General features: G+C 56.6%; 94 protein-coding genes, 6 tRNA genes and 3 rRNA genes (2 of these 103 running past the window's edge). 26 read left to right on the forward strand and 77 right to left on the reverse strand.

Features of this window, described 5'->3' with window-relative positions; genetic code table 11:
- A protein-coding gene (locus L362_RS05790; protein WP_008503126.1) for an SDR family NAD(P)-dependent oxidoreductase crosses the window boundary here: on the reverse strand, positions 1 to 35 show its start. Its footprint begins 724 nt before the window's first position; only the first 35 of its 759 coding nucleotides appear in the window; it begins with the start codon at positions 33 to 35; its stop codon lies off the left edge, out of view.
- A 119-nt stretch (positions 36 to 154) separates the two neighbouring features.
- On the opposite strand from L362_RS05790, the gene L362_RS05785 reads away from it, so the two are divergent.
- The 3 genes from L362_RS05785 (at position 155) to L362_RS05775 (ending at position 3,713) form a co-directional block, all read left to right on the forward strand.
- Positions 155 to 1,054, forward strand: a complete 900-nt coding sequence (locus L362_RS05785) for a LysR family transcriptional regulator (RefSeq protein WP_008503127.1) — start codon at positions 155 to 157, stop codon at positions 1,052 to 1,054.
- A 50-nt stretch (positions 1,055 to 1,104) separates the two neighbouring features.
- The gene (gene yhjD / locus L362_RS05780; RefSeq protein ID WP_023345067.1) at positions 1,105 to 2,130 is read left to right on the forward strand and encodes an inner membrane protein YhjD; all 1,026 of its coding nucleotides are present in this window, start codon (positions 1,105 to 1,107) and stop codon (positions 2,128 to 2,130) included.
- 260 nt (positions 2,131 to 2,390) lie between these two features.
- Complete coding sequence (locus L362_RS05775) at positions 2,391 to 3,713, forward strand: MFS transporter (RefSeq protein ID WP_008503129.1); 1,323 nt, start codon at positions 2,391 to 2,393, stop codon at positions 3,711 to 3,713.
- Between the two features lie 93 nt (positions 3,714 to 3,806).
- Here L362_RS05775 and L362_RS05770 read toward each other — a convergent pair whose 3' ends face one another.
- Positions 3,807 to 5,849 carry an AsmA family protein gene (locus L362_RS05770; RefSeq protein ID WP_008503226.1) on the reverse strand — a complete coding sequence of 681 codons (2,043 nt, stop codon included), beginning with the start codon at positions 5,847 to 5,849 and terminating at the stop codon, positions 3,807 to 3,809.
- 65 nt (positions 5,850 to 5,914) lie between these two features.
- Positions 5,915 to 6,688 carry a cyclic-guanylate-specific phosphodiesterase gene (gene pdeH, locus L362_RS05765; protein WP_021242143.1) on the reverse strand — a complete coding sequence of 258 codons (774 nt, stop codon included), beginning with the start codon at positions 6,686 to 6,688 and terminating at the stop codon, positions 5,915 to 5,917.
- 229 nt (positions 6,689 to 6,917) lie between these two features.
- On the opposite strand from pdeH, the gene L362_RS05760 reads away from it, so the two are divergent.
- Positions 6,918 to 7,847: a 2-dehydro-3-deoxygluconokinase gene (locus tag L362_RS05760; RefSeq protein WP_023345068.1), complete on the forward strand. Its 930-nt coding sequence runs from the start codon at positions 6,918 to 6,920 to the stop codon at positions 7,845 to 7,847.
- Positions 7,848 to 7,910: 63 nt separating this feature from the next.
- Here L362_RS05760 and L362_RS05755 read toward each other — a convergent pair whose 3' ends face one another.
- The 9 genes from L362_RS05755 to bcsR all read right to left on the reverse strand — a co-directional run bounded on the left by L362_RS05755 (position 7,911) and on the right by bcsR (position 23,776).
- Positions 7,911 to 9,404, reverse strand: coding sequence for a M16 family metallopeptidase (locus L362_RS05755; RefSeq protein WP_008503229.1), 1,494 nt, complete (start codon positions 9,402 to 9,404; stop codon positions 7,911 to 7,913).
- A gap of 227 nt (positions 9,405 to 9,631) precedes the next feature.
- Positions 9,632 to 10,918: a dicarboxylate/amino acid:cation symporter gene (locus tag L362_RS05750; protein WP_021242141.1), complete on the reverse strand. Its 1,287-nt coding sequence runs from the start codon at positions 10,916 to 10,918 to the stop codon at positions 9,632 to 9,634.
- Between the two features lie 159 nt (positions 10,919 to 11,077).
- Positions 11,078 to 13,084, reverse strand: coding sequence for a biofilm formation regulator HmsP (gene hmsP, locus L362_RS05745; protein WP_023345069.1), 2,007 nt, complete (start codon positions 13,082 to 13,084; stop codon positions 11,078 to 11,080).
- Positions 13,085 to 13,203: 119 nt separating this feature from the next.
- Positions 13,204 to 16,686: a cellulose synthase complex outer membrane protein BcsC gene (gene bcsC / locus L362_RS05740; protein WP_023345070.1), complete on the reverse strand. Its 3,483-nt coding sequence runs from the start codon at positions 16,684 to 16,686 to the stop codon at positions 13,204 to 13,206.
- Positions 16,668 to 17,774 (reverse strand): cellulose synthase complex periplasmic endoglucanase BcsZ, encoded by a 1,107-nt coding sequence (gene bcsZ, locus L362_RS05735; protein ID WP_023294768.1) that lies wholly within the window; start codon positions 17,772 to 17,774, stop codon positions 16,668 to 16,670. Before bcsZ ends, bcsC begins: the two co-directional genes overlap by 19 nt.
- A gap of 6 nt (positions 17,775 to 17,780) precedes the next feature.
- Positions 17,781 to 20,201, reverse strand: a complete 2,421-nt coding sequence (gene bcsB, locus L362_RS05730) for a cellulose biosynthesis cyclic di-GMP-binding regulatory protein BcsB (protein ID WP_045353332.1) — start codon at positions 20,199 to 20,201, stop codon at positions 17,781 to 17,783.
- A 10-nt stretch (positions 20,202 to 20,211) separates the two neighbouring features.
- Complete coding sequence (bcsA, locus tag L362_RS05725) at positions 20,212 to 22,827, reverse strand: UDP-forming cellulose synthase catalytic subunit (protein WP_023345071.1); 2,616 nt, start codon at positions 22,825 to 22,827, stop codon at positions 20,212 to 20,214.
- Complete coding sequence (gene bcsQ, locus L362_RS05720) at positions 22,824 to 23,576, reverse strand: cellulose biosynthesis protein BcsQ (protein WP_008503236.1); 753 nt, start codon at positions 23,574 to 23,576, stop codon at positions 22,824 to 22,826. The genes bcsA and bcsQ overlap by 4 nt, the downstream gene beginning before the upstream one ends.
- Before the next feature lie 11 nt (positions 23,577 to 23,587).
- Positions 23,588 to 23,776, reverse strand: a complete 189-nt coding sequence (gene bcsR, locus L362_RS05715; RefSeq protein ID WP_008503237.1) for a cellulose biosynthesis protein BcsR — start codon at positions 23,774 to 23,776, stop codon at positions 23,588 to 23,590.
- 174 nt (positions 23,777 to 23,950) lie between these two features.
- Between bcsR and bcsE the strand changes: the two genes are divergently transcribed.
- From bcsE to bcsG, 3 genes are read left to right on the forward strand one after another with little or no spacing between them, the layout of a single operon-like run.
- Positions 23,951 to 25,513 (forward strand): cellulose biosynthesis c-di-GMP-binding protein BcsE, encoded by a 1,563-nt coding sequence (gene bcsE, locus L362_RS05710; RefSeq protein ID WP_023326268.1) that lies wholly within the window; start codon positions 23,951 to 23,953, stop codon positions 25,511 to 25,513.
- Entirely contained in the window at positions 25,507 to 25,704 is a 198-nt protein-coding gene (gene bcsF / locus L362_RS0123175) for a cellulose biosynthesis protein BcsF (RefSeq protein WP_024908822.1), read from the forward strand. The genes bcsE and bcsF overlap by 7 nt, the downstream gene beginning before the upstream one ends.
- Positions 25,697 to 27,376 (forward strand): cellulose biosynthesis protein BcsG, encoded by a 1,680-nt coding sequence (bcsG, locus tag L362_RS05705; RefSeq protein WP_023345072.1) that lies wholly within the window; start codon positions 25,697 to 25,699, stop codon positions 27,374 to 27,376. Before bcsF ends, bcsG begins: the two co-directional genes overlap by 8 nt.
- Before the next feature lie 54 nt (positions 27,377 to 27,430).
- Here the strand turns inward: bcsG and L362_RS05700 are convergent, their stop codons facing one another.
- The 12 genes from L362_RS05700 to pepQ form a co-directional block, all read right to left on the reverse strand.
- On the reverse strand, positions 27,431 to 28,423 hold the full coding sequence (locus L362_RS05700; protein ID WP_023345073.1) for a glycosyl hydrolase family 8: 993 nt from the start codon (positions 28,421 to 28,423) through the stop codon (positions 27,431 to 27,433).
- 16 nt (positions 28,424 to 28,439) lie between these two features.
- Positions 28,440 to 29,402, reverse strand: coding sequence for a bifunctional biotin--[acetyl-CoA-carboxylase] ligase/biotin operon repressor BirA (gene birA, locus L362_RS05695; protein WP_008503241.1), 963 nt, complete (start codon positions 29,400 to 29,402; stop codon positions 28,440 to 28,442).
- Positions 29,399 to 30,427 (reverse strand): UDP-N-acetylmuramate dehydrogenase, encoded by a 1,029-nt coding sequence (murB, locus tag L362_RS05690; RefSeq protein WP_023345074.1) that lies wholly within the window; start codon positions 30,425 to 30,427, stop codon positions 29,399 to 29,401. The genes birA and murB overlap by 4 nt, the downstream gene beginning before the upstream one ends.
- A 124-nt stretch (positions 30,428 to 30,551) precedes the next feature.
- Positions 30,552 to 30,667: ribosomal RNA gene (gene rrf, locus L362_RS05685) — 5S ribosomal RNA — on the reverse strand.
- A 71-nt stretch (positions 30,668 to 30,738) separates the two neighbouring features.
- Positions 30,739 to 33,643, reverse strand: a 23S ribosomal RNA gene (locus tag L362_RS05680).
- A gap of 169 nt (positions 33,644 to 33,812) precedes the next feature.
- Positions 33,813 to 33,888: transfer RNA gene (locus L362_RS05675), tRNA-Ala, on the reverse strand.
- A gap of 43 nt (positions 33,889 to 33,931) precedes the next feature.
- Positions 33,932 to 34,008: transfer RNA gene (locus L362_RS05670), tRNA-Ile, on the reverse strand.
- 69 nt (positions 34,009 to 34,077) lie between these two features.
- A 16S ribosomal RNA gene (locus L362_RS05665) occupies positions 34,078 to 35,619 on the reverse strand.
- Together the 16S, 23S and 5S rRNA genes with 2 tRNA genes alongside form the textbook arrangement of a ribosomal RNA operon.
- A 353-nt stretch (positions 35,620 to 35,972) precedes the next feature.
- Positions 35,973 to 36,518 (reverse strand): menaquinone-dependent protoporphyrinogen IX dehydrogenase, encoded by a 546-nt coding sequence (gene hemG, locus L362_RS05660; RefSeq protein WP_023345075.1) that lies wholly within the window; start codon positions 36,516 to 36,518, stop codon positions 35,973 to 35,975.
- A 10-nt stretch (positions 36,519 to 36,528) separates the two neighbouring features.
- Complete coding sequence (gene trkH, locus L362_RS05655; RefSeq protein ID WP_008501511.1) at positions 36,529 to 37,980, reverse strand: Trk system potassium transporter TrkH; 1,452 nt, start codon at positions 37,978 to 37,980, stop codon at positions 36,529 to 36,531.
- Positions 37,981 to 38,019: 39 nt separating this feature from the next.
- Positions 38,020 to 38,634 (reverse strand): IMPACT family protein, encoded by a 615-nt coding sequence (locus L362_RS05650; protein ID WP_023345076.1) that lies wholly within the window; start codon positions 38,632 to 38,634, stop codon positions 38,020 to 38,022.
- On the reverse strand, positions 38,634 to 39,965 hold the full coding sequence (gene pepQ / locus L362_RS05645; RefSeq protein ID WP_023345077.1) for a Xaa-Pro dipeptidase: 1,332 nt from the start codon (positions 39,963 to 39,965) through the stop codon (positions 38,634 to 38,636). The genes L362_RS05650 and pepQ overlap by 1 nt, the downstream gene beginning before the upstream one ends.
- A 189-nt stretch (positions 39,966 to 40,154) precedes the next feature.
- On the opposite strand from pepQ, the gene fadB reads away from it, so the two are divergent.
- Positions 40,155 to 42,344: a fatty acid oxidation complex subunit alpha FadB gene (fadB, locus tag L362_RS05640; RefSeq protein ID WP_023345078.1), complete on the forward strand. Its 2,190-nt coding sequence runs from the start codon at positions 40,155 to 40,157 to the stop codon at positions 42,342 to 42,344.
- 9 nt (positions 42,345 to 42,353) lie between these two features.
- Positions 42,354 to 43,517: an acetyl-CoA C-acyltransferase FadA gene (fadA, locus tag L362_RS05635; RefSeq protein ID WP_008501515.1), complete on the forward strand. Its 1,164-nt coding sequence runs from the start codon at positions 42,354 to 42,356 to the stop codon at positions 43,515 to 43,517.
- 161 nt (positions 43,518 to 43,678) lie between these two features.
- Here the strand turns inward: fadA and fre are convergent, their stop codons facing one another.
- Positions 43,679 to 44,380 carry an NAD(P)H-flavin reductase gene (gene fre / locus L362_RS05630; protein ID WP_021242862.1) on the reverse strand — a complete coding sequence of 234 codons (702 nt, stop codon included), beginning with the start codon at positions 44,378 to 44,380 and terminating at the stop codon, positions 43,679 to 43,681.
- A 42-nt stretch (positions 44,381 to 44,422) separates the two neighbouring features.
- Positions 44,423 to 45,916 (reverse strand): 4-hydroxy-3-polyprenylbenzoate decarboxylase, encoded by a 1,494-nt coding sequence (gene ubiD, locus L362_RS05625; protein WP_008501517.1) that lies wholly within the window; start codon positions 45,914 to 45,916, stop codon positions 44,423 to 44,425.
- A 170-nt stretch (positions 45,917 to 46,086) separates the two neighbouring features.
- Between ubiD and rfaH the strand changes: the two genes are divergently transcribed.
- Positions 46,087 to 46,578, forward strand: a complete 492-nt coding sequence (rfaH, locus tag L362_RS05620; RefSeq protein WP_021242861.1) for a transcription/translation regulatory transformer protein RfaH — start codon at positions 46,087 to 46,089, stop codon at positions 46,576 to 46,578.
- Here rfaH and tatD read toward each other — a convergent pair.
- From tatD to udp, 9 genes are all read right to left on the reverse strand, one after another.
- Positions 46,575 to 47,357 carry a 3'-5' ssDNA/RNA exonuclease TatD gene (gene tatD, locus L362_RS05615; RefSeq protein ID WP_023345079.1) on the reverse strand — a complete coding sequence of 261 codons (783 nt, stop codon included), beginning with the start codon at positions 47,355 to 47,357 and terminating at the stop codon, positions 46,575 to 46,577. The genes rfaH and tatD overlap by 4 nt on opposite strands.
- 41 nt (positions 47,358 to 47,398) lie before the next feature.
- Positions 47,399 to 48,169 carry a Sec-independent protein translocase subunit TatC gene (tatC, locus tag L362_RS05610; protein WP_008501520.1) on the reverse strand — a complete coding sequence of 257 codons (771 nt, stop codon included), beginning with the start codon at positions 48,167 to 48,169 and terminating at the stop codon, positions 47,399 to 47,401.
- A 2-nt stretch (positions 48,170 to 48,171) separates the two neighbouring features.
- A complete protein-coding gene (tatB, locus tag L362_RS05605) occupies positions 48,172 to 48,714 on the reverse strand; it encodes a Sec-independent protein translocase protein TatB (RefSeq protein WP_023345080.1) in 543 nt (180 codons plus the stop codon).
- A 3-nt stretch (positions 48,715 to 48,717) separates the two neighbouring features.
- Positions 48,718 to 48,972, reverse strand: a complete 255-nt coding sequence (gene tatA, locus L362_RS05600; RefSeq protein WP_008501522.1) for a Sec-independent protein translocase subunit TatA — start codon at positions 48,970 to 48,972, stop codon at positions 48,718 to 48,720.
- A gap of 76 nt (positions 48,973 to 49,048) precedes the next feature.
- Complete coding sequence (gene ubiB, locus L362_RS05595; RefSeq protein ID WP_008501523.1) at positions 49,049 to 50,689, reverse strand: ubiquinone biosynthesis regulatory protein kinase UbiB; 1,641 nt, start codon at positions 50,687 to 50,689, stop codon at positions 49,049 to 49,051.
- Positions 50,686 to 51,291 carry a ubiquinone biosynthesis protein UbiJ gene (gene ubiJ / locus L362_RS05590; RefSeq protein WP_008501524.1) on the reverse strand — a complete coding sequence of 202 codons (606 nt, stop codon included), beginning with the start codon at positions 51,289 to 51,291 and terminating at the stop codon, positions 50,686 to 50,688. Before ubiJ ends, ubiB begins: the two co-directional genes overlap by 4 nt.
- Before the next feature lie 13 nt (positions 51,292 to 51,304).
- Positions 51,305 to 52,060 (reverse strand): bifunctional demethylmenaquinone methyltransferase/2-methoxy-6-polyprenyl-1,4-benzoquinol methylase UbiE, encoded by a 756-nt coding sequence (ubiE, locus tag L362_RS05585; protein ID WP_008501525.1) that lies wholly within the window; start codon positions 52,058 to 52,060, stop codon positions 51,305 to 51,307.
- A 66-nt stretch (positions 52,061 to 52,126) separates the two neighbouring features.
- Positions 52,127 to 53,584 carry a DNA recombination protein RmuC gene (gene rmuC / locus L362_RS05580; RefSeq protein WP_021242858.1) on the reverse strand — a complete coding sequence of 486 codons (1,458 nt, stop codon included), beginning with the start codon at positions 53,582 to 53,584 and terminating at the stop codon, positions 52,127 to 52,129.
- Between the two features lie 140 nt (positions 53,585 to 53,724).
- Complete coding sequence (udp, locus tag L362_RS05575) at positions 53,725 to 54,486, reverse strand: uridine phosphorylase (RefSeq protein WP_003860792.1); 762 nt, start codon at positions 54,484 to 54,486, stop codon at positions 53,725 to 53,727.
- 255 nt (positions 54,487 to 54,741) lie between these two features.
- Between udp and L362_RS05570 the strand changes: the two genes are divergently transcribed.
- Positions 54,742 to 55,548, forward strand: coding sequence for a dienelactone hydrolase family protein (locus tag L362_RS05570; protein WP_021242857.1), 807 nt, complete (start codon positions 54,742 to 54,744; stop codon positions 55,546 to 55,548).
- Between the two features lie 44 nt (positions 55,549 to 55,592).
- Here the strand turns inward: L362_RS05570 and metE are convergent, their stop codons facing one another.
- On the reverse strand, positions 55,593 to 57,854 hold the full coding sequence (metE, locus tag L362_RS05565) for a 5-methyltetrahydropteroyltriglutamate--homocysteine S-methyltransferase (protein WP_023345081.1): 2,262 nt from the start codon (positions 57,852 to 57,854) through the stop codon (positions 55,593 to 55,595).
- Positions 57,855 to 57,969: 115 nt separating this feature from the next.
- On the opposite strand from metE, the gene metR reads away from it, so the two are divergent.
- Positions 57,970 to 58,923, forward strand: a complete 954-nt coding sequence (metR, locus tag L362_RS05560) for an HTH-type transcriptional regulator MetR (protein WP_008501529.1) — start codon at positions 57,970 to 57,972, stop codon at positions 58,921 to 58,923.
- Here metR and L362_RS05555 read toward each other — a convergent pair.
- The 3 genes from L362_RS05555 to pldB form a co-directional block, all read right to left on the reverse strand.
- Entirely contained in the window at positions 58,811 to 59,710 is a 900-nt protein-coding gene (locus L362_RS05555; RefSeq protein WP_008501530.1) for a carboxylate/amino acid/amine transporter, read from the reverse strand. The two genes, metR and L362_RS05555, sit on opposite strands and share 113 nt — an antisense overlap.
- A gap of 82 nt (positions 59,711 to 59,792) precedes the next feature.
- Positions 59,793 to 60,593, reverse strand: a complete 801-nt coding sequence (gene yigL, locus L362_RS05550; RefSeq protein WP_021242854.1) for a sugar/pyridoxal phosphate phosphatase YigL — start codon at positions 60,591 to 60,593, stop codon at positions 59,793 to 59,795.
- Positions 60,594 to 60,624: 31 nt separating this feature from the next.
- Positions 60,625 to 61,617, reverse strand: coding sequence for a lysophospholipase L2 (gene pldB, locus L362_RS05545; protein WP_023345082.1), 993 nt, complete (start codon positions 61,615 to 61,617; stop codon positions 60,625 to 60,627).
- Between the two features lie 109 nt (positions 61,618 to 61,726).
- Here pldB and rhtB point away from each other — a divergent pair, with 109 nt between their 5' ends.
- On the forward strand, positions 61,727 to 62,347 hold the full coding sequence (gene rhtB, locus L362_RS05540; protein ID WP_008501533.1) for a homoserine/homoserine lactone efflux protein: 621 nt from the start codon (positions 61,727 to 61,729) through the stop codon (positions 62,345 to 62,347).
- Here the strand turns inward: rhtB and rhtC are convergent.
- From rhtC to pldA, 3 genes are all read right to left on the reverse strand, one after another.
- Entirely contained in the window at positions 62,344 to 62,964 is a 621-nt protein-coding gene (gene rhtC, locus L362_RS05535; protein WP_023345083.1) for a threonine export protein RhtC, read from the reverse strand. The two genes, rhtB and rhtC, sit on opposite strands and share 4 nt — an antisense overlap.
- Before the next feature lie 22 nt (positions 62,965 to 62,986).
- Positions 62,987 to 64,855 (reverse strand): ATP-dependent DNA helicase RecQ, encoded by a 1,869-nt coding sequence (recQ, locus tag L362_RS05530; RefSeq protein WP_050583062.1) that lies wholly within the window; start codon positions 64,853 to 64,855, stop codon positions 62,987 to 62,989.
- A 90-nt stretch (positions 64,856 to 64,945) separates the two neighbouring features.
- Positions 64,946 to 65,815 (reverse strand): phospholipase A, encoded by an 870-nt coding sequence (pldA, locus tag L362_RS05525; protein WP_008501537.1) that lies wholly within the window; start codon positions 65,813 to 65,815, stop codon positions 64,946 to 64,948.
- A 163-nt stretch (positions 65,816 to 65,978) separates the two neighbouring features.
- On the opposite strand from pldA, the gene yigI reads away from it, so the two are divergent.
- Both yigI and rarD read left to right on the forward strand, forming a co-directional pair.
- Entirely contained in the window at positions 65,979 to 66,446 is a 468-nt protein-coding gene (gene yigI / locus L362_RS05520; RefSeq protein ID WP_008501538.1) for an acyl-CoA thioesterase YigI, read from the forward strand.
- A gap of 51 nt (positions 66,447 to 66,497) precedes the next feature.
- Positions 66,498 to 67,394, forward strand: a complete 897-nt coding sequence (gene rarD, locus L362_RS05515; RefSeq protein WP_008501539.1) for an EamA family transporter RarD — start codon at positions 66,498 to 66,500, stop codon at positions 67,392 to 67,394.
- Between the two features lie 84 nt (positions 67,395 to 67,478).
- On the opposite strand, the gene corA is transcribed toward rarD, so the two are convergent.
- The 8 genes from corA to L362_RS0123180 form a co-directional block, all read right to left on the reverse strand.
- The gene (gene corA / locus L362_RS05510; RefSeq protein ID WP_008501540.1) at positions 67,479 to 68,429 is read right to left on the reverse strand and encodes a magnesium/cobalt transporter CorA; all 951 of its coding nucleotides are present in this window, start codon (positions 68,427 to 68,429) and stop codon (positions 67,479 to 67,481) included.
- A gap of 150 nt (positions 68,430 to 68,579) precedes the next feature.
- On the reverse strand, positions 68,580 to 68,636 hold the full coding sequence (ysgD, locus tag L362_RS24985; RefSeq protein ID WP_212743980.1) for a YsgD/CorL family protein: 57 nt from the start codon (positions 68,634 to 68,636) through the stop codon (positions 68,580 to 68,582).
- A 149-nt stretch (positions 68,637 to 68,785) separates the two neighbouring features.
- Positions 68,786 to 70,948, reverse strand: a complete 2,163-nt coding sequence (gene uvrD, locus L362_RS05505) for a DNA helicase II (RefSeq protein WP_008501541.1) — start codon at positions 70,946 to 70,948, stop codon at positions 68,786 to 68,788.
- 107 nt (positions 70,949 to 71,055) lie between these two features.
- Positions 71,056 to 71,772, reverse strand: coding sequence for a 5-amino-6-(5-phospho-D-ribitylamino)uracil phosphatase YigB (gene yigB, locus L362_RS05500; RefSeq protein ID WP_023345085.1), 717 nt, complete (start codon positions 71,770 to 71,772; stop codon positions 71,056 to 71,058).
- Positions 71,772 to 72,674 carry a tyrosine recombinase XerC gene (gene xerC, locus L362_RS05495; protein WP_023345086.1) on the reverse strand — a complete coding sequence of 301 codons (903 nt, stop codon included), beginning with the start codon at positions 72,672 to 72,674 and terminating at the stop codon, positions 71,772 to 71,774. Before xerC ends, yigB begins: the two co-directional genes overlap by 1 nt.
- Positions 72,671 to 73,378 (reverse strand): DUF484 domain-containing protein, encoded by a 708-nt coding sequence (locus L362_RS05490; protein WP_008501544.1) that lies wholly within the window; start codon positions 73,376 to 73,378, stop codon positions 72,671 to 72,673. Before L362_RS05490 ends, xerC begins: the two co-directional genes overlap by 4 nt.
- Positions 73,375 to 74,199, reverse strand: coding sequence for a diaminopimelate epimerase (dapF, locus tag L362_RS05485; protein WP_008501545.1), 825 nt, complete (start codon positions 74,197 to 74,199; stop codon positions 73,375 to 73,377). Before dapF ends, L362_RS05490 begins: the two co-directional genes overlap by 4 nt.
- Before the next feature lie 35 nt (positions 74,200 to 74,234).
- Positions 74,235 to 74,438, reverse strand: a complete 204-nt coding sequence (locus L362_RS0123180) for an LPS translocon maturation chaperone LptM (RefSeq protein WP_021242847.1) — start codon at positions 74,436 to 74,438, stop codon at positions 74,235 to 74,237.
- Between the two features lie 135 nt (positions 74,439 to 74,573).
- Here L362_RS0123180 and cyaY point away from each other — a divergent pair, with 135 nt between their 5' ends.
- On the forward strand, positions 74,574 to 74,894 hold the full coding sequence (gene cyaY / locus L362_RS05480) for an iron donor protein CyaY (protein ID WP_008501546.1): 321 nt from the start codon (positions 74,574 to 74,576) through the stop codon (positions 74,892 to 74,894).
- A gap of 89 nt (positions 74,895 to 74,983) precedes the next feature.
- On the opposite strand, the gene cyaA is transcribed toward cyaY, so the two are convergent.
- The gene (cyaA, locus tag L362_RS05475) at positions 74,984 to 77,527 is read right to left on the reverse strand and encodes a class I adenylate cyclase (protein ID WP_008501547.1); all 2,544 of its coding nucleotides are present in this window, start codon (positions 77,525 to 77,527) and stop codon (positions 74,984 to 74,986) included.
- 349 nt (positions 77,528 to 77,876) lie between these two features.
- On the opposite strand from cyaA, the gene hemC reads away from it, so the two are divergent.
- From hemC to L362_RS05450, 5 genes are all read left to right on the forward strand, one after another.
- Positions 77,877 to 78,818: a hydroxymethylbilane synthase gene (hemC, locus tag L362_RS05470; RefSeq protein WP_021242846.1), complete on the forward strand. Its 942-nt coding sequence runs from the start codon at positions 77,877 to 77,879 to the stop codon at positions 78,816 to 78,818.
- Positions 78,815 to 79,555: a uroporphyrinogen-III synthase gene (hemD, locus tag L362_RS05465; protein ID WP_023345088.1), complete on the forward strand. Its 741-nt coding sequence runs from the start codon at positions 78,815 to 78,817 to the stop codon at positions 79,553 to 79,555. Before hemC ends, hemD begins: the two co-directional genes overlap by 4 nt.
- 20 nt (positions 79,556 to 79,575) lie before the next feature.
- Positions 79,576 to 80,772, forward strand: coding sequence for a uroporphyrinogen-III C-methyltransferase (gene hemX / locus L362_RS05460; RefSeq protein ID WP_023345089.1), 1,197 nt, complete (start codon positions 79,576 to 79,578; stop codon positions 80,770 to 80,772).
- A 2-nt stretch (positions 80,773 to 80,774) separates the two neighbouring features.
- A complete protein-coding gene (gene hemY / locus L362_RS05455; protein ID WP_023293568.1) occupies positions 80,775 to 81,974 on the forward strand; it encodes a protoheme IX biogenesis protein HemY in 1,200 nt (399 codons plus the stop codon).
- Positions 81,975 to 82,146: 172 nt separating this feature from the next.
- On the forward strand, positions 82,147 to 83,358 hold the full coding sequence (locus L362_RS05450) for an MFS transporter (protein WP_023345090.1): 1,212 nt from the start codon (positions 82,147 to 82,149) through the stop codon (positions 83,356 to 83,358).
- Positions 83,359 to 83,864: 506 nt separating this feature from the next.
- Here L362_RS05450 and L362_RS05445 read toward each other — a convergent pair.
- From L362_RS05445 to trxA, 17 genes are all read right to left on the reverse strand, one after another.
- Positions 83,865 to 83,941 (reverse strand) — tRNA-Pro (locus L362_RS05445).
- A gap of 45 nt (positions 83,942 to 83,986) precedes the next feature.
- Positions 83,987 to 84,072 (reverse strand) — tRNA-Leu (locus tag L362_RS05440).
- Positions 84,073 to 84,093: 21 nt separating this feature from the next.
- Positions 84,094 to 84,169 (reverse strand) — tRNA-His (locus L362_RS05435).
- Positions 84,170 to 84,236: 67 nt separating this feature from the next.
- Positions 84,237 to 84,313 (reverse strand) — tRNA-Arg (locus tag L362_RS05430).
- Between the two features lie 102 nt (positions 84,314 to 84,415).
- Positions 84,416 to 85,801 (reverse strand): bifunctional threonine/serine APC transporter ThrP, encoded by a 1,386-nt coding sequence (locus tag L362_RS05425; protein WP_023345091.1) that lies wholly within the window; start codon positions 85,799 to 85,801, stop codon positions 84,416 to 84,418.
- A 197-nt stretch (positions 85,802 to 85,998) separates the two neighbouring features.
- Entirely contained in the window at positions 85,999 to 86,739 is a 741-nt protein-coding gene (gene wecG, locus L362_RS05420; RefSeq protein WP_023345092.1) for a lipopolysaccharide N-acetylmannosaminouronosyltransferase, read from the reverse strand.
- A 12-nt stretch (positions 86,740 to 86,751) separates the two neighbouring features.
- A complete protein-coding gene (wzyE, locus tag L362_RS05415; RefSeq protein WP_023345093.1) occupies positions 86,752 to 88,104 on the reverse strand; it encodes an ECA oligosaccharide polymerase in 1,353 nt (450 codons plus the stop codon).
- The gene (locus tag L362_RS05410; RefSeq protein WP_023326288.1) at positions 88,101 to 89,180 is read right to left on the reverse strand and encodes a TDP-N-acetylfucosamine:lipid II N-acetylfucosaminyltransferase; all 1,080 of its coding nucleotides are present in this window, start codon (positions 89,178 to 89,180) and stop codon (positions 88,101 to 88,103) included. The genes wzyE and L362_RS05410 overlap by 4 nt, the downstream gene beginning before the upstream one ends.
- Positions 89,177 to 90,427: a lipid III flippase WzxE gene (gene wzxE, locus L362_RS05405; protein WP_023293572.1), complete on the reverse strand. Its 1,251-nt coding sequence runs from the start codon at positions 90,425 to 90,427 to the stop codon at positions 89,177 to 89,179. The genes L362_RS05410 and wzxE overlap by 4 nt, the downstream gene beginning before the upstream one ends.
- A 1-nt stretch (position 90,428) precedes the next feature.
- Positions 90,429 to 91,559 carry a dTDP-4-amino-4,6-dideoxygalactose transaminase gene (gene rffA, locus L362_RS05400; RefSeq protein WP_008501559.1) on the reverse strand — a complete coding sequence of 377 codons (1,131 nt, stop codon included), beginning with the start codon at positions 91,557 to 91,559 and terminating at the stop codon, positions 90,429 to 90,431.
- Positions 91,560 to 91,563: 4 nt separating this feature from the next.
- Positions 91,564 to 92,241: a dTDP-4-amino-4,6-dideoxy-D-galactose acyltransferase gene (gene rffC / locus L362_RS05395; RefSeq protein WP_023345094.1), complete on the reverse strand. Its 678-nt coding sequence runs from the start codon at positions 92,239 to 92,241 to the stop codon at positions 91,564 to 91,566.
- Positions 92,238 to 93,500: a UDP-N-acetyl-D-mannosamine dehydrogenase gene (gene wecC, locus L362_RS05390; RefSeq protein WP_023345095.1), complete on the reverse strand. Its 1,263-nt coding sequence runs from the start codon at positions 93,498 to 93,500 to the stop codon at positions 92,238 to 92,240. The genes rffC and wecC overlap by 4 nt, the downstream gene beginning before the upstream one ends.
- Complete coding sequence (gene wecB / locus L362_RS05385; RefSeq protein WP_032637900.1) at positions 93,497 to 94,627, reverse strand: non-hydrolyzing UDP-N-acetylglucosamine 2-epimerase; 1,131 nt, start codon at positions 94,625 to 94,627, stop codon at positions 93,497 to 93,499. Before wecB ends, wecC begins: the two co-directional genes overlap by 4 nt.
- Positions 94,628 to 94,683: 56 nt before the next feature.
- Positions 94,684 to 95,730 carry an ECA polysaccharide chain length modulation protein gene (wzzE, locus tag L362_RS05380; protein ID WP_023345097.1) on the reverse strand — a complete coding sequence of 349 codons (1,047 nt, stop codon included), beginning with the start codon at positions 95,728 to 95,730 and terminating at the stop codon, positions 94,684 to 94,686.
- Between the two features lie 13 nt (positions 95,731 to 95,743).
- Positions 95,744 to 96,847 (reverse strand): UDP-N-acetylglucosamine--undecaprenyl-phosphate N-acetylglucosaminephosphotransferase, encoded by a 1,104-nt coding sequence (wecA, locus tag L362_RS05375; protein WP_023345098.1) that lies wholly within the window; start codon positions 96,845 to 96,847, stop codon positions 95,744 to 95,746.
- Positions 96,848 to 97,085: 238 nt separating this feature from the next.
- Complete coding sequence (rho, locus tag L362_RS05370; RefSeq protein ID WP_008501566.1) at positions 97,086 to 98,345, reverse strand: transcription termination factor Rho; 1,260 nt, start codon at positions 98,343 to 98,345, stop codon at positions 97,086 to 97,088.
- Positions 98,346 to 98,690: 345 nt separating this feature from the next.
- Positions 98,691 to 99,020 carry a thioredoxin TrxA gene (gene trxA / locus L362_RS05365; RefSeq protein ID WP_006179218.1) on the reverse strand — a complete coding sequence of 110 codons (330 nt, stop codon included), beginning with the start codon at positions 99,018 to 99,020 and terminating at the stop codon, positions 98,691 to 98,693.
- A gap of 144 nt (positions 99,021 to 99,164) precedes the next feature.
- On the opposite strand from trxA, the gene rhlB reads away from it, so the two are divergent.
- Together rhlB and gppA are read left to right on the forward strand one after the other, a co-directional pair.
- Positions 99,165 to 100,433, forward strand: coding sequence for an ATP-dependent RNA helicase RhlB (gene rhlB, locus L362_RS05360; RefSeq protein ID WP_021242834.1), 1,269 nt, complete (start codon positions 99,165 to 99,167; stop codon positions 100,431 to 100,433).
- Positions 100,434 to 100,439: 6 nt separating this feature from the next.
- On the forward strand, positions 100,440 to 101,924 hold the full coding sequence (gene gppA / locus L362_RS05355) for a guanosine-5'-triphosphate,3'-diphosphate diphosphatase (protein WP_021242833.1): 1,485 nt from the start codon (positions 100,440 to 100,442) through the stop codon (positions 101,922 to 101,924).
- Positions 101,925 to 101,975: 51 nt separating this feature from the next.
- Here the strand turns inward: gppA and rep are convergent, their stop codons facing one another.
- Entirely contained in the window at positions 101,976 to 104,000 is a 2,025-nt protein-coding gene (rep, locus tag L362_RS05350) for a DNA helicase Rep (RefSeq protein ID WP_023345099.1), read from the reverse strand.
- A gap of 85 nt (positions 104,001 to 104,085) precedes the next feature.
- On the opposite strand from rep, the gene ppiC reads away from it, so the two are divergent.
- On the forward strand, positions 104,086 to 104,367 hold the full coding sequence (ppiC, locus tag L362_RS05345) for a peptidylprolyl isomerase PpiC (RefSeq protein ID WP_008501570.1): 282 nt from the start codon (positions 104,086 to 104,088) through the stop codon (positions 104,365 to 104,367).
- Between the two features lie 86 nt (positions 104,368 to 104,453).
- On the opposite strand, the gene ilvC is transcribed toward ppiC, so the two are convergent.
- Entirely contained in the window at positions 104,454 to 105,929 is a 1,476-nt protein-coding gene (gene ilvC, locus L362_RS05340) for a ketol-acid reductoisomerase (RefSeq protein WP_008501571.1), read from the reverse strand.
- Between the two features lie 152 nt (positions 105,930 to 106,081).
- On the opposite strand from ilvC, the gene ilvY reads away from it, so the two are divergent.
- The gene (ilvY, locus tag L362_RS05335) at positions 106,082 to 106,972 is read left to right on the forward strand and encodes an HTH-type transcriptional activator IlvY (RefSeq protein WP_023293577.1); all 891 of its coding nucleotides are present in this window, start codon (positions 106,082 to 106,084) and stop codon (positions 106,970 to 106,972) included.
- A gap of 45 nt (positions 106,973 to 107,017) precedes the next feature.
- On the opposite strand, the gene ilvA is transcribed toward ilvY, so the two are convergent.
- The 7 genes from ilvA to ilvL form a co-directional block, all read right to left on the reverse strand.
- Positions 107,018 to 108,562 carry a threonine ammonia-lyase, biosynthetic gene (gene ilvA / locus L362_RS05330; protein ID WP_023345100.1) on the reverse strand — a complete coding sequence of 515 codons (1,545 nt, stop codon included), beginning with the start codon at positions 108,560 to 108,562 and terminating at the stop codon, positions 107,018 to 107,020.
- A 2-nt stretch (positions 108,563 to 108,564) separates the two neighbouring features.
- Complete coding sequence (gene ilvD, locus L362_RS05325; RefSeq protein ID WP_021242828.1) at positions 108,565 to 110,415, reverse strand: dihydroxy-acid dehydratase; 1,851 nt, start codon at positions 110,413 to 110,415, stop codon at positions 108,565 to 108,567.
- Positions 110,416 to 110,475: 60 nt separating this feature from the next.
- Positions 110,476 to 111,405: a branched-chain-amino-acid transaminase gene (gene ilvE, locus L362_RS05320; RefSeq protein ID WP_014885677.1), complete on the reverse strand. Its 930-nt coding sequence runs from the start codon at positions 111,403 to 111,405 to the stop codon at positions 110,476 to 110,478.
- Positions 111,406 to 111,423: 18 nt separating this feature from the next.
- Entirely contained in the window at positions 111,424 to 111,687 is a 264-nt protein-coding gene (ilvM, locus tag L362_RS05315; protein ID WP_003860184.1) for an acetolactate synthase 2 small subunit, read from the reverse strand.
- The gene (ilvG, locus tag L362_RS05310; RefSeq protein ID WP_023345101.1) at positions 111,684 to 113,330 is read right to left on the reverse strand and encodes an acetolactate synthase 2 catalytic subunit; all 1,647 of its coding nucleotides are present in this window, start codon (positions 113,328 to 113,330) and stop codon (positions 111,684 to 111,686) included. Before ilvG ends, ilvM begins: the two co-directional genes overlap by 4 nt.
- Before the next feature lie 2 nt (positions 113,331 to 113,332).
- The gene (gene ilvX, locus L362_RS24840) at positions 113,333 to 113,383 is read right to left on the reverse strand and encodes a peptide IlvX (protein WP_192930497.1); all 51 of its coding nucleotides are present in this window, start codon (positions 113,381 to 113,383) and stop codon (positions 113,333 to 113,335) included.
- Positions 113,384 to 113,469: 86 nt separating this feature from the next.
- Complete coding sequence (ilvL, locus tag L362_RS24130) at positions 113,470 to 113,568, reverse strand: ilv operon leader peptide (RefSeq protein WP_001311244.1); 99 nt, start codon at positions 113,566 to 113,568, stop codon at positions 113,470 to 113,472.
- A gap of 340 nt (positions 113,569 to 113,908) precedes the next feature.
- Here ilvL and L362_RS05305 point away from each other — a divergent pair, with 340 nt between their 5' ends.
- Positions 113,909 to 115,343: the 5' portion of a YifB family Mg chelatase-like AAA ATPase gene (locus L362_RS05305; RefSeq protein WP_023345102.1), read on the forward strand. It continues 86 nt past the right edge of the window; the window shows 1,435 of its 1,521 coding nt (coding positions 1-1,435); the start codon lies at positions 113,909 to 113,911; the stop codon falls past the right edge of the window.

The following is a 115,343-nucleotide window of genomic DNA, read 5'->3' on the forward strand; positions in this document are numbered from 1 at the left end:
CTACCACCCGTCACTAATGCGATACGTTCAGTCATCATAAACCTCGTTTTGGCTGTTATGGAGATTGAGTAAGAGCTTATTAGGTGATAGAAAATCAATAAAGATGAGTTAAAACGCTTCACTGTTTCAGCACAAACAACAATGAGCTACATCTATGGATAAAATTCACGCAATGCAGCTGTTTGTTCGCGTCGCGGAACTGGAGAGTTTTTCCCGCGCGGCAGAAACATTAACGTTGCCGAAAGGCAGCGTGTCACGACAGATTCAGGCCCTCGAAAACCGGCTTGGCACCCAGCTATTGCACCGCACCACCCGCCGCGTCAGCCTGACGCAGGACGGTATGGTCTATTACGAACGGGCAAAAGATCTGCTGGCAAACCTCGATGAGCTGGACGGTATGTTTCTGCACGATCCCTCCAGCATCAGCGGACGGCTCCGCGTGGATATGCCCGTCGCCGTAGCTCGAAATTTAGTCATCCCCAAACTGCCTGCTTTTCTGCAGCATTATCCGGGCATCGAGCTGGAGCTCAGCAGCAGCGATCGTCTGGTGGATGTGATCCGCGAAGGGTTTGACTGCGTGGTACGCGTCGGCACGCTGAAAGATTCAGGGCTTATTGCCCGACCGTTGGGCAAGCTGTCGGTGATTAACTGCGCCAGCCCGGATTATCTGGCGCGTTTTGGCTACCCGGAAACGCTGGACGATTTAGGCTCCCACGCCGTCATTCACTACACCGCTACGCTGGGAACTCGCCCACAGGGCTTTGAGTTTTATAACGGCAGTACGACGCAGTGGATAAAAACGGGAGGGGTGTTAACTGTTAACAGCACCGAAACTTACCAGGCTGCCTGCCTCGCCGGGCTGGGCATCATTCAGGTTCCGCGGGTTGGGGTGCGAGATTTACTGCGCGCGAAGAAACTGATTGAAATTCTCCCGCAATACCGGGCCGAACCAATGCCTGTCTCCCTGATTTATCCCCACCGGCGCAACCTCTCCCGCCGGGTACATCTGTTCATGGAGTGGCTGACCGAACTCACAAAAGCTTACGTGGACTAGTCGCAAGCTATAATTCAGTAACATCCAGCCAAACGAAAAGGAAAAGACGCGTGACGCCGGAAAATAACCCGCAACGACCCACCCAACATTTAGAGTATGAACCCATCAAGAAGATGGAGACCGAGCCGGAAGAGACCAGGTCTACAGGTACCGCCAGCAAAGCGCTGGGGACCGTCACCGGTATTATCGCCAGAATTCAGCAGTTTCCCATGATTGCGCATCTGATACGTGCGACCGAACGCTTTAATGACCGCATGGGAAACCAGTTTGGTGCCGCTATCACCTATTTCTCCTTCCTGTCGATGATCCCGATCCTGATGGTGTCGTTTGCGGCGGCCGGTTTTGTGCTCGCGTCGCACCCGACGCTGCTGCAGGATATCTTTAATAAGATCCTGAATAACGTCAGTGACCCAACCCTTGCCAGCACGCTCAAAAGCACCATCAATACCGCCGTCCAGCAGCGCACCACCGTCGGTATCGTCGGTTTGCTGATTGCCCTTTACTCCGGCGTTAACTGGATGGGCAACCTGCGCGAGGCCATTCGCGCCCAGTCGCGCGATGTCTGGGAGCGTAAGCCGCAGGATCAGGAGAAAATTTGGGTGAAGTATCTCCGCGACTTTGTTTCGCTGATTGGCCTGCTCGTCGCGCTCATCGTGACGCTGTCCATTACCTCCGTGGCGGGCTCGGCGCAGCAGATGATCATCTCCGCGCTCTACCTTGATTACATCGAATGGCTGAAGCCCGCCTGGCGCAGCATTGGGCTGGCCATTTCCATCTTCGCCAACTACCTGCTGTTCTTCTGGATCTTCTGGCGCTTGCCGCGCCATCGCCCGCGCAAGAAGGCGCTGATCAGAGGGACACTGATCGCGGCAATAGGCTTTGAGGTGATTAAAATCGTGATGACCTACACCCTGCCCTCGCTGGTGAAATCCCCTTCCGGCGCGGCGTTCGGCTCGGTGCTGGGATTAATGGCATTCTTCTACTTCTTCGCACGGTTAACCCTGTTCTGCGCCGCGTGGATCGCCACTGCCGAGTACAAAGACGACCCGCGAATGCCGGGCAAAACGCACCGTTAACGCCTCTCCCGGGCTGAAATTTCAGCCCGATTCATCATTTCAGCATATAAATCCAGTCCGTAACTTTTATTTAACCGAAAACCAGTTTTATTGACTGATATTTAAAATCTGTGAAGCATTTCATAGACGTGTTTTGTCTGGCCTGAAAATTATCCGCTTTTTGTTGCTTTTATCACCAGGTCGCGGCTTTGTTACAGATTGAAATGTCGCTTTTGCTGTGCGTAATATGGCCTTTCGTTCGACAAAAATAAGAAAATATTATGCAAGCAACCGCCACCACACTCGACTCAGAAACCGAAAACGTTCCGGTAAATTCGCGAAATAAAGTTGTCGTCGCCTCGCTGATTGGCACCGCCATCGAGTTCTTCGACTTTTACATTTACGCCACCGCGGCGGTCATCGTCTTCCCGCACATTTTCTTCCCGCAGGGCGATCCGACGGCGGCCACGCTGCAGTCCCTGGCGACCTTTGCTATCGCGTTTGTTGCGCGTCCGATTGGCTCCGCGCTGTTTGGACACTTTGGCGATCGCATCGGACGTAAAGTGACGCTGGTGGCCTCGCTGCTGACGATGGGGATCTCCACCGTGGCCATCGGCCTGCTGCCGACGTATGAGACCATCGGCATTCTGGCGCCGGTCCTGCTGGCGCTGGCGCGTTTTGGTCAGGGTCTGGGCCTGGGTGGTGAATGGGGTGGCGCGGCGCTGCTGGCCACCGAGAACGCCCCGGCGCGCAAGCGCGCGCTGTATGGTTCTTTCCCGCAGCTTGGCGCACCGATTGGCTTCTTCTTCGCCAACGGGACGTTCCTGCTGCTCTCCTGGCTGCTGACGGATGAACAGTTCATGAGCTGGGGCTGGCGTATCCCGTTTGTCTTCTCAGCCGTGCTGGTGCTGATTGGCCTTTACGTGCGAGTTTCTCTGCATGAGACCCCTGTTTTCGCAAAAGTGGCCGCGGCGAACAAGCAGGTGAAGGTACCGCTGGGTACGCTGCTGACCAAACACGTCCGCGTGACCGTACTGGGCACGTTTATCATGCTGGCCACCTACACGCTGTTCTACATCATGACCGTTTACTCCATGACCTTCAGTACCGCCGCCGCGCCGGTTGGGCTGGGTCTGCCGCGTAACGAAGTGCTGTGGATGCTGATGATGGCGGTGATCGGGTTTGGCGTGATGGTTCCGATTGCGGGCCTGCTCGCGGATAAGTTCGGTCGTCGCGCAAGCATGATCACCATCACCACGCTGATCGTTCTGTTTGCTCTGTTCGTCTTCCCGCCGCTGCTGGGTTCAGGCAGCCCGGCGCTGGTGATGGCCTACCTGCTGATTGGCCTGAGCCTGATGGGGCTGACCTTCGGCCCGATGGGCGCGCTGCTGCCAGAGCTGTTCCCGACGGAAGTGCGTTATACCGGCGCGTCGTTCTCCTACAACGTCTCGTCTATTCTGGGCGCCTCCGTTGCGCCGTATATCGCCACCTGGCTGCAGGCAAACTACGGCCTGTTCTATGTGGGCGTTTATCTGGCGGCCATGGCGGCACTGACGCTGATTGCACTGCTGCTGACGCACGAGACGAAGCACCAGGCTCTGTAAGCTAATGCCGGGTGGCGGCTACGCCTTACCCGGCCTACGATTCAAATGCAGGCCGGGTAAGCGCAGCGCCACCCGGCAAAAACAGGCCGCTCCTTACTTCTTCATTTGCGACAAAATGGTCCGGCACTGATTCGCCTCGCCTTCTGACGGCGAAATCAACGCCAGCAGCGCTGCGGCGGGGGTAACCAGCGTCGCGAGGGCTGCGGCCACCGCGCCACGCGCAATCAGCGGTCCGGGCTTCACGCCCGCCTGCGGATTTTTGAAGGTTCCGCGCACGTACAGCGGCGAGCGCAGGGTGATGATACGGATCCCCTTACTTTCCGGATCGATGGTCAAATCCAGCTGTTCGGACGCCATGCTGGCGGTACCGGTCACGTTAATCACCGCATTTTCCGTGTCGAAGGCAAAAATCTGCGGACGCGCCACGCCGTTAACCAGATCCAGATTGGCCGCCGCGCAGTTCACCCGCACCTCATCATCACCGAAGATTTGCCCGATGATATAGTTCCCGACGTTCAGGCCCAGGATTTCCATCAGGTTGCGGCTCACCAGCCCGTCGTTCATCAGCAGCTTCAGGTTGCCATTACCGCTGCCCAGCAGCGCCGCCACGGAGTTCCCCACGCCGCGAATGTCGGCATCGCCGTTCATCTCGCCGAGGGTCTTCTGCATCAGCTCGACGTTCGGCATCAGCGCTTTCAGCTTAAGCCTGCGGGCCTGAATCTCCGCGCGCCCCTGCATCGGCTTTTTATCGCCTTCCAGGTGAATGTTGGAGGAAATCGTCCCGCCCGCCATGCCAAACTTCAGCGGCTGCAGGCGCAGGTCGGCATTTTTCAGGATGATATGCGTCGACAAATCGCTCAGCGGCAACGTGCTGCCATGCTCAATCTTACGCCCTTTGAAGCGCACATCCGCATCCATCACGTTCCACTTATCGGTTTCAAAGCGATCGTAAGGCAGCACTTTTCCCGCAGGCTGAATGTCCTTTTTCACCTCTTTTGACTTCGTACCTTTACCGGAATCCACGCCGATCAGCGGGCCGAGATCGGCCAGACGCAGCTGGCGGGACTCAACGTCCCCTTCCAGCTTCGGCCTCGGTTTTCCGGTGGTGTAGGTCAGCGAGCCGTGGATATCGCTGTCGCCGATGCGGCCGTTAAAATCACGGTAGTCAAAAACCGACGATTTTTCGCTGTCGATTTTGGCGACCAGATGCCCGTCCGTTTCGAACGGCGGGGTATCCGGCAGCAGCACGCCGGTCAGCTCATACAGCTCGCCCAGCGAATCACCGGCAAATTTAAGCTGAAGATCGACGCCGCCCATGTTCATCGGGTCGTTAACCGTTCCCACGAACGCCACGCGGGTGTTACCGGAGCGGAAGTCCGCCTGCACCGGGAACGGCGTGCCTTCGCTCCGGAGCGCCAGCATGCCGCCTATTTTCCCTTTGCCGCTGAGCGGCTGGTCGTTGTAGCGTCCTTTTGCCGTCAGGCCGAAGACATAGTCGCCCACGCTTGCCGTGTCACCTTTGGCTTTCGTCCCCGTGACCTCGCTAAACGGCAGCGGCTTGCCGAGCGGATCGACCAGGATCTCCACGTCGGCCTTGCTGACCTTATCGTCGATGGCGATCCGCCCGCGATCGAAGAGAATATTGTCGAGACGGAATGACCAGGAGGAAGGCTGAGCATTCGGATCCTTTTCGCCATCGCTGGCAAGGTTGAACGTCCAGTTGTTGTTTTTTTCAGAGAGGCGGATCAGGCGCGCATCGGGCTGCTGAAGTTTGATCCACGGCAGATAGACCGTTTTGGTCAGCAACGCGAGCGGGGCCAGCGTGGCTTCCACGCGCGGCAGGTGGATCATGGTGACGTCCGGGATATCCGGCGGGTTACCGAGAATGATGTCGTCGGCGTGGACGTGCGGCCAGGGGATCCAGCTTCGCCAGCCGGGCTCCTCTTTCTGACGCTCCCACACGACCCCTAAATCACCGCGTATGGCGAAGGGGCGGTTCAGTTCGGTTGAGACTTTCTGGTTGATGGTCGGCTTAAGACGGTTCCAGTCAAACGTCGCAATAATGATGGCGACGACCACGATCAACAACAAGAAAATCCCTGCTGTCCAGGAGATCACCCTGGTTGTTCTTGTCATTTTTGTCCCCTTTCCTGATGACCTGTCCTGTAAAACTATAGTCCAGACAAAGGGAAGCGGGCTTATCAGAGGGTTGTTATCACGCTATCGAGGCGATCCATGGGTACCGGTCGGGAGAGGAAATAGCCTTGCGCCGCCGCGGCAGGCGAGCTTTGCACATCACGCCACTCTTCCAGCGTTTCCACACCTTCAACAATCACGCCCTGGCAATAGCGGTTCATCAGCTGTAATAACAGCGTAAACAGGTTCCGCCCTTCCGGGGTCTGACGCAGCATAATGAACAGATCGCGGGCCACTTTAATGTAGTCATAACGCACTTCACTCAGGGCCGAAAAGTTTGCCATGCCGGTGCCAAAGTCATCCAGCCATAGCGGGCCGTATTCGCATATGGAGGCGAACGAGGAGTCCTGCGGCAGGCGGACATGCTCCACCAGCTCAAAGCGCACCCACGGCAGGGTGGCAATCAGCGCCTGCAATTTCGCGTTCTGACGCAGCGCCAGCAGAGTGGGGCCATCAACATTCACCGAGGCGAGGATATCGTGCTGTTCGAAAAAGGGCTGCTTCGTTGCCAGCATACGGAGCTGCTCTTCCAGCACGTCAAGACGCTGGCGAACGGCCACTTCGGCAAAATAGCGATCCGGTGCGATACGCTGGGAAGGGTTTGAGGGATGCGTCACGACGGTCAAAATTTCAATGGCCATCAGTCGACCGTCTGTTCGGTATATCGGCTGATAGGTATACGCACGCTCACATTGCAGCCAGTAGCGATGCTCCTGCAAGTTCTCAATACTTGCCTCAGGCGTGGTGCTCAGCCGCTGGATAACCTGCTCTGACTTCATTTCAGATGTCCTGTTGTTGGGATGGCCTTTCTGGACTCGTCACAGGATTATCGGCGCGATAATTGAGAACTTTATGTTCAATTCACCGGGAAAATGAAATTAAGATGACAGAAATGCGCAGGAACACGCGCTGGCTCAAATAAAATAATGGAACGTTGTTTTAATATAGTTGACCTGTTAATTCACTCAGCGCACACTGCTGATCATTCTTCTGTTCAGGTTCACGATTATGTCTAAAAAAATTGCCGTGATTGGCGAATGCATGATTGAGCTGTCACAAAAAGGCGCGGAAGTGAGCCGCGGATTTGGTGGCGATACGTTAAACACCTCCGTTTATATTGCCCGCCAGGTTGCGCCTGAGGCGCTCACCGTGAACTACGTTACCGCCCTGGGGACGGACAGCTTCAGCCAGCAGATGCTGGAGGCCTGGCAAAGTGAACATATTGATACCTCGCTGATCCAGCGTATGGAAAACCGCCTGCCGGGTTTGTATTACATTGAGACCGACGACACCGGCGAACGCAAGTTTTATTACTGGCGTAACGAAGCCGCGGCCAAATTCTGGCTGGAGAGCGAGGATGCCGCGGCCATCTGCGAAGCGCTGTCGACCTTCGACTATCTCTATCTGAGCGGGATCAGCCTGGCGATCCTGAGCCCCACCAGCCGTGAAAAGCTGCTCTCGCTGCTGCGCGAATGCCGTGCCAACGGCGGCAAGGTCATTTTCGATAACAACTACCGCCCGCGCCTGTGGGCCAGCCGTGAAGAGACGCAGCAGGTCTATCAGCAGATGCTGCAATCCACCGACATCGCCTTCCTGACGCTCGACGATGAAGACGCCCTCTGGGGGGAGAAACCGGTAGAGGACGTGATTGCACGCACGCAGGCGGCTGGCGTGAGCGAAGTGGTGATTAAGCGCGGTGCGGAGTCATGCCTGGTCGCGATTACGGGTGAAGCGGTGGTTGAGGTTCCGGCGGTGAAGCTTGCCAAAGAGAAAGTGATTGATACCACGGCGGCGGGTGATTCATTCAGCGCGGGCTATCTGGCAGTACGCCTGACGGGCGGAACGCCGGAAGCGGCGGCACAGCGTGGACATCTGACGGCCAGCACGGTGATTCAGTATCGCGGGGCGATTATTCCGCGTGAGGCGATGCCTGTTTAAGTAGGGTGCGGGCTGATGCCCGCACCCTAACCCTCTCCCACAGGGAGAGGGAATGTCTACGTCTTACTGCCCTTGCGGGATATCCGTCGCGTCCGGGTGTAAATCATCAGCCGTCGCGGCCTGCGTCGGCTGCGGCGCGGTCGCCATGATGGAATCCCAGGTCTTCTGAAGTTCCTTCATGTCATATTCCGGTTCGCCCTTCGGCTGAAGAAGGATCAACGCCATCTCCTGCGACAGCTGCTGACGGAGATCCTGGTTGAGCATTTCGACGGTCAGACCGTTCAGGAAATCCTGACGAAGCTTCTGGTACTGTTCCGGCGCAATATCCACCACCTGATTCTGCAGGGAACGAATACGCTGGCTGATCAGAATATCGGTATCGGCGCGCGCGTAGGTCGCAAATAGCTTCTGCAGCTCGAGTTTTTTCTGCGCCACAAGCGCGTTGAATTCCTCTTCGGAAAGCCCCTCTTTACGCACTTTTGCCAACTCTTTCGCGACGACACCCAGATTGGCATTCAGCTTATCGCCCGGTGATTCAACGTTAATGGCGCATTGCGCACGCTGGAACAGCACGCGGCAGTCAAAGCCAAGACCGATATTCTTCACGTTATTCTTACTGAGCGTCTGCTGAACGTGCCAGAACAGCGCTTCACGCGCCAGGTCGGCACGCCAGTAGCGCAACAGCGCCGCAGACTCACGAATGGGCTGCCAGGCGTTATCCCACATCACAGAGAGTCGGTCCTGACGCACGGTGTCCGTCATAATGCTGACAGGCTCTGCACGCAGCGGGGAAAGTGTCGGAACAGGGGCAGGCGATTCACGCTTGCCTTTCAGATCGCCAAACGCTTTGTTGATCTGCTCCACCACCGCGCGGCTGTCCACGTTACCCACCACGATCAGCGTCATCGCGTCCGGGGTGTACCACTTCTGGTAGAACGATTTCACCTGTTCGGCGTCCACCGGCTGTTTTAGCGGCTCGGCAGGGTCATGTCCCAGCAACGTCGAGCCTTTCAGGCGGTAACGCCACCAGCCCTCTTTGGTATCACCAGGCCAGGTCGCCACCATGTCGCTGTTGCTCAACGCATAGTTGACGGTGTCCGGCGTAATCGCCAGATTGCCGGAGGCATCGGAGAGATACGTCAGGGCTTCTTTAAGCAGATCGTTGCGGTTATTAGGCAGGCTCAGGTTAAACATGGTGTAGTCATACGAGACCACAGCCGGAGGAAGCGGGCGCTTCGGATCGATGGCCTGTTGCCAGAGCGAACGCACCTGAACCGCTTGCAGGCTGCCGCTCTGCGTGAGCGCCAGCCGGGGAATAAAGTGGCTGAAACCGGTTTGCTGGGTGCTTTCCGTAAGGGAACCGGTATTAACAGACAGACGGATTTCAATACGGTCACTGGGACGTTGCGGCGTGGCTAACACCTGCCACTGAAAACCGTTCGCTAGTGTCCCTTGTTGCCAGGCCGGGTCTGGCTGGAGCGCATCTGCCTGCACATAACTGGCTGCTGCCATCATCAGCAAACCGCCGGTTAAGAGTCGAATTTTTGTGCCCTGCATGTGAACCCCTGATCAACATTCCTGGTTAAAAAAGAGTGCCTCGCGACGCGCTTCACTCTTAAAGATGACGATGAAAACACGTCGATTAGACCGCGCGTTCGGCAAAACGTCACGGTCCGAAGTGAAATATACCCAAAAAAAATCTTGTCGAATTATGACAGGTATGAACAGTTATTATGCGCAGGAGCCCGCATCCCCACAAGGGAATACGGGCATTTGTGACAAGATTAAGAGGATAAGCCAGGATTTTTGCTGTCAGTTGAACGATTATTCAGAGTATCGTCGAGCTTTTTGTGATCCAGCTCTTTCACCCATTTCGCGACCACTACCGTTGCCACGCCGTTACCCACCAGGTTGGTTAACGCACGCGCCTCTGACATAAAGCGGTCAATACCGAGAATCAACGCCAGGCCCGCCACCGGCAGGTGCCCCACTGCAGAGATAGTGGCAGCCAGCACGATAAAGCCGCTGCCCGTTACGCCCGCCGCGCCTTTAGAGGAGAGCAGGAGCACCACCAGCAGGGTGATCTGATGGAAAATATCCATATGGCTGTTGGTGGCCTGTGCGATAAACACCGCCGCCATCGTCAGGTATATCGAGGTGCCGTCCAGGTTGAAGGAGTAGCCCGTCGGGATCACCAGCCCCACCACCGATTTACGACACCCGAGTTTCTCCATCTTATCGAGCATGCGCGGCAGCGCCGATTCTGACGAGGAGGTTCCCAGAACAATCAGCAGCTCTTCACGGATGTAACGGATAAATTTGAAGATGCTGAAACCGGTCGCGCGGGCGATGGAGCCCAGCACCACCACCACGAAAAGAATACAGGTGATATAGAAACAGATAATCAGCTGACCCAACTGGACCAGCGTACCGACGCCATACTTACCGATGGTGAAGGCCATCGCACCGAAGGCACCGATGGGCGCCAGGCGCATGATCATATTGATGATGCCGAAGATGACCTGCGAGAAGCTTTCGATCACGTTAAAGATCAGCTGGCCTTTGCTGCCCAGACGGTGCAGGGCGAAGCCAAACATCACGGCGAACAGCAGCACCTGGAGGATGTTTCCGCTGGCGAACGCGCCAATGACGCTGCCAGGAATGACGTCCAGCAGGAAGGCCACCACGCCCTGATCCTTCGCCTGTTCGGCATAGACCGCAACCGCTTTGGCATCCAGCGTCGAGGGATCGACGTTCATCCCCGCACCTGGCTGCACCACGTTAACGATGACCAGACCAATAATCAGCGCAAGGGTACTGACCACTTCAAAATAGAGAAGCGCCACTGCACCGGTACGGCCAACCGCCTTCATGCTTTCCATGCCAGCGATGCCCGTGACGACCGTACAGAAGATCACCGGAGCGATGACCATTTTAATGAGCTTAACGAACGCGTCGCCAAGCGGCTTCATTTGCGCGCCCAGTTCAGGGTAATAGTGACCCAGCAGAATACCGATGGCGATGGCTGTCAGGACCTGGAAATAAAGACTTTTGAAGAGTGAGGTTTTCATAGGGTGTCCTTGGGAAGAAAAACCACAGGCTTTGTAAGGTTATGATTAACCTGCGGCTTTAAAATAACACCCGCATAACAGGACAGAAATAAACTCAGTTCAAATTTGAAACACAAATGTTAAGAAATTTGAGCTGGCTCGCACAAGCCAGCAACAAAATTACACTTTTGCGTTATTGTCAGCACCAGAAAGGTATCGTTCTTCAAAGACATCCGAAGGCACTGCGGGGGCAAACAGGAAACCCTGCCCGCTCTCCACGCCCGCCTCTGCCAGCCAGGCGCGTTGCGCGTCGGTTTCAATTCCCTCGGCAATAAGGTGCAGGTTGAGGCTGCGCGCCATCTGGATAATCGCCTGCACCATGCTGCTGTCGTCCGGCAGACCGTCGACAAACGCTTTGTCAATTTTCAGCACATCCACCGGAAGCGTCTTCATGTGCTGAAGCTGGCGCAGCCCGGCGTAGCCCATGCCAAAATCGTCCAGGGCAATGCGAATGCCGGCATTACGCAGCGGCTTAAGAATCGCGACCGCCTCATTGGGGTCGTCAATGCGTCGACTCTCCGTCACTTCCAGGGTCAAGGTATCCGGTTTGATGCGGTAACGATGGATCAGCTCCAGCATCTCAGAAACCATGGTCGGGTGCATAAGCTGCATGGCAGACAAATTGACCGACAGCGGCAGCGTTATGCCGCGCTCCTGCCAGGCGGCAAGCTGACGACAGGACTCTTCGAGCACCCAGTAGCCGACGGTGACCATCAGGCCGCAGGACTCGATGCGCTCAATCAGCCCTTCCGGCAGCTCCCATGTGCCATCCGGCTGCTGCAGACGCAGCAGGGCCTCGGCGCTTTTTACCTCTCCCGTCCGCAGATCCACCTGCGGCTGCAGCCAGAGGGCAAACTGGCGGTTATCCAGCGCGGTCAGGATGTCGCTCTCTTCCGTCAGGCGCTGCTGCGCCTTTTCCATCTGCGCCGGGTCGAAGAACTGGATTTGGTTTTTCCCTTTGCGCCGGGCGGTAAAGGCCGCCGAGAAGGCGCGGCGATAAAGCTGTTCCGCGGTCAGGTCGCCATAAAACATGGCAATCCCGATACTGGCACTCGGGCGAAGCTGGATACCCTGAATCGGCAGCCGCTCATTAATGACAGTGAGTACTTGCTGACCTAACGTGATCGCATGCCAGGGTTCTTTTACGCCGTTGGCAATCACCACCAGGTCGTAACCGCTGACCTGGGTCAGCACCATGCGCGGGGCAAGGACAGATTTGATCTTTTCCACCAGGGTGAGCAGCAGCATCTCTCGCTGGCTCTCCTGAAGCACGCCAGCCGTGTCCTGCAGGGTTTCACAGGCAATGACCATCAGCGCGGTGGTTTGCTGGCGCTCAACGGTTTGCTCCAGCATCGCCATCAGGAACGCTTTATTGGGAAGCTCCGATACCGGAAAACGGGTGGCGCTACTGTTCATCTCATCCTGCTGACGCTGGATGCGCTGCTGGTTGAGGTTGTAGCTGCGCACCAGCATGCCGATCTCATCGTCATGATGCAGACGCGGCAGCTCAAGCTGGTGTCCCATCTGATCCTGCGGCGCAAGCGTGTTCAGCTCGCGGGCGATACGGCGCAGGGGATGGACAATCAGCCGGTTAATGCACCAGGTCAGCGCCACGCTGAGAATAAGCGTCATAAGTAAGCAAGTGGTCACTAACGTAACCACCCAACTCATGACGAATTTATACATGCGGTAGGAGTCTGCCTGTAACACCAGGTAGGCCAGAGGCTGTGGATTCGCAGGGCGCTCAAGCGAATAAACGGGAAGCGAAATTTGCACCGGCAGCTCAAACAGGCGCATCACCATCATCGGGACGGGACGCTCCGGGATAAAGCTCATCCGCAGCGCCTGAAACTGATTGGGTAGCACGACGTCCGCCCGGCTCACAACACCGGCCGGCTGAATACGTTTCAGAATGGTTTCCGCTTCGGGGATATCCCCTTTCAGGATGGAGGCAGACAGCGGGCCGCGTACCGAGCGGGCGATACTTTCTAATTGCGAAGCCGTGTTATAGCGATTCTGCTGTACGGAATGAAACAGCAAAATTACGCAGAAGAGCAGGACAAACAGCATGGTGACGGCAGAGACCATCGCCATCTGTTTGATTGTTAAGGAACGGCTGACACGCAAAATGACTCTCCACAAAACTCGAAGCGCAGGGCGCGCCAGGGTGTAAACCTGGCGCGCCTGAGTATACCCGATTGCTGCGCTGTTAAGAGAGACTTACAAATGGATTAAGGAAAATCCGATTACCAGTCCGCGTAAGGGATGAGCGGTTGCGGCGGTAAGTCCATATCGCCCTGCCAGCCTGCAGCAGAGTAGCGCACATAGATCAGCGCATGGCTTGGGGTATAGTCTTTCGCTTGCTGGATATCCACGCCCATGCCCACAAACCAGTTGGACGTGACCCGCCGCTCGATTATGGCCCGTGCGGTATAACCCGTACCGGAGGAGCTGCTGCCGGTTTCCATCGCACCCCGGTCGGTATAGCGGTCTGGCTCATCGGTCGGGATCAGATTCTGGATCGGGTAGCGCAGCTCGTCTTTGGTTTTGGAGTGAGACCAGGAGACCGAGCCCCCCAGCTCCCAGGACCAGTTTTCCGTGCGCTTACGCCAGGTCACCGGCAAGGCGAAGGAGACATACTCCTGCGGGCTGTAATAGCCGCCCTGACCCAGTGTATAACCGCTCAGGTCTTTGTCGTAGTGCCAGAGCATGTTGGAGACGCCGACCGTCAGGCGCTCATTGTTTTTATTAATGAGCTTGTAGTAGTAACCCGTCATCCAGCGGACGCGCCAGTTATCCTCCACATTTTTACCCGTCAGCGTTTCCGCGTTCAGGCTTGACCAGACGCCGTTCGCTTCCCCTTTGTCATAGCTGATGCTCACGCCGCCACCGGTCGCGCGTACGCCGCCCCAGGTGGTGCCGGTGTTGGTGTCTTTTTGCCCGCCGAAGGCCAGCAGAGAGCTGGAGATTGGCCGACGATGGGCATTAACGGTATAGCCGATGGGCCCCAGATCGCTGCTGTAGCTGATGCCGCCCACCACGTCGACGACGTCAAAGCCCATCGGCGTGGTGCCAATATCCATCGCCCAGGTTTTATTCTGCCAGCCGACAGCGACGCTTGCGCCATTGTCTGACTGATGGGTGTTACCGCTACACGGCGTTTCGTAGCAGGTTCCCCATTTAGGGTCGTAAGTCCCGATCCTGGTATCGAATGACCCGACGTCCATATTGACCAGATCGCTTCTGAAGAACATGCGCCCGTCAGAGAGCGGCGCATCCACCTGCAGCATGGTGGTATGCGCTTTCAGATCGGAATAGCCACCCGTGCCGCTGGAGCCCCAGTAATCGTGCTGCAGCGTGACGTTAACATCCTGCTGGCGGTACAACTCACCGGCATCACTGCGCACGCCGCGCTTCAGCCAGTCGTCTTTTTCATCGTTACGCGTCAGACGGGTGAAACTGTCGTTATCAGCCGGACGCGTCGTGGTGATACCCGTCGATACCATCGCATCTTTATAGGTTTCCAGCGCCTGCTGAGGCTGCCCGTTCTGCGCCTGGAAACGCGCGGCATCACGCAGCACCAGCGCGTTTTCCATGGATCCGGGCTGCGATTTAGCCTGCGGAATGATTTTACTGAAGGTTTGTTCTGCCGCGGCGGAATCACCCAGCCCCGCCTGCGCCATCGCGATGCGGCGCTGCATATTGAGCGACAGCGGCTGGCCGTTCTGCGCGGCGGGCAGCTTCGCCAGCTCCGCGCGCGCGGCATCTTTGTTACCCTGGGCGCTGTAAATCTCGGTCAGGCCGAGGATCGCGTCTTCGTTCTGCGGCTCACGCTGCAGGACGGCGTTGTACGTCGTTTTCGCGGAGTTCAGATCGCCACGCTGCTGTGCCCAGTCCGCCAGCGTCAGGTCGATGCGGGTGGAGGTTGGCTGCTGGCGAAGAAGATTCTCTGCCTCCTGCTCTTTACCGCTGTCCCGCAGGCGGTTGGCGGTTTCCAGCACCTGATTGCTTTGCAGGCGGTCGGCAAGTTCCTGAATATTGCTGTTCCACTGGCTGCGCGGCAGCGTGTCCAGATGCGCCAGCGCGGCACGGTCCTGATCGTTTCCGGAAAGATAGAGCCCGCTGGCATAGACCTGATCCGGGTCGGACGGTTTCTGGCGGGCAAGCTGACGCATCAGGGTGTCCGCCTGGCTGCGCTGACCCGCGCTGTAGAGATCGCGCGACAGACGATAGGTTATCCACACGTCGCCAGGAGAGAGCGCCAGACGACGACGCTGGATTTCTGCTGCCTGGGCGTATTTCCCTTGATTTTCCAGCTGTTCGGCCTGGGCGGAGAGCTGCTCGTTGGTCAGACTACGCTCGATATCATCAATGCTCCGACGCTGGCTGGCGGAAAGCGACTGGATAAACTGCGAGGCTTTCTCCGGGGACTGCGCGCGGTAAATATTGGCCAGGCCGCGAACCGCGTTGCTGTTGCCGCTGTCCATTCGCAGCGCCTGACGGTAATAACGCTCCGCCGCGTCGTTATCTTTACGCGCCGCGGCGGCGTCGCCCAGCCCCAGCACCGCGTAGCTGTCGGTATTGTCGATGTTACGCGCCTGCTGATAGTAACGCTCTGCCTGCGCCGGGTTATTCGCCTTCAGCGCCGCATCGCCCTGCTGGATCAGCAGCCAGTAGCGGTTAACCTTCAGAAGACTGTCCCATTTACCCCGGTTATCGCTCTGCGGATCGAGGGCAATCGCCTTTTCAAACTGCGCTACCGCGCGGGCACGGTCTCCCTTCTGGGAATACGCCTGCCCCAGGGCACCCACCGCTTCACTGTCGGCATGGTTGGCGCTGACGGCTTTTTGCAGCTCGGCCACCGCCTTACTGCCCTGCCCGGCATCCACCGCCGCGAGCCCTTCCGCTTTCGCGCGGAACGCCGGATCGGCGAGCTGTTTTTGCTGCGCTTCAAGCTGGGCACGCGCCGCAGCGACGCTATCCCCGCCGCTGAATACGCTCAGATATTTTTGCAGCGCGCTGACGCTGGCGCTGCTGGCAGGCTGGTCTTTGATTTGGTCATACCACATATCAGACGCCTGGCCGCGGCCATTGGTGGATTTGGCCATCTCCTGCAGTACCGCAAAGCCTTCATCACGTCGTCCGCTCTGGAACAGAAGCTGGGCCAGCGTTGTCTGCAGCTGCGTATTCCCGGGGCTGCTGCTGTTAATTTTTTTCAGCTGGTTAATGGCCGCACCGCGGCGAGCTGGATCTTTCGCCACGACGTTCCAGTATTCCGTCGCCACGTCGCCACCCGGCGGGTTGCCGTCAAACAGCTTGTCATAGGCGGCAATCGCTTCCTGCGTGTGCCCCGTAGTGGCGAGCAGTCGCGCCTGCTGGAGCTGCTGTCGGCCATCCGGAGTAGAAAGCAGCATGGTGTTGCGTGAGGACTGGTAAGCGCTCGAACCCGGGGCGATCCCTTTCAGACGATCCAGCTCTTTTTGCGCGCCGGCGTTATCGCCCTGACGCAGCAGGTAGCGAAAGCGCGCGGCAATGACGTCAGGGTTGTTGGGGTCAATCAGCTCAAGGCGATAGAGCGACTGACGAACCAAATCCTCTCGCTGTGTCGATTCGCCCAGCCTGACCTGCTCCAGCAGCTGTTTCTGCTGCGGAGAGTTGGCGGCCTGTGCCCACGGCATAAGCGCCAGGCCAAGCGATAAACTGAGTAGATTTACTGTGAACTTGCGCATTCCTGGCCCCAATCCGGTATTAATTCACCTTTTGCGGTGAAGCGAAAACGATGCTGATCCCATCCTTGCCCAAAAAGCGTCAGCACATAGCTGTAATAGGCATTGTTATCGGGAAAATGGTCTGCAACGCGCTGGCGCTGAACCGCCTGGGCATCACGTTGTTGTAAAAAAGGCAGCATAGCGGCAGAGAACCCGACCGGGCCGTCACCGGTACGTTTCCCCGTCGCCACATCCACTTTCTCCGGCGGCACACCCCGTTTCACGGTCTTTGCCGCCATCGGCTGGAAGCGCGTCAGGAGCCGGGCTTTCTGAGGGTCTTTATCACTCATCATGCCCACCCAGAGATACACGCGGATGGCGTCGTAGCCGCCCACCAGCGCTTTCTCCTGCTGTAACCGCCAGCCTTTATTTTTCTGATACTGCACCCAGTCCGGCGAAAAACCTTTCGGCGCACTCTCAAGCAGCAGGCGCAGGTTAGTTTCACGAAGCTGGGTCCACGGGGAACCAAAGCGCGTGAAATAAGCCGCTAGCTGCGGAGGAAGATAGCTGGGGTTAAAACGCCAGGCGTTCTCATCGGCAAAACCGACTTTACCAGGAAGCAGCATTGCGCCGAGCCCCGGGACGTTGACCACTTCCTCGCTGACGATGCGTTTCAGCAGCGCCTTACCCGTGCGGGTATAGTCCCGATCTTTCCACAGCCGACCCGCTTCGAGCAGTGACCAGGCGATCCAGACATCGGCATCAGAGGCGGAGTTGGTATCAATCACCGCCCAGGCGTCTTTATCTTTCTGACCCCATAGCCAGGCAGGCAGATGGGCGTTGAGATCGCCGCTGGCGAGATTATCGCGCGTCCACGTCAGCAGCAGGTCAAAGGCTTTGCGATCATTCGCTGCCAGGGCAAAGAACAGGGCGTAGCTTTGCCCTTCCGAGGTCGTAATTTTGCGCGTGTCACTGGGATCAATGACGCGCCCGCCTTCACTGATGTAGTCCTTTTTAAACTGCTCCCAGGCAGGCCAGGTACAGGCGGCGCGAAGAGGAAGCGCCGCCAGCATCACCGCTGCTAATACACACCAGCGAAAGGCTTTCATCACATCTTACTCATCCGGGTTCAGACGACGACGGCTAATGATTCGCAGCAGACGCCACAGCACCCATGCCAGCAAGACCACGCTGACCGCAGCCAGGATAGCGAGCAGAACCGGATGGTTAGCCAGCGCATACCACAGGCGTTCGAACCACGGCAGATGGCCCACGTAGTACACATCCCCCACGCGCAGGCTATTGACGCCGGACTCACGGATCACCGACACGGAACCAAACATCGCGGCACGTTTACCGCTGTCGTTCATGGCCGTATTGAGCAGTTCATACCCGCGCGGGCTGTCCGCGAGGAGAGCCACCACGCTGCGCTGTTCGTTGTAAGGCGACTGGAAGCCCACCACCGCGGCCATCGCCCCCTGAGACGTTACCGTCGTCTGCGCGCTGGCCTGACGATCGTTCACATCCGGCATAATGCTCGGGAACTCGGTCTGTCGCAGCGGCGTATTAACCCAGGACTGGGCCGCTTTCACCAGCAGATCGATACGTTTGTCATCCTTCAGCTTATCCGGGATGGTCCCGATCACCATGATGTCAGCATCTTTGTTCTGAATCTGGCTGCCATCGTCCGTCAACGTGACGTTAATGGCCGGTAATCCTGTTTGTCCTCCAACGGTCGCCATGGTGTCGAGCAGGGTCGTAACCTGACCTTCGTTTGGCGCTTTTGGCATTACCACAATGGACTCAGAGAGATCGGCCATACGGCTGAACGGGAAACCCGCGTTAGCAAAGGCGCGCAGGTCCGGCATCGCCAGGAAGTGATAGTACTTCGAGAAGTCGATGGTCGACTCATCGCCAATCACCACGTGGTTCTGCACCGGCTGGAAGGTGATGCAGTTTTCCGCCGAGCCGCCAGGCATCGGGTTCATGTACTGGAAATCAAAGCGCAGCTGGTTTATCGCCCCCAGCTTCAGTGCCGGAATAGAAACATCCGTTTTACCGTCCAGCAGCCCCTGCAGCACCGGCAGGCGAAGCATCAGGCGGTTCGTATCCTGCGTGCTTTGCAGGCTGAAGGATTGCAGGAACTGGTTGTTCAGGCTGATATCCATGCGCGAGCTGTCTTTGGTGGCTGGCGCGGTATAGCGGTAGTTCAGATTGATATCAATGCCGTTGGTGCGCAGCAGGTACAGATCCGGCGGCAGATTCAGCGACAGGCTAATCGGCGCTGGCTCAAGCCCCGTCGCCTGCAGCTGTTCTTCATAGGTTTTCAGCTCGCCAAAGGTGACCGCACGGTCGGTACGTACCCAGTTTGGCGCATCATAAGGTTTACGCGCCAGCAGCGGCTTGACCTCATCTATCACGACGCTGTTGCCGCGGAAAAGGACGTTGCCCTGGGCAATGGCTTTTGCTGCCTGAACCAGATCTTTATCATCACGACCAAAGACCACCAGCAGCTTCACGTACGGGTTTTCCGGGTGGCTTATCATCTCAACGGTCGGCGCGTTGACGTCCGGATGATCGCGCAGGAAGGCCGGACGTTTCGCATTGGTGGCAAACACAATGGCATTTCTGTCCGGCAGTTTGTCATACATCGCCGGGAAGCTCTGGCCGCGCCAGCCCGCGCGTGAACCAAACCAGGACGCCACAATGGTCGCCGCCAGCTGCTCGGTCACGTCCGGGGACGATGCGAACACCATCGGCAGCGTGAGCGGGCGGTTATCACGCGGATCGAAGAACGGAACCGGGAAGGCCGAGAGATCGTTTTTCAGCGCCAGCGACTGGTAGGTCATCTGCAGCGAGGAGTTACGCCCGACGTCCATCCACAGCGTGTTGCTGGCCGGGTTTTCGCAGACATCGCGGTAGTGGCCGACAAACTCCAGGCGAATACGGTTAAAGTCGGTGATAAACAGCGGGTTGATCGGCACCTGCGCCTGCGTTTTCTTGCCGAGCTGCTCTTTCGTGACCGGCAGAACGTCCATCAGCTCGTCATTCAGATAGACCTTCAGCTGAGACTGGGTCGGCAGCAGCGACGGCGACGGCGTGTATTCGAGATTCAGCACCGCATTAGAGACGACCTCGTCGCTGCGCATGCCAAATTCAATGCCGCCGTTAGGGTTGATGCCGCGCAGCACCATGCTGCCCGGAGGCGGCGCAATTTGCGCGAAGGTCAGCTTCACGTCACGCGACGGCGCATTGTCCGCAACGACGGGCGCATTCGCCCCCCGGACGCCCGGCATCACCTGCCCGATGACCTGACCGTCTGCCGGCAGGGTGTTCCCCTCCGTTGGCTGGTTCGGCATGATGTTTTCAGTTTGACCCGGTGCCGCGGTGACAACCGGATCGGTTGCTTGCGCGACGACAGGTACGGTTGGCGCAGGCGTTGCCGCTGCGTTACCCGGGGCTGCGTTAGCCATTGTTGCGGGGATCGCATTCATCCCCATTGCCACTGCACATAACCAGGAAAGTTTTGTTTTCATCGCGTTATCATCATTGTTGAGCCATAACCGGGTCCGCCTGCTTCGCCTCATCCCGCTCAGGACGACGAGGAATGAACGACACGACCCAGGAAACCTGCGAAGTAAGTGACCGGAAAATTAATTTCACCGACGACGGGGCAAATTCTGCAAGGTGACGATAGCCACGGAACCCCAGCTTCAGAATATCCAGCAGGCTTTCCAGAGGCTTATCCTCCGGGAAGCTGTCCTGCCAGAGAGCCCACGTATCCGCGCGGGCAAACGTACACTGCACAAAATCGATATGTTGCTTTTTGGTCAACGGCATCAGCTGCAGGCCGACTTCATTGCCCACCACGCGAACGACCTGTGTCGGGAAGACATACTCCTGCTGGCCGCGCTTAAGCAGCAGGTTAACTTTTTGCCCTTCCAGCACCTTCGCCTGGCCGTTGATTTTGATCCCCAGACCGCCGTCAGAGAAGTCGTGCACGGTACAGGAGAAGAGATGGCCATCTTCACGGGCGATCGCCGCTGGCATGCAGATTTCCACGCGATGCGCGCGACGAACCTGTTTGCTCTCCACCGACACCGCCACCGCGCCGCCGAGGATAATCAGGTTGTAGAAGACCCAGGCCATACTGACGAAGACGGTCAGGATTTCGTTTTCCGGGCCGTAGAAGTAGCGCCAGATACCCGCAATGACGCCCACGATATTCAGCAGCACCAGGAAGATATACGGCCGGGAGATCACCCAGTCGACGTACTCCTCCTCCACCAGCCCGCCCTTCGCGGTGACGTTGAATTTCCCTTTATGCGGGTTAATCAGCGCCACCATCGTCGGCGGCGCGATGTACCAGGCCAGCACCGTTTCGTAGATTTCACTCCAGAAGGAGTGGCGGTATTTACCCTGTATCTTCGAGTTCGTCAGGCTCGCGTGGATCATGTGCGGCAGAACAAACAGCGCAATCATCAGCGCGGGAGCGTAGATGATATAAGCGTGAAGAAGCAGGAACGCCAGCGGCGCGGTCAGGAAGATCAGCCGCGGAATGCCGGACAAGAAGTGGAACATGGCGTTGACGTAGCAAAGACGCTGCGCCAGCTCGAGTCCTTTCCCGATCAGTGGGTTATCAAGACGGAAGATCTGCACCATGCCGCGCGCCCAGCGAATACGCTGACCAATGTGCGCCGACAGTGACTCCGTTGCGAGGCCAGCAGCCTGCGGAATGCGCATATAGGCAGAGGTATAGCCACGACGGTGCAGGCGCAGAGAGGTGTGCGCATCTTCGGTGACCGTCTCGACGGCGATACCGCCAATTTCATCCAGCGGCTTACGGCGGATAACGGCGCATGAGCCGCAGAAGAAGGTGGCGTCCCACATGTCGTTTCCGTCCTGTACCAGGCCATAGAACAGCGTACCTTCGTTCGGGGTCTTACGGAAACGGCCAAGGTTACGTTCAAACGGGTCCGGCGAGAAGAAGTGGTGCGGCGTCTGCATCATCGCCAGCTCTTTCTCCTTCAGGAACCAGCCCATGGTCATCTGCAGGAACGAGCGCGTCGGCACGTGATCGCAGTCAAAAATCGAAACAAACTCCCCGGTGGCATACTTCAACGCGTTGTTGATGTTCCCCGCCTTAGCGTGTTCGTGCGTCGGACGGGCGATGTACTCGACGCCAACCTCCTCCGCGAACTGGCGGAACGCCGGACGGTTGCCGTCATCCAGGATCCAGACCTTGAGCTTGTCTTTCGGCCAGTCGATGCCCAGCGCGGCATAGATGGTGTTCTTCACCACGCTCAGGTCTTCGTTGTAGGTCGGCACGAAGAGATCGACGGTTGGCCACTGGGTCGTGTCCTTTGGCAACGGAACCGGCTGGCGGTTGAGCGGCCAGATCACCTGGAAATAGCCCAGCACCAGCACAATCCAGGCATAGGTTTCAGCAAACAGCAGCACCAGGCCGCACACCAGACTCACCGGGTCGTCCCAGTTCAGCGTCGAGGTATAACGCCACCAGATGTAGCGGCAGGAGACGGTCAGCGACAATACGATCAGCATCAGCGCCGAGAAGCGACCCGGAATTCGGCGCACCAGTAGCGCCACGCCCCACAGCAGGATCAGGAAAGTGAACTGCGCCAGAGGGTTGAAAGGCTGCGTAATACAGACCAGCGCCAGAATGAGCGAGAACACGACGATTACGCCGAGGATAAAACGCCGCAAGCCCGGGTGGAGATGCCCGAGCTCTTTATGGTTATCCAGATGGCTGGTCTTATCGCTTACGCTGTCGGGCAGTCTGTCCAGCCACTGATGATAGCGTTCACGTAACTGCTGCACGCGGGAGAAGCTCCGCCAGTGCGGCGTTTTTGTCTCCGCGCGGGATGAGGTCGCCACCAGCCAGATGGCCTGAATGAGATAGCGCGCCGGATCCAGTGGACGCGGTCGGTCAGGATTAATGTGCGGATATAGCTCGCTGTGCCGTGCACGTATGCGCTGCCAGCGCGGGTGTTCAAGCGGTATAAACATCCAGGCCAGAATCATCCAGAAACAGCCGAGCGCGGCGCTAAATGCCGACGCACCGTGACGGCGAAAATGCCGGTAATGTTCGCTCAAACGCGAACTGACCGGTGGGATGAGTAACCAGCTGGCGAGACGACTCATACAGCACTCCCTGCATGCTCCGCCCTGTTGGCGAAGTTCAGCAGACACCAGTTAGCCAGCGTCAGGATCTCTTCTGCCGCCAGTGAATCGCTGCGGTATTCACCGAGCGGTTGCTTAGACGCAAGGCATTCCGCCATTCCCTCATCACGATGGATGACAATCGGAAGCAGGCGGCGCTGGCTTTGCAGCCAGACCTGATAGAGATCGTCCTGGATCTGGCTGCCAATGCGCAAATCGTTAATCAGGATATGGCCATTTTGAGGCAGTCCCTGCTGGTGCAGGCGGATATGGCAGTTCGCATCGACGTTAACGATCGAGAGGACATGATCGCACTGGGCGATAAGCTGTCGTGTCAGCGTGCCGGCACCGTGCGGCAGATCCAGCAGGATCCACTTGTAGTGCCCCTTTTCCCTAAGGCTCTGCAGCGCCAGCGTGAATTGTGAAAACAGGCGCTGGTACGCGGCTTCATTCTCGCGTTCCGTGGTGGTCAGTTGACCAAACGGCAGCAGGTCAAGTAGGGAGGTATAGCGCATACCTGCATCCTGCCAGTCTTTATCGTCAAGCAGCGCGCGGGCCCAGCCCTCTTCGCGAGTAAAGTCGACGTTAAACGACATACGCAGCAAATTATCGGCGCAGGCGTCAATAACCAGCACCGATTCACCTAAAAGCTGTAATGACCACGCCAGCGCCGCGGTAACAGATGTGGTACCCACACCCCCACGGACACCCTGTAATCCGAGTATGGCCATCAATGGCTCCCTTATTGTTGATGGGCGAATTCAGCTAATAACGGCCAGCGTTTAATAGCCGCAGCCAACTGTTCCCGCTGGGAAATATCGGTGTAATCTATTTCAGGTAAAGAAAAGGCCTGCGTCAGCGCCAGAAAATCGTTTTGGAATGTGTAACCCAGGGTCGAGTCGACTGGGGTTCCGGGTTCGTTATTATCCATTCTTTTTCCATCCCTTTGCGTAAAATCGCCAGTTCAGAAGTAGCGAGGCATCCTGCCCTATGAAATTTCATTTACATGCTAAATCTGATGTTCTTTAATTTCAATGTTAGGTTTATTTCTACGCTTTCGCTAGTAAACTGAGATACAGATAAATTAGACGAAAAGAGGGACACCGTGGACTCCATATTTTCTATTGGCATCCAGTCATTATGGGACGAATTGAGCCACATGCCAGTCGGAGGAGTCTGGTGGATTAATACGGACCGTAATGAAGATGCTATCAGTCTGGTAAACCAGACAATTGCTGCCCAGGATAAGGATTCCCGCGTGGCTGTCATTAGCATGGGCGAAGATCCGAAGAAAATTATCACGCTGGAAAACGATCGCGGCCCTCAGACGGTACGATTATTTTCCATGACATCGGAAGCCGATAGTCTATACTTTTTGTCCCGCGACGTTCAGTGCACTATTGATCCGGATCACTATTTAGTGATTCTTAAATGTGCAAATAACGTCCTGCAAAATATCCCTGCTGAAAAACTGCTGCCCTGGCTGGAAAAAATCAATAAATGGGCAAAATTTCAAAATTGCACGCTACTGATAGTCAATCCCGGCAGTAATAATGACAAGCTGTTCTCACTTTTAATGGGTGAATATCGTTCTCTGTTCGGTCTGGCAAGCGTTCGTGACCAGGTGGGCAGCTATCTCTACGATATTGCATTCTGGTGTAATGAAAAAGGCGTGAGCGCCAGACAACAACTTACGCTGAAACATATCGAGGGTAAGTGGCACCTGGCACAGCAGGAAGAAACCGTGGTGCAACCGCGCAGTGATGAAAAACGTATCCTGAGCCATATCGCGGTTTTAGAGGGGGCACCGGCCCTGTCGGAAAACTGGTCGCTGTTTGAATCTAACGAAGACCTTTTCCACGAAGCCCGCACAACCCAGGCGGCGACCCTTATTTTCTCATTGATGCAGAATAACCAGATTGAGACGCTGGCAAGGCAAATCCACACCCTGCGCCGCCAGCGCGGAAGCGCGTTAAAAATCATCGTGCGCGAAAACAATACCAGCCTGCGCGCCACCGATGAGCGCCTGCTTCTTGGCTGCGGGGCAAATATGGTTATTCCGTGGAATGCGCCGCTGTCACGCTGCCTGACGCTGATCGAAAGCGTTCAGGGCCAGCAGTTTAGCCGCCATGTACCGGAAGACATTTCCACACTGCTCTCTATGACGCAGCCGATGAAGCTGCGTGGATATCAAAAATGGGATACCTTCTGCGACGCCGTCGGCAATATGATGAGCAATACGCTTCTTCCTGCTGACGGAAAAGGGGTTATGGTTGCCCTGCGTCCTGTACCGGGTATCCGCGTTGAACAGGCGCTCACCTTGTGTCGCCCCAACCGTACGGGAGATATCATGACCATTGGCGACAATCGCCTGGTGCTGTTTTTGTCCTTCTGCCGGGTCAACGATCTCGATACGGCGCTAAACCATATCTTCCCCCTGCCTACCGGGGATATTTTCTCGAACCGTATGATTTGGTTCGAAGATAATACGATCAGCGCGGAGCTGGTACAGATGCGTGCGCTCCAGCCTGAACAATGGGCTAAACCGCTCGCAATTAAGAGCGATGCGAAACCGATCCTCAATGCCAGACATGATGGCCATATCTGGCGCCGGGTTCCGGAGCCCCTTCGCTTATTAACGGACAACGCGGAGAACGCACCATCATGAATATCAGCGATATCATCCAACTGGTTATATTCTGTGCGCTGATCTTTTTCCCGCTTGGCTACTATGCACGCCATTCCATACGTCGTATCCGTGATACGGCCAGAGTGCTGTTTATAAAACCTCGCTATGTAAAACCAGCCGGAACACTGACACGGGCATCACACGTCAAGGCAGACCGAAAACATGACTAATTCTACCTATACCGCTTCGTCACCCTCGCCGCTCTGGCAATACTGGCGCGGCCTTTCCGGCTGGAACTTCTACTTTCTCGTGAAGTTTGGTCTGCTGTGGGCAGGCTATCTGAATTTCCATCCCCTTCTCAACCTGGTGTTTATGGCCTTCCTGCTGATGCCCCTGCCGAATATCAGGCTGCATCGCTTGCGTCACTGGATAGCCATCCCCGTCGGCTTTGCGCTGTTCTGGCATGATACCTGGTTACCGGGGCCGGACAGCATTATGAGCCAGGGGTCGCAGGTGGCAGGCTTTAGCGCCGGCTATGTCCTCGATCTGACCGAGCGGTTTATTAACTGGCAGATGATTGGCGCGGTATTTGTGCTGCTGGTTGCCTGGCTGTTCCTGTCACAGTGGATCCGCATCACGGTGTTTGTCGTCGCGATTATGATCTGGCTGAACGTGCTGACGCTGGCTGGTCCGGGCTTTTCGCTGTGGCCTGCTGGTCAACCGACCACCACGGTGACCACCACAGGGGGAAGCGCAGCAGCAACCGTTACCACGGCTGGCGATACGCCTGTAGTGGGCGATATCCCAACCCAGACCGCACCGCCGACCTCCACAAATCTGAACGCCTGGCTCTCCAGCTTCTACACTGCGGAAGACAAGCGACAGACCAAATTCCCGGATGCGCTGCCGGCGGATGCTCAGCCGTTTGAATTGCTGGTGATCAACATCTGCTCTCTCTCATGGGCCGACGTGGATGCAGCCGGTTTGATGTCCCATCCGCTGTGGTCGCATTTCGACATTCAGTTTAAAGATTTTAACTCTGCCACCTCGTACAGCGGCCCGGCAGCAATCCGCCTGCTGCGTGCAAGCTGCGGTCAGGCATCGCATAAGAATCTGTATCAGCCTGCCGGCAATCAGTGTTATCTGTTTGATAACCTCGCCAAACTGGGCTTTACGCAGCATCTGATGCTGGGACATAACGGCCAGTTCGGTAACTTCCTGAAAGAGGTGCGTGAACAGGGTGGTATGCAGGCACCGTTAATGGATCAAACCGGTCTTCCCGTTACTCTGCTGGGCTTCGACGGCTCGCCGGTTTATGACGATACCGCCGTGCTGCAGCGCTGGCTTCAGACCATCGAGAAAGACAGTAATCCGCGCAGTGCGACCTTCTTTAACACCCTGCCGCTCCACGACGGTAACCATTTCCCGGGCGTGAGCAAAACGGCAGATTATAAAGTGCGTGCGCAGAAGTTCTTCGACGAGCTAGACGCGTTCTTCACGGAGCTGGAAAAATCAGGCCGTAAAGTGATGGTGGTTGTGGTTCCTGAGCACGGCGGCGCGCTGAAAGGCGACAGAATGCAGGTGTCGGGTCTGCGTGATATCCCAAGCCCGTCCATCACCAACGTGCCTGCTGGCATTAAATTCTTTGGTATGAAAGCACCCCATCAGGGCGCACCGATTGAAATCACCCAGCCGACCAGCTATCTGGCGATCTCTGAACTGGTTGCCCGTGCCGTTGACGGGAAGCTGTTTGTGGAAGATAGCGTGAACTGGGATCAGCTCACCAGCAACCTGCCGCAAACGGCAGAAGTCTCTGAGAACGCCAACGCGGTCGTCATTCAGTATCAGAACAAACCGTACGTTCGCCTGAACGGCGGGGATTGGGTACCGTATCCGCAGTAACTGATTTACCCCTAACCCTCTCCCCATTAGGGAGAGGGGATAGTCAGTGTGTTGTTATTGCGCCGAAATCCACACCAGCATTTTCAGACTTGCCGAATAGTAGTCGTCTTTAGAGGTGATTTCGGGTTCTCCGGAAGACTGTCCCATCGTTAAATCGCGTACAGCCAACAGCCCGCCTTCCATCATGTAGGGCGCATATTCGTTGGTCATGACGTTAACCCAGGCGGGCGTTTGTTCCCGCGGGAACTGACCAAACCAGGTTTTCCACGGCGCCAGCAGCGGGCTTTGCTTATCAGACCAGGCAAGATACAGCGGAATACGAATCGCGTCATAGCTCATTCGCGGCGGCCAGCCTGTAGCGGGTGCCAGCTTGCCATCAGATGCCAGTGAAACCCAGTCAGCGGGCAGATTCGCTTTTCCCGAGCCCATTTTCCCCAGCAGACGTTTGCCATCCTTAATCAAATCGCGCCAGACAGGCAAATGACTGCGTCCGGCGAAGGCCTGCCAGGCCGGAAACACGAAGTAGGAAGGGTTAAGGATCGCTTCACCGTCAAGCTTAAATCCCTGGACGCCGGGCAGCATCACGCGGTAACCCGCATAGCGGATGACGCTATGGGCAACCAGCGCTTTTGTAATGGCATCCGATGCGGCGCCGTAGCGTTTGTCATGCCAGCGGGCATCGGCTTTAAGCAGCGCCCAGGCAATCAGCACATCGCCATCGGCGGCATTGTTTTTGTCCGCGACCGGGTTGGACTCTGCGGGGTTATAGCGCCAGTAAAACAGACCGTTCTCTTTGTTCTTCAGCTCACGGTTTGTCCATTGCCAGAGCTTATCGAACGTGGCCTTATCGTCGTTGGCCACTGCCATCAGCATGGCAAATCCCTGACCTTCCGTATGCGACACGCCGCCATTGCCGGTATCGACAATGCGGCCTTCCGGTTTGAAAAAGCGTGCCTTATAACTCTCCCAGGCCTGACCCGCCTGAGAGAGGGGTGAGAACAACACGCTCATCATGACGGCCAGCGTCGCGCAGACGGTTTTTCGCATCATTCACTCCATCCGGTTATTCGGCACTCCGCAGGGAAATCTCACCGCCCATCCAGGGTTTGATCACGCCATCCTGCTCCAGGAGCAGCGCGCCCTGAGCGTCAATACCGCGGGAAGTGCCGTAGATCTCTTTATCCCCAATCAGCAATTTCACCGGGCGGTTGATGAAGTTATCCAGTTTTTCCCAACGAGACAGGAACGGTGCCAGCCCTTCCTGCTCAAAAAGCGTGAGCGAGCTGCGCAGCTCTTTAATCATACGTACGGCAAGGGTGTTACGATCGATGACGATCCCCGCCTCCTGGAGGTTAGTCCAGGCCTGATTCACCACATCATTCTGGACATTGCGCATCACCATATTGAGGCCCGCGCCAATGACGATTTGCGCCGCATCGCCCGTTTTGCCCGTCAGTTCGACCAGAATGCCGGCAAGTTTACGATCGTTGAGGTACAGATCGTTAGGCCATTTAACACGCACTTGATCCGCCCCCAGATCGTGAAGCACCTCCGCCATAACGATACCGATGACCAGACTCAGGCCAATGGCAGCGGCCGGGCCCTGATCGAGTCGCCAGTACATAGACAGATAGAGGTTGGCACCAAAGGGGGAAAACCACTTGCGGCCACGACGACCGCGACCGGCCTGCTGATACTCAGCAACGCAGGCATCGCCGGATTTCAGCTCAGGCAGACGATCCAGCAGATACTGGTTCGTCGAATCAATAACAGGCAGCACCGCCACATTACCGTGTCCAATCTGGCTGCGGATCGTGTCTTCATTCAATAATTGTATCGGCTCCGGCAGGCTGTACCCTTTTCCGGGAACCGTAAATACATCAACCCCCCAGTCGCGAAGCGTCTGGATGTGCTTGTTAATGGCGGCGCGGCTCATGCCAAGCTGCTCACCCAGCTGCTCGCCGGAATGAAATTCACCATCCGCCAGGATACCAATCAGGGTTAACGGGACCGTATTGTCCTTCATGCGATAGTCTCCACGGCGTTGACTTCACCTGTGCGACCAATGAAGCGGACTTCTGGCTCCAGCCAGACGTTAAATTTTTCGCCCACACGCTGACGAACATAATGAGCCAGCTGTACCACATCGTCGCTGGTTGCATCGCGCTGGTTAATCAGCACCAGAGCCTGCTGTCGGTGAACGGCTGCCCCGCCGACTGAAGTGCCTTTTAGCTGGCATTGATCGATAAGCCATCCTGCTGCCAGCTTCACGCTGCCATCTGCCTGAGGGTAATGTGGCGCGGTTGGCCACTCCTCCAGAAAACGTCGGGCATTTTCGCCGCCGATCACCGGGTTTTTGAAGAAGCTTCCTGCATTTCCGTTTACTTTTGGATCGGGAAGCTTGGTCATCCGCATATGGCAAACCGAGTCAAAAACGTCGCGGGCGGTAACGGTAGCCGGATCGAGACGCGTTAAATCCCCGTAGGTCAATACGGGCTGCCAGTTCTTCGACAGACGCAGGCCCACGGCGACAATCACGTAGCGATCCTGATATTCATGCTTGAAGATACTGTCACGATAGCCAAAACGGCACTGTTCTGCCGTTAAACGCGTGGCCGTTCCGGTCGCCAGTTCGATGCAGTCGACATAGTCACAGACGTGCTTCAGTTCGATGCCGTAGGCGCCGATGTTTTGAATGGGTGACGAGCCGGCGCAGCCTGGAATAAGCGCAAGGTTTTCCAGACCCGGAATCTCTTTTTCGAGGGTAAATTGCACCAGGTGATGCCAGTTTTCTCCGGCACCCACGTGCAGATGCCAGCTATCGGCATGCTCTTCCACATCAATTCCCATGATGCGGTTAACGATCACCGTTCCCGCAAAATCGTCGAGAAACAGGACATTACTTCCTTCGCCCAGAATCAGTACAGGTTCGTTTTTTTCTGTTGCGCTTTGCCATGCATCCAGCAGCTGCTGTGCAGTATCGGCACGTACAATTTGATTAGCATTGCGTTGAATGCCAAAGGTATTCCAGGGCTTAAGGGAGTGGTTCATAGACGCTATCCTGATGCAAAAACGCAGATAGTTTACCGTATAAGCAGGGTGTTGGGGGATTAGTTTGTGCAGCGCATAAACGCAAAAAGGCCATCCTTCCGGATGGCCTCTTCACTTGTTTGATGCCTGGCAGTTCCCTACTCTCACATGGGGAGACCCCACACTACCATCGGCGCTACGGCGTTTCACTTCTGAGTTCGGCATGGGGTCAGGTGGGACCACCGCGCTAAAGCCGCCAGGCAAATTCTGTTAAATCTGTATCAAAGCTGAAAATCGTGTCTGTCTCTTCGCCAAAACATCTTCGGCGTTGTAAGGTTAAGCCTCACGGTTCATTAGTATCGGTTAGCTCAACGCATCGCTGCGCTTACACACCCGACCTATCAACGTCGTCGTCTTCAACGTTCCTTCAGGAGACTTAAAGTCTCAGGGAGAACTCATCTCGGGGCAAGTTTCGTGCTTAGATGCTTTCAGCACTTATCTTTTCCGCATTTAGCTACCGGGCAGTGCCATTGGCATGACAACCCGAACACCAGTGATGCGTCCACTCCGGTCCTCTCGTACTAGGAGCAGCCCCCCTCAATTCTCCAGCGCCCACGGCAGATAGGGACCGAACTGTCTCACGACGTTCTAAACCCAGCTCGCGTACCACTTTAAATGGCGAACAGCCATACCCTTGGGACCTACTTCAGCCCCAGGATGTGATGAGCCGACATCGAGGTGCCAAACACCGCCGTCGATATGAACTCTTGGGCGGTATCAGCCTGTTATCCCCGGAGTACCTTTTATCCGTTGAGCGATGGCCCTTCCATTCAGAACCACCGGATCACTATGACCTGCTTTCGCACCTGCTCGAGCCGTCACTCTCGCAGTCAAGCTAGCTTATGCCATTGCACTAACCTCCTGATGTCCGACCAGGATTAGCTAACCTTCGTGCTCCTCCGTTACTCTTTGGGAGGAGACCGCCCCAGTCAAACTACCCACCAGACACTGTCCGCAACCCGGATTACGGGTCTACGTTAGAACACCAGCCATTAAAGGGTGGTATTTCAAGGACGGCTCCATGCAGACTGGCGTCCACACTTCAAAGCCTCCCACCTATCCTACACATCAAGGACCAGTGTTCAGTGTCAAGCTATAGTAAAGGTTCACGGGGTCTTTCCGTCTTGCCGCGGGTACACTGCATCTTCACAGCGAGTTCAATTTCACTGAGTCTCGGGTGGAGACAGCCTGGCCATCATTACGCCATTCGTGCAGGTCGGAACTTACCCGACAAGGAATTTCGCTACCTTAGGACCGTTATAGTTACGGCCGCCGTTTACCGGGGCTTCGATCAAGAGCTTCGCGTTGCCGCTAACCCCATCAATTAACCTTCCGGCACCGGGCAGGCGTCACACCGTATACGTCCACTTTCGTGTTTGCACAGTGCTGTGTTTTTAATAAACAGTTGCAGCCAGCTGGTATCTTCGACTGATTTCAGCTCCACCCGCAGGGGCTTCACCTACATATCAGCGTGCCTTCTCCCGAAGTTACGGCACCATTTTGCCTAGTTCCTTCACCCGAGTTCTCTCAAGCGCCTTGGTATTCTCTACCTGACCACCTGTGTCGGTTTGGGGTACGATTTGATGTTACCTGATGCTTAGAGGCTTTTCCTGGAAGCAGGGCATTTGTTACTTCAGCACCGTAGTGCCTCGTCATCACACCTCAGCGTTAAAAGGTACCGGATTTACCTGGAACCTCCGCCTACATGCTTAAACCGGGACAACCGTCGCCCGGCTAACATAGCCTTCTCCGTCCCCCCTTCGCAGTAACACCAAGTACAGGAATATTAACCTGTTTCCCATCGACTACGCCTTTCGGCCTCGCCTTAGGGGTCGACTCACCCTGCCCCGATTAACGTTGGACAGGAACCCTTGGTCTTCCGGCGAGCGGGCTTTTCACCCGCTTTATCGTTACTTATGTCAGCATTCGCACTTCTGATACCTCCAGCAACCCTCACAGGCCACCTTCAACGGCTTACAGAACGCTCCCCTACCCAACAACGCATAAGCGTCGCTGCCGCAGCTTCGGTGCATGGTTTAGCCCCGTTACATCTTCCGCGCAGGCCGACTCGACCAGTGAGCTATTACGCTTTCTTTAAATGATGGCTGCTTCTAAGCCAACATCCTGGCTGTCTGTGCCTTCCCACATCGTTTCCCACTTAACCATGACTTTGGGACCTTAGCTGGCGGTCTGGGTTGTTTCCCTCTTCACGACGGACGTTAGCACCCGCCGTGTGTCTCCCGTGATAACATTCTTCGGTATTCGTAGTTTGCATCGGGTTGGTAAGCCGGGATGGCCCCCTAGCCGAAACAGTGCTCTACCCCCGAAGATGAGTTCACGAGGCGCTACCTAAATAGCTTTCGGGGAGAACCAGCTATCTCCCGGTTTGATTGGCCTTTCACCCCCAGCCACAAGTCATCCGCTAATTTTTCAACATTAGTCGGTTCGGTCCTCCAGTTAGTGTTACCCAACCTTCAACCTGCCCATGGCTAGATCACCGGGTTTCGGGTCTATACCCTGCAACTTAACGCCCAGTTAAGACTCGGTTTCCCTTCGGCTCCCCTATACGGTTAACCTTGCTACAGAATATAAGTCGCTGACCCATTATACAAAAGGTACGCAGTCACACCACGAAGGTGCTCCCACTGCTTGTACGTACACGGTTTCAGGTTCTTTTTCACTCCCCTCGCCGGGGTTCTTTTCGCCTTTCCCTCACGGTACTGGTTCACTATCGGTCAGTCAGGAGTATTTAGCCTTGGAGGATGGTCCCCCCATATTCAGACAGGATACCACGTGTCCCGCCCTACTCTTCGAGTTCACAACCTGTGTGCTTTCGTGTACGGGACTGTCACCCTGTACCGTGCGACTTTCCAGACGCTTCCACTAACACACAAGCTGATTCAGACTCTGGGCTGCTCCCCGTTCGCTCGCCGCTACTGGGGGAATCTCGGTTGATTTCTTTTCCTCGGGGTACTTAGATGTTTCAGTTCCCCCGGTTCGCCTCGTTAACCTATGTATTCAGTTAACGATAGTGTGTCGGAACACACTGGGTTTCCCCATTCGGACATCGCCGGGTCAAAGGTTCATATCACCTCGCCGGCGCTTTTCGCAGATTAGCACGTCCTTCATCGCCTCTGACTGCCAGGGCATCCACCGTGTACGCTTAGTCGCTTAACCTCACAACCCGAAGATGTTTCACTTCTGATTGCGAAAATTTGAGAGACTCGAACACACCATTAAGATGTGTCGTTTCAATTTTCAGCTTGATCCAGATTTTTAAAGAGCAAAACTTCGCAGTGCACCTTTTCAGGTTCACTCTGAAGTTTTCTTGGGTTCGCAGTAAAGATGGTGGAGCTATGCGGGATCGAACCGCAGACCTCCTGCGTGCAAAGCAGGCGCTCTCCCAGCTGAGCTATAGCCCCATCGTTTTGCAATCTCTGTACCGCTCATCCTTTAAAAGGAGTTTGGTAGGCCTGAGTGGACTTGAACCACCGACCTCACCCTTATCAGGGGTGCGCTCTAACCACCTGAGCTACAAGCCTGCAGAGATTTTTACTGCTGTTTTTCATCAGACAATCTGTGTGAGCACTACAAAGGCAGGTTCTTTAAGGTAAGGAGGTGATCCAACCGCAGGTTCCCCTACGGTTACCTTGTTACGACTTCACCCCAGTCATGAATCACAAAGTGGTAAGCGCCCTCCCGAAGGTTAAGCTACCTACTTCTTTTGCAACCCACTCCCATGGTGTGACGGGCGGTGTGTACAAGGCCCGGGAACGTATTCACCGTAGCATTCTGATCTACGATTACTAGCGATTCCGACTTCATGGAGTCGAGTTGCAGACTCCAATCCGGACTACGACGCACTTTATGAGGTCCGCTTGCTCTCGCGAGGTCGCTTCTCTTTGTATGCGCCATTGTAGCACGTGTGTAGCCCTACTCGTAAGGGCCATGATGACTTGACGTCATCCCCACCTTCCTCCAGTTTATCACTGGCAGTCTCCTTTGAGTTCCCGGCCGGACCGCTGGCAACAAAGGATAAGGGTTGCGCTCGTTGCGGGACTTAACCCAACATTTCACAACACGAGCTGACGACAGCCATGCAGCACCTGTCTCAGAGTTCCCGAAGGCACCAATCCATCTCTGGAAAGTTCTCTGGATGTCAAGAGTAGGTAAGGTTCTTCGCGTTGCATCGAATTAAACCACATGCTCCACCGCTTGTGCGGGCCCCCGTCAATTCATTTGAGTTTTAACCTTGCGGCCGTACTCCCCAGGCGGTCGACTTAACGCGTTAGCTCCGGAAGCCACGCCTCATGGGCACAACCTCCAAGTCGACATCGTTTACGGCGTGGACTACCAGGGTATCTAATCCTGTTTGCTCCCCACGCTTTCGCACCTGAGCGTCAGTCTTTGTCCAGGGGGCCGCCTTCGCCACCGGTATTCCTCCAGATCTCTACGCATTTCACCGCTACACCTGGAATTCTACCCCCCTCTACAAGACTCTAGCCTGCCAGTTTCGAATGCAGTTCCCAGGTTGAGCCCGGGGATTTCACATCCGACTTGACAGACCGCCTGCGTGCGCTTTACGCCCAGTAATTCCGATTAACGCTTGCACCCTCCGTATTACCGCGGCTGCTGGCACGGAGTTAGCCGGTGCTTCTTCTGCGGGTAACGTCAATCGCTGAGGTTATTAACCTCAGCGCCTTCCTCCCCGCTGAAAGTACTTTACAACCCGAAGGCCTTCTTCATACACGCGGCATGGCTGCATCAGGCTTGCGCCCATTGTGCAATATTCCCCACTGCTGCCTCCCGTAGGAGTCTGGACCGTGTCTCAGTTCCAGTGTGGCTGGTCATCCTCTCAGACCAGCTAGGGATCGTCGCCTAGGTGAGCCGTTACCCCACCTACTAGCTAATCCCATCTGGGCACATCTGATGGCAAGAGGCCCGAAGGTCCCCCTCTTTGGTCTTGCGACATTATGCGGTATTAGCTACCGTTTCCAGTAGTTATCCCCCTCCATCAGGCAGTTTCCCAGACATTACTCACCCGTCCGCCGCTCGCCGGCAAAGTAGCAAGCTACTTTCCGCTGCCGCTCGACTTGCATGTGTTAGGCCTGCCGCCAGCGTTCAATCTGAGCCATGATCAAACTCTTCAATTTAAGTTTGATGCTCGTGAATTAAACTTCGTAATGAATTACGTATGTTCACTCAGAGACTTGGTATTCATTTTTCGTCCGAGGACGTTAAGAATCCATGTCACTTTGAGTGCCCACACAGATTGTCTGATAAATTGTTAAAGAGCAGTGCCGCTTCGTTTTCGCTGCGGCGCGGGGTGTGCATATTACGCTTTCCCGCTTCAGAGTCAAGCGTTTATTTTCGCTATTCTCTGCTGACCCGGCGGCGTGTGTGCCGTTGTTCCGTGTCAGTGGAGGCGCATTATAGGGAGTTATTCTGAAGTGACAAGCACAAAATACAAAAAACTTTTCGTTCGCTCACTTTTCAAACTTAACGCTTATTTAAGTCGCGAATCGCCCGTTAAATGTGCGATTTCCCGCGCAAAACTGGCTACCTGCGACCAGTCGGTATAAACCACTTCTTTACGCGTATCGGTTTCTCCCCCCGTCATCTTCATAATTAGACGGATCATAAAGCGGTCATACCAGCGGTAGCGAGGGTAGCGCAGCGCGCCGGCAAAAACGGCGCACAGGTCTGGCTGCCACGGCGAGCTGAGTAAAAACTTGCGTGTGTAGCTGTTGGTCTGTGGCGTGCGCTTCTCCGCTTTACGCGCAACCAGATTGACCGAGTAAAACGCGCCTGGCATTTTGTTGAGTATTGCCGTGTGCTTTTTCACAAAGCGATCCAGCGCCGGATGGAAATGCCCGTAACGAATAGATGCACCAATCACCACGCGATCGTAATCCTGCCAGGCAATCTGTTCCGCACGGTTCAGGTTCACCACATCCGAGTAAATACCCAACTCTTTTAATTCCGATGCAAGATATGCGGCAATCTCACGCGTTTGTCCGTCTCGCGTAGAGAAAAGAATCAATGTTTTCATCAACGGCTCCTTACTCGCGCCAGAATGTAGGGGTGAACAGCACCAGCAGCGTAAAGACCTCAAGACGACCAAACAGCATATTGGCGATGAGGATCCATTTCGCGACCGGGTTCATACTGGCAAAGTTATCCGCCACCACGCCCAGGCCAGGCCCGAGGTTATTCAATGTTGCGACGACGGACGCAAAGGCGGAGAAATCATCCACTCCCGTCGCGATAATCGCCAGCATACTGACGATAAAGACCAGCGCATACGCCGAGAAGAATCCCCACACCGCTTCGAGGATACGTTCCGGCAGCGCGCGGTTCCCCAGCTTGATGCTGTAGACCGCATTGGGGTGGACGAGACGCTTCAGCTCACGGTTGCCCTGCTTGAACAGCAGCAGAATACGGATCACCTTCAGACCACCGCCCGTCGACCCCGCACAGCCGCCGATAAACGCGGAACAGAGCAGAAGCACCGGCAGGAACAGCGGCCAACGGGCGATGCTGTCCGTGGTAAACCCGGCGGTCGTCGCCATCGACACCACCTGGAAGAAGGCCTGGTTTAGCGTGGTCAACGCGGAGTTATAGACATCATGGAACCACAGCACCAGCGTACAGATGATCACCAGCGTCAGCTGGACCCCAATGAACATGCGGAACTCAGGGTCACGCCAGTACACCTTCAGGCTGCGCCCGCTCAGTAAAGAGAAGTGCAGGCCGTAGTTACAGCCGGAGATCAGCAGGAAAATGGCAATGATAGTGTTAATCGTTGGGCTGTCGAAATAGCCCACGCTGGCATCGTGGGTGGAGAACCCGCCGATGGCAATCGTCGCAAAACTGTGTCCGATAGCATCAAACGCAGGCATCCCGGCAAACCATAGCGCCAGCGCGCAGGCTACCGTCAGCAAGACATAAATCAGCCACAGGGTTTTCGCCGTCTCGGCAATACGCGGCCGCATCTTGTTATCTTTCAGCGGTCCTGGCATTTCGGCGCGATAGAGCTGCATCCCCCCGACGCCCAGAATCGGCAGGATGGCCACCGCCAGGACGATGATCCCCATACCGCCGAACCACTGCAGCATCTGGCGATAAAAGAGAATCGCGTGCGGCAGCGAATCCAGCCCCACCAGCGTCGTGGCCCCGGTCGTCGTTAAGCCGGAGAAGGATTCAAAGAAGGCATCCGTGATGCTCAGGTTAGGCTGTTCAGAGAAGATAAAGGGCAGCGAACCGACGCTCCCCAACACCGTCCAGAACAGGACCACAATCAGAAAGCCTTCGCGAGATTTCAGCTCACCTTTCTGACGACGGTTCGGCCACCACAGCAGGGAGCCGATCGCCAGCGCGACAAAGAAGGTCTGGGTAAATGCCCGCCCCGCCCCGTCCCGGTAGATAAGCGCCACCAGTCCAGGGATAATCATCGTCCCGGAAAAGAGTATGACCAGCAGTCCAACGATTCGGGTTATGGCACGAAAATGCATCTCTGCCGCTTCCTTTGGTATTCAAAAGTGAGGTGGGGATTATTCTTCAATCGGCAGCAATTGCAACGAACCACGACTAAAATCAGCCAGTTTTGCTGAAAAAGCAGCCAGTTCCGCCTGAGGAAGCGCCACGCGTAATTGCACCATCGCCTGATATTCACTGTGTGCGATGACACCGTTAAACTGCCTCAGCAGCGCTTCAATACCCGAGAGCTGGGCGTAATCGCATAACAAAGTATATTCGGTGAGAGGCGTTTTGCGGGTGGTCTTCAGGATATTCAGTGCCTGCTGAACGCCGCCGCCATACGCTTTTACCAGCCCACCCGTACCTAACAGGATGCCGCCGTAGTAGCGCACCACCACGGCGGTAATTTCACCCACGCTGCTACCCATCAGCTGCGAGAGCATGGGTTTACCGGCCGTGCCCGCCGGTTCACCGTCATCGGAAAACCCCAGCTGCTGCGAATCGTCCGGCGGCCCTGCTACCCACGCCACGCAGTGGTGACGGGCGTCAGGATGCTCAGCCCGGACGGACTCGACAAACGCTTTTGCCGCCTCTACGCCGTCGGTATGCGCCAGCAGGGTAATAAAGCGGCTTTTCTTGATTTCCTCAACAAAGGTGACCGGTTCAGCCGGTATCAGCCAGCTTTCCATCAGGCCAGCTTCAGGTCTCGCGTCATATTCTCGATACCGTTTTCGTGAATCACCACGTTATCTTCGATACGAATGCCGCCAAACGGCTTCAGCGCGTCAATTTTTGCCCAGTTGAAGTGCTTGCTGAACTGGCCTTCACGCCACGGCGCCAGCAGGGATTCGATAAAGTAGATCCCCGGTTCAATCGTCAACACCATGCGCGGCTCCAGAATACGGGTGCAGCGCAGGTAAGGATATTTAGACGGTGCCGCCAGGTGCGTACCGGTATCATCCTGCATAAAGCCCGCAACGTCGTGCACCTGCAGGCCCAGCGGGTGGCCGATACCGTGCGGCATAAATGGCCCGGTCAGATCGTTCTCGACCATCGCCTCTTCGCTCATGTCTTTCACAATCTGATGCTTACGCAGCAGTTTAGCAATGCGCTGATGGAACTGGATGTGGTAGTCCACATAGCTGGTTCCCGCCTTCATGGTGCCAATCAGCGCCAGCTGTTCATCGTTCACGTCTTTGATCAGCTGTGCAAAATCGGTATCCGCATTTGCCGCCCAGGTACGGGTCAGATCGGCCGCGTAGCCGTTGTACTCTGCCCCTGCGTCCAGCAGGAAGCTGCGCATTTCTGAAGGAACATGGTGATCCAGTTTGGTGTAGTGCAGGACGGACGCGTGCTCGTTGAGCGCGACAATGTTGCTGTACGGCACGTCGGTATCGCGATGACCGGTGGCGGTCAGATACGCCTGGTTGATGTCGAACTCGCTCATGCCGGACTGGAAGGCTTCATGCGCCGCACGGTGACCGTTTACCGCGGTCTTTTGCGCTTCACGCATGCAGTAAAGTTCGTAGTCGGTTTTATACGCGCGGTAATAGTGGAGGTAATCCAGCACCCCTTTCGGGTTGAGCTTGTCTGCCGCAATATCCAGGCTTAATGCACGCTCCGGAACAGGGCCAATATAAGCGATGTTGCCACGCGCGGCAGGCAGCTGGCCGCCAATGCCGTCCGCTTTTGGCAGCGCAATGACCTCAATTTCTTCCGTCCAGAAAGAGGTCGGCAGCGGCTCAACGTTGTGCCAGTAATCGACCGGCAGGTAGAACCACAGTTTCGGCTTGTTCACACCATCCACCAGCAGCCAGCAGTTGGGAACCTGCGTCACCGGCACCCAGGCCTTAAACTGTGGGTTCACCTTAAACGGATAAGCGTGGTCATCCAGAAAGGTATTCATCAGCTCGCCGGAGTGGATCAGCAGCGCATCCAGCTTAAAGCGGGCCAGTACATCGCGGGTACGTTCCTGTAGGGTAACGATATGATTTTTATAAAGCGAAGCCAGTGAGTCCATCATTATTCCTTTCGTTTTTTGACCTCAAGTCATCGCATCTTAGCACACCTCACTCCGCCTGCGTGATTTCCACCGACCGTGATCAATGCAGCAATTTCTTAATGAGTAATTTGCATTTTATTAACATAAATCCCACACTCCGACTCATCTGGTATGACCAGATCCACTTGCTGGATTCAGGAGACTGACATGCTCTACAAAGGCGACACCCTGTACCTCAACTGGCTGGAAGATGGCATTGCCGAACTCGTGTTCGATGCCCCCGGCTCAGTCAATAAGCTCGATACCGCGACGGTGGCCAGTCTTGGCCAGGCGCTGGATGTTCTGGAAAAACAAACTGAATTAAAAGGGCTGCTGCTGCGCTCGAACAAAGCGGCCTTTATCGTCGGTGCCGATATCACCGAATTCCTTTCGCTCTTCCTGGTGCCGGAAGAACAGCTGAGCCAGTGGCTGCACTTTGCCAATAGCGTCTTTAATCGTCTGGAAGATCTGCCTGTCCCGACCATTTCCGCCGTTAACGGCTACGCGCTGGGCGGCGGCTGTGAGTGCGTGCTGGCGACCGACTACCGCCTGGCGACGCCGGATCTGCGCATCGGCCTGCCGGAAACCAAGCTGGGCATTATGCCGGGCTTTGGCGGCTCCGTCCGTATGCCGCGCATGCTGGGCGCCGACAGCGCGCTGGAGATCATTGCCGCGGGTAAAGACGTCGGCGCCGAACAGGCGCAGAAAATTGGCCTGGTCGACGGCGTGGTGAAACCTGAGAAGCTTGTTGAAGGCGCACTCGCCATTCTGCGTCAGGCCATTAACGGCGATCTGGACTGGAAGGCCAAACGCCAGCCGAAGCTGGAGCCGTTAAAACTCAGCAAGATTGAAGCCACCATGAGCTTCACCATCGCCAAAGGCATGGTGATGCAGACGGCGGGTAAACACTACCCGGCGCCGATCGCGGCGGTGAAAACCATTGAAGCGGCTGCCCGTTTCGGGCGCGATGAAGCGCTGAAGCTCGAAAATCAGAGCTTTGTCCCGCTGGCGCACACCAATGAGGCTCGCGCGCTGGTCGGTATCTTCCTGAACGATCAGTTCGTGAAAGGCAAAGCCAAACAGCTGACCAAAAACGTTGAGACGCCAAAACATGCGGCGGTACTCGGCGCGGGCATTATGGGTGGCGGCATCGCCTACCAATCTGCCTGGAAAGGCGTGCCGGTAGTGATGAAAGACATCAACGAGAAATCCCTGACGCTGGGCATGACCGAAGCGGCCAAGCTGCTGAATAAACAGCTTGAGCGCGGCAAAATTGACGGACTGAAGCTGGCAGGCGTGATCTCCACCATTCAGCCCGTGCTGGAATACAGCGGTTTCGATCGTGTCGACGTGGTGGTCGAAGCCGTTGTCGAGAATCCGAAAGTGAAAAAAGCGGTGCTGGCGGAAACGGAAGACAAGGTTCGCCCGGGTACCGTTCTGGCCTCTAACACCTCCACCATTCCAATCAGCGAACTGGCGAGCGTGCTGAAGCGTCCGGAAAACTTCTGCGGTATGCACTTCTTCAACCCGGTACACCGCATGCCGCTGGTCGAAGTGATCCGCGGGGAAAAAACCTCAGACGACACCATCGCCAAAGTGGTGGCATGGGCCAGCAAGATGGGCAAAACGCCGATCGTCGTTAACGACTGCCCGGGCTTCTTCGTCAACCGCGTGCTGTTCCCTTACTTCGCCGGTTTTAGCCAGCTGCTGCGCGACGGCGCGGACTTCCGCAAAATCGACAAAGTGATGGAAAAACAGTTCGGCTGGCCGATGGGCCCGGCGTATCTGCTGGACGTTGTGGGCATTGATACCGCCCACCACGCCCAGGCGGTGATGGCGGCAGGTTTCCCGCAGCGCATGCAGAAAGACTATCGCGACGCCATTGACGCGCTGTTCGACGCTAACCGCTTCGGTCAGAAAAACGGCCTGGGCTTCTGGCGCTATAAAGAAGACAGCAAAGGCAAACCGAAGAAAGAAGAAGATCCGGCGGTGGATGGCCTGCTGGCCGACGTCAGTCAGCCAAAACGCGACTTCACCGACGATGAAATCATCGCCCGGATGATGATCCCGATGATTAACGAAGTAGTGCGTTGCCTCGAAGAAGGCATTATCGCCAGCCCGGCAGAAGCCGACATGGCGCTGGTGTATGGCCTCGGCTTCCCTCCGTTCCACGGCGGCGCGTTCCGCTGGCTGGACACGCTCGGCAGCGCCCGCTATCTCGATATGGCCCAGCAGTATCAGCACCTCGGCCCGCTGTATGAAGTGCCGGAAGGGCTGCGTAACAAAGCGCGCCATAACGAACCCTACTATCCCGCAGTTGAGCCAGCCCGTCCGGTTGGCGAGCTGAAAACGGCTTAAGGAGTCACAATGGAAAAGGTTGTCATTGTTGATGCGATTCGCACCCCGATGGGCCGTTCAAAAGGCGGCGCGTTCCGTAACGTGCGTGCGGAAGACCTCTCCGCGCACCTGATGCGTAGCCTGCTGGCGCGTAACCCGGCGCTGGATCCGGCTGCGCTGGACGATATCTACTGGGGCTGCGTGCAGCAGACCCTGGAGCAGGGCTTCAACATCGCCCGCAACGCGTCGCTGCTGGCGGAGATCCCGCATTCGGTTCCGGCCGTCACCGTCAACCGCCTGTGCGGTTCGTCAATGCAGGCGCTGCACGACGCGGCCCGCATGATCATGACCGGCGATGCGCAGGCCTGCCTGGTGGGCGGCGTCGAGCACATGGGTCACGTCCCGATGAGTCACGGGGTCGACTTCCATCCCGGCATGAGCCGCAACGTGGCGAAAGCTGCGGGTATGATGGGCCTGACCGCCGAGATGCTCTCCCGCCTGCACGGCATCAGCCGCGAAATGCAGGATGCCTTTGCCGCGCGCTCTCACGCTCGCGCCTGGGCCGCCACGCAGTCCGGTGCCTTTAAGAACGAGATCATCCCGACCGGCGGCCACGATGCAGACGGCGTTCTGAAGCAGTTCAGCTACGACGAAGTGATCCGCCCGGAAACCACCGTCGAAGCGCTATCCACGCTACGTCCGGCGTTTGACCCCGTCACCGGTACGGTCACGGCAGGGACCTCGTCGGCGTTGTCCGACGGCGCCGCCGCGATGCTGGTGATGAGCGAAAGTCGCGCCCGCGAGCTGGGGTTAACGCCTCGCGCCCGCGTGCGTTCGATGGCGGTCGTGGGCTGCGATCCGTCGATCATGGGCTACGGCCCGGTTCCGGCTTCAAAGCTGGCGCTGAAAAAAGCGGGCTTAACCGCCAGCGACATCGATCTGTTTGAGATGAACGAAGCGTTCGCCGCGCAGATCCTGCCGTGCATTAAAGATCTGGGGCTGATGGAGCAGATCGACGAGAAGATTAACCTCAACGGCGGCGCGATCGCCCTCGGACACCCGCTGGGCTGTTCCGGGGCGCGTATCAGCACGACGCTGATCAACCTGATGGAACGCAAAGATGCCCAGTTTGGTCTGGCAACGATGTGTATCGGTCTGGGTCAGGGTATCGCGACGGTGTTTGAGAGAGTGTAAGGCTATAACGTAGGCCCGATAAGCATCGCCCCATCGGGCTTTTGCCGGGAGGCGCTGCGCTTTCCCGGCCTACGAGAGGTACCTCGCCGCCAGTCGTGTCACTGGCGAAGAGAAACAGTTTAGTTGCCGTTCTTCCCGCCTGTCAGGGGCGGGTTTTTTATTTAAATGAAGGCAAACGCATCGCCAAACAGGCGATCTTCACGCGCATCACGTTCGTTACAGAACAGATCGCGGGCGATTTTCGCCATCTCGAAACGCCCTGCAATATAGATGTCATGTCCTGCCAGCGTACCGTGATCCTGCAGCACTGCCGTCAGTACCGTACCGCTACGCCCGCGCCAGCCCTCTTCCGGCTGCTCAACCACCGGCTCAATGCGCAGGTTAGGATGGGTGACGCTCAGCGCTTCGAGTTCGGACAGGTCATACAGGTGCTTCTCTTCGCGGCCGCCCCAGTAGATGGTGATATCACGTTCCGGGTTACGCGCCAGGGCGGTCAACAGAATAGAGCGCACGTAGGAGAAGCCTGTACCACCGGCAATCAGGATCAGCGGACGGTCTTCGTCATCACGTAACCATGCCTCGCCGTGAGGAATATCGACCACGATCTCGCGCTCTTTCAGAATGCGGTCCATGACGGCCATCGCATACAGGTTAAGCTCTGACGCACCAATATGAAGCTCAATAAATTCCTGCTCCGCTGGCGTTGAGGCCATAGAGAAAGGACGCTTATCACGCTCATCCATCACGACCATCAGATACTGACCCGCGCGGAAAGAGAATGGCGCTTCTGGCACTAAACGGACGCGATATACGGTGTCGGTGATGGCATCTACCGAGGTCACTTTACAGCTTAAGGTTGTCATTCGCTCTCTCTGTCGGGAAGTCTATAGGGCTTAACGGTCAGCTCAGGGTTTACCGTTATTCATTATGGCCAGTTCGTCCCAGATCGCATCAATACGCGCGGTCACAGCAGGATCTTTTTTGATCGGGCGACCCCATTCACGATCGGTTTCGCCAGGCCATTTATTTGTGGCATCCAGTCCCATTTTTGAGCCAAGGCCGGAAACCGGCGAGGCAAAATCCAGGTAATCTATCGGCGTGTTTTCGACTAACACCGTATCGCGCGCCGGGTCCATTCGCGTGGTAATAGCCCAGATTACGTCATTCCAGTCGCGGGCGTTAACGTCATCATCGCAGACAATAACAAATTTGGTATACATAAACTGGCGCAGGAAAGACCACACGCCCATCATCACGCGTTTCGCGTGACCAGGATACTGCTTCTTCATCGTGACCACTGCCAGGCGATACGAGCATCCTTCAGGCGGCAGATAAAAATCAACAATTTCCGGAAACTGCTTTTGCAGGATCGGCACAAACACTTCATTCAGCGCCACGCCCAGTACTGCCGGTTCATCCGGTGGACGCCCGGTATACGTGGAGTGATAAATCGCATCTTCACGCTGCGTAATGTGCGTCACGGTAAACACCGGGAAGTTATCCACTTCGTTGTAATAGCCGGTGTGGTCGCCGTAAGGGCCTTCTGGCGCCAGTTCACCCTGCTCAATGTAACCTTCCAGCACAATTTCTGCACTGGCCGGAACTTCGAGATCGTTAGAGATACACTTCACGACTTCCGTTTTCGTTCCGCGCAGCAGGCCTGCAAAGGCATATTCCGAGAGCGTATCCGGTACGGGCGTGACGGCCCCGAGAATGGTGGCCGGATCGGCGCCGAGCGCGACAGACACCGGGAAACGTTCACCCGGACGCGCAGCACACCACTCCTGGAAATCGAGCGCGCCGCCGCGATGCGACAGCCAGCGCATGATGAGCTTATTCTTGCCAATCAACTGCTGGCGGTAAATACCAAGATTCTGGCGCTCTTTGTGCGGACCGCGCGTGACGGTCAGTCCCCAGGTGATCAGCGGCGCGGCATCTTCCGGCCAGCACTGCATGATAGGGATTTTAGTCAAATCAACCGCATCGCCTTCCAGCACCTTCTGCTGGCAGGGCGCGCCGCGCAGGCGTTTGGTGGGCATGTTTAGCACCTGCTTAAACTGCGGCAGCTTGTCGAACAGATCGCGGAAGCCTTTCGGCGGCTCCGGCTCTTTCAGGAAGGCCAGCAGCTTACCGACCTCACGCAGGGCCGTGACGTCTTCCTGCCCCATCCCCAGTGCGACGCGACGCGGTGTACCAAACAGGTTGCACAGCACCGGCATGGCGTACCCTTTCGGATTTTCAAACAGTAATGCAGGGCCACCGGCACGCAGGGTGCGGTCAGCAATTTCTGTCATCTCCAGATAAGGATCAACAGGAAGTGTTATACGTTTGAGTTCACCCTGCTTTTCCAGCAGCGTCAGGAAGTCGCGGAGATCGTGGTATTTCATGCAGTTAATCATGGCCTCTCTGTAAGCGCTTCATTATACGGCGTAAGACTGCTTGATGCTGTAATTTTGTTAAATTAGCGTGAAGTTATGCGTTCTGTCCCATTTTCGCCCATTATAATCAACTTAGCGATCCCGCCAAGGTTTTGATATGCTTGCGCCCCGAACTAAGGGAAAGAGTGATTATGCAGGCCTGGTATTTACTGTATTGCAAACGCGGGCAACTTCAGCGCGCACAGGAACATCTTGAACGTCAGTCAGTCAATTGCCTGACGCCCGTGATCACGCTTGAAAAAATGCAGCGCGGGAAGCGCACAACCGTTAGCGAGCCGTTGTTCCCGAACTACCTGTTCGTGGAGTTCGATCCGGAGGTGATCCACACCACCACCATCAGCGCCACGCGCGGCGTCAGCCATTTTGTTCGCTTTGGCGCCCACCCCGCGACGGTTCCCCCATCGGTCATCCACCAGCTGTCGATTTATCAGCAGCCCGAAGACCTTACCGACCCGGAAACGCCCTACACGGGCGATAGCGTCGTGATTACCGAAGGGGCTTTCGAAGGCCTTCAGGCGATTTTTGCCGAGCCGGACGGAGAAGCGCGCTCTATGCTGTTGCTTAATCTGCTGAACAAGCAGGTGCTGCAGAGCGTTAAAAACACCGACTTCCGCAAACTTTAAACGTTTATCCCAAACAGATTACGCACGTTGTCATCCGTCTGTGCGGAAAGCCAGTGCGGATCTTCTCCGCGCCACGTCGCGACGCGCTCAACTATGTGCCCCAGATAAGCGGGCTCATTGCGTCGCGATGCCGGTTTGGGTTGCATATCGCGCGGGAGCAGATAGGGCGCATCCGTTTCAAGGAGCAACCGGTCAGCCGGGATCGCCGGTAGCAGCTCCCGAAGCTCAAGCCCGCGGCGCTCGTCGCAAACCCAGCCGGTAATGCCCAGATAAAGCCCGCGTTCCAGGCACTCCAGCGCCTCCTGCCGTGAGCCGGTGAAGCAGTGCAGCACCGCGCCGGGCAGTTTCTCGACCCACGGTTCCAGAAGCGCCAGGAAACGCTCATGCGCGTCGCGGCAGTGCATAAATACGGGCATTTCAAGCTCTGCCGCCAGCGCAAGCTGGGCAGTGAACGCCTTTTCCTGCTCTTCAGGCGTGGAAAAGTTACGGTTGAAATCGAGGCCGCATTCGCCAATCGCCACCACTTCCGGTGTCTTCGCCAGCCTGCGCAGGGTTTCCCCGCTTTCCGGGGTCCACTGGCTGCTGTCGTGAGGATGCACACCAGCGGTAGACCAACAGCGTTCGTAGCGTTGCGCCAGTTGCTGCGCCTGCTCGCTCTCATACAGGTTGGTGCCCGTCAGCAGCAGTCCTTTCACCCCGGCGGCAAACGCGCGCGCAACCACCTCATCACGATCTTTCGCAAACTGCGAGCTGGTCAGGTTGAGTCCGATATCAAACATACGAATCCCCATATAACAACCGCCCTGACGGGCGGCTGGTTTTACTCTTCAGTGGTCTTGTCGGACGTATCGTCTTCGTCATCCGACCGACGCCCTTTACCCACGTAGAAACGTGAGAAGAAGACGCCGACCTCAAACAGGCAGTACATCGGTATGGCCAGCAGCGTCTGGGAGAATACATCCGGCGGGGTCAACAACATGCCGACAACGAAGGCGCCGACCAGGATATACGGACGCTTCTTACGCAAGTCATCCGGCGTGGTGACCCCTACCCAGCAGAGCAGCACAATGGCCACCGGCACTTCGAATGCCACCCCAAACGCCATAAACAGCGCCATCACAAAGCTAAGATAGCTGGCGATATCCGTCGACACCTGGACGCCTTCCGGCGCGGTATGCGTCAGGAAGCCGAAGGCCAGCGGGAAGACAACGAAATAGGCAAACGCCATGCCGATATAGAACAGCAGCGAACTGGATACCAGCAGCGGAATGACCAGCTTGCGTTCGTGCTTATACAGTGCCGGCGCCACAAAGGCCCACACCTGGTACAGAATGACGGGCGCAGAGGCAATCAACGACACCCAAAAGGTCAACTTGATGGGGGTAAAGAACGGGGAAGCAACGTCTGTTGCAATCATCGTTGCGCCCAGCGGCATCTGCTTGATCAGCGGCGCAGAAACCACCTGGTAGATATCGTTGGCGAAATAGACCAGGCATAGAAAAATAACGAGAACCGCAATAATGCAGTTTAACAGACGCTTACGCAGCTCTATGAGGTGCGTAATCAGCGGTTGAGTATCATCTACAGCCATGTTTACGCTTTATCACTCGACGAGGGGGATGATTCGGAAACGGGCGCGGCGGGTTTTGCCTCGGCAGCGTTAACCACGGGCTTTTCCGGCTGCACCTGCTTTTTCACTTCGGTTTCCTGCGGCGTCTGTTCAGGCGCAGCAGCCTGATGTTCAGCGCTGGCAGGCGTGACGCCCTCACACTGTTCTTCGCTGCCCTTCACCACCGGGTTATGGATGGTGTTCGCTTCGTCGCTCGCTTTTTCAGGATCGTTGATGCTATAGGAGCGCTTCATGGATTCCGCCGCTTCGCGCAGCTCATCCATTGACGCTTTCAGTTCCGGCGTCAGGTTATCCATGCTCGCCTTCTCAACCTTTTTCAGGCTTTCCTGAAATTCCTGCAGCTTAAGCTCCTGGGCCAGTTCATTCTGAACGGTCGATGCCAGCGATCTCAGCGCACGAACCCAGCCCGCAACGGTTTTCACCGCCACCGGCAGACGCTGAGGCCCCAGCACGATCAGGCCAATCACAAAGACCAGCAGGAGCTCACTAAAACCAATGTCGAACACGACTTACACCTGCTCTTTATCGTGGCGTTTAGCGTCTTCCTTTTTGGCTTCCTCTTGCTTGTCGGTGATGGATTTAGCAGTAAAGTCAGCGTCCTGGCTGGTTTTATCCTGCTTGCTCTCATCATCGCTCATCGCTTTTTTGAAGCCTTTGATAGACGCGCCCAGATCGGAACCAATAGAACCGAGCTTTTTGGTGCCAAACAGCAGCACGACGATGACGGCAATGATCAACAATTGCCAGATACTGATACCACCCATACATGTTCCTCAGGGATAGATGATTAATAAGTCAGGTCGCATTATACGTATGCGACCTGTCGATAGCGACGCAAACTCAGCGCGTTTTTCGCCATCCGGCAAGCCAGACAACCACCCCGGCGGCCATCAGCCAGGCGGGCATCATCTGCCACTCCGGGCGGTTGATCAGCAGCAGCGTGCCGCTCAGCAGCAGCGTTGCGCCAATCCCAAAGAGATAGCGTGACTGGCCCTGGCGAACACGGCTGGACTGAAGTTCGCGAGCGATTTTATCCATGCTGTGCTGAAGGTTCTTGCTCTGACGCAAACTGTCATAAACCAGTTCAGGAATTTCAGGCATTTTTTCTATCCAGAACGGGCCTTTCTCTTTCAGCGAGCGCACCAGCGCCGGAATGCCAACCTGATCCTTAATCCAGGATTCCAGGAAGGGTTTCGCGGTCTTCCACAAGTCTAACTGAGGATAGAGCTGTCGGCCTACACCCTCAACGTAAAGTAGTGTTTTCTGAAGTAAAACTAGCTGTGGCTGAACTTCCATATTAAAGCGGCGAGCCGTGTTGAACAGGTTCAACAGCACATGTCCGAAGGAGATTTCCGCCAGCGGTTTTTCAAAAATCGGTTCGCAAACGGTCCGGATCGCAAACTCGAACTCTTCGACGTTGGTGTCCGGCGGCACCCAGCCGGAATCGACGTGCAGCTCGGCCACCTTACGGTAGTCGCGGTTGAAGAACGCGATGAAGTTCTCGGCCAGATACCGTTTATCTTCTTTATTCAGCGACCCCACAATCCCGCAGTCGATACCGATATACTTCGGATCCTCAGGGTGCTCGTAGCTCACGAAGATATTGCCCGGGTGCATGTCCGCATGGAAAAAGCTGTCGCGGAACACCTGGGTGAAGAAGACCTGCACGCCACGCTCGGCCAACAGCTTCATGTTCGTTCCCTGCTTCTCCAGGGCCACCACATCCGAAACCGGAATACCGTAGATACGCTCCATCACCATCATGTTCTGGCTGCAGTAGTCAGAATAGACTTCAGGGACATAAAGCATCGGGCTGTTTTCAAAGTTGCGACGCAGCTGAATAGCGTTTGCCGATTCGCGCAGCAGGTTTAGCTCATCAATCAGTGTTTTTTCATATTCCCGCACCACTTCCATCGGGCGCAGTCGGCGGCCATCAGGTAATAAACGCGGAACCCAACGGGCCAGACGGTAAATCAGCTTCATGTCGGCTTTGATGATCGGCAGAATATCCGGGCGGATCACCTTAATCACCACCTCTTTGCCGTTTTCTTTCAGACGCGCAGTGTGCACCTGAGCAATAGAAGCCGACGCCAGCGGTTCTATTTCGAAATCGTCAAACCAGGTTTCAACGGGAAGATTACCCATCGCCTCTTCGATCTGTTTCTTCGCCCTCACCCCGTCAAACGGGGCAACACGGTCCTGCAGCATCGCCAGTTCATCGGCAATGTGCGGCGGAAAGAGATCGCGGCGGGTCGACAGCATCTGCCCGAACTTAATCCATACCGGGCCAAGCTCCTGCAGCGCCAGGCGAAGGCGTTCGCCCAGCGGCTGACCTTTATGGCGGTTAGGCATCCAGAACAGCATCCGCCGCCAGATACGAAGCGGCAGCGTGATACGCATTTTAGGGATCAGCTCGTCGAGCCCGTAGCTCAAAAAGGTACGAATAATGAAGTAGAGGCGCCGAATTTCACCAGGCGTCATTTGCCCTCCAGTTTTTCCAGCCGTTTGGTTAACGCATCAACCGCACGTTCAACAGCCGCGGTTTCTTCCGCAAACCATGCCACTTCCAGCGGTCCGGGGGCCATTCGCCACTCTTCAGTCAGTACTTCCGCCGCATAGCGTTGCTGACGTAGCAGGCTTTTACGCGCAAAGGACGCGCCACCATGAAGAACCTTCCCGATGCCTTCCGCGGCAATGTCACCGATAAACGGCGCGAGCAGCTCTGCCGGATCAAACTCCGCCAGATCGGTAAGCGCAACGAAGTTCTGCACGACCTGAATGTCGCCTTCCACTTCCAGCTCACCGCTGCGGATAAGTGCCGTTAATTGCTGGCGATCGCGCAGTTTTGGCAGCACGCTCATGTGCGTGATGACCGAGCAGTCGGCGTCACCTTCCCACGCCCCCAGAACGTCAAGCTGGCGTTCGCTGAAGACCAGCACAAGCGGCGTCGAGAACTCTTTTAAAACAATGCGTAATACCTTCCCGTTTAGCCGCTGACGCGCAGCTTTCAGCGCTGGCGCACGATAGAGAAAGGCATTCAGTACGTTTTCGATACCTGCGGAGACTAAGGGTTTAAAGGGCACGGGACACCTCCACTCAGAACTTGTAACCGCGATGCAGCGCGACGACACCCGCCGTCAGGTTGAAATATTCAACGTTCTCGAATTCAGCATCCTGCATCATGGCTTTTAAGGTGTCTTGATCCGGGTGCATACGGATAGATTCCGCCAGATAGCGATAGCTTTCCGCGTCGTTAGCCACCAGCTCACCGATGCGCGGCAGCACGTGGAAGGAATAGGCGTCGTAAGCTTTGCTCAGCGGCTCGATAATCGGTTTGGAGAATTCGAGCACCAGCAGGCGTCCACCCGGCTTCAGCACGCGATACATGGAGCGCAGCGCTTTTTCTTTATCGGTCACGTTACGCAGACCGAAGGAGATCGTGATGCAGTCAAAGGTATTATCCGGAAATGGCAGCGCTTCAGCGTTGGCCTGCACATATTCCACGTTCCCCACCACGCCGATGTTACGCAGCTTTTCGCGGCCCATTTTGAGCATGGAGTCATTAATATCGGCGAGGACAACGCGCCCGGTTTCGCCCACCAGACGAGAGAATTTCGCGGTTAAATCGCCCGTACCACCGGCTAAATCCAGCACCGTTTGTCCACGACGCACGCCGCTACAGTCGATAGTGAAGCGCTTCCACAAGCGATGAATGCCGAACGACATCAGGTCATTCATCACATCGTACTTCGCCGCCACGGAATGAAATACGTGGGCCACCATGTCAGCTTTCTGCGCTTTGGCGACAGTCTGAAAGCCAAAGTGCGTTGTGTCTTGTGAATCGTCAACCATCTCAGAGCCTGCTTATCAGTAAAATGTTCGTGAAGTGTAACAGATTGGGCGCAATTGCCCTACGTTTCAACCACCGCGAAAGAAACGCGCCGGAGTCTCGTCTGGTGATAAATCCACCGCTAACGTGTTGTCTTCACTGTTTGTCTTTTGTTCGTCCGCCCCTTCACGCAGGCGAAACTCGTCGTCCTGGGCGGTAGCCTGCTCAACTAATTCCGGATTAATCTCGCGTTTCACCTCAACCCCCAGGCTGCGGAATGATTCGGCCTGCGCCAGAAGATTGCCACGTCCTGAGGCGAGTTTTTTCATCGCCTGACGGTAGTTATCCTGCGCGCGGTCCAGGCTCTGCCCGACTGAGGACATGTCGTCCACGAAGAGGCGCATTTTGTCGTACAGCTTGCTGGCGCGGTCGGCAATCTGCTGCGCGTTGCGGCTCTGGTGCTCGTAGCGCCACAGGTTCGCAATGGTGCGTAAGGCCACCAGCAGCGTAGTGGGGCTGACCAGCATAATATTATTTTTGAGCGCTTCGGTGATGAGTTCAGGCTGCCTGTCGAGTGCCAGCAGAAACGCGGGCTCTACTGGAATAAACATCAGGACATAGTCCAGCGAGCGCAGCCCCGGTAGCTGCTGATAGTCTTTCCTGCCGAGCAGGCGAATATGATTACGCACCGAGGCAATGTGCTCCTGCAGCGCCGATTCTCGGGTGTAGTCATCCTCCGCATTGAAGTAACGCTCATACGCCACCAGCGTCATTTTGGCGTCAATCACCACATCTTTGCCCTGCGGCAGCCGCACAATCACATCCGGCTGCATTCGCGAGCGGGCATCGTTTTCGATACTCACCTGCGTTTCGTATTCATACCCTTCCCGCAGGCCAGAGGCTTCCAGGACGCGGGTCAGCACCACTTCTCCCCAGTTGCCCTGGGTTTTGTTATCCCCTTTAAGCGCGCGGGTGAGGTTGACCGCCTCCTGCGCCATCTGGGCATTCAGCTGCTGGAGATTGCGGATTTCATGCGCCAGGGTGTGCCGCTCTCGGGCTTCCTGACCAAAGCTGTCCTGTACCTGGCGGCGGAAGCCGTCCAGCTGTTCACGCAGGGGCGTCAGCAGGCTGTTCAGGCTCTGGCGGTTCTGCTCGTCAACGCGGCGGTTGCTGTGCTCAAAAATACGGTTCGCGAGGTTTTCAAACTGTTCGCTGAGGCGCTGCTCGCTGTTGATCATCTGGCGGATTTTATCTTCCGCATGCAGTTGAGTGGATTCCAGCCGGGTGGTCACTTCGCGGAGATCGGCCTCCAGTGAGGTGTTGATATCTCTCAGGTTGCGTAGCTCGTTGTTGAGTAACTCGCACTCCTCTCGCCAGTGATCACTCAGCGCAAGCTGCTGCTTTGCCGCGCTTAATTCGGCGACGATCTCTTCGCGTTCAGCCAGCTGATCGGCCTTCTGCTGTGCATGCTGATAGCTGGAAATGAGCCAGCCTATCGCCACGCCCGCCAGCGCAATCACCGCATAAATCAGGACTGAGATATCCACAATGCCCCCTGCATCAACGTATTACCCGCACAAAATAAGATTGTGCTGTATAAACGTCCAGTTTGAAAGGGTTTTCCTGCGAGGCGCTACGCAAAAAATAAAGGCCGAACGTGTCGGCCTTTGATTTCGAAAGGAGAGGATTAGATCAGGCGACGCGCGGCTTCAACCACGATTTTCACTGCATGACTTTCGGTCTGCTTCATGGTTTCAGCGTTCGGGATCTCCTGCTGAGTACGGTTGACGATAACGCCCGCCACCATACCGGCACGCAGGCCCTGGCTTGCGCACATGGTCAGCAGCGTGGCGGATTCCATTTCGTAGTTCATCACGCCCATGGACTGCCACTCTTCCATAGAGCCTTTGAAGCGGCTTACCACGCGGCCAGAGAAGGTGTCGTAACGCTCCTGACCGGGATAGAAGGTATCGGACGAAGCGGTTACGCCCACGTGAGTGGTCGCGCCCACGGATTTCGCGGCTTCAACCAGCGCGGTGGTACATTCAAAGTCTGCTACTGCCGGGAATTCCATCGGCGCAAAGTGCAGGCTTGCGCCATCCAGACGCACGGACGCGGTCGTGACCAGCACGTCGCCCACGTTGATGTGCGGCTGAATGGCACCGGTCGTACCGATACGCAGGAAAGTACGAATGCCCAGCTGTGCCAGCTCTTCAACAGCAATAGACGTAGACGGGCCACCGATACCGGTAGAACACACGATCACGGCTTTACCATCCAGCTCTGCGCGCCAGGTGGTGAATTCACGATGGGCTGCCAGCTTAACCGGCTTATCCATCAGCGCGGCGATCTTTTCCACACGCTCCGGATCGCCAGGGACGATAGCGAGCGTAGCCCCTTGTAAATCGTTTTTAGTGAGGCCGAGATGAAAAACATCAGACTTAGACATAGGTGACTCCTCTGTGGGTCGGTTAGTCAGAAGAAGTAAAACGGTACTTTACAGAAGCGGAAAGCATAATTTCGTGACACATCTCACCATGAATGAAAATGATTGCATTGAATTTCCATAAAAAGGTGATTTACATCACATTAACAAGTTATATCGTCAGGTGCTGCACAAAAGATAGACCGTTTAAGGCACTGTGAGTTGTTAACCTGGTGACTATATTTACCTTTGCGCTAACTCATTGGTACGGAGAATGCCATGACTGAAAAAACCGGTTTTGCACCTGCTGCGGCGCCGCATGCCTCAACCATCGTCTCAACGTCTGAAGAGGCCATCACGGCGGGTGAGACCTCTATTCCCTCGCAGGGAGAGAATATGCCTGCTTACCACGCCCGACCAAAATCGGCAGACGGTCCGCTGCCCATCGTAATCGTGGTCCAGGAAATTTTCGGCGTTCACGAACATATTCGCGACCTCTGCCGCCGGCTGGCGCTGGAAGGCTATCTGGCCGTTGCGCCAGAGCTCTACTTCCGCCAGGGCGATCCGAACGACTACAGCGATATTCCCACCTTGCTTAGCAACCTGGTCAGCAAAGTCCCGGACGCGCAGGTGCTGGCCGATCTCGACCACGTCGCCAGCTGGGCGGCGCGCAACGGGGGCGATCCCCATCGTCTGCTGGTCACCGGTTTCTGCTGGGGCGGACGCATCAGCTGGCTGTATGCCGCGCATAACCCGCAGCTTAAAGCCGCTGTGGCCTGGTACGGTAAACTGGTAGGTGAAAAAACGCTCAATTCACCGAAACATCCCGTGGATATTGCCACGGAGCTGAATGCCCCCGTATTAGGGCTGTATGGCGGTCAGGACACCGGTATTTCGCTGGATTCGGTAGAGACCATGCGCCATGCGCTCCGTGCGGCCAATGCGAAGGCGGAGATCGTGGTGTATCCGGATGCCGGGCACGCGTTTAACGCGGATTATCGTCCGAGCTATCACGCGGAATCAGCCAAAGACGGCTGGCAGAGAATGCTGGCGTGGTTCAGCCAGTACGGCGGTAAAAAAGCGTAAAAAAAAGCCCGGTGGCGTCTACGCCTTACCGGGCCTACGCATCATCAAGCCTGACGCAAGTTTTGCGCCGCCTTCACCATGTTCGCCAGCGCGGCACGCGTCTCCGGCCAGCCGCGAGTTTTCAGGCCGCAGTCCGGGTTCACCCACAGACGCTCTGCCGGAATGCGCTGGGCCGCTTTTTTCAGCAGCGACTCAATCCACTCCACGCTCGGCACGTTCGGAGAGTGGATGTCGTACACCCCCGGACCGATTTCGTTCGGGTAGTCGAACTCTTCAAACGACTCCAGCAGCTCCATGTCTGAACGCGAGGTCTCGATGGTGATCACGTCAGCGTCCAGCGCGGCAATCGAATCCATGATGTCGTTGAATTCGCAGTAACACATGTGGGTGTGGATCTGGGTGTCGTCCTTCGCCACCGCGGCGTTGATGCGGAATGCCTCCACGCCCCACTGCAGGTAGGCATCCCAGTCGCTACGACGCAGCGGCAGACCTTCGCGCAGCGCCGGTTCGTCAATCTGGATGATGCCTATGCCTGCAGCTTCCAGATCCGCCACTTCATCACGCAGTGCCAGCGCGATTTGCTTCGCGATGGTCTCGCGGGTTACGTCCTCACGCGGGAAGGACCAGCAAAGAATGGTCACCGGACCGGTGAGCATGCCTTTTACCGGCTTGTCGGTCAGGGACTGGGCGTACTTCGCCCACTCAACCGTGATCGGCTCCGGACGGCTGACGTCACCGATGACCACCGGCGGCTTGACGCAGCGGGAGCCATAGCTTTGCACCCAGCCGTTCTGGGTAAAGACGAACCCGTCCAGGTGTTCACCGAAGTATTCCACCATGTCGTTACGCTCGGCCTCGCCGTGCACCAGCACGTCCAGCCCCAGCCGCTCCTGCTCGATAATCGCCTGCTTGATGTGTTCGGCAATCCCGGTGCGGTAGTGATTCGCATCCAGATTCCCCTTTTTGAAGTCCAGACGCAGGCCGCGGATTTCGGTGGTCTGCGGGAAGGAACCGATAGTGGTGGTTGGCCACGCGGGCAGGTTGAAGCGGGTGCGCTGGGCTTCGGCACGGACTTCATACGGGCTCTGGCGCTGGCTGTCCCGGGCGGTGATGGCCGCCAGGCGTTTTTCTACCGCCGGGTTGTGCACGCGAGCCGAGTGGCGGCGCGCCTGGATTGGCGCACTCCATTCGCGAATCGCCGCCGTGTCGCCGCTGTTCAGCGCATCGCGCAGCAGCGCCAGCTCTTCACATTTTTGCAGGGCGAAGGCAAACCAGCTTTTTACTTCAGGGTCGAGACGGGTTTCCACGCTGAGATCGATTGGGCTGTGCAGCAGCGAGCAAGAGGATGCCACCCACAGTTCACGTTTACCGAAGATGTCCTTGATCTGCGCGTATTTCTCGGTCAGATCGGCACGCCAGACGTTGCGACCGTTAACCAGCCCGGCGGAGAGCAGCCAGTCAGCTGGCAGGCGCTTGTGCAGCTCCGCGACATCGTCTTTACCGTGAACGAGGTCAACGTGCAGGCCCTGAACCGGCAGCGCGGTAATGGTCTTCAGGTTTGGCGTCACGCCTTCGAAATAGGTAGTGAGCAACAGCTTCACCTGCCCGTTGAGTGCATCGTAAGCCGGTTTGAAAGCATCAAGCCACTCCTGCGGCAGCTCAAGCACCAGCGCGGGCTCGTCGATTTGCACCCACTGAATGCCGCGTTTGCCCAGCTCAATCAGCACCTGTTTGTAGACCGGCAGAATGTCCTTCAGCAGGCTCAGACGATCGAACTGCTCGCCTTTGACTTTCCCCAACCACAGATAGGTCAGTGGCCCCAACAGTACGGGTTTCACCTGGTGGCCCAGCGCCAGCGCTTCGTCCACTTCATCCAGAAGCTGCGTCCAGGTCAGCCTGAACTGCTGACCTTTTACGAACTCCGGCACCATATAGTGATAGTTAGTGTTAAACCACTTGGTCATTTCCGCCGCTGCCGCTGGCTCACCCGTTGGCGCACGGCCACGGCCGATACGGAACAGGGTATCGATATCTACCGATCCATCGTTGTTCTGATGACGAGCCGGCACGTTGCCAAGCAGCAGGCTGGTCGTCAGAACATGGTCGTACCAGGCGAAATCGCCCACCGGCAGCAGGTCAATCCCCGCCTGCTTCTGCTGCTCCCAGTGACGGGCGCGCAGCTCGCGCCCCACCGCCAGCAGTTCTTCACGGGTGGCGTTCCCCGCCCAGTAGCTTTCTTGCGCTTTTTTCAGCTCGCGACGCAGGCCAACGCGAGGGAAACCGAGAGTGTGATTACGGATTGTCATGGTATGCCCCTTGTGAAATTCGTTATTTAGACGTCCAGATGTTTACACTTCTATAATTGGCAGGTACTGTATATTCCTCAAGCGCAAAATGTTCATGGCGAAGTGAAGGACTTTCATGATCGAGATAAAACACCTGAAAACGCTGCAAGCGTTGCGGAACTGCGGATCGCTCGCGGCAGCGGCGGCCACGCTGCACCAGACCCAGTCCGCCCTTTCTCACCAGTTCAGCGATCTGGAACAACGCCTCGGCTTCCGTCTTTTTGTGCGTAAGAGCCAGCCGCTGCGCTTTACGCCGCAGGGCGAAATTTTGCTTCAGCTGGCGAATCAGGTTCTGCCGCAGATCGCCAGCGCGCTGCAGGCGTGTAACGAACCGCAGCAGACCACGCTGCGTATCGCCATTGAGTGCCACAGCTGTATTCAGTGGCTGACCCCCGCGCTTGAGAACTTCCGCCAGAAGTGGCCGCAGGTGGAGATGGACTTTAAATCCGGCGTGACGTTCGACCCGCAGCCCTCGCTGCAGCAGGGCGAGCTGGATCTGGTGATGACGTCCGATATTCTGCCGCGCAGCGGCCTGCACTATTCGCCGATGTTTGATTATGAGGTGCGCCTGGTGCTGGCACCGGACCATCCGCTGGCGACCAAAACGCGCATCACGCCGGAAGACCTGGCAACGGAAACGCTGCTGATTTACCCGGTGCAGCGCAGTCGTCTGGATATCTGGCGTCACTTCCTGCAGCCCGCAGGCATTAGCCCGCAGCTGAAAAGCGTGGATAACACCTTGCTGTTGATTCAGATGGTGGCGGCCAGCATGGGTATCGCGGCGCTGCCGCACTGGGTGGTGGAGAGTTTTGAACGCCAGGGCCTGGTGGTCACCAAAACCCTGGGTGAAGGACTGTGGAGCCGGCTGTACGCCGCCGTGCGCGATGGCGAGCAGCGTCAGCCGATTACGGAGGCGTTTATTCGCTCAGCGCGGAACCACGCGTGCGACCATCTTCCGTTTGTGCGGAGCGCGGAGCGACCCAGCGTCGATGGACCCACAGCGAAGCCAGGATCACCGCTCCCCCAATAAGGAAGCTCGGCCAGTGCGGCTGTTGCTGCCAGATGGCAAGGTTGACCAGCAGCCCTGCAGGAACATGTACGTTGTTCATGATCCCGAGCGTACCGGCGTCGACCTGCGTCGCGCCGTAGTTCCACATGAAGTACCCCAACCCGGAAGCCACGACGCCCAGCCAGACCAGAACACCCCACTGTACGGTGGTGGTCGGCAGCTTTTGCGGGTTACCCAGCATAAACCACGCCGCCACCGCGACGATCGCGGCCCCCATGTAGAACCACGCAAACGCGTTATGCTGCGGCATCGGACGGGTTTCCATCAGGCGTTTGTAGCCCACCATGCCGATGGCGAAGCTGATGTTGGCGAGCTGGACGAACATCAGCCCGGTCCAGAAGTGATCGCTCACTTTGTCGTAGCGAATAATTGCCGCGCCAATCACCGCCAGCGCCGCGCTCAGCAGATATCCCCAACGCAGGCGGCGCTTGCTAAGCAAATCGTAGATCAGCGTGATATAGAGCGGTGTTAGCACGGTGAACAGCAGGAATTCCGAGACGGACAGGTAGACGTAAGCCCGGAAGCTGAACAGGTACATGATGCCGAGCTGCATCGCCCCCACCAGCATATACAGCACAATCGTTTTCAGCGACTGCCCGCGCGTGCGCAGAAACGGCAGGAACACCAGCGCCGCCAGCCCCACGCGCATCAGCACCGAGAAGTAGCTGTCGACCGAACCGGCAAGGTATTCGCCAATCAGGCTAAAGGAGAAGGCCCACAGGATAGTGGTGATAATGAGTAGCGCCACAATGCTTGTCTCTCAGAAAGAAGGACAGGCATTGTAGCGAACTCTTTAGTTGACAACTGAGCAATAAACAACCAAATGAAGATTATTCAAGGAACAGCTTGCGCAGGTATTTCGGTACCGCGTTGTCAGCGTTAGAACCAATCACCTCCAGCTCCGGGTGCAGATCTTTCAGACGCTGATGCGCGTTCTGCATGATGCAGCCCTTACCCGCCATCGACAGCATTTCAGCATCGTTCATGCCGTCACCAAAGGCGATACAGTCTTTCAGCTCGAAGCCCAGACGTTTCGCGACCGCTTCCAGCGCGTGCCCTTTGGAGACGCCTCCCGCCATCACTTCCAGACAGGTCAGGGTTGAGAAGCTGACGTTGACGCGATCGCCCCAGCGGGCGTTGATCGCCTGTTCCAGCGGGAGCAGCTCTTCGTGGCTGTCGCAGGTGAAGAACACCTTGCTGATCCCTTCCGGCTCCAGCAGGCCTGGCTCGTACAGGGAGTAGTTGAATACGGCTTCCTTGAAGAAACGCATCTCATCCGGGCGGTGGCGGTTCATGAACCAGTCGTCGTCGCGGTAAACGTTCGTAACGATAGCCGGGTTGTTGTGCACCACGCCGAACAGATCGGCGGCAATATCGCGATCCAGGTTGTGGGTAAAGATCAGGTTGCCGTCGGTATCATGCACACGCGCACCGTTGGAGGTGATCATGTACGATTTGATCTCAAGATTATCGCGGATCTGCCCCACGTCGACGTGGTGGCGGCCAGTGGCAAATACGAAGTTCACGCCACGGGCGGTCAGAAGCTTCAGGGTCTCTTTCGCGTAAGGCGACAGGGTGTGGTCAGGGGAAAGCAGCGTGCCATCTAAATCAGATGCAACAACCTGGTACATAGGGATTTCAACCTCTGGTGGAAAACAAAAATCAATTATGCCTGTTGAAAAATTCAACAATGGCGTTGAGCGCGACTGAGCGCATAGCGTCCTTTTCAAAAAGGATCTCATGGTACGCGCCGTTAATGACCAACGGTTTTCCCCCTTCACAAGGGTGACCGGCGGCGGCGCGCAGTTCACAATAGCGGTCATGCATGCGGTTATCCACCACACGCTCTTCTTCCGCCTGAATCAGGAGTGTTGGCGTGTCGTCGTTGTCGACACCAGCCAGCACCTGCTCACCGGCAAGGATACCTTCCCGTACCCAGTGATATGTCGGGCCACCCACGCGCAGGCGGGGCTCATCGGCATAAAAACGCAGGTTACGACGATAGCGCTGGCGACTGTGCGTCAGCACGTTCATCGCAAACGGCAGCGCCCGCCAGCGTCCCGTCCCGATGGCATAGCCTTCCCGAATGCGCTGATGGCCCTCAGCCCAGTCGAGAATATGGCGTACCATCCAGTCAGGAAAGCGCATGACGATGCCATACATCGGCGCGGTGAGCGCAATGGCGTCGCACTGGTGAGCGTGGCGCTGTAAAAACAGCGTTGAAATCGCACCGCCCATTGAGTGCGCCAGAATATAGCGCTTCCGCCAGGGGCCTGGCTCGACCTCCTGCTGCCAGAACGCGGCGAGATCGTCGACGTAATCACTGAAGTTATCCACATGGCCGCGATGCGTGTCCGATAACAGGCGGCCGGAAAGCCCCTGCCCGCGATGGTCGATAATCAACACATCGAAGCCAAGATGGAACAGGTCATAGGCCAGTTCGGCGTATTTGACGTAGCTCTCGATACGCCCGGGGCAGACCACAATGACCCGGTCATTTTTTTTATCGCGAAAACGCACAAAGCGTACCGGAATATCACCGACACCCGTAAACTCATCTTCCTCACGCTGGCGCCAGAAATCGGTCAGCGGCCCCATGGAGAAAGCAGCAAATGCGTTTTCTCGTGTTTCCCAGTCCTTTTTCTGCTGAAACATTGGGTTTCTACTCACCTAAGCCAAGGAATATCGTTTTTTCGTAACCGGTCACAAAATGACTCAACAATAGCGTATTGTGGCATAAAAACAGACAATTCGGGAGTTTCAAATGACCTTCGAGTGGTGGTTCGCTTACCTGCTGACATCCATCATCCTTAGCCTTTCACCGGGCTCGGGCGCCATTAACACCATGACCACCTCCATCAACCACGGCTATCGCGGCGCGGCGGCGTCCATTGCCGGTTTGCAGACCGGGCTGGGCATTCATATCGTGCTGGTCGGGATTGGTCTGGGCACCCTGTTCTCCCGCTCCGTACTGGCCTTTGAAGTGCTGAAATGGGCCGGGGCGGCCTATCTGATTTGGCTCGGCATCCAGCAGTGGCGCGCGGCAGGCTCCATTAACCTGAATACGCTCGCGCAGACGCAAAACCGCGGTCATCTGTTTAAGCGTGCAGTTTTCGTTAACCTGACCAACCCGAAGAGCATCGTTTTCCTCGCCGCGCTGTTCCCGCAGTTTATCGTGCCGCATCAGCCGCAGGTGATGCAGTACGTAGTGCTGGGCGCGACCACCATTATCGTCGATATTATCGTCATGATTGGTTACGCGACGCTGGCGCAGCGGATTGCGGCGTGGATTAAAGGGCCTAAGCAGATGAAGGCCCTGAATAAAGTCTTTGGTTCGCTGTTTATGCTGGTTGGCGCGCTGCTTGCGTCAGCGCGTCATGCTTAGCGAGAAATGATGAGATGAATGCCGAAGCCGGCGAACAGCGCGCCGGCGAAGCCGTCGATCCACTTCGCAATACGCTGGTAGCCGCGGCGCATCGCCGGTAAGGCGAACAGACTGGCCACGATGGTAAACCAGGCAAAGGTTTCAACGACGATCAGCAGGAAGATGCCCCAGCGTGCGCCCGCACCGACGCTATCACCCACAAACAGCGAGAACACGGAGCCGAAATAGATAATCGCTTTCGGGTTCGCCAGGTTGGTCAGCAGCCCTTTTACAAAGCTGCGGCCGCCCGTTGCCAGCTCGACCTTTGGCTCTTCCGGTTTTTTCTCTTCTTTTTTCAGCGCCCCGCGCAGCATCTGGTAGCCCATCCAGCACAGGTACAGCCCGCCGCCGACCATAATGATGTTATGCAGCCAGGCCATCTTCGCCAGGATCAGGTTCAGACCGAGCAGCGCGACCGCCGCCCAGACCATAACGCCCATGGTGATACCGAGCACACTCATCATCGCCTCCTTGCGGGAGCGGCTGACGGCCGTTTGCGACACGAAGAAAAAGTCAGGTCCCGGGCTCATCAGCGCAACAATGTGCACTAACGCCACGGTGAGAAATAGCATTAACATAATTAGCTCGCGGGGAAATAATTCAGTGAGTCATCATCCTGGCACTTTTTCGCCCGGCTGAATACTCCTCATCATCACCATCAACGTGGGAACGGATGAGCGCCATAAACTCTTTACCGAAGCGCTCCAGCTTGCGCGTACCGACGCCGTTGACGCTGAGCATTTCGCTGGCGCTGAGCGGCATCTGCTCAGCCATCTCAATGAGCGTGGCGTCGTTGAACACCACGTAAGGCGGGATGTTCTCTTCATCGGCGATGGCTTTACGCAGCTTGCGCAGTTTGGCGAACAGCTTGCGGTCGTAGTTGCCGCCGTAGGATTTCTGCATCACGCGCGGCTTGAGGGCGACCACGCGCGGCACGGCGAGCTTCAGTTCAACGTCACCGCGCAGCACCGGACGCGCCGCTTCGGTCAGCTGTAGCGCGGAATGCTGAGCAATGTTCTGCGTGGCAAAGCCGAGGTGAATCAGCTGGCGAATAATGCTGACCCAGTGCTCGTGGCTCTGGTCCTTGCCAATACCGTAGACAGGCAGCTTGTCGTGGCCCATATCGCGAATACGCTGGTTGTTGGCACCGCGCAGCACTTCCACCACGTAGCCCATCCCGAAGCGCTGGTTCACGCGGTAAATGGTCGAGAGCGCCTTACGCGCGTCCATCAGGCCATCGTACTGTTTTGGGGGATCCAGGCAGATATCGCAGTTACCGCACGGCTCCTGCCGCCCTTCACCAAAGTAGTTAAGCAGCACCAGACGACGGCAGGTTTGCGCTTCGGCAAACGCGCCCATCGCGTTGAGCTTGTGGCGCTCGATATCCTGCAGCTGGCCCTGCGGCTTCTCTTCCAGACAGCGGCGCAGCCACGCCATATCGGCCGGATCGTAAAACAGCATCGCTTCTGCAGGCAGACCGTCACGCCCGGCGCGACCGGTTTCCTGATAGTAGGATTCGATATTGCGCGGAATGTCGAAGTGCACCACAAAGCGCACGTTGGGCTTGTTGATCCCCATCCCGAACGCCACCGTCGCGACGACGATTTGCAGGTCGTCGCGCTGGAATTTTTCCTGCACGTCGGCGCGGATGTGGTTCTCTAACCCGGCATGGTATGCCGCCGCGCTAAAGCCACGGTTTTGCAGACGCGCAGCGGTGTCTTCCACCTTTGCGCGGCTGTTGCAGTAGATGATGCCGGACTTGCCGCGCTGCTCCTGGACGTAGCGCAGGAGCTGATCCAGCGGCTTGAATTTTTCCATCAGCATGTAGCGGATATTCGGGCGGTCGAAGCTGCTGACCTGAATATACGGGTCGTTCAACCCCAGCAGGCGAACGATATCCAGGCGCGTGGTGTCATCCGCCGTGGCGGTAAGCGCCATAAACGGCAGCTCGGGGAAGCGCTGACGCAGCTGGCCGAGGGCGGCGTATTCCGGGCGGAAATCGTGTCCCCACTGGGAGATACAGTGCGCTTCATCCACCGCCAGCAGAACAGGATTCCAGTGCGCGAGATGGTCGAGGAAGTTATCCAGCATCAGGCGTTCCGGCGCGATATACAGCAGGCGGATCTGCCCGGTGCGGCACCCGGCCATCACCTCTTGCTGCTGCTCCCGGGTTTGCGTCGAGTTCAGACAGGCCGCCGCGACGCCGTTGGCGAGCAGCTGGTCAACCTGGTCTTTCATTAGCGAAATGAGCGGGGATACCACGACCGTCAGGCCGTTAAGCACCAGCGCGGGCACCTGATAACAGAGGGACTTACCGCCGCCGGTCGGCATCACCACCAGGCAGTCACGGCCTTGCAGCACCGTTTCAATGATGGTTTCCTGGCCAGGGCGGAACTGCTGGTAGCCAAAGGTTTCATGCAAAACCTGTTTAGCCAGCGACTCCTGATTCAATACTTCCGCCTGCGCCACATTAACCCCATATGCGAAAAATAAAACAGGCGCTATTTTCAGCGCCTGAGAGAGAAACTTCAACGTTTAACGCAAAAACATTCGAGCAACCTAGAGAATATCGTTCAGCATCACGCCCACGCCGACGCGGGTCTGGTTGAAGTTGTAATCGATAAGCGACTCGCCGTAACCGCTGTAGACCTGCGTATAGATGCGAACGTGCTTCGTCATAGGATAGCTTAAGCCCACTTCCGCGCCGCCGTAACCGGTATTCCAGTTATACTGCCCCTTCGCGCTCAGTACGGCATCGCCCAACTGATAGCCGACTTTGAGCTGGTAGTAGCCCATGTATTTGGTGATGTCCGGGTTGTCATCAGTGCTGCCGACCACATACCACGGCTTCACTTCCACCATCCAGTTACCGTTCTGCGCCATCAGACGCGTATAGGCGCGGTTCCAGCTACGGGATGTCGGATCGGAACGTCCGTTAGAATCATGGTTAAAGCCCACTTCGACGTCACGCAGCGTCCAGCCGGCGAATTCATAATCCGTTGCGAAGCCGAGGAACAGCTGCGGCTCGTAGTTGGTTTCGCGGAACGGCGAGGATTCCCCGCTGTTAGAGAGCTGCCACCAGGACTTCTGCGTGTAAGACGCACCGAGCACCGAGTTCGGCCCCAGAATGCCGCGCCAGAACGGGAACGCGAGGCTGAGCTGGAACTTCACCTCATCTTTACGCGCATTATCAGACCAGTTATAGGAGCTTATCGCCTCTTTGTTGAGGTCGCTGGTCTGGGTGTAAATCACGTAGTTGGTGTCGTACGGATAGAGCGTGAACGGATTGTCATGCTCCTGAAGAAGGTTCGCGATAATACTACCGTGCACGGCAGGCTTATCATGCACCTCTTTAATTGTCGCTTCCTGCGCATAGGCTGTGAGGGGCAGCGAAATCGCCGCCAGTAACCAGGCCAGATACGTCCGCATCGGTGGTGTTCTCCTGCAAAAGAGTAAAATTACCTGAATAGTTATGTGGCGAACATTCTACAGACTTCTGCGACAACTGCTGCATCCTCGTTTCTGAAAGTAGCATTCCTTGTTGCTGAGGCATAAAATCAACATTTCGTTAACAATAAGGATGTGATGCCTCATGTCAGCCATGCTTACCGCCGAAGAAGTGTTAAAACTCGTGGGCGAGATATTTGTTTACCATATGCCGTTTAACCGCGCGCTGGGACTGGAGCTGGAGCGTTACGAGAAAGACTTTGCCCAGCTGAGTTTCAATAACCAGCCGATGATGGTCGGGAACTGGGCGCAAAGTATTTTACACGGCGGCGTGATTGCCTCCGCGCTGGACGTGGCGGCAGGACTGGTCTGCGTGGGCAGTACGCTGACGCGCCATGACACCATCAACGAAGACGAACTTCGCCAGCGTCTGGCGCGCATGGGCACCATTGATTTGCGCGTCGACTATCTTCGCCCGGGGCGCGGAAACCGCTTCACCTGTACCAGCAGCCTGCTGCGCGCCGGGAATAAAGTTGCCGTGGCGCGCGTGGAATTACACAACGAAGAACAGGTTTATATCGCCAGCGCAACCGCCACTTATATGGTGGGTTGAGGCGGCAAAATCGGGTAAAATTGATTCACTTTTTTGTAACGGATTTTCCCGATGGATGCTAAACAGACGCGGCAGGGCGTTTTACTCGCCCTTGCCGCTTATTTTATTTGGGGTATCGCCCCGGCGTACTTCAAGCTAATCGCCTACGTTCCGGCTGACGAGATCCTCACTCACCGCGTCATCTGGTCGTTTTTCTTTATGATTGCGCTGATGAGCCTCAGCCGCCAGTGGTCGGGCGTCAAAACGCTGCTGCAGACCCCGAAGAAGATCTTCCTGCTGGCGCTCTCTGCCGTGCTGATTGGCGGTAACTGGCTGCTGTTTATCTGGGCAGTGAATAACCATCACATGCTCGAAGCGAGCCTGGGGTACTTTATTAACCCGCTGGTGAACATCGTGCTGGGGATGATTTTCCTCGGTGAGCGCTTCCGCCGGATGCAGTGGGTGGCGGTGATTCTGGCCTTCTGCGGCGTGCTGGTGCAGCTGTGGACGTTCGGCTCGCTGCCGATTATCGCCCTCGGTCTGGCGTTCAGCTTTGCCTTCTACGGCCTGGTGCGTAAGAAGATTGCGGTGGAAGCGCAGACGGGGATGCTGTTTGAAACCCTGTGGCTGCTGCCGGTGGCGGCGATTTATCTCTTCGGCATCGCCGACAGCCCAACCAGCCACATGGGCAGCAATCCGTGGTCGCTGAACCTGATGCTGATGGCGGCGGGCGTAGTAACCACCATTCCACTGTTGTGCTTCACCGGTGCAGCGACGCGCCTGCGTCTCTCCACGCTGGGCTTCTTCCAGTACATTGGCCCGACGCTGATGTTCCTGCTGGCAGTGGTGTTTTACGGCGAAGTGCCGGGTGCGGATAAGATGGTGACGTTCGCCTTTATCTGGGTGGCATTGGCGATCTTTGTTGCGGATGCGATTTATACCCAGCGCAGGGGGCGCAAAGGGCTATAGTGCCTTTTTGCCGGATGGCGGCTGCGCCTTATCCGGCCTACAAGATCTGTAGGCCCGGTAAGCGTAGCGCCACCGGGCGGATTCTCAAAGCCAGTTACGACGCTTAAAGTACAGATACGGTGCCAGCCCGGCGAGGATCATAAAGATAATCGCCCCCGGGTAGCCAAAGCTCCACTTCAGCTCAGGCATAAACTCAAAGTTCATCCCGTAGCTGGACGCCACCAGCGTCGGCGGCAGGAACACCACGGACACCACCGAGAAGATCTTAATGATGCGGTTCTGCTCGATGTTGATAAAGCCCATCGCCGCCTGCATCAGGAAGTTGACCTTCTGGAACAGGGATTCGTTGTGCGGCAGCAGGGATTCGATATCGCGCAGGATCTCACGCGCCTGCTCCAGCTGACCGCCCGGCAGACGCGCCTTGCGCACCAGGAAGTTCAGCGCGCGCTGGGTATCCATCAGACACAAACGCACCTTCCAGCCGATATCTTCCAGCTCCGCCAGCGTTGAGAGCGCTTCGTCATACTCATCGCCCTGATGGCCTTCCATGATCACGCGGCTCAGCTTTTCCAGATCGCTGTAGATGTTTTCAATTTCATCCGCCAGCTGTTCAATTTTGGTCTCGAACAGATCGAGCAGCAGCTCATAGGCGTTGCCGTCCACCATCGCCTGGCTGCGGGCGCGCATGCGGTAGAGGCGGAATGCCGGTAGCTCACGCTCGCGCAGGGTAAACAGGCGGCCGTCGCGAATGGTAAATGCCACAGTGGAGTTGCCCGCGTGGTCTTCGGCATCTTCGAAGAAGAAGAAGGAGTGAATGTGCAGGCCGTCTTCGTCTTCAAAAAAACGGGCGGATGCTTCGATGTCTTCCAGTTCCGGGCGCGTTGCCAGGCTTTGCCCCAGCTCAGATTGTACGCGAAGGCGCTCATCGTCGTCCGGCTCGACCAGATCCACCCATACGGCATCAATGAGGGGCTGTGACTCTTCGGCTTCAAGCCGAGTCAGTCGGTTATTTTCGAGTTGAAATGCGCTCAACATGACCGGGACTCCCAATGCAAAAAATATCGGACAGTTCGGTGGGCACACAGAAACAAATTGGGTTTCAGACCATTAAACAGCCTGACTCAGCGCGACGGGAATAATGCAGTCGCTGACAACCACTAAGGCCATCAGCAAGAGGAGATAGCCTTAGGAGTTGTTCCTGGATGACAGGGAATTGAGCCAGTATCTACTGGGTGTGTCCAAGGCGAATGTCCTCTTAGCGTAATCGTGCGCGCATGTTACGCCAGCTATAACTGTGGCGTCAACACGCAACGAAACGCTGAAGGGCATTAATTGACCTTCAACGTATAAGGCTAGCAGATTATTACAAAATAATGATATTTTTCTGAACGTTAGACTGTTTCCAGCTTCGCGTAGGCGGCCACCAGCCATTTGATCCCCTGCCCCTGGAACGCCACCTGCAGGCGGCTGTGCTCGCCGCTGCCTTCCAGATTCACAATGGTGCCTTCGCCAAACTTAGAATGGCGCACGCGCTGGCCCAGCTTGTAGCCGGTGTCGGTTTCCGCTATCGGCGAGCCCATGCGCTGATGGCTGACCGGACGGCTGATGCTCGCCCGCAGACGTACCTCTTCGACACACTCTTCCGGCAGTTCACCGATAAAGCGCGACGGACGGTGATAGACCTCTTTGCCATACAAACGGCGGGTTTCAGCGTAGGTCAGCGTCAGCTTTTGCATCGCTCGCGTCACGCCCACGTAGGCCAGACGGCGTTCCTCTTCCAGACGTCCGCCTTCATCCAGCGACATCTGGCTCGGGAACATCCCCTCTTCCATGCCAACGATAAACACCTGCGGGAACTCCAGACCTTTGGCGGAGTGCAGCGTCATGAGCTGAACCGCATCCTGCCAGGTGTCCGCCTGCCCTTCGCCCGCTTCCAGCGCGGCGTGGGAGAGGAACGCCTGCAGCGGCATCAGGTCTTCGTCTTCTTCGTTGTAGCTGAACTGGCGCGTTGCCGTGACCAGTTCCTCTAAGTTCTCAATACGGGTCTGGCCCTTCTCGCCTTTTTCCTGCTCGTACATGGTGCGCAGGCCGGAGTCTTTAATCACCCGGTCGGTCTGCACGTGCAGCGGCATGTCGGCGGTTTCCTGCGCCAGGGCATCAATCAGCTCAAGGAAGCGCTGCAGGGCGCTGGCCGCGCGTCCGGCAAGGGCCTTTTCCTGCAGCAGCTCGCGGCACGCCTGCCACAGCGTCAGCTGACGGTCGCGCGAGGCCTGACGCACCACGTCCAGCGTACGGTCGCCAATCCCGCGGGTCGGCGTGTTAACCACGCGTTCAAACGCCGCGTCGTCGTTACGGTTGGCAATCAGACGCAGATACGAGAGCGCATCTTTGATTTCCTGACGTTCGAAGAAGCGCATACCGCCGTAAATGCGGTACGGCATCCCCACCTGCAGCAGCGCCTCTTCCAGCACGCGCGACTGGGCGTTGCTGCGATAGAGAATGGCGCACTGCTCCAGCGCGCCGCCGTTGTCCTGCCAGGTTTTGATGCGGTTGACCACGAAGCGCGCTTCGTCGAGCTCGTTGAAGGCGCAGTAAATCGAAATCGGTTCGCCGTCGACGCCGTCGGTCCACAGCTTTTTACCCAGACGCCCGTTGTTGTTCTCAATCAGGGCGTTGGCCGCGCTCAGAATGTTGCTGGTTGAGCGGTAGTTCTGCTCCAGACGGATGGTTTGCGCGCCGGGGAAATCGTTGAGGAAGCGCTGAATGTTCTCCACCTGCGCCCCGCGCCAGCCGTAGATCGACTGGTCGTCATCGCCCACGATCATCACCTTGCCGGTATCGCCGGCCAGCAGGCGGATCCATGCGTACTGGATGTTGTTGGTATCCTGGAATTCGTCCACCAGAATGTTGGTGAAGCGTTCGCGGTAGTGCTGCAGGATGTGCGGCTTGTTGAGCCACAGCTCGTGAGCGCGCAGCAGCAGCTCGGCGAAATCCACCAGACCGGCGCGATCGCACGCTTCCTGATAGGCCTTGTAGACGTTCTGCCAGGTCTGCTCGACCGGGTTGCCGAAGCTCTGAATGTGGTGCGGGCGCAGCCCCTCGTCTTTCTGACCGTTGATGTACCACATCGCCTGACGCGGCGGCCACTGCTTCTCGTCGAGGTTCATCGCCTTGATCAGGCGCTTCAGCAAACGGAGCTGATCTTCGCTGTCGAGGATCTGGAAATCCTGCGGCAGGTTGGCGTCCATGTGGTGCGCCCGCAGCAGACGGTGCGCCAGACCGTGGAAGGTACCGACCCACATCCCGCCCTGGCTGGTGCCCATCAGCTGGGCGATGCGGTGGCGCATCTCCGCCGCCGCCTTGTTGGTGAACGTGACCGCCATGATGGAGTACGGCGAGCAGTTTTCCACGCTCTGCAGCCAGGCGATACGGTGAACCAGCACGCGCGTCTTACCACTGCCCGCTCCAGCCAGCACCAGCAGGTTGGTGCGCGAGGCGGCAACCGCGTCACGCTGTTTGTCATTAAGGCTGTCGAGCAGGTAAGAAACGTCCATTGGCACCGTCACATAGTATTCAGGAACAGAGCAAAACGCCCGGTGGCGCTTCGCTTACCGGGCCTACAACAGCAAAACCCTGGTAATTTATACAATATTACTGGTGATTATATCAGCGTCGTGAGGGATGCCAACCGCGAAATTTCCACGTGCGGCAGAAGACGGCTATCGGAGGCGATCATCAGGTCAGCGTTTTCCGGCTTGATCCAGCAGGCCTGCATGCCGCAGCGGATGGCGCCCGCCACGTCTGTGGTCAGGTCATCCCCCACGTGCAGGATCTCACCCAGCGGCAGGTTAAGCTTATCCGCCGCCAGATGGTACATGTCGCTGAACGGCTTCGCGCGCCCGTGAGGACCCGCACGCAGCACGAATTCAAAGTAATCGCTGAGGCCGAACAGCTCCGGCTGGGCATTGCCGTTGGTGATGGCCACCAGCGGCCACTTTTCGGCAAGCGTCGCCAGCGTGTCGTGGGTTTCCTGCGGCACGTCGATAAGGCTGCGCCATTTAGCGAAGTTTTCCATGGCCGCTTCCGCCCCAATCGCGGCATCCTGCGCACTCAGGCCTACATTCAGCATCGCCTGCTCAACCGCGCGACGACGCCATTCGGTCACGTCGTGGTAAATGTCCGGCTCGGTCTCCCGCAGGGACTGACGCAGCTTCTGGAAGTCCTTGTTCTGCATCGTCTTCAGCGCGGGATGGTAGTTCTGCACAAACGCCAGCGACTCCTGCTCGGTACGCAGGATCACCTCGCGGTTGTCATAAAGAGTGTCATCAAGGTCAAACGTCAGGGCTGAGATCTGACCGAGTGGGCGGTAAAAACGCATTATTTCCCCCGTTTGGCGCGTGGATGCGCCGCGTCATACACCGAGGCAAGGTGTTGGAAGTCTAAGTGGGTATAAATTTGTGTGGTCGACAGGTTCGCGTGGCCAAGCAGTTCCTGCACGCCGCGCAGATCGCCGCTTGACTCAAGCATGTGTGTTGCAAAGGAGTGGCGCAGCTTGTGCGGATGCACGTGGCTGTTTAGCCCCTGCTTAATGCCCCACTCCGCAAAGCGCTTCTGCACGTTACGCGCCGAGATCCGCTTGCCGAGTTTCGACAGGAACAGCGCATCTTCGTCGGTGCCAAACAGCCCGCGCAGGTCAAGCCAGTGCTCAATCCAGGAGACCGCATTGCGGCCAATCGGCAGACGGCGCTCTTTGCTGCCCTTCCCCATTACCCACACTTCGCCCGATTCCAGATCGAGATGCTTCAGGTCGAGGTTGACGAGTTCAGACAGACGCAGCCCGGCACCGTACATTACTTCCAGCATCGCGCGGTCGCGCACGGCCAGCGGATCGTTCAGATCGATATCCAGCAGGCGGTTTACGTCGTCAACGTCAATATTTTTAGGCAGATGGCGCGGCGCCTTCGGCGTGGCGATCCCTTTTGCCGGGTTGGCTTTTAAGCCCCCCTGGCTGACCAGCCAGTCGAAGAAGCTGCGCAGCGCTGAGAGCCTGAGCGCCAGGCTCGCCGGGCTGAGGTTTTTTTTGCGGCTACGCACAACAAACCCGCGTACCGTCGCAGCATCACATTGTTGCCAGCTTTTCAGGCCGATCTCGTCGGCGATCTGCATGATGGCATCAAGCTGACGCTGATAGTTAAGCAGCGTAATGGGGCTAAGCTGGCGTTCCACGCCGAGATAGCGTAGAAAGCGCGAGACGTCAGTGGCGAGCAGTCCGTCCGTCATACGCGCTCAATCCAGCGCTCCAGCAGCTCAGGCAGCATCAGGGCGATCTCCTGCAGCAGGTGCGTGGCTTGCCCCTGCTCGTAGTGATGCGCGTCGCGGCTGGTAAATAAGATGACGCCCAGATCGCCATCGCGCCCCATCAGCGACATCGCCACCGAGCCAATCGCTTTGGCCTCCGGTAACACCACCAGCAGCTCAGGTCCGTTAAGCGGCCCCAGATAGTGGTGCTCATGGCCCAGACGCTGAATGCGCAGCGGTTCAAACGCCTGACGGCTCAGTGCCAGATGGGTAAATCCCGACGGTGCGCCGATGCGCCAGCGGTCAGGGAAAAGACGAATCGTTGCACCCGCCAGCCCCAGCTCGCGGGCCCAGCGGTGGAAGCGGCTGAGGAACTCGTCAAGACTGTGCGCCGACGCCAGACGCGCCTGCAGATGCAGCAGACGATAGAACAGGCTTTCATTGGTGCTGGCCTGCTCCATCAGCAGCGTCATGTTCTCTTCAAGCTGGCTGATGTGGTTGCGCGCGCGCGCCATGTGCCATTCCACCAGCGACACGGTTCCGCGAACCGGATGCGGCACGCGCATCTCTTCGACGACGCGTGCATTGCGAATAAAAAACTCAGGATTGCGCAGCAGATAATCAACAACAGCTCTGTCGTCCAGTTCCGTCACTGTTTCCTGCAGTTCTTCCCCTGGTTGTTTCATAGATGGATAAACCCGTCATAGACATGTGCCGCCGGGCCCGTCATATACAGTGGATGACCCGGTCCTTTCCAGGCGATATCAAGCCGACCGCCCGGTAATTCCACGCGAACCTCTTCAGCCAGTAACCCCTGGGAGATGCCCACGGCCACTGCCGCACAGGCTCCGCTTCCGCAGGCCTGCGTCTCGCCCGCACCGCGCTCGTAAACCCGCAGACGAATGTGCTCGCGCTTCACCACCTGCATAAAACCGATGTTCGCGCGCTCCGGGAAACGTTCGTGGCTTTCCAGCACCGGGCCGAGCGTTTCGACCGCCGCGGTTTCCACATCATCAACCTGGATCACGCAGTGTGGGTTACCCATAGAGACGACGCCGCACAATACTGTCTGCTCGGCCGCCCGCATAATATAGGTCTTTTCCGCTTTGTTTGCGCGAAACGGCACGACGGAAGGCTCGAAGTTAGGCTCGCCCATGTTCACGCGCACCAGCTCATCATCGGTGACGCTGAGCACCATGCGACCATTGGCTGTACTGACGCGAATATCACGCTTGTTAGTCAGCCCTTTCAGGCGGACAAAGCGGGCGAAACAGCGCGCGCCGTTGCCGCACTGGTTCACTTCGCTGCCGTCCGCGTTAAAAATACGGTAGTGGAAATCGAGGTCGGGATCGTACGGCGGCTCAACCACCAGCAGCTGATCGAACCCCACGCCCAGATGCCGATCCGCCAGACGACGGATCAGTTCCGGTGAGAAAAACACATTCTGCGTTACCGCGTCGACGACCATAAAATCGTTGCCAAGGCCATGCATTTTAGAGAACTGCATCATTTGCTCCATTGCGCGGGTACAGAACGTTGTCGTCAGAGATTAACCTGAGTCGGGCCGCCGTTGTCGCCACGGTCGTTAGTATCTGGCGTGGAAGACTCAATGCCGCTGTTAACCGGTTTCGTCGGCGGCGGTGCGGTTTTATCCGCAGGAGGAAAGTACAGTGGTCCCTTCAGTCCGCAGCCAGTCAGGCTAAACAGCGTGATGAGAACGGCAAGCGTTCGGAAAGCGTTTTTCATTATAAAGTTGCCCGTAAGTTCAAATCTGTTTCTATCATCGCAGGAGAAGACACAAAAGCAAGAGTTTGCCGCTTTCCTGCAACGGGAATTATTTAGGGTTATACTGCCGGCATCACGAAAAACAGGAACAAAACCATGAACGACAGTGAATTCCATCGCCTTGCCGACAACCTGTGGATGACCATCGAAGAGCGTCTTGACGACTGGGACGGCGACAGCGATATCGATTGTGAAATCAACGGCGGTATTCTGACCCTGAGCTTCGAAAATGGCAGCAAAATTATTATTAACCGCCAGGAGCCGCTTCACCAGGTGTGGCTGGCGGCCAAACAGGGCGGCTATCACTTCGATCTGAAGGGTGATGAGTGGGTGTGCGACCGTAGCGGCGTACCGTTCTGGGATCTGCTGGAACAGGCCGCGACCGCGCAGGCGGGTGAGGAAGTGCGTTTCAGGTAGTTTTGTTGCCCGGTGGCGGCTGCGCCTTACCGGGCCTACAACGGCTCGAACCGTAGGCCGGGTAAGCATTAGCCACCCGGCGAAAAGGCTCAGGAGAAATACTGCTGCAACAGCGGCGCGGTGTCCTGATTGGCAGGCGCGGCAGGCGTGACGGCCTGAGTGCGGAACGGGATCACCTGCGCACGGCCATCGACGTTCACAATCTGGTAGAACTGCGGCAGGTTAAAGTTGATAAAGCTTGAGCCGTAGGTAAAGCGGTCATGCGAAGAGGAGTAGAAGCGGCTAACGTCGCGCACCAGCTCCTCTTTACTGCCTTCACAATGGTGATACACCTCGGCGCGGTTGGTCTCATCCAGAATGTAGATGTTGAACCCGGCATCGTCGCCCGACTCTTCAAAGAAGAACTGAATAATCCCTTCACTGGCAAAGCCGTCCACCACCTGCGGGAGCTTAACGTGGTTGGTTTCCACCTGCACCGACAGGCCATGCAGCTTGTTATGCGAAATCGCGCCGTAGAATTCAATGGCGTTTTCCAGCTTCTGTACCGATACGTTGAGACGTTCAAAGAACAGGCCCCAGGTCTGGCCGGAGACGCGCAACGCTTTAAAGCGCCCGGTTTCCTGACGGGTACTGGAGAGACGCAGCTCGATACACTCCGAGACCAGCTGCTGCACGCGGGTACGAATCAACCCACGCAGGTGCTGGCTGTAGCAGAACACTTCCACGCTGTCCGGCGGCGCGGCATCCTGGTGCATCTTGCCGAGAATGGTTTTCAGCGCTTCGATCATCGCCTGCTCGCCGTTGAAGTGCAGGGTACGCACTTCGTTCCACGAGTTGCGGTAGAGCAGGTCCACGCTGCCCACCAGGCAGTTTTGCTGCTCGCCAAAGCTAAAGACGTCCAGCTTGCGGAAGTCAAAATGGACCACCTGATTGCGGAAGGCCGCCGTCGGGTCGTATTCCAGGTTGACGATGATCGCCAGATGGCGAATCTCACACGGGCTGTAGAGCGCTTTTGGCGTCGGCGCAGGCAGACGCAGCGGGAAGTGGTGCGACACATCCGCGACCATCTCCTGCAGCTTAGCGAGATCGACCACCTCGTTGCCTTTGATAAACAGGCGCGTGCGCGAGGTCAGCAGGCCGTTAAACCAGGCCCAGGCCACCAGCTTGTTCAGATAGCGGTTATATTCCAGCGGCTGATGGCTGATAATAGAATCCATGCTTGGCGCACGGTTGTACAGATACCACCCGGTGCGGTTCGCGCGGCCCGGCGGCACGTAGATAAAGGTCAGGTTCGGTTCTGACAGGTCAGGAGAAATCTGCGGGTTAACCAGCGTGACTTTACCCGGCAGCGCTTCAAACGCGGCGTACAGCTTACGGGTCAATACCCCGATATCCTGCGGGCTGGCGGAAACGCTGAGGTTGTTGCGGCGCGCAAAGCGGATCAGATTACGGTAGCTTTGCATCATTGCATCGAGCAGTTCGTTGTGCGCTTCACGCACCTGATCGATTTTCCAGTTGGCCCGGTTGTCGAGCATGGACAGACGCGCGTCGTCCCATCCCCACTCTTTCACTAACTGGCTGACCACTTCACGACGCCAGCCCACGCAGGCGCGTTCGCGGCTCAATTTCTCACAGACTTTGAGATAGAAACATCGACGTACCAGGTCCAGACGCGTGGTGTCATCAATGGCTTTCAGGTATTCGGTTACGCGCTCGAGCATCATGCAGTAGGCGTCGAGCCCGAAGGAGACGATCTCCCCGTCATGCAGGCGCTGTTTGATGTCTTTCGCCAGCAGGCGCGGCGTCGGGTATTCCCAGGAGTAGGCTTCAAGCAGCAGCGTTTTCAGCACCGCTTTGTACGGTGAGTCGATACTCTTATAGAGCTGCCAGAGGCTTGCGCCGAAATACTCTTCCGCAGACAGTGAGCTGAGACCGCCGAGGTCCAGCCATTCGTTTGGCGTCAGTACGCCCTGCGCATAAAGCGACATGACGTAATCGTCGTAATGCTCTTCTTCTTCGCACGGGACCATATTCCACAGAATACGTTTCCCGGCCAGGCGAACGGCAGTACGGTAGAATTCATCCAGCAATAAGATGTGCTGGGTCGAGCCGCAGTCCTCACCACCCAGACTGCCGCTTTCGTTATGGCGGAAACGGTTTTCATCAATCAGGAAGAAGCTCACTTCCACGCCGAGCGAGGCCGCCCAGCTCTCCAGCAGGCTGCATTTACGCTGCAGCAGCTGACGCTCTTCGTTATCGAGCCAGGACTGATGACAGACCCAGATGTCCAGGTCAGAAGAACAGCTTTGCCCTACCGATGAGGTGCTCCCCATTGAGTAAACGCCGGTAATCGGCAGTTCACCTTTCGGGGACTCCTGTGGCGGCATGCCCCGGTAGAGTTCCAGCTCGTTCAAATAATGCTGTTGGGTTTCATCAGGCGTGAAAAGGCAAATGCCCTGGGGAACGTTACCATCAAGGTAGCCAGGCATCAGCGGGTGGTGATAGTGCAATAATGTCGGCAGCAGACTGTATACCTGCTGGAAAGCAGGGCCCATAGCAGCAAGCGCGCGATCCACACGCAGTTGATTTATGGCATCCAGTCTCTGTTTCAGAGTCTCAATATAGAGGTACAAGACGTATCGCCTGATGTTTCCGGGTGTCGCAGCTATTCAAAACACGAGTAACAGCGGACCCGCAGTATTTCAAAAAGATAACCGTTACCCTTTTTCGCCCTTATCATTTTTGGTGGTACCGACGAAAAAATGGTCTAAAACGTGATCAATTTAACACCTTGCCGATTGACCGTAAAGAAAGATGCGCTACATACAAGTGTAGCACCGTTCTGTACGTGTAAATTCCTGAATACGGCTCTGGCTGACGAATACGCCGCCTTGTCCCTCTCACTCTTCATCAACCGTAAAACTGCCATCCCAGAGTCAACAATGTTAGGATGGTTAGCGATTGATAATGACGGTAACAAGCATGTTAGACAATGTTTTGAGAATTGCCACACGCCAAAGCCCTCTCGCGCTCTGGCAGGCACATTATGTGAAGCAGCGCCTGGAAGCCTGCCACAGTGGATTGCGCGTCGAGCTGGTGCCGATGGTCACGCGCGGTGACGTGATCCTCGATACGCCGCTGGCGAAAGTGGGCGGCAAGGGCCTGTTTGTCAAAGAACTGGAACTGGCATTGCTTGAGAACCGCGCCGATATCGCCGTACATTCGATGAAAGATGTGCCCGTCGAGTTCCCGGAAGGGCTGGGGCTAGTGACCATCTGCGAGCGCGAAGACCCGCGCGATGCGTTTGTCTCTAACCGCTATGACTCGCTCGACGCGCTGCCAGCGGGTAGCGTGGTTGGCACGTCGAGTTTACGCCGTCAGTGTCAGCTGGCGGAGCGTCGTCCTGACCTGATCATCCGCTCGCTGCGCGGTAACGTCGGCACGCGTCTGGGCAAGCTGGATAACGGCGATTACGATGCCATTATCCTCGCCGTTGCCGGCCTGAAGCGTCTGGGGCTGGAAGAACGTATTCGCGTAGCGCTGCCGCCAGAGCTCTCACTGCCCGCTGTTGGCCAGGGTGCCGTCGGCATCGAGTGCCGTCTGGACGATGCGCGTACCCGCGAGCTGCTTGCCCCACTGAATCATGACGAAACCGCTACGCGCGTAAAAGCCGAGCGGGCGATGAATACCCGCCTCGAAGGCGGGTGCCAGGTGCCAATTGGCAGCTATGCTGAATTGACGAATGGCGAACTGTGGCTGCGCGCGCTGGTAGGCGCCCCGGACGGTTCGCAGATGGTGCGCGGCGAACGTCGCGGTAACGCGCAAGATGCCGAGCAGCTTGGCGTGTCGCTGGCGGAAGAGTTACTGGATAACGGCGCCCGCGAGATCCTGGCTGACGTATATAATGGAGAGCCCCCTGCATGAGTATTCTCGTCACCCGCCCTTCTCCCGCAGGAGAGCAGTTAGTGAGCCGTCTGCGCACACTGGGGCAGGTGGCCTGGAGTTTTCCGCTCATTGAATTCTCCCCCGGTCGCGAGCTCTCTGCGCTCGCCGACCAGATGAATACCCTTCAGGACGGTGACCTGCTGTTTGCGCTGTCGCAGCATGCCGTGGAATTTGCCCACGCACAGCTGCAGCAGCAGGACATGGCCTGGCCAACCGCCCCCGGCTATTTCGCGATTGGCCGCACAACGGCACTGGCGCTGCATACCGTAAGCGGCGCGGACGTTCGTTACCCGTTAGATCGGGAAATCACTGAAGTCTTGCTACAATTACCTGAATTACAAACTGTTGCCGGAAAGCGTGCGCTCATTTTGCGCGGCAATGGGGGGCGCGAGCTGCTGGGCGAAACGCTGCGTGAACGTGGTGCGAACGTGACGTTCGTTGAGTGCTATCAGCGCTGTGCAAAACACTACGATGGCGCGGAAGAGGCGATGCGCTGGCACGCGCGAGGCATCAATACGCTGGTGGTCACCAGCGGTGAAATGTTACAACAGCTTTGGGCGCTGATACCGCTTTGGTATCGCGAAAACTGGTTACTCCGCTGTCGGCTTCTGGTCGTCAGTGAGCGTCTGGCGAACCAGGCCCGGGAACTGGGCTGGCAGGATATTCGGATCGCTGATAACGCCGACAACGATGCGCTGCTGCGCGCATTACAATAACTCTCAAATGGGAAGCCATAATGACGGAACACGACAAATCCTCCGCCGTGGTTGAAGAGACCAGGGAGACTGTGGAGACGACGCCACAGCCAGAGACGACTGAGAAAACCGCTGAGAAGAAAAACGGCAGCAACAAAACAAGCCTCACGCTGAGCGCGATTGCCATCGCCATTGCGCTGGCAGCGGGGGCTGGCCTGTACGGGCTGGTGAAGCAACAGAGCGCTAACCAGACGTCCACCAGCGATGCGCTGGTGAATCAGCTCACTGCCCTGCAAAAAGAGCAGGAGACGCAGAAAACCGAGCTGGAAGCCGTGATTAAGCAGCAGGCCGCCGCGCTTGCCGAAGCGAACAGCAAACAGGAAGAGCTGACCAAACAGCTGGGTGAAGTTCAGCAGAAAGTCGCCACGATTTCCGGCACCGATGCCAAAACCTGGCTGCTCTCGCAGGCTGACTTCCTGGTGAAGCTCGCCGGACGTAAGCTCTGGAGCGATCAGGACGTCACCACTGCCGCCGCGCTGCTGAAAAGCGCCGATGCAAGCCTGGCGGACATGAACGACCCGAGCCTCATTACCGCCCGTCGCGCGATTACCGAAGACATCGCCAGCCTCTCCGCCGTTTCGCAGGTGGATTACGACGGCATTATCCTTAAAGTGAATCAGCTGTCGAATCAGATTGATAACCTGCAGCTGGCGGATAACAACGACGACGACTCCCCGATGGATTCCGACGGTACGGAGCTTTCCAGCTCGCTGAGCGAATGGCGCATAAACCTGCAGAAAAGCTGGCAGAACTTTATGGACAGCTTTATCACTATCCGCCGTCGCGACGAAACTGCCGTACCGCTGCTCGCGCCGAACCAGGACATCTATCTGCGCGAGAACATTCGTTCCCGCCTGCTGGTGGCGGCCCAGGCCGTGCCGCGTCATCAGGAAGAGACCTATAAACAGGCGCTGGATAACGTCTCAACGTGGGTACGCGCTTACTACAACACCGATGATGCGACGACCACCGCCTTCCTCGAAGACATTGATAAGCTGAGTCAGCAGAACATCACCATGAACGTGCCGGACAAGCTGACCAGCCAGCCGATTCTGGAGAAACTGATGCAGACGCGCGTGCGTAACCTGCTGGCGCAGCCGGGCGTGCCGGCTGAGCAAACGGGCGGAGCGGCACCTGCTCCGGCTCCTGCGCCTGAAAGCGCACCGCAGGGAGAGTAACGATGCTAAAAGTCCTCTTACTCTTTATCCTGCTGATCGCCGGGATCGTCCTGGGACCTATGCTTGCGGGTCATCAGGGTTATGTCCTGATCCAGACCGATAACTACAACATTGAAACCAGCGTAACGGGTCTGACGATCATTCTGATCCTCGGCGTGGTGGTGCTGTTTGCGATCGAGTGGATCCTGCGCCGTATTTTCCGTACCGGTGCCCATACCCGCGGCTGGTTCGTTGGCCGTAAGCGCCGTCGCGCCCGTAAACAGACCGAGCAGGCGCTGCTTAAGCTCGCAGAGGGTGACTATCAGCAGGTTGAAAAGCTGATGTCGAAAAACGCCGACCATGCCGAACAGCCGGTGGTGAACTATCTGCTGGCGGCCGAAGCGGCGCAGCAGCGCGGTGACGAAGCCCGCGCTAATCAGCACCTGGAGCGAGCGGCTGAGCTGGCTCACGGCGACCCGATTCCGGTGGAAATCACGCGCGTTCGTCTGCAGCTGGCACGCAATGAGAATCACGCGGCTCGCCACGGCATCGACCGTCTGCTGGAAGTCGCGCCGCGTCATCCGGAAGTGCTGCGCCTTGCCGAGCAGGCCTATATTCGTACCGGCGCCTGGGGCTCACTGCTGGACATCATTCCGTCGATGGCGAAGGCCGAGGTGGGCGACGATGAACATCGTGATGAGCTTCAGCGTCTGGCGTGGATTGGCCTGATGGATCAGGCGCGCGCAGACCTGGGCAGCGACGGTCTGAAAACGTGGTGGAAGAATCAGAGCCGTAAAACGCGTCAGCAGGTTCCTCTGCAGGTGGCGATGGCGGAACATCTCATCGAGTGTGACGATCACGACACGGCTCAGGCGATCCTCCTCGACGGTCTGAAGCGCCAGTACGACGATCGTCTGGTGATGGTGATCCCGCGCCTGAAAACCAACAATCCTGAGCAAATCGAAAAAGTGCTGCGTCAGCAGATTAAAACCGTCGGCGATCGACCGCTGCTGTGGAGCACGCTCGGCCAGTCGTTGATGAAGCACGGCGAATGGCAGGAGGCGAGCCTCGCCTTCCGTGCAGCGCTGAAGCAGCGTCCGGACGCCTTCGACTACGCCTGGCTTGCCGATACGCTGGACAAGCAGCATAAGCCGGAAGAGGCCGCCGCCATGCGCCGTGACGGGCTGTTGCTGACCCTGCAAAACAACGGTACCCAGCAATAAACAAAAAGGAGGCCAGACGGCCTCCTTTTTTTATCGCCTTTCTGCTGCTACATTCTTTACACCTATATCCGATAACGAAAACGCCAATGTAACGATCTCTTTTCATTAACTTTTTCTCACACACGCGCACATTCTGCAGCGTGGATTAAATCGTTTTTGAAAGGAAATCGTCATGAACTCGCTTCTCTATGCGCTGATTGAAGCGCTGCGCTGCCACCGCTGGCTGCGCCTCCTTGCTTGTGCTTTTATCTTTTCTTCGCTGGGGAATGGCTTAACCCAGGTCGTGGTCTTCGGCTTGCTGTTAGCATGGTCAGCCCCGCCCGCACTGCTCACCCTCGCTTTTCTTTTCGCTACGGTACCGGGGTTTATCGGGAGTACGATCGGCGAAAAGCTGTGCTCCCGATGTTCTCCGATCGCCCTGCTGATACTGACCGAGGCGCTGGGATTGCTCGCCCTGCTCTTTCCCCTCCTTGGTGTGGGTTATCACAGCGTTACCGCGTTACTCGCCGTGCAATCCACCGAAGCGCTGCTCAGCGGGATGAGCTGGCCCGCGCTGACGTTGCTCTTCAAGCGCGGTCTCAGCGAAGCGGAGCTGCCTGCTGCGACCTGTCTGGAAAATGTGATTTTTGCTTCTCAGGTTTTGCTGGGGACCGGCCTGGGCGTGATGCTGTTTCAGAAGATATCCGTATTTACCCTTCTGGCCATTGATGCCGCCAGCTTTCTCGGGTCACTGCTCATGCTATGGCTGGCTGGACGCCGGTTTTCTGCGCCATCACTCCCGTCCCTCGAGGAAGAGGAAGCCCCTGTGGCATTACGCTGGCGGACGTTGACCGTTCGGCAGAAACGCAGTCTGCTCATCCTGCCAGCGCTGGCGGCCGTCGGCTCGCCGGCCATGGCACTGCTTCCGGCACTGGCACAGCAAATCCATCCTCAGGATGCGGCGGGCCTTGCTCTGCCGCTGCTTTTCGCCAGGAGCCTGGGACAGCTTTGCGGTCCCATGTTGCTAAAAAAAGAGAGCCTGACGCGCTTTGCCGCTCGCACGCCACGCATCATCGTTTGTCTCGGCATCTTTCTGGCCGCTTATGGAATGCTGCCGTTGTTGTCCGGGTGGATGGCATGTGCGCTGGGGATGATCTTTATCGCGCATCTGGCTTCGAATGTTCTGTTCGCGGCCGGGACGTTTGGCGTTCTCAGTAGTTTTCATATTACGCAAACCGCTTCGGCCAGTGGTAAAGCCTGGCGCTGGCAAACGCTCAGCGCCTCTCTCTTCACCGGCATCGCAGCGGCAGTGGCTGCCGGGTTTGGCTCAGTAGCCGCACTCTATGCCGTCTCGTCAGCGGCCCTTATGATGGTTGCCCTGATCGTGCGCCGGTATCGGGAATAAGGCATAAAAAAACGCCTGCTATAAAAGCAGGCGTTAAAACAGGTCTGTAAGACAACATATTTGGTGCTTCACTCAACGTTATGTCCATGGTGTCTGATGAGGCCGAAGCGACATCTGTCAGTGGACGATAAGCACCGTAAATGGCTCTGCGTCATTCCGGAGTTTATGAGGCACGAAGGCGAACATAAGAGATGGAATGAGCATCTACACGCATATTATTGCACGTAACGTGCCAACATGACACGCAGAACTTTTACATGACGCAACATTTTAAGATAAAAGGAAATTATGCTGTTAAGCGTCGTCTTAATCGCTACAACATATCGGTCAACGCAGAAATATGTCGCCAGGAGGAGACAGCAAAACCTATGGATAGTAAATATGTTTATTTTCAATGAATTATATGTCGCTGAATCGCGACAATGAAACAGGGCGCTGTCGGGGAATCACTACGGGGGTGAAAAGTGGCAGAAAACAAAAAACCCCGCCGAAGCGGGGTTCAAAATTGGTCGGCGAGAGAGGATTCGAACCTCCGACCCACTGGTCCCAAACCAGTTGCGCTACCAAGCTGCGCTACTCGCCGATGTACTGCTTTTTGAATTTTTAGTTCAATTCATTTAAAAAGTCGTGGTGCGAGGGGGGGGACTCGAACCCCCACATCCTAAGGATACTAACACCTGAAGCTAGCGCGTCTACCAATTCCGCCACCTTCGCAATTCACAACTCTTTCAATAATGGGGTGGCTAATGGGATTCGAACCCACGACAACTGGAATCACAATCCAGGGCTCTACCAACTGAGCTATAGCCACCACTGTATTCTTTCACGCGGTACTGACTACTTCTCAGACCACCGCAGCTCTAGCGCCGGGACTAAAATGGCGCGCCCGACAGGATTCGAACCTGAGACCTCTGCCTCCGGAGGGCAGCGCTCTATCCAGCTGAGCTACGGGCGCTTAGCGCCGTTGCGGGGCTGGATATTACGTACCTCCGTCCCCGCTGTCTAGTGCTTTTTTGAAAAAAATGCGCGTTTGGTTATCGTTTGCACATTTTGCCGCTTATTCCTCCACTTTCTGCGTGGTGGCACGGCGACCGAGACCAAAAAGCTTATAGGCAGCCGTTACAGCGGCCAGGAAGATCATCCCGACAAACAGCGACATGCGGGTATCTTCATTAAAGTACATTCCGATTAATACGCAAATCAGGAACGTCATCGTTAAATAGTTCGCATACGGGAACAGAATTGAACGGAACGGATGGCTTTCAATCGCCTTTTTATGCGCATGACGGAAACGCAGCTGGCTGATGAGGATAACAAACCACGGCACCATGCCCGGCAGGACGCTGGCGCTGTAGACGTAAACGAACACCCGCTGCGGATTGGGAATGATGTAATTCAGGCAAGAACCAATCAGCAGGATCGCAATCGAAACCGCCACGCCCGCCACCGGCACGCCAGCACGTGACACTTTGCTCATCGCCGCAGGCAGCTGGTTATTCTTCGAGAGCGCATAGAGCATACGCCCACAGCTGTACATCCCGCTGTTACACCCTGACAGCGCGGCCGTCAGGACCACAAAGTTAATGATGCCCGCCGCCGCCGTGATACCAATTTTGGCAAAGGTTAAAACAAACGGGCTACCCGTCGTGCCAATTTCGTTCCACGGGAAGATGGTTACGATAACGAAGATCGCGCCCACATAGAAAATCAGGATGCGCCACAGCACTTTGCCCACCGCGCTACGCAGCGTGACCTGAGGATTTTTCGCTTCACCGGCAGTAATACCGATCAGCTCTACGCCCTGATACGAAGCCACAACGATACACAGCGCCGTCAGGAAACCCTTCCAGCCGCCGGCAAAGAAGCCGCCGTTTTCGGTCAGGTTACCGAAACCGATAGCGTGTCCACCGTTGCCAAAGCCGAAGAAAATCACGCCCAGGCCAACAACAATCATCACGATGATGGTGGTGACTTTAATCATCGCGAACCAGAACTCGATCTCACCATAAAGACGCACGGCGGCCAGGTTTGCCAGCGCCACCAGCCCCACGGCAATAAGCGCGGGTATCCACTGGGCCATGTCCGGGAACCAGAACTGGACGTAGACCCCTATCGCGGTGATCTCGGAGATGCCCACCGCCATCCACATGAACCAGTATGACCAGGCTGTCAGGTAGCCGAAAAAGGGGCTCATATACCGGTGCGCGTAAACGGCGAAGGAGCCGGTTACCGGCTCCAGGAAGAGCATTTCGCCCATGGAACGCATGATGAAGAAAACAAACAGCCCGGCAATAATGTACGCCAGTAATACGGAAGGGCCTGCCCACTTGAGCGTGCTTGCGGAGCCCATAAACAGGCCCACGCCGATAGTGCCGCCCAGCGCTATCAGTTCAATATGACGAGCTTCCAGCCCACGCTGTAGCTCCTGTTTTTTCTCTGCCATAGATCCTCGATTGTGTTTGCTGTTTCCCGACTTAAGACCGGGTATTGTTTTTTAGGGGGACTAAAATACGGAGCGAATGGTTTCTTAAAATGTGCCAAATGGCAAACGATGCATAAAAAAAATGAATGCATTGCACAGATTATCAGCAGTTTTGCAGGCGAGTTGCAGCGCGAATAGCATATCGCGCTACATTTTGATTACATTTTCCCGGTGTAATGCCAGGCGAGGTAGCGAAGCAGACGGATCTGTCGTTTAATGCGTGTCGGCTGCGATAGCAGGCGATACAGCCACTCCAGCCCCAGATGTTGCCAGACCGCTGGCGCACGCTTGACGTGGCCGGTAAAGACGTCATATGTGCCGCCAACGCCCATGTAGAGGGCATCCGGGCAGACCAGACGACAGTCACGCATCAGGATCTCCTGACGCGGGGACCCCATCGCCACGGTGACAATCTTCGCCCCGCTGTCACGAACGCGCTCAAACAGCGCCTGCCGATCTTCCGGTTTGAAGTAACCATCCTGGCTGCCGACAATATTAACATTCCATTGACGACGCAGTTTCTCTTCCGTCTGGGCCAGTATCTCCGGCTTCCCGCCAATCAGGAACACGGGCGTTCCCTGCGCGCCTGCGCGGGCCATAAGCTGCTCCCAGAGATCGGCACCCGCCACGCGGGAAACATTAGCGTCAGGATACTTTTTACGGATAGAGCGAACCACGCTGATCCCGTCCGCGTATTTAAATTCGGCCCCGTCTATCAGGCTTTTGACTTCCGCGTTATCCTCAACCGCCAGCATCTTTTCCGCGTTGATGGCCACCAGCGTACCGGATTTCATCTGGCCGTCGGCGAACAGAAAATCCAGCGCGTGCTGCATGTCGCGCCAGCCAATCAGCTGCAGACCACGTAGCGCATAGCGCGGTGCAGAAATTCTATCAGTCATTACTATCCTTACTCAGACTTGCGACAGCGTTGTGCTGCCCTGCCGCTCGCGCCTGTGCACAAGCCCGGCGCTGTCAAACAGCCAGTACAACAGTTTGGCCAGTAACAGGCAGATGCCGAAAACGACCATGAAGAACACCACGCGCGAAACGAACGAGTCCAGACCTTCGCGCGCCAGAACGATCATATTGAAAATGGCACCAAAGCAGAAACTGTGCAAAATGGCCGCTTTATAGCGGTTGGTCTCTTCATTGCCACGCAGGTAAAGCCAGTCGAACCACTTGATAATCAGCCCCACGGCAACCGCTCCGGGGAGGATGAACCATGCCCCGCCCATCACCACCAGGGAACCGAGCAGCGTGGGTGAAATTGCCAGACCGGAATGGTTGTTCAGCACTTCCCAGGTGAAGTAATTCGCCGTATTCAGCACCACGCCAGGACGGTCCGGCCATAGCCAGGAAGGGATAAAGACGTAGAAGTCGCGAACAATCGGCGCCAGCCCCTGGAAATCAATCTTGTCGTAATTTTGCAGCAGCAGTGCCAGGTTTTCCCATGGCGAGAAGGTATCGCGCGTGAGGTAAAGGAACGTGTAAAACGCCTCATCACCCGCCACGTTCATCCCGTAGCGCTTTAGCGCCAGCCAGAACATTCCCACAATGCCAAACACGCCTGCTGCAACCAGCATCCAGAGCGAGATCCAGCCGCGGATAATGCCGATAAACAGGAAGATCGCGAAGGCGATGATGATGTTCGCGCGCGTACCGCCCACAATCATGTAGGTCAGGATGCCAAATGCGACGGTACTGACCAGGAAGAACAGCCACGCTTTGCTGTCCTGGCGCAGGAAGAAGATCACCAGCATCGCCGGAATGAAGAAGTAGAAGAAACGCTTAAGCGCCACGCCCGAGACTTCTGCCGAAAAAATCTGGCTGTAGGAGTGGAGTTTAAAAAGCAGGAAGCCGTTATGCATGAAGAAGATGCCAACGCTGACCAGGGCGATAGTCATCAGCATCACCCATGTCAGGTGGGTTTCCACCCGATTCATGGTAAAGAGCGACCGGCGTGGGGCAGCTGTCTGCGCTGAACGCAGACGCGTTTTATAGGTGACGTAGTAAACCGCATAGAAGCAGGTCGCCGCCAGAAGCGCCTGGAGCAGAATGTCCGGCGGCGCGACGCTCACGTCAAAACGGAAGACCAGTATGCTGGTCAACGGGAAGCCGAAAAAGAACGTTAGCAGAAACAGTAACGAGAAGAAGACGTTAAAGTTGAAGCGCACGCGGCGGAATTCAAACCAGGTGAGCGTGGCGATAAACAGGCTGCTCAGAAGCCAGACAACCAGTAAGCCGCTGAATTGCAACTGACTCATGCTTTGTCTCCTGCAGCGATACGCAGCGCGCGGTGCCACGGCGTGAGATAATTCGGGCTGAAAAAATCGATGCTGTTTTTATCCACCAGCGTGAGCTGACGTTGAGCTTCACGTACCACCTCGACATTCAGCGTGTCTGAGGTAAACAGCACCGGAATATGCTGCTCGGCCATGTCCTGCCAGAACGGGTTGTCGCGGTTGAGCACGCACGGTACACCTGCCTGAATCAGCAGGCACAGCGTGCCAATCCCCTGTTGCCGGGCAAAGATGAAATAACCGAGATCGCATTTTCTCAGCAGCGCAAGATATTCATCAAATTCCAGCTTATCGCTGAGGATATGCAGATTTTCAGCGCTAAACAGCGCCAGCCCCTGCTGACGAACCTCGTCGATATAGGCGCTGTTGTTGGCGGGATAGCCCATCGGCACCACCACGTTCACCGTGTCGCCAAACTGCTGATGCACCGCCCTGAGCGCCGCGACATGTTCGTTACTGCGATCGCCGGAATTCCCCACCAGAATCGTCAGCTTGCCTTCTCGCACCGCGTCATTCGCCATGGCATTCAGCGCCGGATCCATGCGGGTGGGGAAATAGAGCAACTCGCCGCGCACGTTCGGGTGCTGTTTAGCAAAATAGTTGAGATCGCCGCGGGTAGCAAAAACGCAGCCTACGCGCCCCTGAGCCATGCGGCGCAGGGGATAAAAAAGACGGAATTTCCAGCCGCGGGAGACTTCATAAAGATCGGCTCCCCAGATATGCCAGCTGCACTGGGAGGGTTTAATCCCTCCGCTGAGAAGCGCCAGCCACAGGCCGGTATTGAACTGCCCGTGGAAAAAGAAACGTTGCTTACGATCAGCTTTGGCTTTGGCAACCACCGCCTTCGCCAGTGAGGCCTTATCCGGCCAGAAGCGAATCGTCAGTGCCGGAAACGCCTCGCTCAGGCCCTTATCCTGACCTGCAACCATAAACTCACGCGCATCAGGATCGCCCGATGCCAGCTCGTCGTTGAAGAACCGCAAAACGGTCTGGTTATGGTGTGGGATATCCGATCCCAGGATGTGAATCAGTGCAGTCATGCGCGTTTACGCCACAATAAAAATACACCGCAACAGGCGGCGAAATAAACGATATAGGTTGCCATGTAGGCCTGGGCCGCCCCCAGCGCACCGTGCGTGGGTATCAGCCAGTGTGAAAATGCCGTCAGTAAAACAAACTGGCTAATTTCCGCCAGGATATAGAGCCGAAGGGACGCTTTCGCGATCACCAGATAGCCGAAAACGTAAGCCCCCACTTTCAGTACATCACCCACCAGCTGCCAGGCAAAGAGATCGCGCATGGCGGTGAACTTCGCCGAGAACAGCAGCCAGATGGCGACATCGCGCAATAACCAGACGGTAAAGCTGGCAGCCGCGACGGCCGGCAATACAAAGCGCAGCGATCGGAAAATCTCGCGCGTTATGTCCTGTCTGGACGTCAGACGCGACAGGGTTGGCAGCAGGTAAACGCTAAAGGAAGCCGTAATAAACTGAAGATAGGCATCGGAAATACTGCTTACGCCCTGCCAGATCCCGACCTCATCCCAGCTATAGTGCGCCGCCAGCAGGTTTCGCATCATCACGTAGGCCACCGGCAGCGTGACGGAGGTGATGAGCGCCATCAGGGTAAATTTACCCAGTTGGCTGGCAAGCATCGAGTCCCATTGCGGTTTCAGGTAGCTCAGCGGAATGACGCCCCGACGCATCAGCATAAATGCCGCAGGCACAACCACCAGCGCCGGAACCAGCGCCAGCCCCAGCAGTGCGCCTTCATAGCCACCCAGGCGATAGCAGAAATAATAGGCAATCACGCCGATAACGCTGCCCAGGATTAAGGCAATCGCGTTTCCGGCAGCATCACGAAACCCTTTCATCAGCGCCAGCAGCAGGTTAGCCCAGGCAATCCCCATCTGAACCAATGCGACCAGACGCACCAGCCCCTGATAGTGGGTGTGGCCGAATAATCCCTGGCTGATGGGCGCCGCCGCCAGCAGAAAGATGATCGCCATCAGGGTCGAAAAACCCGTGACCATCGCCGAGGAGGTGCCCACCACCCTGCGGAGCTGGGCCGCATCATCATGATACTGCGCAACGTATTTGGTGACGCCGTTGAAGATACCGGCACCGGCCAGCACGCCAAGGACGGTGACAAGCTGACGGAAATTACCCGCCAGCCCCACTCCTGACGGGCCAAATGAGACGGCCAGGAGCTTGACGACCAACAGCCCGGCCCCAATTTTTACAAGCGTGGACGCGGCGGTCCACACCGATGCTTTTGCCAGAGACATATCAGCCGAAATAACTCAGGAGGGTATTAATCACCGTACGCTGGTTAACTGGCGCGAGGTTGTAGAACAGTGGCAGACGAAGCAACCGCTCACTTTCTTTGGTGGTGTAACGGTCTTCACCCGCGAACGTTCCAAACGCTTCGCCCGCCGGGCTGGAGTGCAGCGGGATATAGTGGAACACCGCCATAATTTCGGCTTCTTTCAGCCAGGCGATGAGCTCGCTGCGGTCGTCGTTATCGCGCAGCTTGATGTAGAACATGTGCGCGTTGTGGACGCAATCCGCCGGAATCGTTGGCAGTGCAATACGCCCGGCTTTTGCCAGAGGTTCCAGCGCATCGTAATAGGTTTGCCACAGGGAGAGACGCTGCAGGTTGATGCGATCCGCGGCTTCCAGCTGCGCCCACAGGTACGCGGCCTGCAGATCCGCCATCAGATAGCTGGAGCCAATATCGCGCCAGGTGTATTTGTCTACCTGGCCGCGGAAGAACTGGCTGCGGTTGGTGCCTTTTTCGCGGATCACTTCCGCACGCTCCACGAGCGCCCGGTCGTTAATCAGCGTCGCGCCACCCTCTCCACCTGCCGTGTAGTTTTTGGTTTCGTGGAAGCTAAAGCAGCCGATGTGGCCGATGGTGCCCAGTGCACGTCCCTTGTAGGTCGACATCACGCCCTGCGCGGCATCTTCCACCACAAACAGGTTATGTTTTTTGGCGATGGCCATGATGGTGTCCATTTCACAGGCCACACCTGCGTAGTGAACCGGCACGATCGCGCGCGTTTTGTCGGTGATCGCCGCTTCAATCAGCGTCTCATCAATGTTCATGGTATCCGGGCGGATATCCACAAAGACGATTTTCGCCCCGCGCAGGACAAACGCATTCGCCGTGGAAACGAAGGTGTAGCTCGGCATGATCACTTCATCGCCGGGCTGGATATCCAGCAGCAGTGCGGCCATTTCCAGCGATGCCGTACAGGACGGGGTCAGCAGTACTTTGGCGCTGCGAAAACGCTGTTCCATCCACTGCTGACAGCGACGGGTGAAACCGCCGTCACCGCAGAGTTTGCCGCTGCCCATGGCAGACTGCATATAGTCGAGTTCCGTTCCGACGACGGGTGGTGCGTTAAATGGAATCATCTTGTCACCTGTATAACCAGTAGGCGGTGGCGTCGATGTTGGCACCACTCGCAATATAACGTTTAAGCGCGGCGGTGTTGCCCACCTGGGTCGCCACCCGCAGCGTCTCAACCTGCTGCTGCTGCGCCCAGTGCAGCGCCGCCTGCATAAGTTTCTCACCCATGCCGCGCCCGGCTAATAAGCCAATACGCGCCTCGCGCACGTTGAGCTTGCGAAGCGAGACGAACCCCTGGAGTTGACCGTCCCCTGCGCGGAAAACCAGGCAGACGTGGTCAAAGGTGCCTTTAACCGCATTCTCTATCCACTGGGCATAGAAACGTCCACTATCGTCAGGTGCGTACCAGGGCGCACGAAAGCGGCTCTGCGCAAACGCCCGGGCCGCCATCTGACGCAGCACGGGAATATCCTGTTCGGTTGCCATTTCCGCACCGGGCGCATCATGCCGGGTGAGGGTTATGGAAAGGTCTGCCTCACCTTCCACCAGCTGAAAGCCGCGTTGCTGGAGCGCATCAAGCAGGTCGGTACGGTCCGCCGGGATCTTCGCCTGAATCCGTTGCCAGGCGATGAAATCCGATTCAGCCAGTACCGGCGCATCATCGCGCAGACGCACAATGGCCGACGGCAGGCCGAAAAAGGCACTCTCCCACTGCAGGGGCTCAAGTACCCCGTTCAGGCTATTCAACGCCAGACACCTTTGGTATCAACCACATACTTCTGACGCACCGCATCACCGGACGTCGCTTTAAACGCTTTATGATCCACCAGCAGCACCAGCACGTCCGCCGTCGCCAGCGCCTCATCCAGCGCAGCCAGCGTGCAGTGCCCCGCCAGTTTTGCCGGCAACTCATGGATATTCGGCTCAACCACCAGCGTTTCACCCTTGTGCCATTCGGCAATCATCTGAGCAATTTCCATTGCCGGGCTTTCGCGCAGGTCGTCAATGTTGGGTTTGAAGGCCAGACCAAAGCAGGCAATTTTCAGCTCGCTGGCGCGCTTTCCGCTCTCTGCCAGACAATCCGCTACCGTGGTTTTGACCTGATTGAGCACCCAGTGAGGTTTGCTGTCGTTCACTTCACGCGCGGTGCGAATCAGGCGCGCCTGCGCCGGATTCTGAGCCACAATAAACCACGGATCGACGGCGATGCAGTGTCCACCCACGCCCGGGCCTGGCTGGAGAATGTTGACGCGCGGATGGCGATTCGCAAGGCTAATCAACTCCCAGACGTTAATCCCCTGATCGGCGCAAATGAGCGATAGTTCGTTCGCAAAGGCGATATTAACGTCACGGAAGCTGTTTTCCGTCAGCTTGCACATCTCGGCGGTGCGGGAGTTTGTCACCACACACTCGCCTTCCAGGAAAATCTTGTACAGCGCGCTGGCGCGCTCGGAACAGACGGGCGTCATACCGCCAATGACGCGGTCGTTTTTGATCAGTTCGACCATGACCTGGCCCGGTAGCACGCGCTCCGGACAGTAGGCAATGTTGATATCCGCCTGCTCCCCCGCCTGTTGCGGGAAGCTTAAATCAGGGCGCGCGTCGGCCAGCCACTGCGCCATCTGCTCGGTAGCACCGACCGGAGAGGTTGACTCCAGAATCACCAGCGCCCCTTTCTTCAGCACAGAAGCAATGGACTTTGCCGCCGCCTCGACGTAGACCATGTCGGGCTCGTGGTCGCCTTTAAAGGGCGTTGGAACAGCAATCAGGTAGGCATCCGCTTCAACCGGCGTGGTACTGGCGCGCAGGAAGCCGCCCTCCACCGCCTCTTTCACTACGCGATCCAAATCGGGCTCGACAATATGAATCTCGCCACGGTTAATGGTTTCCACCGCACGGGCGTTGATATCCACACCGACAACCTGTTTCTGACGAGAGGCAAACGCCGCCGCGGTAGGCAAGCCAATGTAGCCAAGACCAATGACAGAGAGGGTAGTAAAACTCATAGCGATACCTGATTGTGTTTAAGTGCATGCAAAATACGGCCACAAGCCTGCCCGTCTCCATACGGATTATGGGCCCGGCTCATCGCCTGATACGTTTCGTCGTCATGCAGAAGGCGCGTGACCTCTTCGACGATCAGTTCCGCGTTGGCGCCGACCAGACGCACCGTACCGGCTTTGACCGCTTCCGGACGTTCGGTGGTTTCACGCATCACCAGCACCGGTTTGCCAAGAGAAGGCGCTTCTTCCTGCATGCCGCCGGAATCGGTAAGGATCAGCCAGGCATGGTTCATCAGCCAGACAAACGGCAGATAGTCCTGAGGTTCAATCAGAAGGACATTTTCGATATGACCCAGGATGCGGTTAACCGGCTCGCTGACGTTAGGATTGAGATGGACCGGATAGACAATCTGCACGTCGTCGTTCTGCGCCGCGATTTCAGCCAGCGCGTGACAGATTTGCTCAAAACCCCGGCCAAAGCTTTCGCGACGATGGCCTGTGACCAGAATGGTTTTTTTGCCGTTGTGCAGGAATGGATAGCGGGCAGCGAGTTCGTTCTTAAGCTCGTGGTTTGCCAGGACCCGGTCACGTACCCAAATTAACGCATCGATGACCGTATTGCCGGTCACAAAGATTTTGTTATCGGCGATATTTTCACGCAGCAGGTTCTGACGCGAGTTTTCCGTAGGCGCAAAGTGATACATCGCCAGGTGGCCCGTTAGCGTGCGGTTGGCCTCCTCCGGCCACGGCGAATAAAGATTGCCGGTACGCAGACCCGCCTCAACATGCCCCACGGGAATTCGCTGGTAAAACGCGGCCAGGCTGGTCGCCACGGTCGTGGTGGTGTCGCCGTGTACCAGCACCACGTCAGGCTTGAATGACTCCAGGATAGGCTTCAGCTCTTGCAGAATGCGACAGGTTATCTCCGTCAATCCTTGCCCCGGTTTCATAATATTGAGGTCGTAATCCGGGACGATGGAAAAGAGCGTTAACACCTGATCGAGCATCTCACGGTGCTGGGCCGTGACGCACACTTTCGCTTCAATATCAGGATCGCTGGCCAGCGCATGAACCAGAGGTGCCATCTTAATGGCCTCCGGCCTGGTGCCAAATACGGTTAGTACTTTCACATCGATTCTCTTCGATTAGGCGATGAAGGCCGCAGCCTTCATCGTAGACGGCATTCTTAGTTTGTGCGACGACGCGTTAACGCCACGCCAGCGCCCGTCAGTGCGCCTACAATCCCCCACATGATCATCAGGAATGCACGACGCGGACTATCGCGTTTTACAGGTTCTTCAGGCGTTCGCAAATAACGATAGGTCTGAAAACGCGGGTCCAGAGATGGACCGACATTAAGCGTATTGAGCATCGCGCGATTTTGATCGTAATCGAGGTCAAAATCAGGACCGACGGCCTGAAGGTTTTCCAGACGTGCCTGCAACATGGGGCGGCCAAGGAGGAACATCTCTGAATCAGGCAGTTCATCAGCCGGCACGTCCGTCTCAGTACGGGAAATATTGTGCTGTTCCGCAATTTTCAGCGCCTGCTCAATATTGTGTACACGGCGAGCGAAAATCGCTTTAGCCACCTCTTCCTGACGTTTCACCTGCGCTTTCATCTGGATGGTGCGAGCCGACCAGGCGCCTTTAAGCTCTTCGTTAAGATGGCTTGCGGCACGCTGGCTGGCAAACGCGACATACTGACGCAGCAGGTTGTTGGCGTCCGGCGCGGTTTCTGCAATCAGCTTGACGCTGTCATTCACGTTACGCAGGGCGTCGCCCGGCATAAATTGAATATTGTTAATCAGATCGTCCAGCAGGGCGGCATCGGCTTTGGTGTTATCAACTCGACGCTGCTTGTAGTAATCCGTCTGGGACCAGAAGTCGCGGCGCGTATCCCACGAAGCCAGTTGCATCACAAACTCTTTATAGGCCTCATCCATAACGGAGACCTGATCTGGCGTGGCGAGGTTAGCTTTGATATCCAGGTTTCGCAGGAATTGCTGTTGGGAATAGAACCCCCCAAGCATGTTAACCGTTGGTTTGTCAGTGATTGCCGTGGCGCTCCACTCTTGTTTTGCAAAGAACGTATAGACCAGCGCTAACAGTGCAAACCCCAGCGCGATCCCCGCAATCCAAAGTTTGCCTGCCCATAACACGCGAAACAAACCCCGAATATCCAGTTCATTCTCAGTTACCACTGATTTCGCTCCCGCCAACGGTTGAGTCATCATAGTCCCGGTTTTACTTAGTTAATGTTGTGTTTTTGCCACTGTTACGACGCATCCTGCGTTTAATACGTTTAATGAACCGCGCTACTTTCCATGCGCGCTTAATGCAGTAGCCGTAAAGGAAAAACGCTAGCAAAAATAATGCCAACATAACCCATTCTGGCACAAAATGAGCATACTCCGCGGCAACACCCACTCCCGCAAGGATGGCGGCCGCCACGGTTATCAAAACAAATGCCTGCCGGGAGGTAAATCCAGCGCGCATGATCAAATGATGAATATGCTGTCGGTCGGCTGAGAAGGGACTCATTCCTTTGCGCAAGCGGCGATACATAATCGCAACCATATCCATTAACGGGATTGCGATAATCCACAACGCGGTGACAGGGCTGATAGGATGGACTTGCCCCTGAGTCGTTTCCAGCAAAATCCAGATGACGGTAAACCCAATGAGTGTGCTGCCCGCATCACCCATAAAGACTTTATAGCGACGCCCCAGCGCACCGAGGTTTAACAGGATATAAGGCAGGATGGCGGCAATCATGGCTAAGCACCACATAGCAAGACTATATTGACCGTCAAACCACAAAATAAAACCGATCGCGGCAAACGAGACGCAGGAGAGTCCCCCCAGCAAGCCATCAATACCATCGACCATGTTGAAGGCATTTATAGCAACCCATACGGCGAAAAGCGTCAGAAAATAGCCGAACGGGCCGAGCACCATCTCCCACGAACCAAAAATATAGCCCAGGCTACTCAAGTAGAGTTTTGCTGAGACCATCATGGCAATGCCAACTGCCGCCTGCACAAAGGCGCGGATTTTAACGCTGATGTCATAACGATCGTCAAGCGCGCCGACGATAACCAGTACCGTTGAACACATCAGATATAATTTGACATGTGGGACATAGTAGTTAGCAATCGCGAAGGCATAGCAAATGCCGGCAAAAACGGAAATACCACCCACCAGGGGGATCATGCCCTGATGACGCTTCCGGAAGTTGGGTTTATCCACTAACCCCACGTATTTCGCCACCTTACGCGCAATAAACAAAAAACAGGTGGTGAATAAAAAAATACTGGTTAGATCAGTAAACGTATCGAATAGGTTCACAATGGATTCTCAACAAATGTTAGTCTCGGAAGTATAACCACGAAGGCTCATAGCCCGAAGGTAAAAGTAAACCTCTTGTGACCTCATTTGTATATTATTCAAGCTATTAATGTTTTTACTCTACGAATCGTCTTATTGTCGCACCTACACATCAAAATTGGGAGTAGGTGGTACTAGCGTATAGTCCATAAAAGAAAAACGCCACGTAAAAACGTGGCGTTCGCTGGCTTTATTTGCGTTACGAGCGTTTCATCATGTCGAAGAAATCGTCGTTGGTTTTGGTCATCGCCAGTTTGTTAATGAGGAACTCCATCGCGTCGATTTCACCCATTGGATGGATGATTTTGCGCAGGATCCACATTTTCTGCAGCTCTTCCTGGGTGGTGAGCAGCTCTTCTTTACGGGTACCGGAACGGTTGTAGTCGATTGCCGGGAAGACGCGTTTTTCAGCGATCTTACGAGAGAGGTGCAGTTCCATGTTGCCTGTCCCTTTAAACTCTTCGTAAATCACTTCGTCCATCTTGGAGCCGGTATCGATCAGCGCGGTCGCGATGATGGTCAGGCTGCCGCCCTCTTCGACGTTACGTGCAGCACCGAAGAAACGTTTTGGACGATGCAGGGCGTTAGCATCCACACCACCGGTCAGGACTTTACCAGACGCCGGGACCACGGTGTTGTAGGCACGCGCCAGACGGGTGATGGAATCGAGCAGGATGATCACGTCTTTCTTGTGCTCAACCAGGCGTTTTGCCTTCTCGATAACCATTTCCGCAACCTGAACGTGGCGAGATGCTGGTTCGTCGAAGGTAGAAGCAACCACTTCACCTTTAACCAGACGCTGCATCTCGGTCACTTCTTCCGGACGTTCGTCAATCAGCAGCACCATCAGCACACAGTCAGGGTGGTTGTAAGCAATGCTCTGCGCGATGTTCTGCAGCAGCATGGTTTTACCCGCTTTTGGCGGCGCCACAATCAGACCACGCTGACCACGACCGATTGGTGAGGCCAGATCCAGAACGCGCGCGGTTAAGTCTTCGGTAGAACCGTTACCACGCTCCATACGCAGGCGAGAGTTCGCGTGCAGCGGCGTTAAGTTCTCAAAGAGGATCTTATTGCGCGAGTTTTCTGGCTTATCGAAGTTAACTTCATTGACTTTCAACAGCGCAAAGTAGCGTTCACCCTCTTTAGGAGGACGAATCTTACCTGAAATGGTGTCACCAGTGCGGAGGTTGAAACGGCGGATTTGGCTGGGGGATACGTAGATGTCGTCAGGGCCGGCGAGGTAGGAGCTGTCTGCAGAGCGGAGGAAACCAAATCCGTCTTGCAATATCTCCAGCACACCGTCGCCAAAGATATCTTCGCCACTCTTAGCGTGCTGCTTCAGGATGGCGAAAATGATGTCCTGCTTGCGCATACGAGCCTGGTTTTCCAGCCCCATATTTTCGCCGAGAGTGATCAGCTCAGAAACCGGCGTATTCTTTAATTCGGTAAGATTCATAATGGTGTGGGTTCTTAAACTCGGGGTGATTCTCGAACTTAATGTTGTGAATGGTATGGCAGGGTCATCCATGCCTGTTTAGCGGCCATCAACTCATGTCTGTTCGCTGTCTGGTCACAGGGAAAGAACGCAGAACTGAAACGACAAGACGGATTGAGTGACAAGCCCGGAATTTAGCCACTTCACGCACTGTTCATGTTAACAACGGGAAGTATCGGGTAAAACAAGATTCAAACAACAAGATATGTTTAAAACGAAGTCATAGCTAACTTAGCACGACTTCAGCCGGGCGTCCAGAGTTCCGAATCATTTAGCCGGGGGCTCTGAACGCACAGCGGAGAAACCTTACGCCAGGTTAGCGTCGAGGAACTCTTTCAGTTGACCTTTGGACAGCGCGCCCACTTTGGTCGCCGCCACTTCGCCGTTTTTGAACAGCAGCAGGGTCGGAATACCACGGATACCGTATTTTGGTGCGGTGCCCGGGTTCTGGTCGATGTTCAGCTTGGCAACGGTCAGTTTGCCCTGATATTCGTCGGCGATCTCATCCAGAATCGGGGCGATCATTTTGCAAGGACCACACCATTCAGCCCAGAAATCGACGAGGATCAGCCCGTCAGCCTTAAGTACGTCCGTGTCAAAACTGTCGTCAGTCAGGTGAATAATTTTATCGCTCATATATAACTCCACAGGAATAAGCCTGGTACGTTGGTTTTGTCTCCACCAACGACGCGTTGATGTCGCATTAACCAACTAAAGGTTGACTTTATTTCACCGGATACGCTTTCGTAAAGCAATAGTAAGCTGATATTCTACCACACTATGAGCAAAACACATTTAACAGAACAGAAGTTTTCCGACTTCGCGCTGCACCCGAAGGTGATTGAAGCCCTTGAAAATAAAGGGTTTCATAACTGCACGCCCATTCAGGCCCTCGCGCTGCCGCTGACGCTGGCCGGACGCGATGTTGCCGGGCAGGCGCAAACCGGTACCGGCAAAACGATGGCGTTTTTAACGTCAACGTTTCATTATTTACTTTCTCACCCAGCGATTGCAGACCGCAAAGTTAACCAGCCGCGCGCGCTAATTATGGCCCCGACGCGAGAACTGGCGGTACAGATCCACGCAGACGCTGAACCCTTGGCGCAGGCTACCGGCCTGAAGCTGGGCCTGGCCTATGGCGGCGACGGCTACGATAAACAGCTGAAAGTGCTGGAAAGCGGTGTGGATATCCTGATCGGTACCACCGGCCGTCTTATCGATTACGCCAAACAGAACCACATTAACCTCGGTGCCATCCAGGTTGTGGTGCTCGATGAAGCTGACCGCATGTACGATCTGGGCTTCATTAAAGACATCCGCTGGCTGTTCCGCCGTATGCCTCCGGCTAATCAGCGCCTGAATATGCTGTTCTCTGCAACCCTCTCCTACCGCGTTCGCGAGCTGGCGTTCGAACAGATGAACAACGCTGAATACGTAGAAGTGGAACCGGAGCAGAAAACGGGTCACCGCATTAAAGAAGAGCTCTTCTATCCTTCTAATGAAGAGAAAATGCGCCTGCTGCAAACGCTGATTGAAGAAGAATGGCCAGATCGCGCCATCATCTTTGCGAACACCAAACACCGTTGTGAAGACATCTGGGGCCACCTGGCTGCCGATGGTCACCGTGTTGGCCTGTTGACCGGCGACGTGGCGCAGAAAAAACGCCTGCGAATTCTCGAAGAGTTTACCCGCGGCGATCTCGATATTCTGGTCGCCACCGACGTGGCTGCACGTGGTTTACACATTCCGGCCGTGACGCACGTCTTTAACTACGATCTGCCAGACGACTGTGAAGACTACGTACACCGTATCGGTCGTACCGGTCGTGCGGGCGCAAGCGGTCACTCTATTAGCCTTGCGTGTGAAGAGTATGCGCTGAACCTTCCGGCCATTGAGACCTACATCGGTCACTCTATTCCGCAGAGCAAATACAATCCGGAAGCGCTGTTAAGCGAACTGCCGCCGCCTAAGCGTCTTACCCGCCCACGCTCCGGCAATGGTCCGCGTCGTTCAGGCGGCGCACCGCGTAATCGTCGTCGTTCAGGTTAAGAAAATATGCTCAGCTCCACCTCGCTTTATGCGGCAATTGATCTCGGTTCGAATAGTTTTCATATGCTGGTTGTGCGCGAGGTGGCGGGAAGCATACAAACGCTGACGCGCATTAAGCGCAAGGTCCGCCTCGCGGCGGGCCTGAGCAGCGACAATCACCTCTCGCCTGAAGCCATGGAACGTGGCTGGCAGTGCCTGCGACTCTTTGCCGAGCGTCTGCAGGATATCCCGCACGCCCAAATCACCGTTGTCGCCACTGCGACACTCCGCCTGGCGGTTAACGCCGTGGATTTTATTGCCAGAGCGCAGGAGATTCTCGGTTGCCCGGTTCAGGTTATCAGCGGTGAAGAAGAAGCTCGCTTGATTTATCAGGGTGTTGCACACACCACGGGGGGTGACGATCGCCGCCTGGTGGTGGATATCGGCGGAGCCAGTACCGAGCTGGTGACCGGCACCGGCGCGCAGGCTACGTCGCTGTTCAGCCTGTCGATGGGCTGCGTGACCTGGCTTGAGCGCTATTTTACCGATCGTAATCTGGGTAAAGAGAACTTCGACGAGGCAGAAAATGCCGCGCGCGAGGTATTACGTCCCGTGATGGACGAACTGCGCTATCACGGCTGGAAAGTGTGCGTGGGTGCGTCGGGGACCGTGCAGGCCCTGCAGGAAATCATGATGGCGCAGGGAATGGACGAGCGGATTACGCTTGCCAAACTTCAGCAGCTAAAACAGCGCGCCATCCAGTGCGGACGCCTGGAAGAACTGGAAATTGAAGGCCTGACGCTGGAACGCGCGCTGGTCTTCCCGAGCGGGCTGGCCATTCTGATCGCCATTTTCACCGAGCTCAACATCCAGTGTATGACCCTTGCCGGCGGCGCGCTGCGCGAAGGCCTGGTCTACGGGATGCTGCATCTGTCGGTCGATCAGGATATCCGCAGCCGAACCCTGCGCAACGTACAGCGTCGTTTTCTGGTCGATATCGATCAGGCAGGACGCGTATCGCAGCTGGCATCTCGCTTCGCCGATCAGGTCGCTAACGTCTGGGATCTTGATCATCTGAGCCGCGATTTACTGCTGAGCGCCTGTGCGCTGCATGAAGTGGGGCTGAGCATTGATTTTAAGCAGGCCCCCGCTCACGCAGCGTATCTGGTTCGCAACCTGGATTTACCGGGCTACACGCCCGCACAGAAAAAGCTGCTGGCAACGCTGCTGCTGAACCAGACCAACGCCGTTGATCTCTCATCCTTGCATCAGCAAAACGCCGTACCGCCGCGCGTAGCCGAGCATCTGTGCCGCCTGCTGCGTCTGGCGATTCTCTTTGCCAGCCGCCGTCGCGATGATTTGTTGCCTGCAATCAATCTGGTGGCCGATGACGAAAAACTGTCGCTGACGCTGCCGGAAAACTGGATTGAGCGTCACCCGCTTGGGGCAGAGATGATCGAGCAGGAGTGCCAGTGGCAAAGCTATGTGCACTGGGTGCTGGAAGTGAAGTAATACGCTGAACATTGCCGGGTGGCGGCTTCGCCTTACCCGGCCTACTCATCATTATCCTTTCTCTTTGGCTTTTGCCAGCATGGCGCGAATGTTCGCCACGTTAGCCTGCCCCTTGTGCATCCGCTCTTCTGCGGTAATCACTTTGCGTTCCTGTTCCCAGATCAGGTCGTCCTGCGGCAGCTCCAGCAGGAAACGGCTCGGCTCCGGGCGGACGAGTTCGCCATACTGACGGCGCTCTTTACACAGCGTGAACGTCAGCTCTTTCTGCGCGCGAGTAATCCCCACGTAGGCCAGGCGGCGCTCCTCGTCGACGTTATCTTCGTCAATGCTGCTCTGGTGCGGTAACAATCCCTCTTCCATACCAACCAGATACACATACGGGAACTCCAGCCCTTTGGACGCATGCAGCGTCATCAGCTGAACCTGATCGGCCTCTTCTTCGCTCTCGCCGCGCTCCATCATGTCGCGCAGGGTAAAGCGGGTGACGACCTGCGTCAGGGTCATCGGCTCGTCGATGTCGGATCCCTCCAGCATTTCGGTCATCCAGCTGAAGAGCTGGTTAACGTTCTTCATGCGCATCTCAGCGGCTTTCGGGCTGGCCGAGGTTTCGTACAGCCAGGACTCATAGTCGATGCCGTGAATGAGATCGCGCACCGCCGCCACCGGCTCGCGCTCCGCAAGACGCTGCACTTCGCCGAGCCAGTGGGTGAATCGTGTTAACGAATCGTAACCGCGGCCGGTTAACGTCTGGCTCAGCCCCATGTCGAAGCTGGCGGTAAACAGGCTTTTATTACGCGTCATCGCCCACTCGCCCAGCTTTTGCAGCGTCGCAGGGCCAATCTCGCGCTTCGGCGTATTCACGATGCGCAGAAACGCGCTGTCGTCATCCGGGTTCGTGAGGACGCGCAGATAGGCCAGCAGATCTTTAATCTCTGGCCGTGAGAAGAACGACGTACCGCCCGAAATTTTGTACGGGATGCGGTTCTGCATCAGCATCTTTTCAAAGACGCGCGACTGGTGATTGCCGCGATAGAGGATCGCGTAATCCTTATATTCGGTTTTATTGACGAAGTGGTGGGCGATCAGTTCGCCCGTCACGCGCTCCGCCTCATGCTCTTCATTATTGGCGCTGAGCACCTTCAATTCAGTACCGTAACCCAGCTCGGAGAAGAGACGCTTCTCAAACACGTGCGGGTTATTGGCAATCAGGATATTTGCTGCCTTCAGTATACGCCCGGAGGAGCGGTAGTTTTGCTCCAGCTTAATCACCTGCAGGGCGGGGAAATCTTTGCTCAGCAGCACCAGGTTTTGCGGACGCGCGCCGCGCCAGGAGTAAATTGACTGGTCGTCGTCGCCGACAACGGTGAAACGCGCGCGCTGCCCCACCAGCAGCTTCACTAGCTCGTACTGGCTGGTGTTGGTGTCCTGATACTCATCCACCAACAGGTAACGGATTTTGTTCTGCCAGCGCTCGCGAACCTCTTCGTTCCGCTGCAGCAGCAGCGTGGGCAGCAGAATCAGGTCGTCAAAGTCCAGCACGTTGCACGCTTTCATGTGCGCATCGTACAGACCGTAGCAGTGGGCGAAGATCCGATCCCGTTCGCCTTTGGCGATCGCCGCGGCCTGGGCCGGGGTCATCAGATCGTTTTTCCAGTTTGAGATCGTTGAGATCAGCTGCTGCAACAGCACCTTGTCATCTTCGATCAGCCCCTCGGTGAGCTCTTTGAGCAACGCCACCTGGTCGGTATCATCGAAGAGCGAGAAGTTGGACTTCATTCCCAGCGCCGCATACTCGCGTTTGATGATATCCAGCCCCAGCGTGTGGAAGGTGGAGATCATCAGGCCGCGCGCCTCTTTTCGTCCCAGCGTCTGGCCGACACGCTCTTTCATCTCACGCGCCGCTTTATTGGTAAACGTCACCGCCGCAATGTGCCGGGCCTGATAGCCACAGCCGCGGATCAGGTGCGCAATTTTATTGGTGATAACGCGCGTTTTGCCGGATCCTGCACCCGCCAGCACCAGACACGGTCCGGTGACAAATTCGACGGCTTGTTGTTGTCCGGGGTTTAAACGCATAAATGATCACTCAATGAAAGTCAGGAGGGGAGAATAACAGCGTGGTAGTATAGCGAGCCTAATCCATACCACTCAAGGCACGATCATGGCAAAAACAGCAGCAGCACTGCATATTCTTGTTAAAGAAGAGAAACTGGCTCTGGATCTTCTGGAGCAGATCAAAAACGGCGCCGACTTCGGCAAGCTGGCGAAGAAGCACTCTATCTGTCCGTCAGGCAAACGCGGCGGCGATCTGGGTGAATTCCGCCAGGGTCAGATGGTACCGGCATTCGATAAAGTGGTCTTCTCCTGCCCGGTGCTGGAGCCAACCGGCCCGCTGCACACGCAGTTCGGCTACCACGTGATTAAAGTGCTGTACCGCAAATAAACAAGCCGGGTGGCGGCTGCGCCTTACCCGGCCTACATCTTACGGTTTTGTAGGTCGGGTTAGCGAAGCGCCACCCGACAAGGTTGTTAACCCGCTACCGCGATACGCTTCATGTCGGTCATGTAGCCACGCAGTTTGTGACCCACTTTCTCGATCTGGTGGCTGCGAATGGCTTCGTTCACGTCGCGCAGCTGCGCGTTGTCCACGGCACCTTCTGCAATCGCTTTACCCAGATCGCCCGGCTGCAGAGTGGTCATAAACTCTTTCAGCAGCGGTACGCAGGCGTAAGAGAACAGGTAGTTACCGTATTCTGCGGTATCCGAGATAACCACGTTCATTTCGTACAGACGCTTACGGGCGATGGTGTTCGCGATCAGCGGCAGCTCGTGCAGTGATTCGTAGTACGCAGACTCTTCAATGATGCCGGAATCCACCATGGTTTCGAACGCCAGCTCAACGCCTGCTTTCACCATCGCAATCATCAGGACGCCTTTATCGAAGTACTCCTGCTCGCCGATTTTACCTTCGTACTGTGGCGCGGTTTCGAACGCGGTCTTACCGGTCTCTTCACGCCAGGTCAGCAGTTTCTTATCGTCGTTCGCCCAGTCAGCCATCATGCCGGAAGAGAACTCGCCGGAGATGATGTCGTCCATATGTTTCTGGAACAGCGGCGCCATGATGGTTTTCAGCTGTTCAGACAGCGCGTAAGCACGCAGTTTTGCCGGGTTGGACAGACGGTCCATCATCAGCGTAATACCGCCCTGCTTCAGCGCTTCGGTGATGGTTTCCCAGCCGAACTGAATCAGTTTTTCCGCGTATGCCGGGTCGGTGCCCTCTTCCACCAGCTTATCGAAGCACAGCAGAGAACCGGCCTGCAGCATGCCGCACAGAATGGTCTGCTCGCCCATCAGGTCAGATTTCACTTCGGCAACGAAGGACGATTCCAGCACGCCCGCACGGTGGCCGCCGGTCGCCGCTGCCCATGCCTTGGCAATCGCCATGCCTTCGCCTTTCGGATCGTTTTCCGGGTGAACCGCGATCAGCGTCGGCACGCCGAAGCCACGTTTGTACTCTTCACGGACTTCGGTACCCGGGCACTTCGGTGCCACCATCACTACGGTGATGTCTTTACGGATCTGCTCGCCCACTTCAACGATGTTGAAGCCGTGGGAGTAACCCAGCGCCGCGCCGTCTTTCATCAGCGGCTGTACGGAACGCACAACGTCTGAGTGCTGCTTGTCCGGCGTCAGGTTAACCACCAGATCCGCCTGCGGGATCAGCTCTTCGTAGGTACCCACTTTGAAGCCATTTTCGGTCGCTTTGCGCCAGGAGGCACGCTTCTCGGCAATCGCTTCTTTGCGCAGTGCGTAGGAGATATCCAGACCGGAGTCACGCATGTTCAGGCCCTGGTTCAGACCCTGTGCGCCACAGCCGACGATGACCACTTTTTTACCCTGAAGGTAGCTCGCGCCATCGGCAAATTCATCGCGCGCCATGAAGCGGCATTTGCCCAGCTGCGCCAGCTGCTGGCGCAAGTTCAGTGTATTAAAGTAGTTAGCCATGGGTGATACCTCGTGATGTTGTGTGTCTTATTGTTCGGTTCGCGTTTCAGCGAGAATGTACCCACATTACAACAGGAAATTTATTGCGGAAATTGATATATTCACAACGTCACATTGCAATTTATGCAATGTAAAAAGAGGGAGTGGAATCGGTGGATTTACGCGATCTGAAAATGTTCCTGCACCTGGCGGAAAGCCGTCACTTTGGCCGCAGCGCCCGGGCGATGCACGTCAGCCCCTCCACGCTGTCGCGCCAGATCCAGCGCCTTGAGGAAGATCTCGGCCAGCCGCTGTTCGTGCGCGATAACCGCACCGTCACCCTCACGGAAGCGGGCGAAGAGCTGCGTATTTTTGCCCAGCAGACGCTGTTGCAGTACCAGCAGCTGCGGCACTCTATCGATCAGCAGGGGCCGTCACTCTCCGGTGAGCTGCATATTTTCTGCTCCGTGACCGCCGCCTACAGCCATCTGCCGCCCATCCTTGACCGCTTTCGCGCGGCGCATCCGTCGGTTGAAATTAAGCTCACCACCGGCGACGCTGCCGACGCGATGGAAAAAGTGGTAACGGGCGAAGCGGATCTCGCCATTGCCGGGAAGCCGGAAACCCTGCCGGGCGCGGTAGCGTTCTCGATGCTGGAAAATCTGGCGGTGGTGCTGATTGCCCCGGCGCTGCCCTGCCCGGTGCGTAACCAGGTATCGGTGGAAAAACCGGACTGGTCCACGGTGCCGTTTATCATGGCCGATCAGGGCCCGGTTCGCCGCCGCATTGAGCTGTGGTTCCGCCGTCAGAAAATCAGCAACCCGTCGATTTACGCCACCGTCAGCGGCCATGAGGCGATGGTGTCGATGGTGGCGCTGGGCTGCGGCGTGGCGCTGCTGCCGGAAGTGGTGCTGGACAACAGCCCGGAACCGGTGCGCAATCGCGTGATGATTCTGGAACGCAGCGATGAGAAAACTCCGTTTGAGCTTGGCGTGTGCGCACAAAAAAAGCGGCTGCATGAGCCGCTTATTGATGCGTTCTGGACGATACTGCCGAACCACTAAAGCCGGGTGGCGCTGCGCTTACCCGGCCTACATGCCGCTCAACCCTTAGCCTGCCAGGAAAAAGCGGAACGCCGGGTTGTGGGTTTCGTCATGGCACTCGTAGCCCAGCTCGTTCAACCGCGTTTCGAAATCAGGCTCGTGCTCGCCCAGTTCGAACGCCGCCAGCACGCGGCCGTAGTCTGTGCCGTGGCTGCGGTAGTGGAACAGAGAGATGTTCCAGTGCGTGCCCAGCGTGTGCAGAAACTTGAGCAACGCGCCCGGCGATTCCGGGAACTCAAAGCTGAACAGGCGTTCCCTGAGCGGCTTGGAAGGACGGCCGCCGACCATGTAACGCACGTGCAGCTTCGCCATCTCGTCGTCGGAGAGATCGACCACGCTATAGCCGCCCTCATGCATCAGGTTGAGGATCTCTTTGCGCTCCTCCACGCCGCGGCTCAGACGTACGCCGACAAAAATGCAGGCGTCTTTGGCATCGGCAAAGCGGTAGTTAAACTCCGTCACCGAACGTCCACCCAGCAGCTGACAGAACTTCAGGAAGCTGCCCTTCTCTTCCGGAATGGTCACCGCCAGCAGCGCTTCACGCTGTTCGCCGAGCTCGCAACGCTCGGACACGTAGCGCAGGCCGTGGAAGTTCACGTTGGCACCGGAAAGCACGTGCGCCAGACGCTCGCCGCGGATGTTGTGCTGCGCGATGTATTTTTTCATGCCCGCCAGCGCCAGCGCGCCGGAGGGTTCCGCCACCGCACGCACGTCTTCGAACAGATCCTTCATCGCCGCGCAGATAGCGTCGCTATCCACCGTGACGATATCGTCGAGATATTCCCGGCACAGGCGGAAGGTTTCGTCGCCAATGCGCTTCACCGCCACGCCCTCGGCAAACAGCCCGACGCGCGGCAGGTCGACCGGATGCCCGGCATCCAGCGCCGCTTTCAGGCAGGCGGAGTCTTCCGCTTCCACGGCAATGACTTTGATCTGCGGCATCAGCTGTTTGATCAGCACCGCCACGCCTGCGGCTAAACCGCCGCCGCCCACCGGGACAAAGACGCGGTCGAGATGGGCATCCTGCTGCAGCAGTTCAAGCGCCAGCGTCCCCTGCCCGGCAATCACCATCGGGTGGTCGAACGGCGGCACCCAGGTGAACCCCTGCTGCTGCGCCAGTTCAATCGCTTTGGCTTTTGCTTCGTCAAAGTTGGCCCCGTGGAGCAAGACTTCGCCGCCGAAACCGCGCACCGCGTCGACCTTGATATCGGCGGTAGCAACCGGCATCACGATCAGCGCTTTCAGCCCCAGACGGGCAGACGAGAACGCCACGCCCTGCGCGTGGTTGCCCGCCGAGGCGGTAATCACCCCGCGCGCTTTCTGCTCGTCGGTCAGCCCGGCCATCATCGCGTAGGCACCGCGCAGCTTGAAGCTGTGCACCGGCTGGCGGTCTTCGCGCTTCACCAGGATGACGTTGTCGAGGCGCGAAGAGAGTTTTTCCATTTTCTGCAGGGGAGTGACCTGCACGGCTTCATAGACCGGCGCGCGAAGCACCGCCCTGAGATATTCCGCCCCCTCGGGGGCGGCGGATAAGGGTTGCGACTCGGCCATCGTTAGCCCCCAAGTTTAGATTTATCGCGCACCGCGCCTTTATCTGCACTGGTGGCAAGGCTCGCGTAGGCGCGCAGGGCGAAGGAAACTTCACGCTGGCGGTCTTTCGGCGTCCAGGCTTTATCGCCGCGCGCTTCCTGCGCTTCACGACGGGCCGCAATTTCCTGGTCGCTCAGCTTGAGCTGAATGCCGCGATTCGGAATGTCGATTTCGATCAGATCGCCGTCTTCGATGATGGCAATGTTGCCGCCGCTTGCCGCTTCCGGGGAAACGTGGCCGATAGAGAGGCCGGAAGTGCCACCGGAGAAACGACCGTCGGTGATCAGCGCACAGGCTTTACCGAGGCCCATGGATTTCAGGAAGGTGGTCGGGTAGAGCATCTCCTGCATGCCCGGCCCGCCTTTTGGACCTTCGTAGCGAATGACCACCACGTCGCCTTCCACCACTTTGCCGCCGAGGATGGCGTCTACCGCTTCATCCTGGCTTTCGTACACCTTCGCCGGACCGGTGAATTTCAGGATGCTGTCGTCCACGCCAGCGGTTTTCACGATGCAGCCATTTTCCGCAAAGTTACCGTACAGCACGGCCAGGCCGCCGTCTTTGCTATAGGCATGCTCCAGCGAGCGGATGCAGCCTTCAGCGCGGTCATCGTCCAGGGTATCCCAGCGGCAGTCCTGCGAGAACGCCTGGGTAGTACGAATACCGGCAGGGCCCGCGCGGAACATCTTTTTCACCGCGTCGTCTTTGGTCAGCATCACGTCGTACTGGTTCAGCGACTCAGGCAGCGACAGGCCAAGCACGTTTTTCACGTCACGGTTCAGCAGCCCGGCGCGATCCAGCTCGCCGAGGATACCGATGACGCCACCCGCGCGATGCACGTCTTCCATATGGTACTTCTGGGTACTTGGCGCGACCTTACACAGCTGCGGCACTTTACGGGAGAGCCTGTCGATGTCGCTCATGGTGAAGTCGATTTCGGCTTCCTGCGCGGCGGCCAGCAGGTGCAGAACGGTGTTGGTGGAACCGCCCATGGCGATATCCAGGGTCATGGCGTTCTCGAATGCCGCTTTACTGGCGATGCTGCGCGGCAGCGCGCTGGCGTCGTCCTGCTCGTAGTAGCGCTTAGTCAGTTCAACGATGCGTTTACCGGCGTTGAGGAACAGCTGCTTACGGTCGGCATGGGTCGCCAGCAGCGAGCCGTTGCCCGGCTGAGATAGACCCAGCGCTTCGGTCAGGCAGTTCATGGAGTTCGCCGTGAACATACCGGAACAGGAGCCGCAGGTCGGGCACGCGGAGCGCTCCACCTGGTCACTCTGCTCGTCAGAGACTTTCGGGTCCGCGCCCTGAATCATCGCATCGACCAGGTCGAGCTTGATGATTTTGTCGGAGAGCTTGGTTTTCCCCGCTTCCATCGGGCCACCGGAGACGAAGATCACCGGAATGTTCAGGCGCAGGGAGGCCATCAGCATCCCCGGGGTGATTTTGTCGCAGTTGGAGATACAGACCATCGCATCGGCGCAGTGGGCGTTAACCATGTACTCTACCGAGTCGGCGATCAGCTCGCGCGACGGGAGTGAATAGAGCATGCCCCCGTGGCCCATCGCGATACCGTCATCCACCGCAATGGTGTTGAACTCTTTCGCCACGCCGCCGGAGGCTTCGATTTGCTCGGCAACCAGCTTACCGAGATCGCGCAGGTGCACGTGGCCCGGTACGAACTGGGTGAAGGAGTTCACCACGGCGATAATCGGCTTACCGAAATCGGCGTCGGTCATTCCGGTGGCGCGCCACAGCGCGCGGGCACCGGCCATGTTACGGCCGTGGGTGGTGGTGGCTGAACGATACTTAGGCATGCTTTATTTACTCCCGTCTGACTATGTAATGGGACGGTGCGTGCCGTCCCAAATTTATATTTAGTGATTAACCTGATCCAACCAGCCGTATTTATCTTCTGTCTCGCCGGTGAAGAGGCCAAAGAACGCTTGCTGAATGCGTTTGGTCACCGGGCCACAGCGGCCTTCGCCCACCTGAATGCCGTCTACGCTACGCACCGGCGTAATTTCAGCCGCGGTACCGGACATGAACACTTCATCGGCCAGGTACAGGGATTCGCGAGACAGCACCTGCTCGCGCACTTCGATACCCAAATCTTTCGCCAGCTTGATGATGGCGTCACGGGTGATGCCAGGTAGCGCGGACGAGGTGAATGGCGGCGTAAACAGAATGCCGTCTTTCACTTCAAACAGGTTTTCACCTGCACCTTCGGAGATGTAGCCATTCACGTCGAGCGCGATACCTTCCTGGTAACCGTGACGGCGCGCTTCGCTGCCGACCAGCAGGGAAGAAAGGTAGTTACCGCCCGCTTTCGCCGCGGTCGGGATGGTGTTGGGTGCAACGCGATTCCAGGAAGAGACCATTGCGTCGATCCCCTGCTCAAGGGCTTCAGCACCCAGGTAGGCACCCCATGGGAACGCGGCAATGATCACATCGGTGTTGTAACCGGCTGGCGGGTTCACGCCCATGCCGACGTCGCCCACGAAGACCAGCGGACGAATATAGGCGCTGGTGAGGTTGTTCTTACGGATCACCTCGCGGCAGGCTTCCATCAGCTCATCCACACTCTGAGAAACCGGGAAACGATAAATTTTGGCTGAGTCATGCAGACGCTGCATGTGTTCGCGATGGCGGAACACCACTGGCCCTTTGTGAGAATCGTAGCAGCGGATGCCTTCAAACACGGAGGTACCGTAATGCAGCGCGTGGGACATCACGTGGACCTTCGCGTCCTCCCAGCGAACCATCTCACCGTTGAACCAAATGTAATCAGCTTTTTTTGTCGTCATTTTTTCGTCCTGTCACGCTTAAGCGCGGATTTGTTGTGATGTGGTTGTGCTCTGGCAGATGGCAACATGGGCAACGTCTACCAGCTTTGATAACTGACTAAACAGTAAGTCGACCGGCCGCGGGCTGGCAACGGTTAATTCGATACTGATGTTTTGCGCGTCGGTGGCCGTCTCCATATTCATAGAGCAAATCTGAAAACCACGATGACGCACCACACGCAAAACGCGTTCTAATGTTTCCGGGTTGAAGCGAGCCTGCACGGCGACCTGATGTTGCATCATGATAATTTCTCCAGCATTTGTGAGTTACTGGCACCGGGCGGTACCAACGGCCAGACGTTCTCAAGCTCGTCGATTGAGACATGAAGCAGGTATGGCCCTTCGCTTGACAACATGGTGTCGAGTGCCGCTTCAACCTGGTCTTTACGGGTGATGTGCTGGCCAGGAATGCCGAAGGCGCTGGCCAGGGTGAGGAAATCGGGGTTATCGGTCAGGGTGGTTTCACTGTAACGTTCCTGGAAGAACAGCTGTTGCCACTGGCGAACCATCCCTAAACGCTGGTTATCGAGCAACACGATCTTCAGTGGTAACTGCTTGCGCTTCACGGTGCCGAGCTCCTGAACGTTCATCATGAAGGAGCCGTCACCGGAGATACAGATAACGGTATCGTTCGGGCGGGCAACCTGTGCGCCAACCGCGGCTGGCAGACCGAAGCCCATCGTCCCTAACCCGCTGGAAGTGATGAAGTTTTCCGGACGGGTGTAGGTCATGTGCTGGGCGGACCACATCTGATGCTGGCCGACATCGGTCGTCACTACGCTGTCGGCGGGCTTACGGTCGGACAACTGCTTCAACAGCAGCGGCGCGTAGATGGCCTCGCCGGGATGGTCGTAACGCCAGGCGTGCTCGGCGCGCATGTCTGCGGTGTGCTGACGCCATGCGTTGATATCCAGCGGCTGCTGCAATGCCGGTAACAGCGCGTTGAGATCGCCCTGCAGCGCGACGTGCGCCTGACGCAGCTTGTTCATTTCCGCCGGGTCGATATCCATATGGATAACTTTGGCGTTCGGCGCAAAGGTATTCAGCTTACCGGTGACGCGGTCGTCAAAACGGGCACCGACGGCGATGAGCAGATCGCACGCCTGCACCGCCAGGTTTGCCGCTTTGGTGCCGTGCATCCCCAGCATGCCCAGATAGTAGGGGTAATCGGCATCTACCGCACCCAACCCTTTCAGCGTGCAGGTGGCAGGCATTTGCGTTGCCGCAATAAATTCACGCAGGGCGGGAACGGCCTGCGCCATGCCTACGCCACCGCCAACGTACAGTATCGGCTGTTTCGCCTGCACCAGCATCTGACGCGCCTCTTCAGCTTCCGCATGCGGAAAGGCGTCGTCGCTTCCAACGGTGGAGAAGTGCGGCTCCAGTTCGCCGTGTGCGACCTGGATATCTTTCGGGATATCGACCAGAACCGGACCAGGGCGACCGGAGCTGGCAACCTCGAATGCTTCCGCCATTACGCGCGGCAGCTCTTCCAGTGACTGAACGAGAAAACTGTGTTTGGTGCAGGCCAGCGATAAACCGAGTACATCGACTTCCTGGAACGCGTCGGTGCCGATGAACGGAGAGGCAACCTGTCCGGTGATGGCAACAACGGGAACAGAATCCAGCAGCGCGTCTGCCAGACCGGTGATGAGGTTCGTTGCGCCCGGACCTGAGGTCGCCATACAGACACCGGTTTTACCGGTGGCACGGGCATAACCGATGGCGGCCATCGCTGCGCCCTGCTCGTGTCGGCACAACAGGTGCTCCACGCCGCCGTCATACAGTGCATCGTAAATCGGCATAATTGCGCCACCCGGATAACCGAATACTGTCTCGACTCCCTGCGCGCGCAACGCATGTACTACCCACTGTGCCCCATTCATAGTTAGTTCCCCGTCATAAATCGGGAGAAACAGAATTTTGTGCTACTTGTCATTCTCTGCTCCTCATTTACGTTTTTTAGTCATAAAAAAACCCCCGGACCTTTCGGTGCGGGGGTCTTAGTTCGTTAAGGCTTGATTTCTAAGCCTTTCCTCGTCCAAGTGCAGCCCCGCACGGTGGGATAATAATCACCACCACGCTAATCACGACCAGGCTAATCACTCGTAGAAGGGCTGTCATTTTCAGTTCTTTTTGCATCTTGTTCGAAGGAATACCTAAAGAGTTATCACAGTTTTTAAATCAAACACAAGATTTATTTATGACGGATTTGGTTAGCCCGCGAATCATATTTCTTAAAATCGTTGTTTTATATACGGAAATTAGAAAATGAATATTTTTCACTTTTTTACTCCTCCGCTAACCGTCAAAACAGGTTTTTTTCGCTTTGCGAGGAGGGTTCCACGATTGTGCAATAGTTTCAGTGTGCGTTTAAAATCCCTGAACAGGCAGCGTAAATTCGCTAAATAGCGCTAAACAGGCATAACGCGCACTGGCATAGTCACACCAGGAGGTAGTGCAAATGTCACTGTCGGTTGTTTATACGCGTGCGGCTCTCGGGGTAAAGGCACCGCTTGTTTCCGTAGAGGTTCATTTGAGTAATGGGCTGCCCGGACTCACGCTTGTCGGGTTACCTGAAACGACGGTTAAAGAGGCCAGGGATCGCGTTCGCAGCGCAATAATAAATAGCGGTTATACCTTCCCCGCGAAGAAGATCACCATCAACCTTGCCCCCGCCGATCTGCCCAAAGAGGGCGGGCGATACGATTTACCTATCGCAATTGCGCTTCTCGCGGCTTCTGAGCAGCTTACTACGACCAGGCTAGGCTCGTACGAGTTCGTGGGTGAACTCGCGCTCACAGGCGCATTGAGAGGCGTTCCCGGTGCGATATCGGGAGCGCTGGAAGCAATTCGTGCAGGGCGGCAAATCATTGTCGCCAATGAAAACGCATCAGAAGTGAGTCTTATTGCCGAAAAGGGGTGTCTCATCGCCGGGCATCTTCAGGAAGTGTGTGCCTGGCTGGAAGGCCGACATGAACTGTCCGAGCCGGAGGAGTGCGACGAGGCTGTAGCAGATGCGCCAGAAGATCTCAGTGAGATCATGGGACAGGAGCAAGGTAAACGGGCGCTGGAGATTACGGCTGCAGGTGGACACAATCTCCTGCTGATTGGCCCGCCTGGTACAGGTAAAACGATGCTGGCGAGCAGGCTGAGCGGGTTGCTCCCGCCGCTCAATAATCATGAAGCGCTGGAAAGCGCCGCCATATATAGCCTCATCAGTTCGGCATCGTTGCATAAACAGTGGCGCCGTCGCCCTTTTCGTTCCCCACATCATAGCGCTTCACTGACGGCAATGGTCGGCGGTGGGTCTATCCCCGGACCGGGTGAGATTTCACTGGCACACAATGGCATTCTGTTTCTTGATGAGTTGCCTGAGTTTGAGCGTCGCGTGCTGGATGCACTGAGAGAACCTATTGAATCTGGTGAAATACATATCTCGCGCACGCGGGCCAAAATAAGCTATCCCGCGCAGTTTCAACTGGTCGCTGCGATGAACCCCAGCCCCACGGGGCATTATCAGGGCAACCATAACCGCTGTACGCCAGAGCAGACGCTGCGCTATCTGGGAAAGCTTTCCGGCCCATTCCTCGACCGTTTCGATTTGTCTCTCGAAATCCCCCTTCCGCCGCCGGGCCTGCTCAGGCAGACGGGCATAACGGGTGAGAGCTCAGCAAAAGTGCGCGGGCGGGTGATCGCTGCCCAGGCACGACAATACGCCCGTCAAAACAGGCTGAATGCTCGGCTTGATAATGCCGGGATCCGGCAGTTTTGTTCGCTTAATAGTGAAGATGCAGGATGGCTTGAGGAGACGTTGACGCGCTTTGGGCTGTCTATACGTGCGTGGCAACGTTTGCTAAAAGTGGCCAGAACCATTGCTGACGTGGAGGGATGTACTG

It is taken from the genome of Enterobacter sp. MGH 16 (assembly GCF_000493175.1).
GTDB lineage: Bacteria > Pseudomonadota > Gammaproteobacteria > Enterobacterales > Enterobacteriaceae > Enterobacter > Enterobacter roggenkampii.

What these genes read in the sequence shown, in the direction of transcription:
- L362_RS05785 (WP_008503127.1), top strand. Translation starts at nt 155, where the DNA reads ATGGATAAAATTCACGCAATGCAGCTGTTTGTTCGCGTCGCGGAACTG.
- L362_RS05775 (WP_008503129.1), top strand. Translation starts at nt 2,391, where the DNA reads ATGCAAGCAACCGCCACCACACTCGACTCAGAAACCGAAAACGTTCCG.
- L362_RS05770 (WP_008503226.1), bottom strand. Translation starts at nt 5,849, where the DNA reads ATGACAAGAACAACCAGGGTGATCTCCTGGACAGCAGGGATTTTCTTG.
- pdeH (WP_021242143.1), bottom strand. Translation starts at nt 6,688, where the DNA reads ATGAAGTCAGAGCAGGTTATCCAGCGGCTGAGCACCACGCCTGAGGCA.
- L362_RS05760 (WP_023345068.1), top strand. Translation starts at nt 6,918, where the DNA reads ATGTCTAAAAAAATTGCCGTGATTGGCGAATGCATGATTGAGCTGTCA.
- L362_RS05755 (WP_008503229.1), bottom strand. Translation starts at nt 9,404, where the DNA reads ATGCAGGGCACAAAAATTCGACTCTTAACCGGCGGTTTGCTGATGATG.
- L362_RS05750 (WP_021242141.1), bottom strand. Translation starts at nt 10,918, where the DNA reads ATGAAAACCTCACTCTTCAAAAGTCTTTATTTCCAGGTCCTGACAGCC.
- bcsC (WP_023345070.1), bottom strand. Translation starts at nt 16,686, where the DNA reads ATGCGCAAGTTCACAGTAAATCTACTCAGTTTATCGCTTGGCCTGGCG.
- bcsZ (WP_023294768.1), bottom strand. Translation starts at nt 17,774, where the DNA reads ATGAAAGCCTTTCGCTGGTGTGTATTAGCAGCGGTGATGCTGGCGGCG.
- bcsB (WP_045353332.1), bottom strand. Translation starts at nt 20,201, where the DNA reads ATGAAAACAAAACTTTCCTGGTTATGTGCAGTGGCAATGGGGATGAAT.
- bcsA (WP_023345071.1), bottom strand. Translation starts at nt 22,827, where the DNA reads ATGAGTCGTCTCGCCAGCTGGTTACTCATCCCACCGGTCAGTTCGCGT.
- bcsQ (WP_008503236.1), bottom strand. Translation starts at nt 23,576, where the DNA reads ATGGCCATACTCGGATTACAGGGTGTCCGTGGGGGTGTGGGTACCACA.
- bcsR (WP_008503237.1), bottom strand. Translation starts at nt 23,776, where the DNA reads ATGGATAATAACGAACCCGGAACCCCAGTCGACTCGACCCTGGGTTAC.
- bcsG (WP_023345072.1), top strand. Translation starts at nt 25,697, where the DNA reads ATGACTAATTCTACCTATACCGCTTCGTCACCCTCGCCGCTCTGGCAA.
- L362_RS05700 (WP_023345073.1), bottom strand. Translation starts at nt 28,423, where the DNA reads ATGCGAAAAACCGTCTGCGCGACGCTGGCCGTCATGATGAGCGTGTTG.
- birA (WP_008503241.1), bottom strand. Translation starts at nt 29,402, where the DNA reads ATGAAGGACAATACGGTCCCGTTAACCCTGATTGGTATCCTGGCGGAT.
- murB (WP_023345074.1), bottom strand. Translation starts at nt 30,427, where the DNA reads ATGAACCACTCCCTTAAGCCCTGGAATACCTTTGGCATTCAACGCAAT.
- hemG (WP_023345075.1), bottom strand. Translation starts at nt 36,518, where the DNA reads ATGAAAACATTGATTCTTTTCTCTACGCGAGACGGACAAACGCGTGAG.
- trkH (WP_008501511.1), bottom strand. Translation starts at nt 37,980, where the DNA reads ATGCATTTTCGTGCCATAACCCGAATCGTTGGACTGCTGGTCATACTC.
- L362_RS05650 (WP_023345076.1), bottom strand. Translation starts at nt 38,634, where the DNA reads ATGGAAAGCTGGCTGATACCGGCTGAACCGGTCACCTTTGTTGAGGAA.
- pepQ (WP_023345077.1), bottom strand. Translation starts at nt 39,965, where the DNA reads ATGGACTCACTGGCTTCGCTTTATAAAAATCATATCGTTACCCTACAG.
- fadB (WP_023345078.1), top strand. Translation starts at nt 40,155, where the DNA reads ATGCTCTACAAAGGCGACACCCTGTACCTCAACTGGCTGGAAGATGGC.
- fadA (WP_008501515.1), top strand. Translation starts at nt 42,354, where the DNA reads ATGGAAAAGGTTGTCATTGTTGATGCGATTCGCACCCCGATGGGCCGT.
- fre (WP_021242862.1), bottom strand. Translation starts at nt 44,380, where the DNA reads ATGACAACCTTAAGCTGTAAAGTGACCTCGGTAGATGCCATCACCGAC.
- ubiD (WP_008501517.1), bottom strand. Translation starts at nt 45,916, where the DNA reads ATGATTAACTGCATGAAATACCACGATCTCCGCGACTTCCTGACGCTG.
- rfaH (WP_021242861.1), top strand. Translation starts at nt 46,087, where the DNA reads ATGCAGGCCTGGTATTTACTGTATTGCAAACGCGGGCAACTTCAGCGC.
- tatD (WP_023345079.1), bottom strand. Translation starts at nt 47,357, where the DNA reads ATGTTTGATATCGGACTCAACCTGACCAGCTCGCAGTTTGCGAAAGAT.
- tatC (WP_008501520.1), bottom strand. Translation starts at nt 48,169, where the DNA reads ATGGCTGTAGATGATACTCAACCGCTGATTACGCACCTCATAGAGCTG.
- tatA (WP_008501522.1), bottom strand. Translation starts at nt 48,972, where the DNA reads ATGGGTGGTATCAGTATCTGGCAATTGTTGATCATTGCCGTCATCGTC.
- ubiB (WP_008501523.1), bottom strand. Translation starts at nt 50,689, where the DNA reads ATGACGCCTGGTGAAATTCGGCGCCTCTACTTCATTATTCGTACCTTT.
- ubiE (WP_008501525.1), bottom strand. Translation starts at nt 52,060, where the DNA reads ATGGTTGACGATTCACAAGACACAACGCACTTTGGCTTTCAGACTGTC.
- udp (WP_003860792.1), bottom strand. Translation starts at nt 54,486, where the DNA reads ATGTCTAAGTCTGATGTTTTTCATCTCGGCCTCACTAAAAACGATTTA.
- L362_RS05570 (WP_021242857.1), top strand. Translation starts at nt 54,742, where the DNA reads ATGACTGAAAAAACCGGTTTTGCACCTGCTGCGGCGCCGCATGCCTCA.
- metE (WP_023345081.1), bottom strand. Translation starts at nt 57,854, where the DNA reads ATGACAATCCGTAATCACACTCTCGGTTTCCCTCGCGTTGGCCTGCGT.
- metR (WP_008501529.1), top strand. Translation starts at nt 57,970, where the DNA reads ATGATCGAGATAAAACACCTGAAAACGCTGCAAGCGTTGCGGAACTGC.
- yigL (WP_021242854.1), bottom strand. Translation starts at nt 60,593, where the DNA reads ATGTACCAGGTTGTTGCATCTGATTTAGATGGCACGCTGCTTTCCCCT.
- pldB (WP_023345082.1), bottom strand. Translation starts at nt 61,617, where the DNA reads ATGTTTCAGCAGAAAAAGGACTGGGAAACACGAGAAAACGCATTTGCT.
- rhtB (WP_008501533.1), top strand. Translation starts at nt 61,727, where the DNA reads ATGACCTTCGAGTGGTGGTTCGCTTACCTGCTGACATCCATCATCCTT.
- rhtC (WP_023345083.1), bottom strand. Translation starts at nt 62,964, where the DNA reads ATGTTAATGCTATTTCTCACCGTGGCGTTAGTGCACATTGTTGCGCTG.
- pldA (WP_008501537.1), bottom strand. Translation starts at nt 65,815, where the DNA reads ATGCGGACGTATCTGGCCTGGTTACTGGCGGCGATTTCGCTGCCCCTC.
- yigI (WP_008501538.1), top strand. Translation starts at nt 65,979, where the DNA reads ATGTCAGCCATGCTTACCGCCGAAGAAGTGTTAAAACTCGTGGGCGAG.
- rarD (WP_008501539.1), top strand. Translation starts at nt 66,498, where the DNA reads ATGGATGCTAAACAGACGCGGCAGGGCGTTTTACTCGCCCTTGCCGCT.
- corA (WP_008501540.1), bottom strand. Translation starts at nt 68,429, where the DNA reads ATGTTGAGCGCATTTCAACTCGAAAATAACCGACTGACTCGGCTTGAA.
- uvrD (WP_008501541.1), bottom strand. Translation starts at nt 70,948, where the DNA reads ATGGACGTTTCTTACCTGCTCGACAGCCTTAATGACAAACAGCGTGAC.
- yigB (WP_023345085.1), bottom strand. Translation starts at nt 71,772, where the DNA reads ATGCGTTTTTACCGCCCACTCGGTCAGATCTCAGCCCTGACGTTTGAC.
- xerC (WP_023345086.1), bottom strand. Translation starts at nt 72,674, where the DNA reads ATGACGGACGGACTGCTCGCCACTGACGTCTCGCGCTTTCTACGCTAT.
- L362_RS05490 (WP_008501544.1), bottom strand. Translation starts at nt 73,378, where the DNA reads ATGAAACAACCAGGGGAAGAACTGCAGGAAACAGTGACGGAACTGGAC.
- dapF (WP_008501545.1), bottom strand. Translation starts at nt 74,199, where the DNA reads ATGCAGTTCTCTAAAATGCATGGCCTTGGCAACGATTTTATGGTCGTC.
- L362_RS0123180 (WP_021242847.1), bottom strand. Translation starts at nt 74,438, where the DNA reads ATGAAAAACGCTTTCCGAACGCTTGCCGTTCTCATCACGCTGTTTAGC.
- cyaY (WP_008501546.1), top strand. Translation starts at nt 74,574, where the DNA reads ATGAACGACAGTGAATTCCATCGCCTTGCCGACAACCTGTGGATGACC.
- hemC (WP_021242846.1), top strand. Translation starts at nt 77,877, where the DNA reads ATGTTAGACAATGTTTTGAGAATTGCCACACGCCAAAGCCCTCTCGCG.
- hemD (WP_023345088.1), top strand. Translation starts at nt 78,815, where the DNA reads ATGAGTATTCTCGTCACCCGCCCTTCTCCCGCAGGAGAGCAGTTAGTG.
- hemX (WP_023345089.1), top strand. Translation starts at nt 79,576, where the DNA reads ATGACGGAACACGACAAATCCTCCGCCGTGGTTGAAGAGACCAGGGAG.
- hemY (WP_023293568.1), top strand. Translation starts at nt 80,775, where the DNA reads ATGCTAAAAGTCCTCTTACTCTTTATCCTGCTGATCGCCGGGATCGTC.
- L362_RS05450 (WP_023345090.1), top strand. Translation starts at nt 82,147, where the DNA reads ATGAACTCGCTTCTCTATGCGCTGATTGAAGCGCTGCGCTGCCACCGC.
- L362_RS05425 (WP_023345091.1), bottom strand. Translation starts at nt 85,801, where the DNA reads ATGGCAGAGAAAAAACAGGAGCTACAGCGTGGGCTGGAAGCTCGTCAT.
- wecG (WP_023345092.1), bottom strand. Translation starts at nt 86,739, where the DNA reads ATGACTGATAGAATTTCTGCACCGCGCTATGCGCTACGTGGTCTGCAG.
- wzyE (WP_023345093.1), bottom strand. Translation starts at nt 88,104, where the DNA reads ATGAGTCAGTTGCAATTCAGCGGCTTACTGGTTGTCTGGCTTCTGAGC.
- L362_RS05410 (WP_023326288.1), bottom strand. Translation starts at nt 89,180, where the DNA reads ATGACTGCACTGATTCACATCCTGGGATCGGATATCCCACACCATAAC.
- wzxE (WP_023293572.1), bottom strand. Translation starts at nt 90,427, where the DNA reads ATGTCTCTGGCAAAAGCATCGGTGTGGACCGCCGCGTCCACGCTTGTA.
- rffA (WP_008501559.1), bottom strand. Translation starts at nt 91,559, where the DNA reads ATGATTCCATTTAACGCACCACCCGTCGTCGGAACGGAACTCGACTAT.
- wecC (WP_023345095.1), bottom strand. Translation starts at nt 93,500, where the DNA reads ATGAGTTTTACTACCCTCTCTGTCATTGGTCTTGGCTACATTGGCTTG.
- wzzE (WP_023345097.1), bottom strand. Translation starts at nt 95,730, where the DNA reads ATGACTCAACCGTTGGCGGGAGCGAAATCAGTGGTAACTGAGAATGAA.
- rho (WP_008501566.1), bottom strand. Translation starts at nt 98,345, where the DNA reads ATGAATCTTACCGAATTAAAGAATACGCCGGTTTCTGAGCTGATCACT.
- trxA (WP_006179218.1), bottom strand. Translation starts at nt 99,020, where the DNA reads ATGAGCGATAAAATTATTCACCTGACTGACGACAGTTTTGACACGGAC.
- rhlB (WP_021242834.1), top strand. Translation starts at nt 99,165, where the DNA reads ATGAGCAAAACACATTTAACAGAACAGAAGTTTTCCGACTTCGCGCTG.
- gppA (WP_021242833.1), top strand. Translation starts at nt 100,440, where the DNA reads ATGCTCAGCTCCACCTCGCTTTATGCGGCAATTGATCTCGGTTCGAAT.
- rep (WP_023345099.1), bottom strand. Translation starts at nt 104,000, where the DNA reads ATGCGTTTAAACCCCGGACAACAACAAGCCGTCGAATTTGTCACCGGA.
- ppiC (WP_008501570.1), top strand. Translation starts at nt 104,086, where the DNA reads ATGGCAAAAACAGCAGCAGCACTGCATATTCTTGTTAAAGAAGAGAAA.
- ilvC (WP_008501571.1), bottom strand. Translation starts at nt 105,929, where the DNA reads ATGGCTAACTACTTTAATACACTGAACTTGCGCCAGCAGCTGGCGCAG.
- ilvA (WP_023345100.1), bottom strand. Translation starts at nt 108,562, where the DNA reads ATGGCCGAGTCGCAACCCTTATCCGCCGCCCCCGAGGGGGCGGAATAT.
- ilvD (WP_021242828.1), bottom strand. Translation starts at nt 110,415, where the DNA reads ATGCCTAAGTATCGTTCAGCCACCACCACCCACGGCCGTAACATGGCC.
- ilvE (WP_014885677.1), bottom strand. Translation starts at nt 111,405, where the DNA reads ATGACGACAAAAAAAGCTGATTACATTTGGTTCAACGGTGAGATGGTT.
- ilvM (WP_003860184.1), bottom strand. Translation starts at nt 111,687, where the DNA reads ATGATGCAACATCAGGTCGCCGTGCAGGCTCGCTTCAACCCGGAAACA.
- ilvG (WP_023345101.1), bottom strand. Translation starts at nt 113,330, where the DNA reads ATGAATGGGGCACAGTGGGTAGTACATGCGTTGCGCGCGCAGGGAGTC.
- ilvL (WP_001311244.1), bottom strand. Translation starts at nt 113,568, where the DNA reads ATGACAGCCCTTCTACGAGTGATTAGCCTGGTCGTGATTAGCGTGGTG.